The 113,317-nt window shown below is 53.0% G+C and carries 113 protein-coding genes, 1 tRNA gene, 2 pseudogenes and 1 riboswitch (1 of these 117 running past the window's edge); of the genes and pseudogenes, 55 read left to right on the top strand and 61 right to left on the bottom strand.

Annotated features, from left to right (window positions below):
* The first annotated feature begins 761 nt into the window (after positions 1-761).
* The gene (locus SIB80_RS12065) at positions 762-1,040 is read left to right on the top strand and encodes a transthyretin (RefSeq protein WP_413352241.1); all 279 of its coding nucleotides are present in this window, start codon (positions 762-764) and stop codon (positions 1,038-1,040) included.
* 224 nt (positions 1,041-1,264) lie between these two features.
* The gene (locus tag SIB80_RS12060) at positions 1,265-2,056 is read left to right on the top strand and encodes a metallophosphoesterase family protein (RefSeq protein ID WP_063419476.1); all 792 of its coding nucleotides are present in this window, start codon (positions 1,265-1,267) and stop codon (positions 2,054-2,056) included.
* 504 nt (positions 2,057-2,560) lie between these two features.
* Here the strand turns inward: SIB80_RS12060 and SIB80_RS12055 are convergent.
* Both SIB80_RS12055 and SIB80_RS12050 read right to left on the bottom strand, forming a co-directional pair.
* A complete protein-coding gene (locus tag SIB80_RS12055; RefSeq protein ID WP_063419477.1) occupies positions 2,561-3,169 on the bottom strand; it encodes a pentapeptide repeat-containing protein in 609 nt (202 codons plus the stop codon).
* 661 nt (positions 3,170-3,830) lie between these two features.
* Positions 3,831-5,216 (bottom strand): sodium/glutamate symporter, encoded by a 1,386-nt coding sequence (locus SIB80_RS12050; protein WP_063419478.1) that lies wholly within the window; start codon positions 5,214-5,216, stop codon positions 3,831-3,833.
* Here SIB80_RS12050 and SIB80_RS12045 point away from each other — a divergent pair.
* Positions 5,187-5,399: a hypothetical protein gene (locus tag SIB80_RS12045; RefSeq protein WP_169189789.1), complete on the top strand. Its 213-nt coding sequence runs from the start codon at positions 5,187-5,189 to the stop codon at positions 5,397-5,399. The two genes, SIB80_RS12050 and SIB80_RS12045, sit on opposite strands and share 30 nt — an antisense overlap.
* Here the strand turns inward: SIB80_RS12045 and SIB80_RS12040 are convergent.
* Positions 5,390-5,728: a hypothetical protein gene (locus SIB80_RS12040; protein WP_011130919.1), complete on the bottom strand. Its 339-nt coding sequence runs from the start codon at positions 5,726-5,728 to the stop codon at positions 5,390-5,392. The two genes, SIB80_RS12045 and SIB80_RS12040, sit on opposite strands and share 10 nt — an antisense overlap.
* A 288-nt stretch (positions 5,729-6,016) precedes the next feature.
* Between SIB80_RS12040 and SIB80_RS12035 the strand changes: the two genes are divergently transcribed.
* Complete coding sequence (locus SIB80_RS12035) at positions 6,017-6,970, top strand: NAD(P)/FAD-dependent oxidoreductase (RefSeq protein WP_063419479.1); 954 nt, start codon at positions 6,017-6,019, stop codon at positions 6,968-6,970.
* 232 nt (positions 6,971-7,202) lie between these two features.
* Here the strand turns inward: SIB80_RS12035 and thyX are convergent, their stop codons facing one another.
* Positions 7,203-7,835, bottom strand: a complete 633-nt coding sequence (gene thyX, locus SIB80_RS12030; protein ID WP_063419480.1) for an FAD-dependent thymidylate synthase — start codon at positions 7,833-7,835, stop codon at positions 7,203-7,205.
* A 914-nt stretch (positions 7,836-8,749) separates the two neighbouring features.
* Positions 8,750-9,196, bottom strand: coding sequence for a hypothetical protein (locus SIB80_RS12025; protein ID WP_236065999.1), 447 nt, complete (start codon positions 9,194-9,196; stop codon positions 8,750-8,752).
* A gap of 134 nt (positions 9,197-9,330) precedes the next feature.
* On the opposite strand from SIB80_RS12025, the gene SIB80_RS12020 reads away from it, so the two are divergent.
* Genes SIB80_RS12020 through SIB80_RS12010 form a run of 3 tightly spaced genes read left to right on the top strand, consistent with a single transcriptional unit; the run spans position 9,331 to position 13,788 of the window.
* Positions 9,331-10,290 (top strand): DnaJ C-terminal domain-containing protein, encoded by a 960-nt coding sequence (locus SIB80_RS12020; protein WP_063419482.1) that lies wholly within the window; start codon positions 9,331-9,333, stop codon positions 10,288-10,290.
* Positions 10,291-10,328: 38 nt separating this feature from the next.
* On the top strand, positions 10,329-11,330 hold the full coding sequence (gene hemB, locus SIB80_RS12015; protein WP_063419495.1) for a porphobilinogen synthase: 1,002 nt from the start codon (positions 10,329-10,331) through the stop codon (positions 11,328-11,330).
* A 55-nt stretch (positions 11,331-11,385) separates the two neighbouring features.
* On the top strand, positions 11,386-13,788 hold the full coding sequence (locus SIB80_RS12010) for an endonuclease MutS2 (protein ID WP_063419496.1): 2,403 nt from the start codon (positions 11,386-11,388) through the stop codon (positions 13,786-13,788).
* Here the strand turns inward: SIB80_RS12010 and SIB80_RS12005 are convergent.
* The 3 genes from SIB80_RS12005 to SIB80_RS11995 form a co-directional block, all read right to left on the bottom strand.
* Complete coding sequence (locus SIB80_RS12005; protein WP_063419483.1) at positions 13,785-15,032, bottom strand: ABC transporter ATP-binding protein; 1,248 nt, start codon at positions 15,030-15,032, stop codon at positions 13,785-13,787. The genes SIB80_RS12010 and SIB80_RS12005 overlap by 4 nt on opposite strands.
* A 208-nt stretch (positions 15,033-15,240) precedes the next feature.
* Positions 15,241-15,492, bottom strand: coding sequence for a Nif11-like leader peptide family natural product precursor (locus SIB80_RS12000; protein WP_074160134.1), 252 nt, complete (start codon positions 15,490-15,492; stop codon positions 15,241-15,243).
* 376 nt (positions 15,493-15,868) lie between these two features.
* A complete protein-coding gene (locus tag SIB80_RS11995; protein ID WP_169189788.1) occupies positions 15,869-16,021 on the bottom strand; it encodes a hypothetical protein in 153 nt (50 codons plus the stop codon).
* Between the two features lie 489 nt (positions 16,022-16,510).
* On the opposite strand from SIB80_RS11995, the gene cgtA reads away from it, so the two are divergent.
* Positions 16,511-17,500 (top strand): Obg family GTPase CgtA, encoded by a 990-nt coding sequence (gene cgtA, locus SIB80_RS11990; protein WP_063414386.1) that lies wholly within the window; start codon positions 16,511-16,513, stop codon positions 17,498-17,500.
* A gap of 81 nt (positions 17,501-17,581) precedes the next feature.
* A complete protein-coding gene (locus tag SIB80_RS11985) occupies positions 17,582-17,764 on the top strand; it encodes a hypothetical protein (protein ID WP_011825072.1) in 183 nt (60 codons plus the stop codon).
* A gap of 101 nt (positions 17,765-17,865) precedes the next feature.
* Here the strand turns inward: SIB80_RS11985 and SIB80_RS11980 are convergent, their stop codons facing one another.
* Both SIB80_RS11980 and SIB80_RS11975 read right to left on the bottom strand, forming a co-directional pair.
* Positions 17,866-18,084 (bottom strand): CP12 domain-containing protein, encoded by a 219-nt coding sequence (locus tag SIB80_RS11980; RefSeq protein ID WP_011825073.1) that lies wholly within the window; start codon positions 18,082-18,084, stop codon positions 17,866-17,868.
* A gap of 33 nt (positions 18,085-18,117) precedes the next feature.
* A complete protein-coding gene (locus SIB80_RS11975; protein ID WP_063419486.1) occupies positions 18,118-18,396 on the bottom strand; it encodes a hypothetical protein in 279 nt (92 codons plus the stop codon).
* Here SIB80_RS11975 and SIB80_RS11970 point away from each other — a divergent pair.
* Positions 18,396-18,641 (top strand): hypothetical protein, encoded by a 246-nt coding sequence (locus tag SIB80_RS11970; protein WP_063419487.1) that lies wholly within the window; start codon positions 18,396-18,398, stop codon positions 18,639-18,641. The genes SIB80_RS11975 and SIB80_RS11970 overlap by 1 nt on opposite strands.
* A gap of 106 nt (positions 18,642-18,747) precedes the next feature.
* Here the strand turns inward: SIB80_RS11970 and SIB80_RS11965 are convergent, their stop codons facing one another.
* Genes SIB80_RS11965 through SIB80_RS11955 form a run of 3 tightly spaced genes read right to left on the bottom strand, consistent with a single transcriptional unit; the run spans position 18,748 to position 22,366 of the window.
* Positions 18,748-20,706: an ATP-binding cassette domain-containing protein gene (locus SIB80_RS11965; RefSeq protein ID WP_063419488.1), complete on the bottom strand. Its 1,959-nt coding sequence runs from the start codon at positions 20,704-20,706 to the stop codon at positions 18,748-18,750.
* Entirely contained in the window at positions 20,703-21,377 is a 675-nt protein-coding gene (locus SIB80_RS11960; protein WP_063419489.1) for a DUF2301 domain-containing membrane protein, read from the bottom strand. The genes SIB80_RS11965 and SIB80_RS11960 overlap by 4 nt, the downstream gene beginning before the upstream one ends.
* The gene (locus SIB80_RS11955; RefSeq protein WP_063419490.1) at positions 21,374-22,366 is read right to left on the bottom strand and encodes a glutathione S-transferase C-terminal domain-containing protein; all 993 of its coding nucleotides are present in this window, start codon (positions 22,364-22,366) and stop codon (positions 21,374-21,376) included. Before SIB80_RS11955 ends, SIB80_RS11960 begins: the two co-directional genes overlap by 4 nt.
* Before the next feature lie 55 nt (positions 22,367-22,421).
* Here SIB80_RS11955 and SIB80_RS11950 point away from each other — a divergent pair, with 55 nt between their 5' ends.
* Positions 22,422-23,336, top strand: coding sequence for an aspartoacylase (locus SIB80_RS11950; protein WP_063419497.1), 915 nt, complete (start codon positions 22,422-22,424; stop codon positions 23,334-23,336).
* On the opposite strand, the gene SIB80_RS11945 is transcribed toward SIB80_RS11950, so the two are convergent.
* From SIB80_RS11945 to SIB80_RS11935, 3 genes are all read right to left on the bottom strand, one after another.
* Entirely contained in the window at positions 23,333-23,707 is a 375-nt protein-coding gene (locus SIB80_RS11945; protein ID WP_063419491.1) for a hypothetical protein, read from the bottom strand. The two genes, SIB80_RS11950 and SIB80_RS11945, sit on opposite strands and share 4 nt — an antisense overlap.
* A gap of 70 nt (positions 23,708-23,777) precedes the next feature.
* Complete coding sequence (locus SIB80_RS11940; protein ID WP_063419492.1) at positions 23,778-24,164, bottom strand: hypothetical protein; 387 nt, start codon at positions 24,162-24,164, stop codon at positions 23,778-23,780.
* An 81-nt stretch (positions 24,165-24,245) separates the two neighbouring features.
* The gene (locus SIB80_RS11935; RefSeq protein ID WP_063419493.1) at positions 24,246-24,587 is read right to left on the bottom strand and encodes a hypothetical protein; all 342 of its coding nucleotides are present in this window, start codon (positions 24,585-24,587) and stop codon (positions 24,246-24,248) included.
* 365 nt (positions 24,588-24,952) lie between these two features.
* On the opposite strand from SIB80_RS11935, the gene psbA reads away from it, so the two are divergent.
* The gene (gene psbA, locus SIB80_RS11930) at positions 24,953-26,029 is read left to right on the top strand and encodes a photosystem II q(b) protein (protein ID WP_011129798.1); all 1,077 of its coding nucleotides are present in this window, start codon (positions 24,953-24,955) and stop codon (positions 26,027-26,029) included.
* 181 nt (positions 26,030-26,210) lie between these two features.
* Here the strand turns inward: psbA and SIB80_RS11925 are convergent, their stop codons facing one another.
* The gene (locus tag SIB80_RS11925; RefSeq protein WP_063419585.1) at positions 26,211-27,398 is read right to left on the bottom strand and encodes a DUF389 domain-containing protein; all 1,188 of its coding nucleotides are present in this window, start codon (positions 27,396-27,398) and stop codon (positions 26,211-26,213) included.
* A gap of 687 nt (positions 27,399-28,085) precedes the next feature.
* On the opposite strand from SIB80_RS11925, the gene SIB80_RS11920 reads away from it, so the two are divergent.
* Positions 28,086-28,250 carry a hypothetical protein gene (locus tag SIB80_RS11920; protein WP_169190009.1) on the top strand — a complete coding sequence of 55 codons (165 nt, stop codon included), beginning with the start codon at positions 28,086-28,088 and terminating at the stop codon, positions 28,248-28,250.
* 626 nt (positions 28,251-28,876) lie between these two features.
* Here the strand turns inward: SIB80_RS11920 and SIB80_RS11915 are convergent.
* Positions 28,877-28,948 (bottom strand) — tRNA-Thr (locus SIB80_RS11915).
* Between the two features lie 138 nt (positions 28,949-29,086).
* Between SIB80_RS11915 and SIB80_RS11910 the strand changes: the two genes are divergently transcribed.
* Positions 29,087-29,251: a photosystem II assembly family protein gene (locus tag SIB80_RS11910; RefSeq protein ID WP_370520980.1), complete on the top strand. Its 165-nt coding sequence runs from the start codon at positions 29,087-29,089 to the stop codon at positions 29,249-29,251.
* Between the two features lie 33 nt (positions 29,252-29,284).
* Here the strand turns inward: SIB80_RS11910 and SIB80_RS11905 are convergent.
* The 6 genes and pseudogenes from SIB80_RS11905 to SIB80_RS11880 all read right to left on the bottom strand — a co-directional run.
* A pseudogene (locus tag SIB80_RS11905) lies at positions 29,285-29,842 on the bottom strand (low-complexity tail membrane protein); the annotation flags it as partial.
* 25 nt (positions 29,843-29,867) lie between these two features.
* Positions 29,868-33,245 carry a translation initiation factor IF-2 gene (gene infB, locus SIB80_RS11900; protein ID WP_063419583.1) on the bottom strand — a complete coding sequence of 1,126 codons (3,378 nt, stop codon included), beginning with the start codon at positions 33,243-33,245 and terminating at the stop codon, positions 29,868-29,870.
* 63 nt (positions 33,246-33,308) lie between these two features.
* Positions 33,309-33,587: a YlxR family protein gene (locus SIB80_RS11895; RefSeq protein ID WP_063419582.1), complete on the bottom strand. Its 279-nt coding sequence runs from the start codon at positions 33,585-33,587 to the stop codon at positions 33,309-33,311.
* Entirely contained in the window at positions 33,584-35,032 is a 1,449-nt protein-coding gene (gene nusA, locus SIB80_RS11890) for a transcription termination factor NusA (RefSeq protein WP_063419581.1), read from the bottom strand. Before nusA ends, SIB80_RS11895 begins: the two co-directional genes overlap by 4 nt.
* A gap of 53 nt (positions 35,033-35,085) precedes the next feature.
* A complete protein-coding gene (gene rimP, locus SIB80_RS11885; protein ID WP_063419580.1) occupies positions 35,086-35,550 on the bottom strand; it encodes a ribosome maturation factor RimP in 465 nt (154 codons plus the stop codon).
* Between the two features lie 294 nt (positions 35,551-35,844).
* Positions 35,845-35,967, bottom strand: coding sequence for a hypothetical protein (locus tag SIB80_RS11880; RefSeq protein ID WP_413681485.1), 123 nt, complete (start codon positions 35,965-35,967; stop codon positions 35,845-35,847).
* A gap of 48 nt (positions 35,968-36,015) precedes the next feature.
* On the opposite strand from SIB80_RS11880, the gene SIB80_RS11875 reads away from it, so the two are divergent.
* The gene (locus SIB80_RS11875; protein WP_236066018.1) at positions 36,016-36,450 is read left to right on the top strand and encodes a mechanosensitive ion channel domain-containing protein; all 435 of its coding nucleotides are present in this window, start codon (positions 36,016-36,018) and stop codon (positions 36,448-36,450) included.
* A gap of 216 nt (positions 36,451-36,666) precedes the next feature.
* Positions 36,667-36,924 (top strand): hypothetical protein, encoded by a 258-nt coding sequence (locus SIB80_RS11870; protein ID WP_236066017.1) that lies wholly within the window; start codon positions 36,667-36,669, stop codon positions 36,922-36,924.
* Between the two features lie 42 nt (positions 36,925-36,966).
* Here the strand turns inward: SIB80_RS11870 and SIB80_RS11865 are convergent, their stop codons facing one another.
* The 3 genes from SIB80_RS11865 to SIB80_RS11855 form a co-directional block, all read right to left on the bottom strand.
* Positions 36,967-37,440, bottom strand: a complete 474-nt coding sequence (locus tag SIB80_RS11865) for a hypothetical protein (RefSeq protein ID WP_063419578.1) — start codon at positions 37,438-37,440, stop codon at positions 36,967-36,969.
* Positions 37,441-37,736: 296 nt separating this feature from the next.
* Positions 37,737-38,612 (bottom strand): formylglycine-generating enzyme family protein, encoded by an 876-nt coding sequence (locus SIB80_RS11860; RefSeq protein ID WP_236066016.1) that lies wholly within the window; start codon positions 38,610-38,612, stop codon positions 37,737-37,739.
* 94 nt (positions 38,613-38,706) lie between these two features.
* Positions 38,707-41,055 (bottom strand): arylsulfatase, encoded by a 2,349-nt coding sequence (locus tag SIB80_RS11855; RefSeq protein ID WP_240953044.1) that lies wholly within the window; start codon positions 41,053-41,055, stop codon positions 38,707-38,709.
* Between the two features lie 481 nt (positions 41,056-41,536).
* Between SIB80_RS11855 and SIB80_RS11850 the strand changes: the two genes are divergently transcribed.
* From SIB80_RS11850 to rpiA, 5 genes are all read left to right on the top strand, one after another.
* Positions 41,537-42,538 carry a hypothetical protein gene (locus SIB80_RS11850; protein WP_063419575.1) on the top strand — a complete coding sequence of 334 codons (1,002 nt, stop codon included), beginning with the start codon at positions 41,537-41,539 and terminating at the stop codon, positions 42,536-42,538.
* Between the two features lie 196 nt (positions 42,539-42,734).
* Positions 42,735-42,953, top strand: coding sequence for a hypothetical protein (locus SIB80_RS11845; protein ID WP_236066014.1), 219 nt, complete (start codon positions 42,735-42,737; stop codon positions 42,951-42,953).
* Positions 42,954-43,122: 169 nt separating this feature from the next.
* Entirely contained in the window at positions 43,123-43,569 is a 447-nt protein-coding gene (locus tag SIB80_RS11840; RefSeq protein ID WP_236066012.1) for a hypothetical protein, read from the top strand.
* A 535-nt stretch (positions 43,570-44,104) separates the two neighbouring features.
* A complete protein-coding gene (locus tag SIB80_RS11835) occupies positions 44,105-45,262 on the top strand; it encodes a trypsin-like peptidase domain-containing protein (protein ID WP_063419574.1) in 1,158 nt (385 codons plus the stop codon).
* 42 nt (positions 45,263-45,304) lie between these two features.
* Entirely contained in the window at positions 45,305-46,021 is a 717-nt protein-coding gene (gene rpiA, locus SIB80_RS11830; protein WP_063419573.1) for a ribose-5-phosphate isomerase RpiA, read from the top strand.
* 5 nt (positions 46,022-46,026) lie between these two features.
* Here the strand turns inward: rpiA and hisD are convergent, their stop codons facing one another.
* Positions 46,027-47,355 (bottom strand): histidinol dehydrogenase, encoded by a 1,329-nt coding sequence (hisD, locus tag SIB80_RS11825; protein WP_063419572.1) that lies wholly within the window; start codon positions 47,353-47,355, stop codon positions 46,027-46,029.
* Between the two features lie 130 nt (positions 47,356-47,485).
* Between hisD and rpsT the strand changes: the two genes are divergently transcribed.
* The 13 genes from rpsT (at position 47,486) to SIB80_RS11760 (ending at position 64,789) form a co-directional block, all read left to right on the top strand.
* A complete protein-coding gene (gene rpsT, locus SIB80_RS11820; RefSeq protein WP_063419571.1) occupies positions 47,486-47,788 on the top strand; it encodes a 30S ribosomal protein S20 in 303 nt (100 codons plus the stop codon).
* A 47-nt stretch (positions 47,789-47,835) separates the two neighbouring features.
* Entirely contained in the window at positions 47,836-48,669 is an 834-nt protein-coding gene (locus tag SIB80_RS11815; protein WP_063419570.1) for a TatD family hydrolase, read from the top strand.
* Between the two features lie 283 nt (positions 48,670-48,952).
* Positions 48,953-52,246 carry a DNA-directed RNA polymerase subunit beta gene (gene rpoB / locus SIB80_RS11810; protein WP_063419602.1) on the top strand — a complete coding sequence of 1,098 codons (3,294 nt, stop codon included), beginning with the start codon at positions 48,953-48,955 and terminating at the stop codon, positions 52,244-52,246.
* Positions 52,247-52,295: 49 nt separating this feature from the next.
* Positions 52,296-54,200 carry a DNA-directed RNA polymerase subunit gamma gene (locus SIB80_RS11805; RefSeq protein WP_063419569.1) on the top strand — a complete coding sequence of 635 codons (1,905 nt, stop codon included), beginning with the start codon at positions 52,296-52,298 and terminating at the stop codon, positions 54,198-54,200.
* Positions 54,201-54,247: 47 nt separating this feature from the next.
* Positions 54,248-58,372, top strand: a complete 4,125-nt coding sequence (locus SIB80_RS11800) for a DNA-directed RNA polymerase subunit beta' (protein ID WP_063419568.1) — start codon at positions 54,248-54,250, stop codon at positions 58,370-58,372.
* A 59-nt stretch (positions 58,373-58,431) separates the two neighbouring features.
* Positions 58,432-58,584 carry a high light inducible protein gene (locus SIB80_RS11795; protein WP_011130872.1) on the top strand — a complete coding sequence of 51 codons (153 nt, stop codon included), beginning with the start codon at positions 58,432-58,434 and terminating at the stop codon, positions 58,582-58,584.
* The gene (rlmN, locus tag SIB80_RS11790) at positions 58,581-59,651 is read left to right on the top strand and encodes a 23S rRNA (adenine(2503)-C(2))-methyltransferase RlmN (RefSeq protein WP_063419567.1); all 1,071 of its coding nucleotides are present in this window, start codon (positions 58,581-58,583) and stop codon (positions 59,649-59,651) included. Before SIB80_RS11795 ends, rlmN begins: the two co-directional genes overlap by 4 nt.
* Before the next feature lie 42 nt (positions 59,652-59,693).
* Positions 59,694-61,463 carry a sodium:solute symporter family protein gene (locus tag SIB80_RS11785; protein WP_063419566.1) on the top strand — a complete coding sequence of 590 codons (1,770 nt, stop codon included), beginning with the start codon at positions 59,694-59,696 and terminating at the stop codon, positions 61,461-61,463.
* Positions 61,464-61,677: 214 nt separating this feature from the next.
* Complete coding sequence (locus tag SIB80_RS11780; protein WP_063419565.1) at positions 61,678-62,469, top strand: HEAT repeat domain-containing protein; 792 nt, start codon at positions 61,678-61,680, stop codon at positions 62,467-62,469.
* A gap of 100 nt (positions 62,470-62,569) precedes the next feature.
* Positions 62,570-62,773: a DUF2997 domain-containing protein gene (locus tag SIB80_RS11775; RefSeq protein WP_041375041.1), complete on the top strand. Its 204-nt coding sequence runs from the start codon at positions 62,570-62,572 to the stop codon at positions 62,771-62,773.
* Complete coding sequence (locus SIB80_RS11770) at positions 62,773-63,165, top strand: DUF1257 domain-containing protein (RefSeq protein WP_011130867.1); 393 nt, start codon at positions 62,773-62,775, stop codon at positions 63,163-63,165. The genes SIB80_RS11775 and SIB80_RS11770 overlap by 1 nt, the downstream gene beginning before the upstream one ends.
* Positions 63,166-63,181: 16 nt before the next feature.
* Positions 63,182-63,562 (top strand): ferredoxin, encoded by a 381-nt coding sequence (locus SIB80_RS11765; protein ID WP_011130866.1) that lies wholly within the window; start codon positions 63,182-63,184, stop codon positions 63,560-63,562.
* Positions 63,563-63,568: 6 nt separating this feature from the next.
* Positions 63,569-64,789, top strand: a complete 1,221-nt coding sequence (locus SIB80_RS11760) for an aldo/keto reductase (RefSeq protein WP_063419564.1) — start codon at positions 63,569-63,571, stop codon at positions 64,787-64,789.
* On the opposite strand, the gene rsmG is transcribed toward SIB80_RS11760, so the two are convergent.
* Complete coding sequence (gene rsmG / locus SIB80_RS11755; RefSeq protein WP_063419563.1) at positions 64,786-65,529, bottom strand: 16S rRNA (guanine(527)-N(7))-methyltransferase RsmG; 744 nt, start codon at positions 65,527-65,529, stop codon at positions 64,786-64,788. The two genes, SIB80_RS11760 and rsmG, sit on opposite strands and share 4 nt — an antisense overlap.
* Here rsmG and SIB80_RS11750 point away from each other — a divergent pair.
* Both SIB80_RS11750 and SIB80_RS11745 read left to right on the top strand, forming a co-directional pair.
* Positions 65,528-66,160: a J domain-containing protein gene (locus tag SIB80_RS11750; RefSeq protein WP_063419562.1), complete on the top strand. Its 633-nt coding sequence runs from the start codon at positions 65,528-65,530 to the stop codon at positions 66,158-66,160. The genes rsmG and SIB80_RS11750 overlap by 2 nt on opposite strands.
* Entirely contained in the window at positions 66,132-66,368 is a 237-nt protein-coding gene (locus SIB80_RS11745) for a DUF3143 domain-containing protein (RefSeq protein ID WP_370520977.1), read from the top strand. Before SIB80_RS11750 ends, SIB80_RS11745 begins: the two co-directional genes overlap by 29 nt.
* Positions 66,369-66,402: 34 nt before the next feature.
* On the opposite strand, the gene bioA is transcribed toward SIB80_RS11745, so the two are convergent.
* From bioA to SIB80_RS11715, 6 genes are all read right to left on the bottom strand, one after another.
* Positions 66,403-67,731, bottom strand: coding sequence for an adenosylmethionine--8-amino-7-oxononanoate transaminase (gene bioA / locus SIB80_RS11740; protein ID WP_063419560.1), 1,329 nt, complete (start codon positions 67,729-67,731; stop codon positions 66,403-66,405).
* Positions 67,732-68,191: 460 nt separating this feature from the next.
* Positions 68,192-68,347, bottom strand: coding sequence for a hypothetical protein (locus SIB80_RS11735; RefSeq protein WP_169190010.1), 156 nt, complete (start codon positions 68,345-68,347; stop codon positions 68,192-68,194).
* Positions 68,344-69,042, bottom strand: coding sequence for a dethiobiotin synthase (bioD, locus tag SIB80_RS11730; RefSeq protein WP_236066010.1), 699 nt, complete (start codon positions 69,040-69,042; stop codon positions 68,344-68,346). The genes SIB80_RS11735 and bioD overlap by 4 nt, the downstream gene beginning before the upstream one ends.
* Positions 69,009-69,764, bottom strand: coding sequence for a methyltransferase domain-containing protein (locus SIB80_RS11725; RefSeq protein ID WP_063419601.1), 756 nt, complete (start codon positions 69,762-69,764; stop codon positions 69,009-69,011). Before SIB80_RS11725 ends, bioD begins: the two co-directional genes overlap by 34 nt.
* The gene (locus tag SIB80_RS11720) at positions 69,761-70,477 is read right to left on the bottom strand and encodes an alpha/beta hydrolase (RefSeq protein WP_063419558.1); all 717 of its coding nucleotides are present in this window, start codon (positions 70,475-70,477) and stop codon (positions 69,761-69,763) included. Before SIB80_RS11720 ends, SIB80_RS11725 begins: the two co-directional genes overlap by 4 nt.
* Positions 70,474-71,616, bottom strand: coding sequence for an aminotransferase class I/II-fold pyridoxal phosphate-dependent enzyme (locus tag SIB80_RS11715; protein ID WP_063419557.1), 1,143 nt, complete (start codon positions 71,614-71,616; stop codon positions 70,474-70,476). The genes SIB80_RS11720 and SIB80_RS11715 overlap by 4 nt, the downstream gene beginning before the upstream one ends.
* A 131-nt stretch (positions 71,617-71,747) precedes the next feature.
* Between SIB80_RS11715 and SIB80_RS11710 the strand changes: the two genes are divergently transcribed.
* Positions 71,748-74,522, top strand: coding sequence for a DEAD/DEAH box helicase (locus SIB80_RS11710; RefSeq protein ID WP_063419556.1), 2,775 nt, complete (start codon positions 71,748-71,750; stop codon positions 74,520-74,522).
* A 23-nt stretch (positions 74,523-74,545) separates the two neighbouring features.
* Here SIB80_RS11710 and SIB80_RS11705 read toward each other — a convergent pair whose 3' ends face one another.
* The 4 genes from SIB80_RS11705 to SIB80_RS11690 form a co-directional block, all read right to left on the bottom strand.
* Positions 74,546-75,901, bottom strand: coding sequence for an MFS transporter (locus tag SIB80_RS11705; RefSeq protein ID WP_236066009.1), 1,356 nt, complete (start codon positions 75,899-75,901; stop codon positions 74,546-74,548).
* Between the two features lie 7 nt (positions 75,902-75,908).
* Positions 75,909-77,306 (bottom strand): class II fumarate hydratase, encoded by a 1,398-nt coding sequence (gene fumC, locus SIB80_RS11700; protein ID WP_063419555.1) that lies wholly within the window; start codon positions 77,304-77,306, stop codon positions 75,909-75,911.
* A 158-nt stretch (positions 77,307-77,464) separates the two neighbouring features.
* Positions 77,465-78,760 (bottom strand): adenylosuccinate lyase, encoded by a 1,296-nt coding sequence (gene purB / locus SIB80_RS11695; RefSeq protein WP_063415905.1) that lies wholly within the window; start codon positions 78,758-78,760, stop codon positions 77,465-77,467.
* A 45-nt stretch (positions 78,761-78,805) separates the two neighbouring features.
* Positions 78,806-79,150 carry a hypothetical protein gene (locus SIB80_RS11690; RefSeq protein ID WP_205909697.1) on the bottom strand — a complete coding sequence of 115 codons (345 nt, stop codon included), beginning with the start codon at positions 79,148-79,150 and terminating at the stop codon, positions 78,806-78,808.
* Between the two features lie 18 nt (positions 79,151-79,168).
* Here SIB80_RS11690 and SIB80_RS11685 point away from each other — a divergent pair, with 18 nt between their 5' ends.
* Positions 79,169-79,972: a TlyA family RNA methyltransferase gene (locus tag SIB80_RS11685; RefSeq protein WP_063403566.1), complete on the top strand. Its 804-nt coding sequence runs from the start codon at positions 79,169-79,171 to the stop codon at positions 79,970-79,972.
* Here SIB80_RS11685 and SIB80_RS11680 read toward each other — a convergent pair.
* From SIB80_RS11680 to SIB80_RS11670, 3 genes are all read right to left on the bottom strand, one after another.
* Entirely contained in the window at positions 79,969-80,307 is a 339-nt protein-coding gene (locus tag SIB80_RS11680) for a P-II family nitrogen regulator (protein ID WP_011130849.1), read from the bottom strand. The genes SIB80_RS11685 and SIB80_RS11680 overlap by 4 nt on opposite strands.
* 40 nt (positions 80,308-80,347) lie before the next feature.
* A complete protein-coding gene (locus SIB80_RS11675; RefSeq protein ID WP_041384564.1) occupies positions 80,348-80,575 on the bottom strand; it encodes a hypothetical protein in 228 nt (75 codons plus the stop codon).
* 69 nt (positions 80,576-80,644) lie between these two features.
* The gene (locus SIB80_RS11670; RefSeq protein ID WP_074160138.1) at positions 80,645-80,863 is read right to left on the bottom strand and encodes a DUF4278 domain-containing protein; all 219 of its coding nucleotides are present in this window, start codon (positions 80,861-80,863) and stop codon (positions 80,645-80,647) included.
* 62 nt (positions 80,864-80,925) lie between these two features.
* Positions 80,926-81,001, bottom strand: a riboswitch (Glutamine riboswitch).
* A 198-nt stretch (positions 81,002-81,199) separates the two neighbouring features.
* On the opposite strand from SIB80_RS11670, the gene queF reads away from it, so the two are divergent.
* Positions 81,200-81,607: a preQ(1) synthase gene (queF, locus tag SIB80_RS11665; RefSeq protein WP_063419553.1), complete on the top strand. Its 408-nt coding sequence runs from the start codon at positions 81,200-81,202 to the stop codon at positions 81,605-81,607.
* A 614-nt stretch (positions 81,608-82,221) separates the two neighbouring features.
* Here the strand turns inward: queF and SIB80_RS11660 are convergent.
* The 3 genes from SIB80_RS11660 to SIB80_RS11650 all read right to left on the bottom strand — a co-directional run bounded on the left by SIB80_RS11660 (position 82,222) and on the right by SIB80_RS11650 (position 85,522).
* Positions 82,222-83,514, bottom strand: a complete 1,293-nt coding sequence (locus tag SIB80_RS11660; RefSeq protein WP_063419552.1) for a cytochrome c biogenesis protein ResB — start codon at positions 83,512-83,514, stop codon at positions 82,222-82,224.
* A gap of 4 nt (positions 83,515-83,518) precedes the next feature.
* A complete protein-coding gene (locus SIB80_RS11655; RefSeq protein WP_205909685.1) occupies positions 83,519-84,187 on the bottom strand; it encodes a cytochrome c biogenesis CcdA family protein in 669 nt (222 codons plus the stop codon).
* 87 nt (positions 84,188-84,274) lie between these two features.
* Positions 84,275-85,522, bottom strand: coding sequence for an FtsW/RodA/SpoVE family cell cycle protein (locus SIB80_RS11650; RefSeq protein ID WP_063419551.1), 1,248 nt, complete (start codon positions 85,520-85,522; stop codon positions 84,275-84,277).
* 286 nt (positions 85,523-85,808) lie between these two features.
* On the opposite strand from SIB80_RS11650, the gene SIB80_RS11645 reads away from it, so the two are divergent.
* The 11 genes from SIB80_RS11645 (at position 85,809) to SIB80_RS11595 (ending at position 94,645) form a co-directional block, all read left to right on the top strand.
* Positions 85,809-87,032, top strand: coding sequence for a class I SAM-dependent methyltransferase (locus SIB80_RS11645; protein ID WP_063419550.1), 1,224 nt, complete (start codon positions 85,809-85,811; stop codon positions 87,030-87,032).
* A complete protein-coding gene (locus SIB80_RS11640) occupies positions 87,029-87,547 on the top strand; it encodes a H+-transporting ATP synthase (RefSeq protein ID WP_011130841.1) in 519 nt (172 codons plus the stop codon). Before SIB80_RS11645 ends, SIB80_RS11640 begins: the two co-directional genes overlap by 4 nt.
* A gap of 87 nt (positions 87,548-87,634) precedes the next feature.
* Entirely contained in the window at positions 87,635-88,360 is a 726-nt protein-coding gene (gene atpB, locus SIB80_RS11635) for a F0F1 ATP synthase subunit A (protein WP_011130840.1), read from the top strand.
* A gap of 167 nt (positions 88,361-88,527) precedes the next feature.
* The gene (gene atpE / locus SIB80_RS11630) at positions 88,528-88,776 is read left to right on the top strand and encodes an ATP synthase F0 subunit C (RefSeq protein ID WP_011130839.1); all 249 of its coding nucleotides are present in this window, start codon (positions 88,528-88,530) and stop codon (positions 88,774-88,776) included.
* 144 nt (positions 88,777-88,920) lie between these two features.
* Positions 88,921-89,376 (top strand): F0F1 ATP synthase subunit B', encoded by a 456-nt coding sequence (locus SIB80_RS11625; protein ID WP_063419549.1) that lies wholly within the window; start codon positions 88,921-88,923, stop codon positions 89,374-89,376.
* Positions 89,373-89,891, top strand: coding sequence for a F0F1 ATP synthase subunit B (locus tag SIB80_RS11620; RefSeq protein WP_063399484.1), 519 nt, complete (start codon positions 89,373-89,375; stop codon positions 89,889-89,891). Before SIB80_RS11625 ends, SIB80_RS11620 begins: the two co-directional genes overlap by 4 nt.
* On the top strand, positions 89,891-90,439 hold the full coding sequence (gene atpH / locus SIB80_RS11615; protein ID WP_011130836.1) for an ATP synthase F1 subunit delta: 549 nt from the start codon (positions 89,891-89,893) through the stop codon (positions 90,437-90,439). Before SIB80_RS11620 ends, atpH begins: the two co-directional genes overlap by 1 nt.
* 51 nt (positions 90,440-90,490) lie before the next feature.
* Positions 90,491-92,008: a F0F1 ATP synthase subunit alpha gene (gene atpA / locus SIB80_RS11610; RefSeq protein ID WP_011130835.1), complete on the top strand. Its 1,518-nt coding sequence runs from the start codon at positions 90,491-90,493 to the stop codon at positions 92,006-92,008.
* Between the two features lie 30 nt (positions 92,009-92,038).
* Entirely contained in the window at positions 92,039-92,989 is a 951-nt protein-coding gene (locus SIB80_RS11605; RefSeq protein WP_063415891.1) for a F0F1 ATP synthase subunit gamma, read from the top strand.
* Between the two features lie 315 nt (positions 92,990-93,304).
* The gene (locus SIB80_RS11600) at positions 93,305-93,505 is read left to right on the top strand and encodes a hypothetical protein (RefSeq protein ID WP_236066008.1); all 201 of its coding nucleotides are present in this window, start codon (positions 93,305-93,307) and stop codon (positions 93,503-93,505) included.
* 12 nt (positions 93,506-93,517) lie between these two features.
* Complete coding sequence (locus SIB80_RS11595; RefSeq protein ID WP_063419548.1) at positions 93,518-94,645, top strand: DUF3326 domain-containing protein; 1,128 nt, start codon at positions 93,518-93,520, stop codon at positions 94,643-94,645.
* A gap of 60 nt (positions 94,646-94,705) precedes the next feature.
* Here the strand turns inward: SIB80_RS11595 and ald are convergent, their stop codons facing one another.
* The 6 genes from ald to SIB80_RS11565 form a co-directional block, all read right to left on the bottom strand.
* Complete coding sequence (ald, locus tag SIB80_RS11590) at positions 94,706-95,845, bottom strand: alanine dehydrogenase (protein WP_063419547.1); 1,140 nt, start codon at positions 95,843-95,845, stop codon at positions 94,706-94,708.
* A 62-nt stretch (positions 95,846-95,907) separates the two neighbouring features.
* On the bottom strand, positions 95,908-97,602 hold the full coding sequence (locus SIB80_RS11585; protein WP_063419546.1) for an NAD+ synthase: 1,695 nt from the start codon (positions 97,600-97,602) through the stop codon (positions 95,908-95,910).
* Positions 97,602-98,186, bottom strand: a complete 585-nt coding sequence (locus SIB80_RS11580; RefSeq protein WP_063419545.1) for a nicotinate-nucleotide adenylyltransferase — start codon at positions 98,184-98,186, stop codon at positions 97,602-97,604. Before SIB80_RS11580 ends, SIB80_RS11585 begins: the two co-directional genes overlap by 1 nt.
* Entirely contained in the window at positions 98,183-99,508 is a 1,326-nt protein-coding gene (locus SIB80_RS11575; protein ID WP_063419544.1) for a GTP-binding protein, read from the bottom strand. Before SIB80_RS11575 ends, SIB80_RS11580 begins: the two co-directional genes overlap by 4 nt.
* Positions 99,508-100,503 carry a CNNM domain-containing protein gene (locus SIB80_RS11570; RefSeq protein ID WP_011130826.1) on the bottom strand — a complete coding sequence of 332 codons (996 nt, stop codon included), beginning with the start codon at positions 100,501-100,503 and terminating at the stop codon, positions 99,508-99,510. Before SIB80_RS11570 ends, SIB80_RS11575 begins: the two co-directional genes overlap by 1 nt.
* A complete protein-coding gene (locus SIB80_RS11565) occupies positions 100,500-100,808 on the bottom strand; it encodes a hypothetical protein (protein WP_063419543.1) in 309 nt (102 codons plus the stop codon). Before SIB80_RS11565 ends, SIB80_RS11570 begins: the two co-directional genes overlap by 4 nt.
* Between SIB80_RS11565 and SIB80_RS11560 the strand changes: the two genes are divergently transcribed.
* A complete protein-coding gene (locus SIB80_RS11560; RefSeq protein WP_063419542.1) occupies positions 100,752-102,029 on the top strand; it encodes an aminopeptidase P N-terminal domain-containing protein in 1,278 nt (425 codons plus the stop codon). The genes SIB80_RS11565 and SIB80_RS11560 overlap by 57 nt on opposite strands.
* 17 nt (positions 102,030-102,046) lie before the next feature.
* Here SIB80_RS11560 and SIB80_RS11555 read toward each other — a convergent pair.
* Positions 102,047-102,124: pseudogene (locus SIB80_RS11555) on the bottom strand (transposase); the annotation flags it as partial.
* Positions 102,125-102,229: 105 nt separating this feature from the next.
* Positions 102,230-103,015, bottom strand: a complete 786-nt coding sequence (locus SIB80_RS11550; RefSeq protein ID WP_074160136.1) for a TIGR01548 family HAD-type hydrolase — start codon at positions 103,013-103,015, stop codon at positions 102,230-102,232.
* A 65-nt stretch (positions 103,016-103,080) separates the two neighbouring features.
* Here SIB80_RS11550 and SIB80_RS11545 point away from each other — a divergent pair, with 65 nt between their 5' ends.
* Positions 103,081-103,605, top strand: coding sequence for a 30S ribosomal protein PSRP-3 (locus tag SIB80_RS11545; RefSeq protein ID WP_063419540.1), 525 nt, complete (start codon positions 103,081-103,083; stop codon positions 103,603-103,605).
* A gap of 58 nt (positions 103,606-103,663) precedes the next feature.
* Here SIB80_RS11545 and SIB80_RS11540 read toward each other — a convergent pair whose 3' ends face one another.
* The 3 genes from SIB80_RS11540 to atpD form a co-directional block, all read right to left on the bottom strand.
* Positions 103,664-104,380 (bottom strand): transaldolase family protein, encoded by a 717-nt coding sequence (locus tag SIB80_RS11540; RefSeq protein WP_063419539.1) that lies wholly within the window; start codon positions 104,378-104,380, stop codon positions 103,664-103,666.
* Between the two features lie 33 nt (positions 104,381-104,413).
* Positions 104,414-104,815, bottom strand: coding sequence for an ATP synthase F1 subunit epsilon (gene atpC / locus SIB80_RS11535; protein ID WP_063399472.1), 402 nt, complete (start codon positions 104,813-104,815; stop codon positions 104,414-104,416).
* Positions 104,816-104,899: 84 nt separating this feature from the next.
* On the bottom strand, positions 104,900-106,366 hold the full coding sequence (atpD, locus tag SIB80_RS11530) for a F0F1 ATP synthase subunit beta (protein ID WP_011130819.1): 1,467 nt from the start codon (positions 106,364-106,366) through the stop codon (positions 104,900-104,902).
* 228 nt (positions 106,367-106,594) lie between these two features.
* On the opposite strand from atpD, the gene groES reads away from it, so the two are divergent.
* Positions 106,595-106,906 (top strand): co-chaperone GroES, encoded by a 312-nt coding sequence (gene groES, locus SIB80_RS11525; protein ID WP_011130818.1) that lies wholly within the window; start codon positions 106,595-106,597, stop codon positions 106,904-106,906.
* A gap of 81 nt (positions 106,907-106,987) precedes the next feature.
* Positions 106,988-108,622: a chaperonin GroEL gene (gene groL, locus SIB80_RS11520; RefSeq protein ID WP_011130817.1), complete on the top strand. Its 1,635-nt coding sequence runs from the start codon at positions 106,988-106,990 to the stop codon at positions 108,620-108,622.
* 209 nt (positions 108,623-108,831) lie between these two features.
* Here the strand turns inward: groL and SIB80_RS11515 are convergent, their stop codons facing one another.
* The 4 genes from SIB80_RS11515 to gpmI all read right to left on the bottom strand — a co-directional run bounded on the left by SIB80_RS11515 (position 108,832) and on the right by gpmI (position 112,370).
* Positions 108,832-109,332, bottom strand: a complete 501-nt coding sequence (locus tag SIB80_RS11515) for a hypothetical protein (RefSeq protein ID WP_063419538.1) — start codon at positions 109,330-109,332, stop codon at positions 108,832-108,834.
* Positions 109,333-109,432: 100 nt separating this feature from the next.
* Positions 109,433-109,723, bottom strand: a complete 291-nt coding sequence (locus SIB80_RS11510) for a hypothetical protein (RefSeq protein ID WP_063419537.1) — start codon at positions 109,721-109,723, stop codon at positions 109,433-109,435.
* Between the two features lie 736 nt (positions 109,724-110,459).
* Positions 110,460-110,690 carry a preprotein translocase subunit SecG gene (gene secG / locus SIB80_RS11505; protein ID WP_011825182.1) on the bottom strand — a complete coding sequence of 77 codons (231 nt, stop codon included), beginning with the start codon at positions 110,688-110,690 and terminating at the stop codon, positions 110,460-110,462.
* Between the two features lie 57 nt (positions 110,691-110,747).
* A complete protein-coding gene (gene gpmI, locus SIB80_RS11500) occupies positions 110,748-112,370 on the bottom strand; it encodes a 2,3-bisphosphoglycerate-independent phosphoglycerate mutase (RefSeq protein WP_063419536.1) in 1,623 nt (540 codons plus the stop codon).
* Positions 112,371-112,533: 163 nt separating this feature from the next.
* On the opposite strand from gpmI, the gene pyrR reads away from it, so the two are divergent.
* Positions 112,534-113,085, top strand: coding sequence for a bifunctional pyr operon transcriptional regulator/uracil phosphoribosyltransferase PyrR (gene pyrR / locus SIB80_RS11495; protein ID WP_011825184.1), 552 nt, complete (start codon positions 112,534-112,536; stop codon positions 113,083-113,085).
* Positions 113,086-113,215: 130 nt separating this feature from the next.
* Here pyrR and SIB80_RS11490 read toward each other — a convergent pair whose 3' ends face one another.
* A protein-coding gene (locus SIB80_RS11490) for an Hsp70 family protein (protein ID WP_011825185.1) crosses the window boundary here: on the bottom strand, positions 113,216-113,317 show its end. 1,524 nt of this gene lie beyond the right edge of the window; the window shows 102 of its 1,626 coding nt (coding positions 1,525-1,626); the start codon falls outside the window, past its right edge; its stop codon occupies positions 113,216-113,218.

The raw sequence follows: 113,317 nt of genomic DNA, 5'->3' as shown, positions 1-113,317 counted from the left end.
CTGATCATCGTAGATCTTTTCATATTCCCAATGGTTGAATGAATTTGATACTTACTATTGATAATGATGAGATTTTAAAGAAGATTTATCAAGCGCCGAATGGAGAGAGAGTCTCCGGAAATGCTTAGCTTCTTTCATATTCTTCCTGCTAACTATTGCCCCCATAAGTAATTTCTCCCATGGATCATTTGCCTTCAGAGCCAAGAGATGATCCGACTTGCCTAAAAGCTTGTTAGTGCGTTCCATTGCTATATTAAATTATTCTTCGAAGTGACTTTTGCAGCCTAGAGTGCCTTTGAAGGAACTTTGGTCAGATTTTTCAGGCACTACCTTGATACGTATTTTAACATAAACTTTAGGAAGAATGCTAATGCAAGGTGATGATTGCATTAGACAGAGTATGGCTTTGATATTAGTATGAAAGCACTGAGCCCTTCGCCATGTGATTCGGCTTTGATTTAGAGATCAGAAGAAACACTTTGTTGATGTTCAAGTGTTCACTGACAAAGCCTTGATTTTCTACTCAATCAGTCTTGGCCTCGAACTGTCAATAAGCCCTTGTCAGCTCAATAAAAAGCAGGCAAGGAGTCATTGGAAAGCGATTGAGGCTACACAGCAGTCCACGGCCACTGATGATCCACCTAACTGGTTTATTTTCTCTTGCGCATCCGTTCTGGAATAAGATGAATGTGAGGTAACTGCTCATGATTCACTTCACTCAAATTTCAACAGCCCTGATCGTCCTCCTTGGCATGGTCTTTATGTCAAAGGTGGTCATGACGCTTGTAGTTGACTTCGCTTTGCTTTCAAGCCTGAAGAGCCTGATGCGCTTGATGGTGAGAGGTAGCTATGTGACAGGCCGCACCTTTGGCATCTTCTATTGGCGATACCTGCATGGTCCGCTCCGTCTGTTTCTGATCCAGCTCGTGGCCATTAACGTCACTCTAGTGATCCTTGCCTACGATGCTTGCAGGCATATCTGGCAGCATCTCCTTAAGGTAAGGCCACCATCAGTTGCCCGATACACTCCAGCTCATTAAATGATGATTGTATTGCCAGAAAGCTAATGCTAGCTAGGTCATCCCTGTTGATTTAGAATTCCAAAAACCTTCATTAAAACCTTGCTTTCTCCCTGATAGTTGCTGCAAGTATTTTACCTAAGCTATTTACGAGTAGGCAGAAACCAGCTTCTGGTTTTTCTCATGCTTGAACAAGGGAGATAGCCTCCATGACAAAACCGCTGCGAAGATCCGCTCCACAATAAATGCGCTTAGTACAGCTTAGTGATCCTCATCTTGTTGCCTTTAATCAACGATTGGTGCGAGGTCAAAATCCTCTGTTGAATTTTCAGTGTGCATTGCAACATGGAGCGTCTCATTCCCCGGATCTGCTTTTGATTACTGGTGATCTTTGCCATGACGAAACCTGGTGTGGGTATGTTTTATTGCGTCATGAATTGCAGAATCTTTCTCCATCAATAAAGGTTGCTGTTCTTCCTGGCAACCATGACAACCCTTTGTTCATCAAGGCGGCTCTTGGACGCCATGCCTTTACAGCCCCAGCAGATTTGAATGTGGATGGTGTTCGTCTCATTCTTCTTAGTAGCCATGTCTCAGGTCGAACAGCAGGTCAACTTGGTGAATCACAACTGCAATGGCTCGATGCGCGCTTATCAGATTTTCAGCAATCTGGCAGGCCATTAGTGGTGGCGGTGCATCATCCACCTTTGCCGATTGGCTCTTCCTGGTTGGATGCCATTGGTCTAGTGGATGGTGAGGCGTTGATCAAGCTACTCACTCCTGTAGACGAGTTATGCGCTGTGGTATGTGGTCATATCCATCAGCACTGGCAAGGGGGATTGCCTGGGCGTAAGGATGTGTTGGTGCTTGGCTGCCCTTCCACTCTTTGCAGTTTTAAGGCTGTACAACCATGCCTTCTGGGTCGAGAAGATGAACCTGGTGGGCGTTTGATTGAGTTGGATGAAAGGGGCAACTTTTTTGAAAAGCTCCTGCGATGGTCATATCCCGATCTTGACCAGGCTGATGTGGGTCGATAACCAGAGCAGAATCGATGCCCTTATGTTGTGAGTCCTAATATATCTTTCTAAGACATCAACTAATTCTTAACTCACAATACAGTTATTACTGCAGAGATTAAGGCTGTGATCTATTGATAAATGCGCGAATTCAATCGATCCTGCTTTGGCAGCGTGTAGACATAATTATAGATCGATTGATACAAGAGAAGATGTTGTCCACTCCTCTATTAATGCTGCCCTCTATCAATGAATAATTGCTGTCTGAGGTGGTCTTTGGTTTGCGATAGTAATGCAAAATCTTAGAGAAAAAATCTCTTCATGAACATGGAAGATGTAGGTCAAGCTAGTATTGCCTCTCAGGCTGACCAGCCTCATTATTAGCTCTCTATTTGATACATGTCTTGCCTGGTCACCACTTATTCTTGATGAATAGAAGGTAAGCTATCATTTTATTTTAAGTCTTTTCCAGTTAGCATACTTGAGGGCTATTTGTTTTGATTATTGATTGTTCCAGTCATCCATCTATCTGCCGGCCGGAATAACCCTTTCTGAGATTCCAGAGCACTCAAGGCTGGTATATGTATCTACGCCAGTTTTTGAATTCTTGCCTGTAGCTCTTGCGCAGAGAGCTTTCTGTTCTTGCCTGTCAAGCAAGGCGTTAGTGAAGTCAGCCCCATCAATTAAAGCACCAGCGAATTCACTCTTCCTTAGATTCGCGTTGCGTAGGATACTTTCTGAAAGGTCGGCATTGTCAAAACGAGTGGCGTAAGCCAATACATCCTCTAAGTTTGTACCGTGGAGATTGGCATTCTTCAGAGTCGTTACACTGAATGTCGATCCACGTAGATCAGCCTCGCTTAAATCATAGCCGGCAAGATCATACTTTACAAATTCCGCTGTTAAGGGTTTGCCATCCTCAACTGTGTCGAGAAATGGATACTTTTCGCTGAGAGCATCTAGGTTCTTCCTAGTCTCTAACATCGATGGATCAGCTCCACCCTGATCGTTTTCCAACATGCTTGGATAAGTGGCATCAGCAGCCAAGGGCAGGATCAGGTAAAGACAAGCGGCAATTGGGATGAGTATCCCAAGTAGTAGAGATCGCAGAACTGAAGACTGAATCTTCTGCATTGGCTTGCATCGTAGAACTATCTGTCGTCTATTAATATCTCATTGGAGTTAAATAATGGCTGTATTCAAGTTGCCAGCCTAACGTAATATTTCTACGGTTTAAGGTGACTCTTGCTACTTATCGCGGCTGGTCTAGTTACGGCTTGTTGTGTGATTTGATAAGTGTTTTTTTATTGCCATTTCTTTCTCCCCTTGAAGCTTAAATGTTTTTCTGGCCAGTGAATGGCCATTGGTTCTTTTCTATGCATTGCCAGAAAATATGATTACTTTATTTTCATGAAAAGTCATTTTATTGGAAAGTTAATTCTCCAAGGCTGTCTCGGATCGCATTTGATTGCTTTAGGTAATTCCAGAATCATGATTATTTTATTCTCAAGTTCCATCTTTAATAGTTGGCAGTAATGCTCCTTGCGGTTGTCAATTCATTATTCTGAAGATATGACTTCTCTGGGTTGGAGGCATTTGCTATATTCCCAGATCGTGTTTTTGTTATAGATGTTTTTCTACGTCTTCATGCCGATAGCCTTGTGATTCGTTGAGAGAGTGCTTTCTTGGCAGCGATGAATCTCTAATCCATTGGATTGCCGATCATCAGGGTGCGGCAATAAGCAGATTTCGTCAAAACATTGCTAGCAAATGTGCATTGGTCTGTCGTCACTATTCACGCAGCTTCTGCTGATTCTGATGATGAGGTGATGTTGATGATTACCGCTAATCCAATACATATAACAGTAAGAATGCCGCAAAGTTCTGTCCAGCCAAGCAGTCCCAATCGAGTCACTGCTAGAGGGGCAACAACGGTGATCACCCCACCAGAGAGAATTGGTTGCAGAATCAATTGTTTGATCGAAAACACAGGTAAGGTTTTTGTTAGGTTGCGGGGATCGGCCAGTCGTAGCAGCAAAAGGCCACTCGCAGCTACTCCAGTGGCCTGTCCGAACTCGGTGATCGAGCGCTCGAACCATTCCTCGCGCAGTGTGAACCTGGCCACAAAGAGCATGATCAATAGATTCCAGGCCAGCCCTGTCACAGACAACACAGTTAGCGGAAGCCAGTCGTTTCGTAGCAGTGGCAGATTCAGGCTTGCCATTGCGGTGGTGATCAGCAGGTCGGTGGCCAGGATGCCGATTTCACGTTGCAATAACTGTGATACCCATTGAGTTTTGCCTGAGACTTCCAGGGCGAGTCGGATCAGTAGTGAACCCCCTAGTGCAAGAGGAAAGACTGGGAAGACGTGAATGACTTGCCGGTAGAACTCCCCCAGCCAAGGGCCCAATAAGCGCAACCCTTCGAGCATCAACACGCCGCAAGCCACAGCGGCTCCAGCCAGGCCAAGATTGACGGCCAGCAGGCGAAGTTGTTGGCCAAAACTCGTTTCTTCTTCAACAGCTCCTGTGTCTCCGATTTCTGTGGGGCCATGGGGGGCAACCCATCCACGCCAACGGCCGAAAATCACCAGGACACTGCCCAGAAGGGTTGATGTGAGTAGGCCCACTGTTGCCATTGCCAGGCCAAGATCTTGGCCACCAGGGAAGCCGAGTTCGCGAAAGCTTTCACCCATAACGGCCGCTGCCCCATGGCCGCCCTCAAAACCCACTTCAATCAGGCAGCCCATGAGCGGATCAACCCCCAGCAGGGGAATCAACACCAGTAGGACCGCTAGTCCCCCCACGAGGTATTGACCAAAACCGAGCATCATTCCCAGCATGGCCTGGGATGCCACAGGCTCCCATAAGCCTTGACCTTTCGGGAGGGGACGCCCGAGCATCAAGGTGGCAAAGACCAAGGTAAGCAACGCTGTTGGAACTTTAGTCCAGATGTCCGTTACGCTCAGTGGTAGCAGGGGTAGGGGGCCATAGGGCCCCAGCAGCAGGCCAGCTGTGCCGGCCAATAGGGCAATAGGCAGGCCTAGCCGCTCCAGTCGCAGGGCAGGCTCGAGCCTGCGCCCCAAGCTCAGCAACAAAGCCAACACAGTCAGCAGAATTAGGGCCAGCCACAAATTGGTTGGCTGGGTGGCATGGAGCAGGCTTTGCAAGCCGTTAACCATGGGAGCCGTCTAGTGGCTTTAGATCAAAGCAGCGGTTCAGATGGTGTTTTGTGTTTTGGAGAACTTCGATATGTATTGCGCCATCGTGAAAGCCATGACTGTCGTATGCCAAGGGTTTTAATTTCAGCGCTCCTTTTTGGCTTGCATGGCTGGAATCGAGAGCTTGTGCCTGTTCAGGCTTGAGTGTTGTGTCGCTTTTGTATGAGTGGATTGGCGGCGAGTGCTTCATTGCGGGGAGCCATTGGTGTTGCTGTACTTGTTTCTGCTGGGCTAGTTCTCGATGCTGAATCCCCGCTGTTGGCTGAGGCGTTTGCAGTGAGTGGCTTGTCTTCTTTTAACCAATCAGGGTCAGGTAGAGCACTATGCAGGGCGCCCTGCAGCAGATGTCCGATGGCCATGCTCCTGTCTATAGCGTAAACATCGCAATAGTCATCGAGGCAACCCAAGACCTCCTCCTGAAGTGAGATCTCAATTCGCGTAGCTGTGTGACGATCGTTGGGTGGAGTGCTCATCAGTTGTCATCTCGGTGTGTTTGTGCCGATTCTCATCGACCAAGCTGGGGAAATGAGTAAGGGGAGGGTATCGCGAAGCGCTTGAGGGTCTATCGACTTGCAAGCTCCCAATCCAGTGATGGGGTATCGCATTGCCCAAAGAAAAGGCATTTCTTTTAAGACAGATCACCTGTTGAACTCAGTAGGGTTGGGGTGGCTTTTGGGATTGTTGTCAGAACGGCGCATCCTGATCTGAAGCTGATGAGCTGTTCAGAGCAGCTTTGACACCCTGCTGGAGACCTTTGCCCCTTGGAAACAATCGAAGCCGATGTGGTGATCGTGGGTGGTGGCCCAGCTGGTTGCAGCTGCGCGCTTTACACATCGCGTGCCGATTTGAAGACAGTCATCCTTGATAAGAATCCTGATGTAGGCGCCTTGGCTATCACTCATCAGATCGCTAATTATCCGGGCGTTTCCAGTGAGATGAGTGGCGAAGCGCTGCTGGCTTTGATGCGTGAGCAGGCCGTTTCTTTCGGCAGTGATTATCGCCGTGCCCAGGTTTTTGGTGTGGACGTAAATGGTGAGTGGAAAACGGTGTATACCCCGGAAGGGACTTTTAAGGCAAGGGCGCTGGTTGTAGCGACTGGCGCTTTGGGGCGCCCCGCATCATTTAAGGGAGAGGCAGAGTACCTTGGCCGCGGCGTGAGCTATTGCGCTACCTGTGATGGTGCTTTCTATAAAGGACGTGAGGTAGCTGTTGTTGGGGCAAACAAAGAGGCTGTTGAGGAAGGACAGGTGCTGACCAAGTTCGCCTCGACAGTGCATTGGCTTACCACGAGTGACCCCAAGGAAGATGACGCGCACGCGCAAGCGTTGATGACTCAGCCCAATGTTCAACACTGGAGCCGCACAAGATTGATGTTGATCGAGGGAGATGATGCTGGCGTGACTGGCATTAAGTTGAAAAATCGGACTCAGGAGACAGAGCAGGACTTGGCCGTTGAAGGTGTGTTTGTTTACATGAGTGGCTCTAAGCCAATCACTGATTTCTTAGGTGATCAGGTGGCTTTTAAAGAGGATGGTGGCGTTGTGGTCGATGACTTCATGGCCACAACAGTGGACGGGGTATGGGCTATTGGTGATATTCGGAACACCCCGTTTAAGCAGGCAGTAGTGGCCGCATCAGATGGTTGTATTGCAGCAATGGCGATCGATCGATTCCTGAATAGCCGCAAGGGGATTCGTGTTGATTGGGTGCATTAGTGAGAACGCACCTTCGATCAGGCCTTGTCTTGCGGATCTTTTTTGTATAGCTGATGATTTGTTCGATCAGGAAATTGACTTTAGAGCTTGAAGAATGAGTTTTTGTGTAGAGTAAGATGAATTAGCAGTCATCTTTAAGGCGATTAATTCAATTGATTTACATGCTAGCTAAAGATTAAATTTGAACCCTGGCAATTCTGGTAATATCAATCCTGGCTTTAATATTTTCTTTTCAAGGCCACATTGCATTGCATACGCAAGGCATCTCTTTTGTGAGTATTTCTCGGCACTTGATAGCAACGTCTTGGTGTTCTTTTTGGGTGCCATGTGCGGAGCGCAGATCGATATAATGAAGCCAAGATCTAACGCTCCCTGCCATATAGATTTTCGTGGGAGTTGCTAGTGGGAGAACTTCTCTTGCGCATTCTTTCGCGACACCAGCTGCAAGCATCTCTTGGTATAGGTCGCGACTTTGTTCAAACAATAAGTTCGCTTTTGAACTAAGTTTTGATACTGTCTCTTGATCAAGATCGTCGATGCTGCTCTGCCTGTTTTTTATGTCTTGCCTGCGTAGTGAAGGCGGCTTAGCAAAGGCCATTGTTGAGACATCAGCATAGCGCTGACTAAATTCTTGAAAAGAGAAGCTTCGATGCCTGAGGATTTGCGCTGCTACTGCTCGGGTCGTTCCTATTTCCATCACTATATGGGCCATCTCGAAGGGACTCCAGTGACGATGTTTAATCAGATAGCGGATAAGCCTTTCGCTATCAGGATTGTCTTGATTTTTAGGATTTGAGACTCTCGCACAGTAAGCAATGATTTCTTCTGCCTTGGGCGTTACGGAGATTAAGGATACGCTGTTCATGAATCTGATGATTGGGAGATTGAATGGTTTGGGTTTGTGATTGGCTGTTTTTGGGGATGATGTTTATTGTTGAGCCTTATCTTTCGACTGAGAGCGAAATGGTTGTGCATCCAGCAGGATCATTCTTTGCACGACTTCTGTATTCGTGAGAATGCTTGAGGCGGCTTGAATGGATTGATCCCTGAGTCTTGAACTGCACTGCCATACAAAGATTTAGCAAATTTATTGGGTTGATGAGACCTGATCGAGGAAGTGTTAACAGCTTGCTGAGTTTACCTTATTCTTTCAACTTGAATTTTGTTAGCAGTTGCAGAGAACTTTGCTGTAAGATAAATTCCTTGAAACTGAGTCAAGGCAAGTTGATATCTCAACAGATAAGTGTTCGTCAGTGAAGCAAGTGATGAACTTAATGAGTCTTCTCATGAATGGTTTAAAAGTGTTGTTGTATTTGCCTTGAGTTGATGTTTTGCGTTTATAGTTTAGCTTCTGTCAAGATCTGTTCAAGGGCTTCTCTTTTGCCCATTAAACTTTTGCTGGCAATAATAAATGGCTGAATTGTTTGGTCAAGTATCACCTGATGGTGTGGCCATTGAATCACTTATCTCTTGGTTGGTAGATTTAAGCATGTGACTAAAAAATAGTTCATGTGCGCTAGTGTTGCCTCTTCTTCGGGAAAAGGCGATTGCTTTAGTGATGTTGACTTGCTCTTTTGTGGAGTTCTCGTTGTTGCGTCGCCACAGCTCTCTAGGCTTATGCAGGTAATTGTTTGCAGATAATTCTCTGGAATTAAAGTGAAGTTGTTTCATGATTTGCGATTGACTTCCAATATTACGCTTAAGCTTGATTGGGGCTCGCTTAATTGAGATTTTTTCAGGCTATTCCTTTGTTCGTTTGTGTCAAGGATCTGTTCATTATTAAGGGTTGGGAGGCATCTTGGTCCAGATTGCTAACTCCTCGATCGATTGCACCCCTTCACGTCGCTGGCCGTCTTCAAGGAGCCAGGTGGGATAGGCCTGAATCTCGGCTTTTACGCAGGCTGCTGATTGTTCAGGCAGCTGTTTCGGTTTGCCACATTCCACATAGTTAAGCATCGTGCTCGCCTGCTGGCCGAACAGGTTTTTTTGGAAGAAACAAGCTGGACAGCTCCAGGAGCCGTAGAACACGGCTCCGATGGTGTTGAGATGACGAACCAAGGTCAGTTGTTCTCTGGTTGATGTTTTGAGAGGTTCCCCTAGGGTGGCAGCGCCACCGCCTGCTCGGGTTTTGGCAGCTTGCAGTGAGAGACTCAGCCCCATTGCTGTGAGTAGGGACAGCCATAGCTTCAGGCCATGGTTGCCTTTGAGGATTTGTGGCCGAACCATGGGAGCTGAAGAGTGGGGTTTGGCAAACTTAAGCACTCTCAAATCGTTCGGGCTTCCCTCCATGGAGCAAGGCGCAGGGTTACGGCGAAACTGGGACACTGAACAGATGTAGGGCCTCGGGCCAAATCAACGCCATGGCCGGCAGCGGCTACCGGGATTATTTCAAGGTTCTCGGAGTTGAGCGCAACGCCGATAGCGATGACATCAAGCGAGCATTCCGCAAGCTGGCGCGCCAGTACCACCCTGATGTGAATCCCGGTGATTCTACTGCTGAGGCGAAGTTCAAGGAGGTGAGTGAGGCATATGAGGTGCTTTCCGATCCGGATAAACGCAGTAAATATGAGCAGTTTGGCCGCTATTGGAATCAGGCCAGTGGCATGGGTGGCGGAGGTCCTGCCGGCGCTGGTTTTGAAGTTGACTTTGGTCGTTATGGGAATTTTGACGACTTCATTAATGACCTTTTGGGCCGTTTTGGTGGGCCTCAAGCTGCTGCTGGTTTTGGCGCTGGTTTCCCTGGTGGCGCAGGCTTCCCGAGAGGGAACTCTCGTGCTCCGGTGAATCTTGATGCCGAAGCCACCTTGAAGGTGAGTTTTGCTGAAGCGTTTCGCGGTACCGAACGCACCCTTTCTGTTAATGAAGAACGAGTGCAGGTGCGCATTCCGCAGGGCATTAAACCTGGTTCGCGCTTACGCCTCAAGGGAAAGGGCAATCTTCAACCTGGTACTGGCCGGCGGGGTGATCTTTTCCTCAATATTGATGTACAAAACCATCCCTTATGGCGGTTGGATGGTGATCAGCTGAGGGCCGATTTGCCCGTTGCTCTCGATGAGTTTGCACTAGGGGGTACGGCGACTGTGATGACTCCTGATGGGGAAGCTCAGGTGACCATTCCTGCAGGAACCTCGCCAGGCCGCAGTCTGCGGCTTAAAGGCAAAGGTTGGCCTTCGCCTGGGGGGCGTGGTGATTTGCTCTTGACCCTCAAACTGAAGTTACCGTCTGAATGGTCTGCCGATGAGCTGGAGTTGTTGAAACGGTTGCAGCAGTCTCGCAGTACTGACCCCCGTCAGGCGTGGCTTCAGATGGCTCCACTCTGAGGCGAGACTTACGCTCACGAGATTGTTATGCGGTTTTGATGGATCTCACTTATCGCCCTCGTCGGCTGCGTCGTACCCCTGCCCTGCGTTCCATGGTGCGGGAGCACAGCCTCACTGCTGCTGACTTTATCTATCCCTTGTTTGTCCATGAGGGAGCTGGTGTTGAGCCGATCGGTGCCATGCCAGGAACCAATCGCTGGAGCCTCGATCGCTTAATGGCAGAAGTTCAACGGGCCTGGGGGCTGGGCATTCGTTGTGTGGTGCTTTTCCCGAAAGTTGCTGAGGGCCTCAAAACTGAAGATGGGGCGGAATGTTTCAATGAGCATGGGTTGATTCCGCGGGCCATCACGCAGCTCAAGCATGAGCTGCCGGACATGACAGTGATGACCGATGTGGCTTTGGATCCCTATTCCTGTGATGGTCATGACGGCATCGTGAGCGCCGAGGGTGTGGTGCTTAACGACGAGACGATTGAACAACTCTGTCGTCAGGCGGTGGTTCAGGCTCGTGCTGGTGCTGACCTGATTGGACCCAGCGACATGATGGATGGCCGCGTCGGCGCCATCCGTGAAGCTCTTGACGACGAGGGTTTTGAGCATGTGGGGATCATCAGCTATACAGCGAAATACTCTTCGGCGTACTACGGCCCGTTTCGCGAGGCGCTTGATTCAGCCCCGCGCGTGGCTGGTGGCAAGCCAATCCCTAAAGACAAGAGCACGTATCAAATGGATCCAGCCAATGCTCGTGAGGCCATTACTGAGGCTCAACTCGATGAGCAGGAAGGTGCAGACATTCTCATGGTGAAGCCTGGCCTGGCCTATCTCGACATCATTCATCGTTTAAGCGAAGAATCGGAGTTACCCATCGCTGCTTACAACGTGAGTGGCGAGTATTCGATGGTGAAGGCTGCTGCGGAAAGGGGTTGGCTTGATGAGCGGGCGGTGGTTCTAGAAACCTTGTTGAGTTTCAAGCGAGCTGGTGCCGATTTGATCCTCACCTACCACGCTTGTGATGCAGCCGCTTGGTTACGGCAGGGATGATTGGCTGCTTTCAAGTTCAGTGGGGCGCAACAGCGTTGAAGTGAGCGCTGTAGTCATGAGCTCTGAGGTCTCGACTGCTTCGCTTGCCTTTCAGGACACACTCAAGCAGCTTGAATGGCCACGCTTATGTGAACACCTCGCTGGATTTGCCAGCACCTTGCAGGGCCGGCGTCATTGCCAGACTTTGTCGCTGCCTGCCGATTTGTCTGCTAGCCGTTTGCGCTTGGCAGAAACTCTTGAGATCGCTGCTTTGGATGGTCTGATTGATGGAGGCCTCAGCTTTCAGGGTGTTCATGACCTTGGCCATATCCTGGCTCGCTGTACAAAAGGTGGTGTGGCTTCTGGGGAAGAGCTTTTAGCTGTTGCCGACACCCTTGCAGCAGCGCGCCGCTTGCGCCGCCAGATTAATGATCCAGAGCTTCGTCCCACGATCTCGGCACTGTTGCTGGATGTCGCAACGATGCCCGAGCTGGAACGGCGACTCAAATTTGCATTGGAAGAGGGTGGTCGGGTGGCTGATCGCGTCAGCTCCAAGCTCGCTGGCTTGCGACGACAGTGGCAAGGTTTGCGTCAGGAACGTCGCGATTGCCTACAGGAGGTGATCAGGCGTCATGCGGCCATGCTGCAGGACACTGTGATCGCAGATCGCCATGGCCGGCCAGTGCTAGCGGTGAAAGCCGCCGCAGTGTCTCAACTCCCCGGCCTGGTCCACGACAGCTCAGCATCTGGCAGCACAGTCTTTGTTGAGCCTCAGGTTGTGATCACCCTGAGTAATCGTCTTGCTGAATTGGATGGTCGTATCCGAGAGCAGCAGCAGCTCGTCTTGGCGGAGTTGAGTGCGGCGGTGGCTGAGGCCAGCGTATCGATCGGGCGCCTGGCAGAGGTTCTGCTTCAACTCGACTTGGCTCTGGCTCGTGGCCGTTATGGTCAATGGCTTGGTGGGGTCCCCCCTACGTTGCATGCCGAGGCTGCAGCTCCTTTTATCCTTCAGGAGCTGCGACATCCCTTGCTGGTTTGGCAGCATCGCCGTGACCATGGGGAAGCTGTGGTGCCGATCAGCGTTGAGGTCTCCTCCACCCTGAAAGTGGTCGCGATTACAGGACCCAACACCGGTGGAAAGACTGTCACGCTTAAGAGTGTTGGCCTGGCCTTGCTGATGGCTCGGGCGGGTCTCTTGTTGCCTTGCACAGGGAGTCCATCAATGCCTTGGTGTGCTCAGGTGCTTGCTGATATCGGTGATGAACAGTCACTACAACAGAATCTCTCCACCTTTAGTGGCCATGTGAAGCGCATTGGCTGCATTCTTGAAGCCTTGAACGAGGGGCCTGGCCCAGCTTTGGTGCTTCTTGATGAGGTCGGGGCGGGTACTGATCCCAGTGAAGGGACGGCCCTGGCCACAGCCCTGCTGCGCACGCTTGCCGACCGGGCTCGCCTGACCATCGCGACAACTCATTTTGGCAAACTCAAGGCCCTCAAATATGGCGATTCTCGCTTTGAAAACGCTTCTGTGGCCTTTGATGGCGAGACGATGTTGCCCACCTATCGACTGCAATGGGGAATCCCTGGTCGCAGTAATGCCCTCAGCATCGCGATGCGGCTTGGCCTAGACGGCGCAGTGATTGCTCAGGCCCAAGAGCTGCTGGGACCTTGTGGTGATGGAGAGGTGAATGAGGTGATCCGTGGTCTTGAAGAGCAACGCAGCCTTCAACAGGCAGCTGCTGAAGATGCCGCGGCTCTGCTGGCACGTACGGAATTGCTGCATGAGGAACTTCTCAGTCGCTGGCAGAAGCAGCGCAAGCAGTCTGCCGCTTTGCAGGAACAAGGTCGCCAGAAGCTGGAGAGCTCCATTCGAGAGGGGCAGAAGGAAGTCCGTCAGTTGATTCGCCGGTTGCGCGAGGGTCGTGCCGATGGTGAGTCCGCACGACGTGCAGGTCAGCGCTTGCGTCGCATTCAGGCTGACCATCGGATTCAGCCTCAACGCAAACAGCACATGGGCTGGCGTCCTGAGGTGGGAGAGCGCATTCGGCTGTTGGCCCTTGGCAAGGCGGCAGAAGTGATTGCTATCTCTGAAGATGGCAAACAACTCACGGTGCGTTGTGGAGTCATGCGCAGCACTGTGGAGCTGTCAGGGGTGGAAAGCCTTGATGGCCTGAAGCCAAGTCCTCCAGAGTTGGTGGTGAAGGTGAAGGTCCGTTCAGGGCTGGGCCGTGGCGCGGAGGTACGCACGACCCGCAACACCGTGGATGTTCGCGGACTGCGGGTGCATGAAGCCGAGGTTGCCGTTGAGGAGCACTTGCGCAGTAGCACTGGTCCGATATGGGTCATTCATGGCATCGGCAGCGGCAAACTCAAGCGAGGGCTACGCCAGTGGCTTGAGACCGTTCCTTATGTGGAACGCGTCAACGATGCCGATCAGGGTGATGGTGGAGCCGGTTGCAGTGTGATTTGGCTGCATTAGCCCAGAATGGGCAAGTGGAGTTTGCGGTCGTTTGGGTCTTGTTCAGTGTTGTCTTGAGCTGTCATTGCGATGGCTTCCCCGTCGGCACCAAACAGTCGCCAGCCTCGAGGATCTGGCTCTAGATGCAGGTTGCTTCCAGCGCTGAGCGAGAGCTCGGGCGAGGCTCTCACTTGAACGAGATGGTTCCCGTCAACAAGTTTGCAGGTGATCAGTTGTTCATTGCCTAAGACTTCTAAATGACTCACGATTGCCGCGAGATTGCGATTGGTGGAAGGAGCTACGCGCAAATGCTCCGGTCGAAGACCAGCGCTGAGCTGTTGCCCCTCTTCCAAATGCAGCAGCGCTTCGGCCATTGGTCCTTCAACCGCTAGGCGACGATCACCTAGTAGGAGCGTATTGGCTGGGCCAACAAATACTGGCAGTACGTTCATGGGCGGACTGCCGATGAACTGCGCAACAAAAAGGTTTGATGGCCATTGATAGAGCTCGATTGGCGTGCCCAATTGCTGTAGCTGCCCTTGATTGAGTACCGCAATCCGATGACCCATCGTCATCGCCTCGACTTGGTCGTGGGTGACGTAGATGGTGGTGGTGCCAAGTTGACGCTGGAGGTCAACGATTTGAGTGCGCGTGCTATTGCGCAGTTTTGCGTCCAAGTTGCTGAGTGGTTCGTCCATCAGGAATACAGACGGCTCTCTCGCCATTGCCCGGCCGAGAGCAACTCGTTGTTTTTGACCGCCAGAGAGTTCTTTGGGTTGGCGATTGAGCAGTGGTTGAAGCTCCAGGGCTTCAGCAACTTCGCTTGTGCGGGCCTCGATTCGCTGCTCTCGGATAGATGAAACCTGTAGAAGTGGAGGAAAGTTGCGGGTCGTGCGATGGAGTTGGTCTTGCAGGAGTTGGCCTAGAGATCGCTGCTGGCTGCGCCGTAGGCCGAAGACCAGGTTGTCTCGCACACTTAAGTGGGGATAAAGCGCGTAGCTCTGGAACACCATCGCCACATCCCTTTGGGCAGGTCGTAGCTGCGAGACAGGTTGTTTGCCTACGTAGATCTCGCCGCTTGTAGGGGCTTCGAGGCCCGCGAGCAGCCTTAGTAGTGTGCTTTTGCCACAGCCGGAGGGGCCAACAAGCACAAGGAATTCACCATCGTTGATTTGTAGATTCAGTTGACGAATGACCTCAACAGAGGGTTCATTCCGCCTGCCTGGGTAGCTCTTGTTGAGAGCCTTGAAGCGAACGCCGGCCACTCACAGTTCCCCGATCAAGCTGATCCTAGGGTTGGAGCTTGGTCAAGCTGGGCGCCTACAGAGCAGTTCATAGATCAGGCACGGATAAAGGAATAGAGGATCTTTTCGCCTTAACGCAAGTCATACCAGTGAATCTTGAGAATTAAGCTAAGATGTGATGACATTCCTGATTCATCCATGAATCATGAATGAGTCCTGACCAACTCATTCATGGATCAAAATCCCTAGAGCTTCCCCGGAGAGAGGAGGCACTCAAAGAAGGGCCGCCTCCCCCAGCCACACCTTCCAGCTCCTCATCAGACAGGTTTTGGCGATGTGCATTTAGATCTTCTGTGGTGATTAAGAACCCAGCAGCCTTTGCAATCGATACAACATCAGCACCTTCTGCTTTGAGTTGATCCTGTAGTGAGCTATCTACTTGTGCCTGGGAGATGAATGCCTTGAGTTGATCTTTTGAAATTGGTGATACTTAGCTTGACTCAACGATCACCCCAAGAAATCTTAGCGAAAGCAAAGCACTAATCCCTAAAAGGATTCTTGTTATATATATATTATCCTTATATTTTGCCATTAGGTTGAGCTTTTCCATAGTGACTTCAATCGGAACATATATTGCAATTTTAGTCTCTCGATGCAGGCTATAAAGTATCAAAAAAGAGATATTGTGGTAGCAAGGGTTGCCCAGGGCCGTCATTTTGATCAGCTATTCAGCCTAAAGCAGGGCTTCTTCTTTGCTTGGCTATAGCGAGATTGTTGACTTGGTAATTATGTTTTGCTAAATAGACTATGAACAAGGAAGGTTCATCTAGATATATAGGACCTAAGGGAGTGGTATCTCAGCACTTATAGAATCCATACCCTTCAACAGCTTGAACACCCTGATTGAAGCGAAGTGTGCACCAATCCCCAAAGCCTCCAGTTGCACCCTTCAATTCATCGTCCGATAGCTCCTCATTGATTTCTTCGTTGTTTTCTTTGGGGTTAGTCATTAGGTGCGTTTACGTTTTAGTTCGTATAGCTATGATTTTCTAAAAACGATTGCATCGTCCCTTGGAGTATGGGTTCCCGTTTTCAGCTGCTGGGTTGAAATAATTCAGGCCATCGTAAATGCTTGCATCTTTATCTCTTTATCTTAAGAAGATGGCTCGTATCAATTGCTATAACTCTGGTTATGTCTGTTATTTCTTTTATTCTACCTCTTCAGTTATTGAAGCTAGAGCTGTTATTAATGCGAGAGGGCTTTGGTAGCCTGCTTTGTTGACAAACACTATTCACGCTCACTCGCTCATCTGTTCGCCGGGATGTTAGATGTAAGCACTTATGCATATTTCTTTTCGCCAATAGTTAATGCTTGTCTCGCCACTAATTACCATGGGATAACTGCCTAATTTTTATTGCCAATGCTTCTCGTTATGCCATCCCCGATTCATTCTTTCTGAATTCACTCCCCTTAAATCCATTGCTATTACTGGAATAGGATGCAGTTCATAGATCAGGCACGTATCACCGTTAGAGCCGGGCGCGGCGGCGATGGGATCATGGCTTTTAGGCGGGAGAAGTATGTGCCGGCTGGCGGTCCCTCTGGTGGGGATGGCGGTGATGGCGGCAACGTCGTTCTGGAAGCGGATGGCAACCTTCAGACCCTGCTCGATTTTAAGTACAAGAGACTTTTCCCAGCGCCTGATGGTCGGCGGGGTGGTCCGAATCGCTGTACCGGCGCTTCAGGCAAAGACTTGATCATCAAGGTGCCATGTGGCACTGAAGTGCGTCATCTCTCCACGGGCATCCTTCTTGGTGACCTCACTCGATCTGAAGATCTACTTGTGGTGGCTTATGGCGGGCGTGGAGGGCTTGGTAATGCCCATTACCTGAGTAATCGCAACCGTGCTCCTGAAAAATTCACGGAAGGGCGCGATGGGGAGGAATGGTTCCTTCAATTGGAACTCAAGTTATTAGCAGAGGTGGGGATCATTGGTTTGCCGAATGCAGGCAAGAGCACTTTGATTTCTGTGCTTTCCGCAGCCCGGCCCAAGATTGCTGATTATCCCTTCACCACATTGGTGCCCAATCTCGGTGTGGTGCGTCGACCCAGCGGAGATGGCACAGTTTTCGCTGATATCCCTGGTCTGATTGCCGGTGCAGCACAAGGAGCAGGCTTAGGGCATGATTTCCTTCGCCACATCGAACGCACCAGGCTGTTGATTCATGTGTTGGATGGTGGCGCAGAAGATCCAGTTGAAGACTTGCTGGTGGTTGAAAAGGAGCTGGTTGCTTATGGCCATGACTTGGTTGAAAGGCCACGGCTGTTGGTGCTCAATAAACAGGAGTTATTGGATGAACAGCATCAAGATCAGCTGGTTGATGCCCTTCAGGCAGCGAGTGGTCGAAGCTTGATTTTGATTTCTGCGGCCATGGGTCTAGGCCTTGAGGGGCTGTTGGCGCAGGTATGGAAGGAACTTGGCGTCTGAGGTTTTCAGGTCTGCTAGACCACATCCAGACTTGTCTGTTCGCGTGTCATTGGCGATAACTGGAGTGAAACCATTGATGACATGACCTTTTACAGCTGCTTTGATCAGCAGGGCAAGGAGATTGCTCGCTGCCAGACCCATCAGGAGATTGAGGCTCTGCGGCGGATGGGACGTCCCATTGCTGAAGTTCGAGAAATGAGTAATGAGGAAGCGGTCGTCTGCTCTCTCACCGGTAGTCCGTCCGACTTCAATGAGGATGTTTGAACTGGATCAAAATGTTGATCTTCGCTCAGTTCAATAGCAAATAAAGCGGGCATAAGCCCGCTTGAGATCATTCTGAGTCAAGTTTTCTTTTGGGGATAAGCTCAGTCGTCGTAGACGCGACACTCGGGCTCATCTGGATTGGCATCGCAGAACAATTCCAGGGCATTGGGGTCGTGTTTATCTTCTGGGTGGTGATCCTTGTATTCCTCAAGGGAATGGATTTCGTCGGTGAGATGGCGCACCTTGGCGTCGTTGCCTTGGGCTTTGGCGTCTTGGATCTCTGATTGATCCTTCTGAATGTGCTCGTCGATGGTGTTCATAGGGTCTTGGCCTGCGCCGGGCTCTGTCCACTATCACAAGATAAGCACTTTGGTCGGTTGCGCCATGGGGGGAGGCCTGACTTGGTTTCCGTTACAACACCATTGCCAAGGTTTTTCATCATTGCCTCCCAGTTGATTAGGCCGATTGAGGCTGATGGCATGGTACGGATCAGAGACCGGCAGGATCGCCATTTCATCGATCAGCAGGAAAGGATGTTCTGGATGAACGGTCCAGAAACGTTTTGCGAGCTCTCTGCAAAGAGGCAATAGCGCAGTGGCCTCAGCTTCGCGGATGTATTGGAGTGGAAGCAATGCGTTTCTTCTGGCTTTGTCAGTCAACGCTTTGGGGCCATTGTGAAGCCTGCGAGGCTTCCAATCACAACCGTGTGGATTGGTCGCAAGATCTATATCTGAGACGGATGGGGGACCAGATGGCCCAGCATTGTTCTGTAGATGATTGCCGCCCAACTGCCATGAATTTGGCTGAGGTTGAGGGATTACGGGTCAAACTTGTCTTCTGGATCAGTGCCTTAGAGATGTCTCCCTCTGATCCATAGACGGCCACCAGTTGTCAGTGTTGTGATACTCCGACTAATTCAGTCTTATTCGCAAGGACATAAGATAATGCAGAACTGCTCTGTAAATATCGACGTCGGCACAGTCTTATATGGTCAGTTCGCTGAGCTCCAGCCAGCGCTCCTCTGCTCTGTGCAATGTTTCGATCAGCTCGGCCAATTGTTGACTAAGCAGAGTTAAGTCTTCGTCGCCACCGGACAAAGCAGCTTCAAGGTTAGACCGCTTGGCTTCAAGCAGTGGGATGTCAATGTTTAGAGCTTCTAGTTCACGTGATTCTTTGAAGCTTCGACGTCTTGGCTTGCTGTTTTCTGTGGCTTGGGATGAAGAGCTTTCTGCCTCTTGAGAGGATCTTGGGGATATTCTGGCTGGGCCAGAATCCTTCAAAAGTCTGATCGATTTGGGCTCATTTGCTTCGTTGAGACCTCGCTCTTGTCTTCGTTGTTGTTCAAGGAAGGCGCTGTAATTTCCCTCAAAACGTTTTAATTGTCCATTCTCAAAGTTGAAAAGACGATCAACTGTGCGATCGAGGAAATAGCGGTCATGAGAGACCACGACAACGCAGCCTCGGAAATCCTCAAGGAAATCTTCCAGCACGCTTAGTGTCTGGACATCTAGGTCGTTGGTGGGTTCATCAAGAAGCAGCACATTCGGTGCTTGGATCAGCATCCGGCAGAGTGTGAGTCGGCGTCGTTCTCCCCCAGAGAGCTTCCCCAGGGGGCTGTGCTGCTGAGCCGGTGGAAATAGGAAGCGTTCCAGGAGTTGAGAGGCCGTAATTTGTTCTTCTCCCAGAATGATTTGAGAGGCAGCTTCTTCGACGAAATCGATCACTTTGCGATCTAGGCCTTTGCCTTTGGTGATGTCCTCGGTGTGCTGGTCGAGATATCCCAGGTGCACTGTTTCACCTAATCGCAGTGTTCCACCGTTGGGTTGGCGTCTGCCGGCGATTAAATCAAGCAATGTGGATTTGCCACTGCCATTGGGGCCGATGATGCCAACGCGGTCTTCTGGACTAAAGCTGTAGGTGAAGTTGTCTAGAAGTAGAGGACTATCGGGCTTGCCATTGGCCGTGACTTGCAGGGCTTCCGCCTCAATCACTAGCTTGCCGATGCGCCTGCTTACGTTCGCCATCTTCAAGGAACCCCGCAGTTGCGGCAACGGTTCTGCGCGCATCTCCGCAATTCGCTGCAGGCGTGCCTTCTGCTTGGTACTGCGTGCTTTGGGACCCTGTCGCAACCAGGCCAGCTCTCGTCTTAACACCCCTTTGAATTTTTGAGCAGTGGAGGCTTCTGAAGCTTCAAGCTCGGCCTTTTGTTGTAGAAAAGTGCTGTAGTTGCCGGCATAGTTATGGGCTTTGCCTCGATCTACTTCCACCATGCGGCGTGTCACCCGATCGAGCACGTAACGATCGTGGGTGACAAGCACCAAAGCGCCTGGAAAGCGATCGAGCCAACTTTGTAGCCACTCCACTGCTGCCGCATCGAGATGGTTGGTGGGCTCATCGAGCAGCAAAACGTCAGGTCTGGCGACCAAGGCGGAGGCAAGGCCGACACGCTTGCGATACCCACCAGAGAGTTCTTCAACCGGCCGCTCTAGATCGGTGATACCAAGACGTTGAAGGACCTCTTGACATTGCTGTTCCAAGCTCCAGGCTTGGGCGTCATCCATCCGCTGGCTGACTTGTCCTAACTCAGCCAAAAGCGTTGCATCGTTGGGGTTGCGGGCCATCGAATTGCTGAGCTCGTTGAAACGCAGCAGCAGCTCTCTCTTTTCACCGCACCCAGCCAAGACTTCTTGCAGCACCGTATGGCCAGGGTTTACAGCGCTCTCCTGTCCCACGAGCTCTACCCGTAATCGCGCTGAGCACCTCCTTTCACCCTCTCCTAGGGGTTCCTCTCCGGCGAGCACCTTCAGTAGCGTCGATTTCCCGGCTCCATTCGGTCCTATCAGCCCTAGACGCTCTCCTTCGTTGATGTGCAGGGTGAGGTCGGCAAACAGGGTGTTGATGCCGAAGTCTTTCGAGGCCTCTATCAGGCTGATCAGGCTCACAGAGCTTCGTTAGCTTGCGGATTGCTCAGGTAAGCAAACACACTCTTGTCACCGACGTCAGCAGCGGCGTCCATGCCGAACTTTCGCAGGGCTAATACCAGCAGCAGTAGAGCGGCAGAGCCCAGTAATCCCATCACGATTGAGCCACTCATTAACCCGCTGAGATGACCCAATAGGGCTATTGGGATGAGCAGGGTGAGACCAATTGCCTCTGGTCGGCCGAAGCAGAAGAATTCTTTGAATCCAACCCCAGTGAGTGCTGCAAATAAAGGGCCGATCGCCCAGATCCAAGCAGGTTCTGCGGTCACCGTTGAGAGCATCGTGTCAGTACCGACACTCCATGCCATCACGACGGCACCTAGGCAGCCCAAGGCCCATAACAACTTCAGTGCCTGGTGTAGCGGGCGGAGGTAGATGTGAATCCAATTAAGAGCTAAGCCCAGACCGCTTGACATCGGTAGTAGCCATAGCCATGCCCATGTTGGCCCAATCATCAGCCACTGGCCCAGCCCTGCTGTGAAGGCCACACCGCAGAGCAGTAAAGCAAGGCGGTAGCGCTGCACTTCCAATTCGTCAGTGCTGGTGATCCTGTAGCGGCCATAAACACCCTCAAACTCCTTCTCTGCCATAGCGGCGATGTCTGAATTCAAGGATTGTGTGTTGTTGGTCATCGCTGATCAGGGGCTGATGCATTTACCAGTTTGGCCAGATCAGGACCGGCCGGAACAATATTGCTCGGATGTAGGGGAAAGAGTGCGCCGAAATAGTCCTCACGCCAGGCGTGCGAATCACAGGTTTTGGCTACACCTGGGAGGGCCAGAAGCCTTTGGCGCCAATGCCAGAGATGAGGGAACGCCCAAAGGGGCTGTTGACTGCAGCCAAACAGTGGTGCATAGACCATCTCCCAGCGGATCAAGGTCGGGAACAGCCTCACGTCAGCCAGGGTGAGTTGGTCTCCACAAAGCCATGGACCCTTATTGGAGAGGCTGCGGTCCACTTGCGTAAGGGTGTCGAATAGCTCGTTACAGGCCTTGTCGTAAGCCGCTTGGTTGCGTGCAAAACCACATCGATAGACACCATCGTTGACAGCGGGCTGAAGAAGCTTTTGCCAGCCATTGATCTCACCTTGAAGATGGGAGGGGGCTAGGTCGGGAGCATCTTTAGCCGCCGGCCAAAGGTTCAAAACTTCCACGAGTTGGGCACTTTCGTTACCGAGTAGCTGCGGTGATTGGGATGTCATGGTGCCTGGATCGACCAGGGCCGGAACAGTGGCGCGATGGCTGGGTGGGGAGCCACAGCGTTGGTAAAGGGCAAGTAGAGAATTGCAGCCCAACCAGGCTGGATCTAATTGCCAACGGCCGGCCTTGTGGTCGGCGCGTGCCAGGTGCAGGGTGAGGCTGCTCTGAAGGTTGCGCAGTTGAAGCACCAGCCAGGTGCGATGTGCCCAAGGACAGCTGCGCCCAATGATCAGGCGTGGGTATTGGTCTGCTGATCTGTTGCTCAGCTCTTGCTCTGCGGGCAATCTTGCTTGCTGATGCTGGCTGGGGGGGCGCCGATAATTCCCCTTGGCATCTGCTGGAGCAAGACCGTTCATTAATTGAATCCATTGCCAGTGCCAGCCCATGCGGGCTGCGGCAACGATTGCGGGGGGGATCGACATGGTTGTTCCCTTTGCAGCCATTTTCGGTCAGGCTGAGGATTGCGATCGAATCTTGATGTCTGGCCTTCAGGTGCTTCTGGTGGCGGGTACTCATGGCAATGAAATCAACGCTCCCTGGCTTCTCGATCAATGGTCACAGACCCCTGAGCTGATCAACACCCATGGTGTTGGTGTGGTGCCGGTGATCGGTAATCCAGATGCTCTTGCGTTGGGCCGGCGTTATTTGGATTGCGATCTCAACCGCAGCTTTCGGCTCGACTTGCTCAGATCCCCCAGCATCTTGGATCGAGAGGTTGTTCGTGCCAAGCAGCTGCTTAGTTTTTTTGGCCCAGAGGGATCAACCCCTTGCCAGATCGTTATTGATTTGCACAGCACCACTTCAGCAATGGGAAGCACTCTTGTGGTTTATGGCCGACGGCCGGTTGACCTGGCTTTAGCAGCATTGATTCAGGCTCGCTTGGGTTTGCCTATCTATCTGCATGATGGGGATGATGACCAGCAGGGGTTTTTGGTGGAGCGCTGGCCCTGTGGCTTAGTGATTGAAATCGGTCCTGTTCCCCAGGGCCTGTTAAAGGCCTGCATTATTGAACAGACACGACTTGCTGTTCAGGCCTGTCTCGAGGCTCTGAGCAGCGTTGCATCTGGATCGCCGACCTACCCAGATCAGTTTGTGGTGCACTCTCATCTGGGGAGTCTGGACCTGCCCCGTGATGCCTTGGGTCAGCCTGCTGCATGTGTGCATCCATCTCTTCAGGGCCGTGATTGGCAGCCTCTGCAGATGGGCGCCCCCTTGTTTCTCTGGCCAGATGGAGAGGTGTTCAGATTTGAAGGTCGAGATTCTCCTATCCCCGTTTTTATCAACGAGGCGGCCTACGTTGAAAAGCAGATCGCCATGAGCCTGACCTGTCGAGAGGTCTGCCCCCTGCCTGAGCAATGGCAAGGGGCCCTACAGCAGTTAGTCGACTGTTAACGAGGGGGGCCGTTGTAGATGATCTGATTGACAGACCTTCCGTCGGGGGCAATTTGAATGACGGTTTCTGTGGTCGGTTCATTGCCATCTTCCGACCAGCCTGGGGCCCCACCTAAGAAGCTATAGGTGTAGCCATTGATGGTGTTTCTGATCAGGCAATCGTGACCGCCATTGCTCGTGGCAAACATGCAAGGCGCCGGTTGGTAAGCCGAAAGACCGCCGTTTTCTTTGACCGCGGTGCCACGGGCCAGATTGAGGGCGCGGATCTGGGAGGAAGGAAGCTGGTCTTGGGCGTGGGTCGGTGTCGCTAGATCTGCGAAGCAGGCAGTTCCACTAAGGGCTATGACGAGTGAGATTGTGCGAAGAGACATCGCTTTGCCGAAGGCTCAACCCATCTAATAGCAAGAACGCGTTGCTTGATCTGCTCAAAACCGAAGGTTTTTATGGTTGGCGAGGGTGACGCAATGGGCCGTTGTAGGGCACGGAGAGGATGCGATCACCATCACGAGAGATGATCACCTCGGTTTCAAGGGTTGGCTCTGCTGGGATGAGCTGTTGCCAACCTGGAGCCCCCCCTCGGAATTGAAATCGGAATCCTTCATTGGTGGTTGAGGTAAGACATTCTTCGGCTCCGGTGACATACATGCACTGATCGGCTCGATAGACATCCAGGCCGCCATTGAGCAATTCGGCGCGCATTCGCGCCAGGTTTGCGGCTCTTGGTTGGGCTAGCGGCAGGTTGTTCTGTGCATGGGATAGGCCAGATGACCCGACGACTATCACGGCAGTTGCAAGAGGGGCAGCAGCCCTTAAGCGGGAGGAAAACATCTCATCATCTTTATGTTGTTTCCTAAACCCATCCAAGGTTTATCAGTGTTGGTTTAGAGGTTTGATCGGTTGTGCCTGAAATCAGCCACATGCCCATTGAATCCGCGTCGATTGTTCTTTCGTGCAAAGGAGGTCGCTGTCACTGCCGTCGGCCCAGTAAACCCTTAGGCGGCCATCAGTTGATTCCATGCGAAAGGTGAGTGACTTGACCGGCCCGGCGGGGGTCTTGCTGTTGGTGTCGGTAGCGGAGGGGGTCTTTTGCCCTAGTCGATGCTCGAGCTGATCGAGCCTGAGTTCAAGACGATTGATCGCTTCAGCTTGGCTTTTCGTCCATGAGGGCTGATTTTTTCGACATCCTGTGATGGCCATTAGTCCAGCCACCATTATGAGGGTCGAAAAAAGAGCAGGCGCAATTCTCGGCATGCAATTAGGAGTTGTAAACCACTACTAGTGGGTTCAGCTTGCCTGCGCCAGGCTTTGGCTCCAGTTGTTGAGCTCAGCTTCAGCCTCAAGCCTGTTGCGTCGAGGATGCAGCATGGAGAGTTGGTGCAATCCCTTTAAGGCGACGCCTTGCATGTTTGCCAGCGGATCAGAGCCAAGAGCTGCTGCAGGGATCCATGGCCAAAAAACTTAAGTTTTCCTGGGGTTTTCTTGTGGATGCCAAGGACTACATCTTTTCCAGCGCAATCCATTTACAGATTGCGCAATGTTCCTTTACAATTAGCGCTGGCAGGTTTTGCCTGCGTTTTTAGCTGTCCCTTCGGGGGCTCTTTTTCTTACTTAACTCAATGACCACCACCATTCGCAGTGGTCGCCTCAGTGGCTGGGAATCCTTCTGTAATTGGGTCACCTCCACCAATAACCGCATTTATGTGGGTTGGTTCGGTGTCCTGATGGTTCCCACGCTGTTGGCAGCTGCCATCTGCTTCACCATTGCCTTTATTGCGGCACCGCCGGTTGATATCGACGGTATCCGTGAGCCTGTTGCTGGCTCTTTCCTCTACGGCAATAACATCATTTCTGGTGCTGTTGTTCCTTCCAGCAACGCCATCGGCCTGCACTTTTATCCCATTTGGGAAGCTGCTTCTGTTGATGAGTGGCTTTACAACGGCGGTCCTTACCAGCTTGTTGTGTTTCACTTCCTGATCGGCATTTGTTGCTGGTTGGGTCGCCAATGGGAACTCTCCTACCGCTTGGGCATGCGCCCTTGGATCTGTGTGGCCTACAGCGCACCGCTGTCTGCAGCCTTTGCTGTTTTCCTGATCTATCCCGTTGGTCAGGGTTCCTTCTCGGATGGCATGCCTTTAGGCATCTCTGGAACCTTCAACTTCATGTTGGTGTTCCAGGCAGAGCACAACATCCTCATGCATCCCTTCCACATGATTGGTGTGGCAGGCATGTTTGGCGGCAGTTTGTTCTCCGCTATGCACGGTTCACTGGTGACCTCATCGTTGATTCGTGAAACCACCGAAACCGAGTCTCAGAACTACGGCTATAAGTTCGGCCAAGAGGAAGAGACCTACAACATCGTGGCTGCCCACGGTTATTTTGGTCGTCTGATCTTCCAGTACGCCAGCTTCAATAACAGCCGCAGTCTGCACTTCTTCCTGGCTGCCTGGCCTGTGATCTGCATCTGGATCACCTCACTGGGTATCAGCACCATGGCCTTCAACTTGAACGGCTTTAACTTCAACCAGTCGGTTCTCGATGCCCAAGGCAGAGTTGTACCAACCTGGGCTGATGTGCTCAACCGCAGCAACCTCGGTATGGAAGTGATGCACGAGCGTAATGCTCATAACTTCCCTCTCGACCTGGCAGCTGCTGAGTCCACACCTGTGGCTCTGATTGCTCCTGCGATTGGCTGATCTGATCATCACCAATACAAGGTTTGGCAGCAGCTGAACCTCACAACCCCCTCTCAAGAGGGGGTTTTTTTATGATTGTTCTGGTGTATTAGCTCAGATCATTGAACTCAGGGAGCTGCTGAACGAATCAAAACAACAATGTTCCAATCAGGTTTAAAGCCAAAGTCAAAGTCTTAGGTCTTCAGGGAGTCTTGGCCTCAGCTGGTTGAGTTGTCGCTTCATGAGTTCTTTGTTGCATGTTTTTTTGCTCCTGATCTTGGCCTAGTTCTTGTGTTGGAAATTGTTCTTCTGTGTCTTTAATGGTATTTGTGGTGAGTTCTGGAGTGGGATCTTTGATCAGTTTCCCTTCTTTCCCTGTGATCAGATTGGGTTCCTCTGGAGGACCTTCTACAACAACAACGCGTTGAACAATGAGTTGGTAATCCAGCTCTTGGCGTTTGTTGATTTCTTTCTGTACAGCTGAAACCTGCTTGAGGCTTGGCTGTGCAGGGTTGGTGACTAATACCACAAGAAGAATCTCTGGTGGGTTCTTTTCCCAGGTGATCTCAAGGCTTGCCACTTTTGCCTTCGCCTCCTTGCCACCGAAGGTCAGGGTCTCTCGCTTCAGAAAGGTCTCAATCGTGCGTTGAATTTGGTCGCGCGTCTGCTCCCGATCCTTTTCGCCAACAAGGCTCACAAACTGTTTGGTTAGGGGGATCAGCAGTAGTGCTGTTAAGCCAAACGTCACTAAAAATTTGGCGGCGCTGAGGTTGCTTTCTCGTAGTCGCTGAAGAAATGAGGGCTCTTTCCAGGCCATCATCACAAGCCCACCGCTAAGAATGCCGAGCAGGTTGGTAGCGAATAGCAATCCGGCCCCAAAGGCATCGGCCCAGTTTTGATAAGAAATTAATAGACCCATCACACAGACCGGTGGAACGAGAGCCACGGCAATGGCTGTGCCTGCGAGGGAACTCACGGCGTCTCTGCGCAACTTTGCGTATATGGCCATTGCACCTGCGACTAAGGCGATGCCTAGATCGAGCAGGTTTGGACTCGTGCGGTCCCAGACTTCCGAACCCAATTTGGGGAGGTTCGCGACTTCTCCCAGCAAGGCGGAGAGCAAGATGGTAATGAACACTCCTACGAAGAGGCTTAGGAGGGCATCCATCAACAGTCTTATGTCGCCAATTAATACGGCGAAGGCACTTGCTCGTAGGGGCTCGATCCATGGGGCGACAACCATCGCTCCAATCACCACCGCAGCACTGTTGGCCTGCAGGCCTAAGGTGGCAATCATGCTGGCGCCGATCGTCAGGACGACAAACACTTCATCGAGCTGGGCATCTTTTTTGTAACTATCGTGAATTCGCTTCAAGCGAGTGGATTCCATGCCTCTAATGACCTCGCCTAGGTGAACTTCTAGTTTGTTGGACTATCGTCCCAGATGTTTATAGCTGTAATTGGAGGAGATCTTGTAACACTTATGCAGGATACTGGATTGTATTAACTTCTATAGTAAGGATTAATGATTGCCTTTGAATTGACAGCTATAATAAATTAAGCTTGTCAAAATTTGCTCAGCACTCGTCTTTGAGGATGTTGATTCTGTCGAAATTATTGAGTAGCATGATGTTCAATAAAGAATGGTTCATTTTTTAGTGATGTTTGGAAATATCTTGTACCTATGGTAGGCCTAGGTTCGCGAGAATGCGATGATATAAATGGATGCTTTTTAATAGTATTCAAGATGAGTACAGGTGATTAGCCTTGTCAGGCTAATTTCGGAAGATTTATGACTGAATGCAAGAGATTGCTATTGGGGCAGTTGAACTCTCCTTGCTGTTGCTCGCTGGGCTTGTTTAGGCATGCAAAGGCTACTAGTGGAGGGCAGGTCTGCTTAATGAGCAGCAAGACCAATGTATTTCCGGAGGATTGTGAGGCCAATGTCTGCTTTCGCCGGCAGGGCTGATCTCCTGATATGTGATCAATCTCACAATCGAGTTTGACTCAGAACAATGCTTAGTCGGCAGATATGGAAGAGATTGTTTGCAGCGATTAGAGTCACACCATGCAAAAGATGAAGCAATCTACTGAGCTTGGTAAAGGAATGATTGCCGTTGTTGTAGCGACCATCATTGGTGCTTCAACAGCGATCTTGTTGGATTCAGTGATTACACAAACTGGAACTGCTTTAATGGTTTTGAGACAGGATCATTTCAGCAAAGTTTTGCTCGAGAGCTAGGCTGAATAGCTCTGCTAATCAGTTCAGAAATCTGGTTTTAATTTAATTTACTTTCTTTGATCAGCAATGATTTTTTGAAAGGTCTGTTGATTCTTCATAGAGACTTTTGTTGATCTGCTTTGATTTATGGTGCATTTTAGATCGATAGCCTGGGCCGAGCGGAAATCGTATGGGGCTGTTTTTGGTTTCTTTTGGCAAAAGTGTTTGCTGAACCTCTTTATATGATTCTAGATTTCTTCTCGTAGTTGACTTTTTAGGTCATTGTTAAGTGCAACAACATATGAGGCTTACCCTTTTGCGCTCTTTTTTAGTGATCAATTTGCTAAGGGTTAGGCGATGAAAGTCATGGATAATTCTTTAGGAATAGTGCTATACTTGCTTAAAACTTTTCTAAGCTAGATGAAAGATTTGAAGGCATTCTGCCTAGTAGATAAGCGATGATTTGGCTAATTGTGGCTCAGATACGTTAAAAGCTGGCGGGGCTGCTTGAGGAGAAATCAGGTCTAAATATGCCTTTTTTAGTGTTTTGCTCATGGTTGGCTTTTGGTTATAGGGATCGTATATACCTTTTTGGGTTTTAAAAGGCATGTTGCTCCAAGGTCTCTGAGAAAGATTGCAAAGAGTGATGCCGGTGACGGGAATTGAACCTGCGACCTACTGATTACGAATCAGTTGCTCTACCCCTGAGCTACACCGGCAGTGAGCGGAACTTAACATTCAAGCATTGCGCTTTTGAACTGTTGGGCGATTCTTCTGGTCCTGGCTCAAAGTTGGATCCTGAGCTAAGAGAACGACTGATCCAAGAGTCACTCAGCCCTTGGCGGGGTTTCCGGCGGGTGTTCTGGTTCGCTTTCTTCGCTTCCGCCTGTATCGGTCTGTTGACGATGGGCTTGCGTGCCTCCTCCGGAAGCATTGTTCCCATCTCCGATGTCTCCATTCAGATCGGAGCGCTTCTCCTTACTGGTGGGTTGCTTTGGATTGATCGCCGTCGCGGGACTTGAAGGTGCTGTTAGGAGTTCCGGCATGGTGAGCAGACTCAACCCCAGGCAAAGTCGTTCATGCTGAAGTTGTTCTTCGTTTAGAGAGGGGGCCTGGGCAAGTTCCTGGTCGGAGCGCGTCAGAAGCCAGAGGCTCTGGGTGAGCTGTTGCCACTGCCAAAGAACGAGAGCAAGTAGGGGGGCTGCCGTAAGCAGTGTGACCAGTCGAGAGCTGCCTTGTAATGGCGAGAGGTCCATCACCAAAATGGAAGATTGATCGATCCACCAGAACATCGCGAGTAGGGCTGTTGATCCAACCAAGAGGCTCAAGCGAGGGATCAAGCTCTGCTGAAGACCACTGAGCTGACGCTGGGCCTGTGAGCGTTGACTCAGTGGGCGCCGCAGTAGCAGTAGTGAGCCCCAGTCGGCAGGGCGTTTCCAGAGGACGAGGGTTGGTGTTAACACCGCTACAGCCCAGGTGAGTAGACGTTCGAAGACTGGAACAGGCCCCAGATCTGCCCCGGCTAAAACCAGTCTCAGTAAAAGAAACTCTATCGGGATCGCCCCAATAGCGATGAGCTGAAGCCAGAGCAGTGGTTCGCGTTGGGCAATCACAACAAGTTGTAGGTGGGGCGAAACCTCATGAGCTACTCAGCGTGCGTCGCTTGGTCACTAGTTTGTGAGCTTCAATGATGTCGCGTTCTTCCCAGTTAGCAAAGCGATCACAGCCGATGCCGCACTCGAAGCCTGTGGCCACCTCCTTGACGTCGTCTTTGTTGCGGCGCAGGGAGTCGAGATCGCCTTCGAATACCACCTGTTTGGCACGCCGTACGCGCACTCTGCAGTTGCGCTGCAGCTTGCCTGCGGTGATATAACAGCCCGCCACGGCGCTCTTGCCGATGGTAAAGACGGCACGCACTTCTGCTTCTCCAAGCGATTCTTCCACCAGTTCTGGCTCTAGTAGACCTTCCATAGCCATCTGGATGTCTTCCAAAAGCTTGTAGATCACGTCGTAATCACGAACGTCTACACCCGTGGCATCCGCGGCCCGCTTGGCTCCAGAGGCCATGGATGTGTTAAAGCCAACAATCACAGCCCCGGATGCAGCCGCAAGATCCACATCAGTTTCGGTGATTTCACCCGGCGCGGAGAGCAACACGCGAACCTGTACCTCATCCTTCGGCAATTGTTCCAAGGATCCCAAGATGGCTTCCACACTGCCTTGAACGTCGGCTTTTAGAATCAGGTTGAGTTCCTTGAGTTCGCCATCGCTTGCTTGGCCAGAAATGGCTGCGAGGGACACCCTCCTTGAGGCCATCTGTTGGGCCAACCTGGTAGCACGGGCATCGGAGGCGCGTTCTCCCACAACGGCTCTTGCTGACTTCTCATCTGGGTAGACCTCAAATTCATCTCCGGCTGTTGGCACTTCGCTGAAGCCGAGGGCCTCTACGGCACCAGACGGACCAGCTTGTTTGAGTCGGGCTCCGCTGTCGTCGACCATGGCTCGTACCTTGCCAAGCACTGGGCCGGCGGCGAGTACATCTCCGGTTTTGAGGGTGCCGTTCTGGATCAGCAATGTGGCAACAGGCCCTTTGGCCTTATCGAGGTGAGCCTCGATAACGGTGCCTTTGGCCAGGCGGTCAGGGTTGGCCTGTAAATCCTCAACTTCGGTGACCAGCAGAATCATCTCGAGAAGTTTGTCGATGTTCTCGCCCTTGATGGCACTTACTGGAACCATCACCACATCACCTCCCCACTCTTCGGAGAGCAGGTTCTGATCAGAAAGTTCCTGCTTGACCCGTTCTGGAGAGGCTCCCTCCTTGTCCGTTTTGTTGATCGCCACAATGATCGGAACCTTTGCAGCGCGTGCGTGGCTGATGGCCTCCAGGGTTTGAGGGCGTACACCATCGTCAGCAGCAACCACTAGTACGGCTATGTCCGTGACCTTGGTGCCGCGGGCGCGCATGGCAGTGAAAGCCTGGTGGCCTGGTGTGTCAAGGAATGTGATCTTGCGGGGCTGACCGCCATGATCGATCTCCACCTGATAGGCGCCGATGTGCTGGGTGATGCCTCCGGCTTCAACCGCGGCAACCCTGGCTTTGCGGATTGCATCCAGCAGGCTGGTTTTGCCGTGATCGACATGACCCATCACGGTCACCACAGGTGGACGGCGGATCAGGTGGGCTAGATCAGTCTCTTCAATCATCTCCGTTGTCTTTTTGGCTGCCTCCTCGATGTCGTCCTGGAGGACAGGCACCCCGAACTCCTCGGCCACTGCTTCGATCGTGGGAAGATCTAGTGACTGGGTGACTGTGGCGGTAATCCCTTTGAAGAAAAGGGATTTGATGATCTCAGAGCTTTCAATGCTGAGCATGTCTGCCAGCTCCTGCACTGTGAGGTTGGCCTCCGGAACAATCAGCATTTCTGGCCTGACTTGCTTCGCTTCGCGGGCTGCACGCAGCTCCATTGCCCGTCGGCGTTGCCTTTGTCGGGTGGTCTCTTTTTTGCGCTTGCGTAAGGCCGCCACGGGTTTGGAGGCGGGCTTTTTCTGCGATTTTGGTTTGGCGGGCCGGGCCAGGCTTGCCGTCAGAACGACGGCCTGTTGTTCTCCTGCGTAGCCGCTGGTTTCTGCGGTTAGGGCATCATCATTTTCCCCAATGATGTGCACCTTCTGGCGCTGTTTCTGGGGAGACTTGTTGCGTAGGGCTTCGAGCTTGGCGCTGTCGTCCCACTCCGGTCTGCCGGGCCTTCTTGGGGCTCCGGCAGCAGGGGCTTGAGCGGGGCGGTGACCAGGCCTTTTGGGTGCTGTGGGTGGTGTGGCAGTGCGTTCCACTGGTGGAGTGGCTCCCTCGGATCCTCCGCGGGTGCCGACGCTGGTTCCGTCCGGTCGTCGTGGCGGTGGTGTGCCAGGTCGACCGGTGGGCTTTTGAAGCTGCATCAGCTCTCCAGGGGCCACCGGTTTGCGCATGCCGGCAGGCATGCCTGGGCGGGTGGGGGCTCCTGGGCGGTTGTTGCTATCCCGTCCTGCGGAGCCAGCGTCGGATCGATCACGCCGAATGGGCTTGCCCACTAATTCGAGGGTGTTGCCGGCAGAACGAGGCTGTCCTGGTCTGGTTTTGCCTTGCCTTATGGGGGCGCCGGGTCGCTGGGGCGTGTTAGCGCGCTGATTTGGTCCGCCGATCGGTCGTGGACTAATTCCGGGTCGTTTTTTGTCAGGGCGTTGTCTCTCTGGCTCTGGTCGGCTCGGAGGGGCTACGACAGGACGCTTTGGTTTAGGGCGTCCCACCAGTTCTGGCTTTGGAGCTTTGCGATCAGATGGGATTGATGGCTTGGCCGGGGGTGCGCTGCGTCCTGGCGCTGCTGGCGATTGTGGCCTAGAGACGATTTTGGGACGAGGGCCTCCTCCACTAACGGTGGTTGCTTTACTCGAAGTAGACGTCTGACCGGCACGGGGGTCTTTGCCCACCGTGCTTGGAGGCACGGGGGAGGAGGGTTTGTTTGCTGATTTTGGTGTAGGAGCGGTAGGTCGGCTGGGGGTTGCTGGACGACTGATAGGAGCGTTGACAGGACGAGCTGCTGTTTTAGGTGGCGAGCTTGTGGGGGTTGGAGTGGGGTTGACGGGGCGAGTCGGTGGAGCAGGATGAGCGACCGATTCCGTTGAGGGTCGTTCAGGGCTTGTTGGTGTGGGGTTTGCAGGCGCGGATGGCTTGACGTGGCTGATCTCTGAGCTGCTTGTCGCTTTTCGCATTGGTGGCGCAACGTCCTTAATGGCAGTGGGCGCTGCTTTTTTCACCGACAGAATTGTCTTTCCAGGTTCCGACTTGTTTGGTGGAGCTGAATTAGCAGCGGAGCCTTGGCGCAACAGGCCACGGATGCGCTTTGCTTCATCGTCACTGATGGAACTGCTATGGCTCTTGGCCGCAATTGAGAGTTTTTCAGCAGCATGGAGCACGTCCTTGTTCTCAAGGCCTAGGTCCTTGGACAGCTCATAAATTCTGATTTTGCCGCTGCTGGTCATTAAAAGCTCCTGTCGGTCCGGGCACGAAGTGCCTCGGGGCTCCAAGCAAGTCGGGGCCATTGTTTATTTTGCCTCAGCGGCGGAATCAAAGGAGTGATTGAGCCGCTTTTGCAGCACCTCCACAACGCTATTAGGCACCTGGCAACGCAGGGCTTTCTGTAGTCGTTTGCGGCGGAGTGCCTCCTCTAGGCAGCCCTCGTTTGGACAGAGATAGGCCGATCGACCCATCCCTGCATCGAGGACTACACCCTCCTGATGGTCGCGTATCACTCGCCAAAGCTGCTGGCGATCCAGCAGTTGGCGACAGGTCACGCATCGACGCAGGACGGGGCGTTGGTTCACCGGGCTCTGTCCTCTTCCTCTACTGATTCTTCATTTGAGAGTTGTTCGCTTGAGGCGTCAGGTTGGCTGCTCAAGTGGTCAGATTGGCCGTCGGATGCATTTTCGTCTTCAGCCATCGTCTGAGCAGGTTCTTCTTGGTCGTACTCTTCTTCATCTTCCGGTAGGGGGTAAAGCTCTCTTAGGCGCGCATCCTCTTCTGCTCGGGTGGCTTGTTCAGCAGCCAAACGGGCTTCGGCATCGCGTTGGAGAGCCTCTTCTTCCTCTCTCTGAGAAATCAGCTCGGCGACGGTGGTGTCCTCACTAGCCTGGTCATATTCCTGGGAGTTTTTGATGTCGATTTTCCATCCGGTTAGACGAGCAGCTAGGCGTACATTTTGTCCTTCTCGTCCGATGGCCAGGCTTAGTTGATCTGGGGGGACTAGGACGTGGGCATGCTGCCCTTCTGGATCCACCAGTCGCACTATCTCAACGCGAGCAGGGCTAAGTGAATTGGCAATATATTGACCCGGGTCAGGTGACCAGCGGATCACATCGATTTTTTCGCCGCGTAGTTCATTAACCACTTGCTGAATGCGTGAGCCGCGGGCACCGATGCAGGCGCCGACAGGGTCCACTTCACGTTCAATGCTGTCAACTGCCACCTTGGTGCGTGGGCCCACGGAACGAGACGGAGGATTGGCTTCACGGGCTACGGCCACAATGCGCACTGAGCCTTCTTGGATTTCGGGCACCTCGTTCTCAAACAGGTAAACCACTAGTCCAGCGTTGGAGCGGCTAACGAACAATTGAGGCCCTCGTCGGGGCACTTCACTGACTTCCTTCAGAAAGACTTTAAAGGTGGCATTGGCGCGATAATTGTCGTTGGGGAGCTGGTCGCGGCGTGGGAGCTCGGCCTCCACTTCAGGGCGCCCAAGACCAGAACTCACGGCCATGATCACAGAATGACGTTCAAAACGGATCACACGAGCTGTGAGCACGGGATCTTCTAGATCGGCAAATTCCTCTTGAATCATGCGGCGCTGCTGGTCGCGTAGCTGTTGCGCCAGTACCTGCTTGGTTGTGGCGGCAGCCATCCGGCCGAAGTCTTCCTTCTCGGGGGTGACGTCGAGCACCACGGTGTCACCGATCTGGGCGTCTTCAGCGACTTGCATCACTTCTTGCAGAGCAATCTGGTGGTCTTCGCTCTCCACCTCTTCAACGATGATTTTGCTGGCCAGGACCCGATAGCCTTCATCGTCCAGCTCTAGCCCAACATCGAAGTTACTGAAATACTCTTCTTCGAAAGGGTCCTCACTGATACCTAGATAAAGAGTGCGTCGGTAGCGTTCATATCCTTTAAGGAGGGCCTCACGCAGGGCTGCTTCCACCACTTGGGTAGGGAGTTTCTTCTCCTCGCTGATGTCTTCGATCAGGTTGTTGAGGCCGGGGAGTAGAACGAGAGCCATCGACGATGGAAAGAGTGGAAAGGTGCTGAAGCTGAGCTGATCGTTAAGGTGATTTATCCCGTGGGGTTTGTAAGGCGAACGCAGGTCACAGCCTTACGTGGTATGCGTTGAATGCGTCCCTTGATGTTGATGTGCACATGTTCGTCGGATCGTTTGTGCAAGAGACCTGCTTGATGAAGGTCTGAATCGTCGTCGCGGAAGCTGATCTCCACAGGGAAGCCTCTGAAAGTCAGGAAGTCCTGATCACTGTGGAGCTGATCTCCGATCCCTGGGCTGCTGATTTCCAGAACATACGCTTCAGTAAAAAGTTGGGAAGCCTCCAGGGCTTCAGCCATAGAAGCGCTGAAATGAGCGCAGTCGTCGAGGGAGACATCACTGCCATCCTTGCGACGGATCTGCACCTGGATGGTCATAGGAATCAGATGGGTGAATACCTGTACACAGCAAAGTTTGTAGCCTTTTTCTGCAGCCGTCGCCGAGGCGAGGGTTTCCAGGTCCGGGAGCAGGGGATGAGGCAAAAGCAGGGGGGTAAGGTTGGACTTCTGGCCCGACCGGCTTCAGAAGTGACCTGCCTCCCGAAGGAGGTACCCGCCAGGCATCAAGACAATCTAGGCGATGGACTCTTCATGCTGTGTTCAACTGATGAAGAGAAGGCCATCAAGCCATCGAGGATCTGGAGAATTCGTTAATCAGCGCCGGCCGGTCGTTTGCAGCGATTGGCTGCGCAGAACTAACGCTTCGCAGAAAATTCAAATCTGTGCGGATGCATGCATCTTGCTTATGCCTCTGATGACACCCCTTCCGTTCAATCTTCAGGTGCCGATTGCCGGGCTTGTGTTCGGCATTGTTAGTTGGTTGTTGCTAGACACTTTTGGCAGGAGGTTCCGCTCAGGTTCGTTGCGGCGTGGATTGCTGCTCAGTAGCAGGAAAAGCATTTCTTTGAGTTGCGCACTTTAGGAGTGATTTGTTGGCTGTTGGATTTGTTGGATCCGTCATTGATTCAATTCCCGCGTGATGGTGTTAAGGCGTTTGGAATTCTTGTGGTCATTGGTCTTTTATCGACGCTGCTGTCTTGGAAGAAGGAGCTCAGGCAAAACCAAGACAGTTATGTCACTCAGATGCTGCAGGGCTTTGGTGAAAAAGACAGGCTGTTCCTATTCGATGTTGTTCAGAAGACCATCGGTATTGCAGCCATGCTCATTTTATGCCTGGAGGTGATGCATCTGATGGGCATTTCACCGGCTGTTCTGGTTACCGCCGGTGGGGTTGGCGCCGTTGCATTGGGTTTCGGGGCCAAGGGTATTGTTTCGAATTCCTTAAGCGGCCTTAGCTTTTACATTAGCCGCCCCTTTATTGTAAGCGACTTCATCGATATTCCTTCTGAAGATCTTTCTAGAAATGTAGAATATATCGGTTGATTTTATGCCAAATTGCGCTCTTCTGATCGCCAACCAGTGTACATATCAAACAACATCATTACGTGTAAATCGGTTGTTAATATTGCTGATATAGACAACCACAGGATTTGGATTGAATTTGGTGTTAATTATGGCAATCGTAGAAAGATTGAGTCAATAGTGAGTGATCTTTAAAAGGTTTTAGTTAATCATTCAGATGTAGATCAGAGCAAGAAAATGGCCGTGAATTTCACCGGCTATGGCGATTCGAGTCTGAATCTACGCTTGGTCTGTTATTCCTCTAGTGGAAATCTAAGCGATGCTTGGGCTTTGCAGCAGAGGTTGCTTCTCAAGATTGGTGATGTGGTTGAAGTGCATGGTGCAGGCATGCCATTCCCCACCCACACTTTGATTCATTCAGGCTCGAATCAAAAAACGCAAACGATCAATCCTCTGATAGGAACCAATCAAGAATCGGGAGAAGGTGCAACTTGACCCTCCCCGATTTTCTTGTCAATTTCTAATGGCTTAACTGGATTACCAGCAGCCTTGAACAGAAATTCGGTAGCTGAATCCTGTAGCGCCTGGATCCTTTGCTGTACCTACCTTGAAATTCACTTGACTCACCGCTTTACCAGGAATTGCTTGGACAGGACCAAACATTTTCCCGGTACCCATTGGCGGACGCATGGATTCGTTGACAACTTGAAGGTTGCTGCCATCGCTGAACTTGAGGAAGGCTTGAATTGGGTAGCTGGCAGAATCTGTTGAATCTGCAGTGAAGAATAGTTTGTAATTGCGATAGGGCTGATTAACAGCAAAGTCTGTATTCCAGTTTGTGCGGCCAAAGGCACTTCCGATCAAACCCTTTGGCCGCTCTACTCTCTTTTTGACGATCTTGTTGCCATCCCCGCCAATAGGCATCAGGAATTCACATTTGGCGATGGCTGACTGAGGGGTAAGCAGTGAGGCCATCACCAGGCCTACGGCTACAAAGCGTGATTGATCCATAGGACAGGACTATTCACATCCATAATGATGGCGGGATTGGAATTTTGCAGCGCAATTGTAATTCTAGTCGGCTCTGATCTATCAGATAAAGACCCGCAGGCATCTGTGTGTCTTTATTAAAATGTCGATTAGCAGATGATCTAATTCTACTTTGTATGCACAGAAAAGAGTTAGCCTATGGATTATTGTGATAAAAACTGACTGACCTGGATTCATCTATTGTTGCGAACTGCGTACGATTGCAATTGAAATTTACCCTAGTGATGGGATTGATGCTTTTTAAGTGAGTCAAGCAATCAAGGCCCTCCTTTTGCACAGCGAAAGCCCATATGACATGTGGCAGTGTCAACTGTCTGGCCTTGTAGTGCAGAGGGTCGATAGCGTACGCAGTAATTATCTGCGCATAGAAACGATCCGCCTTTGATAATTCTCCGTTCCTGTTGATCTGTCGCCGCAGGGTAAATAGAGTTGGTCCATTCCCACACATTGCCGCAAACATCCATCAGTCCATAGCCGTTAGCAGGAAAGCTGCCAACGGGCGAGGTCCAGAACCAGCCGTCTAGCTCCTCGTTGTGCCAAGGGAAAGAGCCTTGCCAGATGTTCGCCATCCAGCGGTTATTGGGAGTGAGTTCATCCCCCCAGGCGTATTGGGCATCGACAAGACCTCCGCGGGCGGCAACTTCCCACTCTTCAGCAGAGGGGAGACGCTTGCCAGCCCAATGGGCATAGGCGATGGCGTCGGAGTAGGCGACATGCACGACAGGGTGATCATCAAGGCCATCGATAGTGCTTTCGGGTCCTTGGGGATGACGCCAATCAGCGCCAGCCACGAGCGACCACCAGCTCAAGGGCTTGCTGCGATCAACCGTTGCTGGAGGCGGTTGAAAGACAACTGATTCAGGGATGCGTTCCTCGGGCGCTAGATCGGGATAGAGCGTTGGATCAGGTGGTAGCTCCGAGACTGTGAGATGTTGCGTGGCGCTAACGAAAGCTCGGAACTGAGCATTGGTGACTGGCCCTACGTCGATCTGGAATGAGTCAAGCGGCACTTCTCGCGCGGGTGTTTCTTCCGGATAGCAGCGGACTGAACCATCCGGATAGCAGCGATCACAGCCAACTCGATAGAGCCCTGCAGGGATGGTTACCATCTCTACTGGCAAAGATGTGGTCACAATGAAAGTTTGCAGGTGGAAATGTGTCCATCTTTATTGTTGCCTGAAAGCCAAGATGGCTAAGCATGAGCACATTCAGAGTGCTCAACCAATGTCACTGTGGATAGATCTCCAATGTCACTTTGTTGATGGTCCCATTGAAGGCACTGAAGCGCTGATCCCCAATCACTCGTTGAGTAACAGGTGATCCACGATCCATGCCAACATCAGCACCTTCGTCAATCGAAAAACGTGTGCCAACGGTTGCATCAACCCTGCCAGTTGATGTGACTTTGTCATCAACTAGCAGGCGTACATCTGCACCCTTACCAGCACCTCCCCCGTCGTAATCCATCTCAAAGCGAATTTTTCTGTTGCCAGAAGAGATTTTCTTGTTGCTGCGGAAGGTATGAAGATTGCCCAGGTAATTATAGGCATAGGCCGGATAACCTTCTTCTATATAAAGTGACCATCCGCCAAAGCGGCTCCCTTGGGCCATGATCACGCCGTTGGCATCTTGGCTTGAGTCAATGTCGACCTTGGCTGTAATACTGTTGGAAACATTCTTGACATTGAGGATGGCATCCTCAACAAGATCCCAGGAGCCTGGGTAGAGATCAAGTTGTGTCCTCGACGAGCCCATTATCGTTGGCCGGCCTGCAACAGAAGGTACTAAACGTTGCAACAGACGATCATCTAAGGGCAGCACTTGATTGGCGATTGCTTCTTTCAAGAAGAGTCGTTTCATTGCCTCGAGCCGTTCTGGATACTGAGTTGCCAGGTTGTTAGCTAGGCTGAAATCATTGCGCGTGTCGTATAACTCCCACCCATCATCTTTGGCGACGCTATGCATCTTCTTGGGTGCTTCCCAGGGCAGGCCAACGGTGGCTCTTGCCATCCAGCCATCTTGATATATTCCACGATTACCAACAACTTCGAAATATTGAACCTTGTGTCGCTCAGGTGCATCAGCGTTATCGAAAGAATAAATAAGGCTGGTTCCTTGCATCGGGATTTGTGCAATCCCATTGATCTGTTCAGGCATGGGTAAGCCAGCAGCTTCAAGGATCGTTGGCGCAACATCAATCACATGGGAAAATTGATCGCGTATCTCTCCTTTTGATTTGATGGCCTCAGGCCAATGAATTACAGTGCCATTGCGTGTACCGCCAAAATCCCCGGCAATTTGTTTGGTAAATGCAAATGGAGTATCAAAGGCAATCGCCCAGCCGACTGCCATATGTGGATAGGTGTTTTGATCACCCCAATTGTCATAATGTTCTAACTGAGCCTCAAGTGTTTCAGGGATGCCGTTAAACATGTGCCCCCAGTTCCAGTTGCCGGTTTGGTTCCCTTCTGAACTTGTGCCGTTATCACCACTGATATAAATAACCAGCGTGTTGTCAAGTTCACCAAGCTCATCAATGGCCTGGATCAGTCGCCCAGCTTGATAGTCTGTGTATTCTGTAAAAGCTGCGAACACCTCTGCTTGTCGTGAAAACATGCGTTTTTGCAGATCACTCAGATCATCCCAGTTCGGCACACTTGCTGGTTTTTTTGCCAGTTGTGTGTTTGGGGGTACAACACCTTTTGCGATCTGATTTGCGAGCGTCTCTTCTCTAATAACATCCCAGCCTTTATCAAACTTTCCCTTGTACTTTTTAATCCATTCAGGTCTTACATGGTGTGGTGCATGTGAGCCAGCAGATGCATAATAGATAAAAAAAGGCTTGTCTGGGCGCAGACCCTGTTGTTGGCGCATCCAGGCAATAGCCTGATCTGTCATATCTTCAAGGAAGTGGTAATTCTCACGATCTGGGTAATCAATGATTGTGACCCCATCGTGAAGTGATGGTTCATACATATTTTCTTCTGCGCCGATGAAGCCATAAAATTTTTCAAATCCTTGCCTTGTTGGCCAGCGGGTTTGTGGGCCCGCAGCAGTGGTCTCACGACCAGGGGTTTCATGCCATTTACCAAAAGCACCTGTGTTGTAGCCATTGAGCCGTAGGATCTCGGCTACAGGTTCGGCATAGTTAGGCACAAATGTGGTATTGCCCGCATATCCAGTCGCAATTTCAGGGATTGAACCCATGTTCATCACATGGTGATTACGGCCTGCTTTAAGAGCAGCTCGTGTAGGTGCACATAGGGCTGAAGTATGAAATCGGTTATAACTCAGGCCATTGTTTGCTAGTTCCTGCAGGGCCGGCATTTGCACCACTCCGCCAAAGGGCGAAGGAGCACCAAAGCCAACATCATCCAACAAGATGACAACAACATTGGGTGCTCCTTTGGGTGCCTCGACGACATGTTGTCGTGGCATTTTGACTTGACTCGGTAAGCGCTCGTCAACCTTCTGAGGATATGGATCTGCGATCGGAAGTCGCCGACGATTAATCTCTTCTGCGTTGGCGGCGGATGTTGCCGTGAAACTTATGATACATGCAAGCCAAAGAAGCATTCTGAATTTCATGTTTGCTTGGAAGTTAGAGATTTTTTATTGGTGATCACCATTTAATAGCGATGTACCTATATTTTTTTGCAAATCCAAGCCGACTTGTTGCTAAATTTCAAGAAAATGCAGGGATTTGATCGAAAGAAGTCGCTTTCAAGTTGTTGAAGAGACAAGGGAATGCGACTTGTTTAATGATCTGATCCATGGCCGATCAGACTGAGCCATGGCAAACGCATCGCCTGAAGATACATTAAAGTAATATTATAGTTTCTGAACGTATTGACGCACTGATCGTTTTGCGTCTTGTCAGCGATCAAAAAAGAAGCATAATAACCATTTACTCTTCCCTATTTATTAACGGGAGCCTTCTGGGAAGGTGATCAGTGATGAGCCATAGATTGCTGGTTTGATTTATCACTTTTTCTTAACACTCAATAGGAATTTTCTTTTAAAAGAGGGGATAACATTCTCAAAATCTTTTTAACTAATGGTCAGAATTGCTCCAGTAGTCTTACCACTAAGACGATCTGTACTGACTGCAGGAGTTGCCATCAGTGCCATGGTCATGCAACCGTCTTTTGCTGAGCATCATGACATTGGACCTGAGCAGCCATTTGATTTCTCGGCGTTAACCATTCAAGAGGAGATCGCGCAGGTAGATTCTGTGGACCCTGAATCGAGCTCACAAGCGAACCTAGAGTCTGGAGCAGATCAAGGCAACACGGAAGATTTGGCCAAGCAAGCCCAGAATCCGATTGCGAGCATGATCAGCTTCCCGATTCAGTGGAATGCTACGCCTGGAACTCAATGGGCGCCTTCATTAATTGACCCGTCGGCACGTGATAATCGCACGCAAAATGTTGTCAATGTGCAACCTGTTGTCCCATTCAAGGTCAGCAATGACCTCACCTTGGTTACACGAACGATTGTGCCAATTATCAATCAGCCATGGGCTGACGGAGTCGATTTTACAGCCATAGGAGATATCAACCCGAGTGTTTTCTTTGTGCCAACTCTTAAGGGGAATCTTACGGTTGGCCTTGGGCCAACTTTGATCATGCCATCGGCAACCGATATTCGTATTAGTTCTCAGCGTTGGAGTGCTGGGCCTTCGGCAGTTGTCGTCTATACCAAGGGCCCATGGGTTCTAGGAGGTCTTGCTAATAATGTCTGGTCCTTTTCAGGACGTGGAGGCAAAGATGTGAACAAGCTTTTGATCCAGCCATTTCTTAACTACAACATGCCGAAGGGTTGGTACATCACGAGTTCACCAGTGATCACCAATGATTGGAATGCTGATGACGGTAAGGGTTGGATGGTCCCTATTGGAGCTGGGATAGGTAGGGTCTTTAAAATTGGTGATCAACCTGTTAATGCTTCGCTAAGTGCCTATTGGAATGCTGTAAGGCCGGAAATCTTTGGTGAAAAACTTCAAGGTGACTTTACGATCCGCACTCAGATTCAGTTCCTATTCCCAACGGGTAGCTGAAAAGCATTCTTTTGATTACTCTCCCGACTAATATAAAAACATGATACCTTCACGACGCTTAACAGCACTGATTGCAATTTCTATTTTTTCAATGTTGTCTTCTGAGGCCTTGGCAGAGCAATCTTTGTATGAGCGCAACCCTTAGCAGGGACAGGTCTTAGTTTCGATAGAACCAGATCAGCTTGAAGATGATGAGTTGGTTGAGGAAAATGAGGATGTATTGGAAGAGGACGATTGGAGAGTTTATTTGGACGTTTATGGAATCCTGCCATTATCGACAACTGGAGACATCACCATCAATGGCAATACTGCACCTATAGACTCGAGTCTCGCCGATATTTTGGCTACGGTTACAGGACTTTTACAGGAAGGGCTTCTGTGGAGTATGGGCGACTGGGCTTCATGGCTGGGATAATTTATGGCACTTCGTCTGAGGATCAGAGTGGTACAAATAGTTTTGATGGTGAGAACTTAATCCTCCAATTGATGGCCTGAATCTTAATAGTAAATCGACTACAAATTTCAATCAGTCAGTAATTGAAATTGCTTTGCGCTATCGCCTTTGTGCCATTGAACAGCCAGTCATGAAAAAAGGAGACTCCACTTTTATAGGTTTTGTTGGTGCACGAATCATTGATGCAGGCATGGACATGGATATGTCTTTAACAGCGGATGTCAAAGTGAATGGCAGGACGTTAACAAAGAAGGAGATACCAGAGTTGGAGAAGAGTGCAAGTGGATCGATTAATCGAGCCTGGGTTCAGCCTTTGATTGGTATCCAGGTGACTTATGCGATGAGTCCAGAATGGCAGGCTTTTATGAGGCTGGATGCGGGAGGATTTGGTGTTTCTGGCAAGAAGGATCTTTCTGGAACTACTCAGGCAGGACTTGCTTATACAGTGGGTAATTCAGCGCAATTAACTCTTTCTTGGAAGTACTTTGGCCTTGAGTACGCTGGTTGTAATACTGATAATAGCTATAGTAATTATCAGAATGGTGTCAACCTTGGCTTGAGATGGTTTTTCCTTTAATGGCCTTTAGTTGCTCCTATTCGGCTTTAGATGTCTTGTCTCTATCAGTCGTTTGTATCGATATCTCTTGATGTATGGAGATTGATATTAGTGGGAAACTAATACGAGTTTTGCTCCTTTATGCATCGCGGTTGTTATGTGTTATCACTTCTTAAGTTTTGCAGTTCTTCTAATCCTTGCGTTTTGAGCAAAACTAAATTGCCTTAATTAGTGGGAGTGATTTGTATGATCTTCTATTGCTTTTACTGTGGATAGTACGGCAAGGTTTGATGCCAATTTTCTTCTGCCATCGAAGAACGAATGCGTTTTTCTTTAGGTGGTTTTGTGCTGGCGATTGTTTGTGATTTTATTGATATAGCATTGAATTTCTGGAGTGTCTTTGCTGATCATTTCTTGTTGGAGCCGGTCTGATCGTTTTTTGGCCTCAAATCATTAGCCACCTCATAGGCACGCAAAGTATTGATTTCAGCATTCTTCTGGCAGATCGGTTGCGCAGCTTTGCCTTGCTCCTCTGTTTCGGCTTAGCCTCGCGGTCATGATCTCTTTCAGACTGTTGCTGCAACAGGGTTGCATTGTTTTGAAGCGCTTTTGGGGATTGTTTGTGATGTCCGTGCTGTTCCCTCTTGCTGCAGGGGTTCAGCCTGTTTGGGCTTTGTCTGGTTTAGATGGGACGACTAGCCATAACTTCGTTGCTGATGCGGTAAGTCAGGTGGCGCCTGCAGTGGTTCGCATTGATACGGAACGCACTGTGCAACGTCAGCCTTTTGATCCCACCTTGATTGATCCCTTGCTCAGAGATCTCTTGGGCGAGCCAGGAATTGGGCCAGAGCGTGAGCGCGGTCAGGGTTCGGGTGTCGTGATCGATGATCAGGGGTTGGTGCTGACCAATGCCCACGTGGTTGAACGGGTGGATGCGGTCAGCGTCACCCTTGCCGATGGAGATCAACACGATGGTTCGGTTGTCGGGACGGATCCTGTTACTGATCTGGCTCTTGTGAGACTGGATAGGGGCACACGTCCTGAGGCCGCCCCTCTCGGAGATTCTGATGCCCTTGAGGTAGGCGATTGGGCGATCGCTCTTGGTACCCCCTATGGCCTTGAACGCACCGTCACCCTTGGCATTGTTAGCAGCCTGCATCGCAATATCAGCAGCCTTGGCTTCTCTGATAAACGTTTGGATTTGATTCAGACCGATGCCGCGATTAACCCTGGCAATTCCGGTGGTCCACTCGTTAATGGTCGTGGTGAGGTGATCGGTATCAACACACTGGTTCGTTCTGGTCCAGGCGCTGGTTTGGGATTTGCTATCCCGATCAATTTGGCTCGGCATGTTTCTGAGCAGCTTTTGACCAGTGGGGAGGTGGTGCATCCTTATTTGGGTGTCCAATTGGTGCCGCTGACAGCTCGTATTGCCAGGGAGCACAATCGTGATCCGAATTCGCTGGTGGAATTACCCGAACGCTTTGGGGCGCTTGTGCAGAGTGTTTTGCCGGATAGCCCGGCGGAACGCGCTGGTTTGCGGCGTGGTGATCTTGTGATTGCGGCAGCTGAATCATCAGTCTCTGATCCACAAACTCTGCTTAAACAGGTTGATCAGGCTGAGATCGGTGTCCCCTTCTCATTAAGGATCATGCGCAATGGTCAAGAGATGAGCCTTTCGGTTAATCCAGCCGCATTACCTGGCCTTAGTTGAAACCCTTGCCCTTGCTACCGTCGCGCCGATGATTCAGAAACGATGGCGGACCTTCAAACTCAGATGAAGCAAGCGGTGGCGGCAGCCGCTGTGGAGCAGATCCAAGATGGCATGGTTCTTGGTTTGGGTTCAGGCTCGACGGCAGCTCTGATGATCCAGGCTCTTGGTGCCAAGCTGGCCAGTGGTGAGCTTCGGGACATTGTTGGAGTTACCACATCTTTCCAAGGCGAAGTGATGGCTGCGGAGTTGGGGATTCCCTTGCGCAACCTCACGGCCGTGGATCGCATCGACTTGGCGATCGATGGAGCTGATGAAGTTGATCCCTCTTTTCAGTTAATTAAAGGTGGCGGGGCCTGCCATGTGCAGGAGAAGCTTGTCGCCAGTAGAGCGGATCGCTTTGTGGTTGTTGTTGATTCCACAAAGATTGTTGATCGGCTCAACCTTGGTTTTTTACTTCCGGTTGAGGTCTTGCCTGGTGCTTGGCGACAGGTGCAGGGTCGCTTGGCTGAGTTGGGCGGTATTGCTGATTTGCGGATGGCTCAGCGCAAGGCTGGTCCTGTGGTTACCGATCAGGGCAATCTCGTTTTGGATGTAAGCATGGCCGGAGGTATTGGTGACCCTGAGGATTTGGAGTGTCGAATTAACAATCTTCCGGGTGTCTTAGAGAACGGTTTGTTCGTCAATCTCACCGATGAAGTTTTGGTTGGCCAGATTAGTGATGGTGTTGCGGGAGTGCGTCGTCTACAGCGCCGTGAGTAGAGGGGTTATTCGAAGCGGATACGCACGGATTCAGCATGGCTGTGCAAGCCTTCGCTGCTGGCCAATTCCCTTACGGCGTTAGCAGTGGCCTCAAGGGCAGATCGATTGAATTCGATTAGAGAGGTGTGCCTCAGAAATGTTTCCACGCTCAGGGCGCCGCTGAAGCGGGCCGTTCCGCATGTCGGTAGTGTGTGGTTTGGTCCGGCTAGATAGTCGCCTACCGCTTCAGGGGTCCAGGGGCCGATGAAGATAGCGCCGGCATTTTTGATGCGGTCGGCAATGGTGTGCGGGTGCTCGACCAATAACTCCAAGTGCTCAGGTGCGAAGTGATCGCTGAGTTGAACGCATCTTTCGAGGCTTTCACAGATCACTACCAGCCCCCAGTTGCTTAAAGAGGCTCGGCAGATCTGCTCGCGAGGGTGCCCCTTAAGCTGAGCCTCCAAATGGGATGGGAGCTGTTCGGCGAGGCTTGCTTCGGTGGTGAGTAGTACTGCAGCAGCAAGTGGATCGTGTTCTGATTGGGCCAGTAGGTCGGCGGCCACCTGCTCAACACGAGCACTCTGGTCGGCGATTACTAAAACCTCACTTGGGCCGGCGAGCGAATCAATGCCCACTTGCCCGTAGACGGCCTTTTTCGCAAGGGTTACGTAGAGATTGCCGGGTCCGCTGATCACATCGACCTTTGGCACGGTTGCAGTGCCAAAGGCCAGGGCTGCGATGGCCTGGGCACCACCGAGACGTAAGACCTCACGAATGCCTGCTAGGTGTGCTGCGGCTAGAACGGTTCTGTTGATCTGACCATCCCTTCCCGCGGGTGAAGTCATCACCAGCTGCTCCACACCGGCTACTTGGGCTGGGACTGCATTCATTAGCACTGTGCTCGGATAAGCAGCTCGGCCTCCTGGGATGTAGATCCCGGCTTTTTCTACAGGGCGCCAGCGGCGGCCCAATTGTTCGCCGTGGATGCCTTGCACCATCAGGTCATTCGGTCGCTGATGCTGATGGAAATTCTGGATACGGCGATAGGCCAGCTCCAGAGCAGATTGAAGTTTTTTGGGAGTTTTTCGCCAGGCGTCTTCCAACTCTTCTGGAGCTACGGTCAATGGCTCTGGACGAAAACCGTCAAAGCGCTCGGTCAAGGTGATCAGGGCTTGGTCCCCTTGGCTGCGAACGGTGTCGAGGATGTCCTCCACCGTCGCCATGGCTTGCTTTTGAGAATTGCCGGTAGAGCGGTTGGCCAGCCGCTCTAGTTCAAGCTTGGCTTGTTGCCGATCCCGAACACAATGAATCAGGGTTGAGGGAGTCTCTGACTCGGCCTGGCCGCTTTGTGTCAAAGTCTGCAACCTGAATATCTGAAATCAAGTTAGGGCTTGCTCTTCTGGCGTGTCTTAAAGCGCTTGTAATGGCATCTCAAAAATTGGTGCTGGGTTAATGTGATGGATTCTTGAATCAGCGCAAGCATCTGTGGCCAATAAGAAGTCTTCCAAGAAGCGTGTTCAGATTGCCGAGCGCAACCGTCTTGAAAACAAGTCGTATAAATCGGCCATGCGCACATTAATGAAGCGTTGCTTCAGCGCTTGTAGTCATTATTCTCAGCAGCCTGGCGATACAGCTAAAGCGAATGTAAAGGCCAGCATTGATTCGGCTTTCAGCAAAATTGATAAGGCGGTGAAACGTGGAGTTCTGCATCGCAACACCGCTGCCCATCAGAAGTCTCGTCTTAGTGCAGCGGTGAAGCAGGCGATTGAACCGGCGCCAAGCACTTAGGGCTGATTAGGCATGGTCCATTTTGAAAGGGCTTGTTCTTTCCCTTGATGAGGAAAGGCCTGCAAAATGGTGCCAATGATGCGTTTTGGGTTCTGGTGTCGTCTCCGATTCTTATCGATAGTCATTGTCACATCGTCTTTCGCAATTTCGATGATGATCTCGATGAGGTAGCTGCACGCTGGCGACAGGCGGGCGTAGCGAGTCTGCTGCATGCGTGCGTGGAACCCGCAGAGATTCCTGCGATTCGTGCTTTGGCGGATCGTTTCCCTGAACTGCGCTATTCAGTGGGGGTTCATCCCCTCGACACACAGCACTGGAATCCTCAGACGCAGTCGCTGTTGCGAGATGCAGCTCTTGAAGATCCAAGGGTGGTGGCTATTGGTGAACTCGGGCTTGATCTTTACCGGGATTCAAACCTTGAACAGCAGTTGGCTGTGCTGAGACCGCAGTTGGACTTGGCCACGGAGTTAGATCTACCCGTGATCATTCATTGTCGTGATGCATTTGATCCCATGACGTTGGAGTTGCGTCAGCGTCAGAAGGAGGGGCGTTGCCCTAGGGGGGTGATGCATTGCTGGGGCGGCACACCAGAGGATATGGAGGTCTGCTTGGATCTTGGTCTTTACATCAGTTTCAGTGGCACAGTCACCTTCCCGAAGGCTGAGGCCATTCACGCCTGCGCGCGCGAAGTTCCGCAGAATCGTTTTCTAGTCGAGACGGATTGTCCGTTTCTGGCTCCAGTGCCTCGTAGGGGTAAGCGCAATGAGCCTGCCTACGTCGAAGCTGTGGCTTCTCGGGTGGCTGAGCTTCGAGGGGAGTCTTTGGCCTTCGTTGCAAGCAGTAGCACGGCTAATGCAAGACGATTGTTCTCTTTGCCCTGATCTCAAGACATTGGACAGGGGTTTGGCGGTCTACAAGTGTAAAATTATTGACTGGTCTGGCCATGATGCAGTTCTTCTGCGTCCCTGCCGCCCGAAGCGCCCATTGTCTTCTGGTGCATTGTTGACGTCAGTCTTTTTGAATCGAGATCTCTGAGCCCATGAGTACGGCAGCAGCTCCTTGGTACAGGGAGCTGCTGCCGCTGCCTTTTGTGCTGCCGACTCGGATCTAGGCCCGTCGATTGTTCAGGTCTTCCAATTTCACTTCTCAACTGCAGGTCTCCGCATGAGCAGCAGCGCGATTCAGGTCGCCAAGACCGCCACCTACCTGCCTGATCTCGTTGAAGTTCAGCGGGCTAGCTTCAAGTGGTTTCTTGATGAGGGCTTGATCGAGGAGTTGGATAGCTTTTCTCCGATCACGGACTACACAGGCAAGCTTGAACTCCATTTTGTTGGCAATGAATACCGATTGAAGCGGCCTCGCCACGATGTTGAAGAGGCCAAGCGCCGTGATGCCACTTTCGCATCACAGATGTATGTGACCTGTCGCTTAGTGAATAAGGAAACAGGTGAGATTAAGGAGCAGGAGGTGTTTATTGGCGAGCTTCCTCTGATGACTGAGCGAGGTACGTTCATTATCAATGGTGCAGAGAGGGTTATTGTTAATCAGATTGTGCGCAGCCCAGGGGTATATTTTAAGGATGAACAGGATAAGAATGGACGACGAACATACAATGCCAGTGTTATCCCTAACCGTGGTGCCTGGCTAAAGTTCGAAACAGATAAAAACGCCCTTCTGCATGTGCGTGTTGATAAAACACGCAAAATTAATGCCCATGTTTTAATGCGGGCCATGGGGCTATCAGATAACGATGTAATCGATAAGCTTCGTCACCCCGAGTATTACAAGAAGTCTATTGAGGCTGCAAATGAGGAAGGAATTAGTTCAGAGGATCAGGCTTTGCTTGAGCTTTATAAAAAGCTTCGTCCTGGTGAGCCTCCTTCAGTAAGCGGTGGACAACAGCTTCTGCAGACCCGATTTTTTGATCCCAAGCGTTACGACCTTGGCCGAGTTGGCCGTTACAAGATTAATAAAAAGCTGCGTCTAACAATCCCGGATACGGTGCGGACCCTCACCCATGAGGATGTGCTCTCAACCCTTGATTATCTGATCAATTTAGAACTCGATGTGGGTGGTGCCAGCCTTGATGACATTGATCACCTGGGCAATCGTCGAGTGCGTTCAGTGGGTGAACTTTTGCAGAACCAGGTCCGGGTTGGTCTCAATCGCCTGGAGAGGATCATCAAAGAACGGATGACGGTGGGAGAGACCGATTCGCTCACACCAGCTCAGTTGGTGAACCCCAAGCCTCTCGTTGCAGCTGTTAAGGAGTTCTTCGGTTCCAGTCAGCTGAGTCAGTTCATGGATCAGACGAATCCATTGGCTGAACTCACCCACAAACGTCGTATCTCAGCTCTGGGGCCAGGGGGCCTCACTAGGGAGCGTGCCGGCTTCGCGGTGCGTGATATTCACCCCTCCCATTATGGCCGTCTCTGCCCAATTGAGACACCGGAAGGCCCGAATGCAGGTTTGATCAATTCACTGGCTACCCATGCTCGGGTGAATCAGTATGGTTTCATTGAGACTCCCTTCTGGAAGGTTGAGAACGGTCGCCTGATCAAGGAGGGAGACCCCATCTATTTATCAGCCGATCTTGAGGATGAGTGTCGTGTGGCTCCTGGTGATGTGGCTACGGATGCTGATGGAAAGATTCTCGCTGAATTAATTCCGGTGCGTTATCGCCAGGACTTCGAAAAAGTTCCACCTGAGCAGGTGGATTATGTGCAGCTCTCGCCGGTGCAGGTGATCTCTGTCGCCACCTCCTTGATTCCTTTCCTCGAGCACGATGACGCCAATAGGGCTCTGATGGGATCAAATATGCAACGGCAGGCCGTACCACTGTTGCGGCCTGAGCGGCCTTTGGTGGGGACGGGCCTCGAAACTCAGGTGGCTCGTGATTCCGGGATGGTGCCCATCTCCCGTGTTAATGGCAAGGTCACATTCGTTGATGCCACTGCGATCATCGTCCGGGATGAGGATGGGGTTGATCACACCCACTACCTGCAGAAGTATCAGCGTTCAAATCAGGACACCTGTCTCAATCAGCGTCCGATTGTCTGCCAGGGTGATCCGGTGATCGTGGGTCAGGTTCTCGCGGATGGTTCTGCTTGTGAAGGCGGTGAAATTGCTTTAGGTCAGAACGTTTTGGTCGCTTATATGCCTTGGGAGGGTTACAACTACGAGGACGCTATTCTTGTCAGCGAACGATTAGTTAAGGACGACCTCTACACCTCGGTGCATATCGAGAAGTATGAGATCGAGGCACGACAGACAAAGCTCGGTCCCGAGGAGATCACCAGGGAGATACCCAATGTTGCCGAGGAAAGTCTTGGCAATCTTGATGAAATGGGCATCATTCGCATCGGTGCTTTTGTCGAGAGCGGAGACATTTTGGTGGGTAAAGTGACGCCTAAAGGTGAGTCAGATCAGCCTCCAGAAGAGAAGCTTTTGCGTGCCATTTTTGGTGAAAAAGCGCGCGATGTGCGTGATAACTCTCTACGCGTTCCCAGCACTGAACGAGGACGAGTTGTGGACGTTCGTATTTACACTCGTGAACAGGGTGATGAGCTTCCTCCTGGCGCCAATATGGTCGTTCGAGTGTATGTGGCTCAGCGTCGCAAGATCCAGGTTGGCGACAAGATGGCCGGTCGCCACGGCAATAAAGGCATTATCAGTCGCATTCTTCCCCGCGAAGACATGCCTTTTCTGCCCGATGGCACTCCAGTTGACATCGTTTTGAATCCTTTGGGCGTTCCCAGCCGGATGAATGTGGGACAGGTGTTTGAGTGCTTAATGGGATGGGCAGCAGCCAATCTCGACTGTCGCGTCAAGGTAGTGCCTTTTGATGAAATGTATGGAGCTGAAAAGTCTCAGCAGACAGTTGAGGCTTATCTCAAGGAAGCTGCCAAACAGAAAGGTAAGCAATGGGTCTACAACCCTGAAAATCCTGGCAAGCTTCAATTGATTGATGGACGATCGGGTGAACCTTTCGACCAGCCGGTGACTGTTGGTTATGCACAGATTCTGAAGCTTGTTCATCTGGTTGACGATAAGATCCATGCTCGCTCAACAGGTCCTTATTCACTGGTAACCCAGCAACCTCTTGGCGGTAAGGCTCAACAAGGTGGCCAACGTTTAGGTGAGATGGAGGTGTGGGCTCTTGAGGCCTATGGCGCCGCTTACACCCTGCAGGAGCTGCTTACTGTTAAATCAGACGATATGCAGGGTCGTAATGAAGCCCTCAATGCAATCGTGAAGGGCAAGCCTATCCCCAGACCGGGAACACCCGAGTCTTTCAAGGTGTTGATGCGTGAGCTTCAGTCCCTCGGGCTCGATATCGCTGTTTATACCGATGAAGGCAAAGAAGTGGATCTGATGCAGGATGTGAACCCTCGCCGTAGTACTCCTAGCCGACCCACTTACGAATCCCTTGGAGTTGCGGATTACGACGAAGATTAACGGCCTTACCTAACTGCTTTTCGTTTCCCAAACTGTTTGCGATTCGTTCATGACTAACAGCAACCTGCGCACAGAGAACCACTTCGACTACGTCAAAATCACACTTGCTTCACCAGATCGGGTGATGGAGTGGGGTCAGCGCACACTCCCTAATGGGCAGGTTGTGGGTGAAGTGACGAAGCCGGAGACGATCAATTACCGCACCCTTAAGCCTGAGATGGACGGGCTCTTTTGCGAGAAGATCTTCGGCCCTTCAAAGGATTGGGAGTGTCATTGCGGGAAATATAAGCGGGTTCGACACCGTGGCATTGTCTGTGAGCGCTGTGGCGTTGAGGTCACTGAAAGTCGGGTCCGGCGTCATCGCATGGGCTTCATCAAGTTGGCCGCTCCTGTCTCCCACGTTTGGTATTTGAAAGGGATACCTAGTTATGTGGCGATCTTGTTAGATATGCCACTACGTGATGTTGAGCAGATTGTTTACTTCAACTGTTATGTAGTCCTCGATCCTGGTGATCATAAGGAACTCAAGTATAAGCAATTACTGACTGAGGATGAGTGGCTAGAGATCGAAGATGAGATCTATGCGGAAGATTCCACGATTGAGAATGAGCCGATGGTTGGCATCGGTGCTGAAGCCCTAAAGCAATTGCTAGAAGATTTAGAGTTAGCTGATGTAGCTGAACAGTTGAGAGAGGATATTTCCTCTAGTAAGGGGCAGAAACGGGCCAAGTTGATTAAGCGTTTGAGAGTGATTGATAACTTTATTGCTACTAATGCAAGGCCTGAGTGGATGGTGCTGGATGCAATTCCAGTTATTCCTCCGGACCTTCGTCCAATGGTCCAGTTGGATGGCGGACGTTTCGCTACATCCGACCTAAATGATCTCTACCGTCGGGTGATTAACCGCAACAACCGTCTTGCGCGGCTTCAGGAAATCTTGGCTCCTGAAATTATCGTTCGAAATGAGAAGCGGATGCTCCAAGAGGCAGTTGATGCTCTGATCGATAATGGTCGTCGTGGTCGAACTGTTGTTGGTGCTAATAATCGCCCGTTGAAGTCACTTAGTGACATCATTGAGGGCAAACAGGGTCGCTTTCGCCAGAACTTGTTAGGTAAGCGGGTCGACTATTCTGGTCGTTCCGTGATCGTGGTGGGCCCCAAGCTGAAGATGCATCAGTGCGGGTTGCCTAAAGAGATGGCAATCGAGCTATTCCAGCCTTTTGTGATCCATCGCCTGATTCGTCAAAACATTGTCAACAACATCAAAGCTGCTAAGAAGTTGATTCAGCGGGCTGATGATGAGGTGATGCAGGTGCTGCAGGAGGTCATTGAGGGACACCCGATCCTGTTAAACCGCGCTCCAACTCTGCACCGTCTGGGTATACAGGCTTTTGAACCGAAGCTGGTTGCTGGCCGTGCCATTCAGTTACACCCGTTGGTTTGCCCTGCCTTTAACGCCGACTTTGATGGCGACCAAATGGCTGTTCATGTGCCTTTGGCCATTGAGGCTCAGACGGAAGCGCGAATGTTGATGTTGGCCAGCAACAACATCCTTTCACCTGCCACTGGCGATCCGATTATCACGCCTTCTCAGGACATGGTGCTTGGCTCCTATTACCTCACGGCGATTAAGCCGGGAGCTTCTGTTCCTGAGTTTGGCGATCAATCCAGAACCTATGCTGGTTTAGAGGACGTCATCCATGCGTTTGAAGATAAAAGACTCCTGCTGCATGACTGGGTTTGGGTTCGCTTCAACGGTGAGGTAGAGGATGAAGATGAAATTGACAAACCTCTCAAGGCTGAATCACTTAGTGATGGCACTCGCATTGAGCAGTGGACTTATCGCCGAGATCGTTTCGACGAAGACGGAGCGTTGATCAGTCGCTACATCCTTACAACAGTGGGCCGCGTGGTGATGAATTACACAATTATCGATGCGGTGGCCGCCGCCTGAGTCACTCCAAAACCAGCTTTCTTCCCTGACCTGATTCGCGTGTAGCCATGACCTCAACCTCCCCGAAATCCCGCAAGCCTTCGACCAAGACCACCAAGTCCAAGGCCAAGTCGAAGTCCAAGTCCAAGGCCGCGAAGGCTGTTGCGGCAAGTGCTTCGCCAGCACTGGCGAGGACCCCACCGCAGTTTCGTAACCGGGTTATCGATAAGAAGGCCCTCAAGCAACTGGTGGCATGGGCTTACAAGACACACGGCACCGCTGTAACCGCTTCCATGGCGGACAATCTCAAGGACCTTGGCTTTCGCTACGCCACTCAGGCTGCCGTGTCGATTTCCGTGGAAGACCTCAAGGTGCCTGAGGCCAAGCAAGACTTGCTTGGCCAGGCGGAGGCTCAGATCACGGCCACCGAGGAGTGTTATCGCCTTGGTGAAATCACAGAGGTTGAGCGTCATACCAAGGTGATTGATACCTGGACAGAAACCAATGAGCGTTTGGTTGATGCGGTCAAGAAGAATTTCAATCAGAACGACCCGCTGAACTCGGTCTGGATGATGGCCAACTCTGGGGCTCGTGGAAACATGTCTCAGGTTCGCCAGCTTGTTGGTATGCGTGGCCTGATGGCCAATCCGCAGGGGGAGATTATTGATCTGCCGATTCGCACCAATTTCCGTGAGGGTCTAACGGTTACTGAGTACGTGATCTCCTCTTACGGCGCACGTAAGGGTTTGGTCGATACAGCGTTGCGAACAGCCGATTCCGGTTATCTCACGCGGCGTCTGGTGGATGTTGCTCAGGATGTGATCGTTCGTGAGGATGATTGCGGCACCACTAGGGGCATCATTGTGAAGGCGGAAGACGGTGGTTTTGGTAGCCGTCTTGTTGGTCGCCTCACTGCAGAGCAAGTCGTCAATGTTGACGGCGAAATTCTTGCTGAACGCAATACAGAAATCGATCCACCGCTTTCTAGGCGTTTCGAAAAGGCAGCCATCACTGAGGTCATGGTGCGCTCACCGCTTACTTGTGAGGCGAATCGTTCCGTATGTAGGAAGTGTTACGGGTGGGCACTGGCTCATAACGAATTAGCCGATCTCGGCGAAGCCGTCGGCATTATTGCTGCTCAGTCCATCGGTGAACCGGGGACGCAGCTCACCATGCGAACTTTCCATACCGGTGGTGTGTCTACCGCTGAGACTGGCGTGGTTCGCTCCACTGTTGCTGGCACAGTTGAGTTTGGCTCAAAGGCTCGTGTGCGTGGTTATCGCACACCCCATGGTCTAGAGGCTCAGCAGTCTGAAGTGGACTTCACTCTCACTGTGAAGCCTTCAGGCAAGGGTCGTGCACAGAGGATCGACATCACCACCGGATCTTTGCTGTTCGTTAGTGATGGACAGGAGATCGAGGCAGACGTGACTGTTGTTCAGATCGCGGCTGTTGCGGTGAAAAAGAGCGTGGAGAAGGCCACTAAAGACGTAATTTGTGACCTGGCTGGTCAGGTTCGTTATGAGCAGGTTATTCAGCCCAGGGAAGTTAAAGACCGTCAGGGAAATATCACTCTGAAGGCGCAGCGTTTAGGGAGACTTTGGGTGCTTGCTGGGGATGTCTACAACCTTCCCCCCAATGCCGAGCCTGTAGTCCAGGGCAATGTCAAAGTCGAACGTGGTCAGGTGTTGGCGGAGGCCAGCCAGGCCAGCGAGTTTGGAGGTGAGGTGCGTCTGCGCGATTCGATCGGGGATTCTCGCGAGGTGCAGATCGTTACCACCTCTATGACGATGAAGGACTTCAAGCTGCTCGGAGAGTCCACGCATTCAGGGGAACTTTGGCATCTGGAGGCAAAAGACGGTACCCGTTATCGCTTAAACACCATTCCCGGAAGCAAGATTGGCAATGGTGAAGTGGTGGCTGAGTTGGCTGATGACCGCTTCCGCACTCAGACCGGTGGTCTGGTGCGCTTTGCCCCTGGTCTGGCGATCAAGAAGGCTCGCTCAGCCAAGAATGGCTTTGAGGTGAATAAGGGTGGCACCTTGCTTTGGATCCCTCAGGAGACACATGAGATCAACAAGGACATTTCCTTGTTGATGATCGAGGACGGCCAGTGGATTGAGGCCGGGACTGAGGTTGTCAAGGACATCTTCAGCCAGACCGCCGGGATCGTAACGGTGACTCAGAAGAACGACATCCTGCGCGAAATCATCGTTCGCAGTGGCAGCTTCCACCTTTGTACTGAAACCAAGGCCTTAGAGCGTTTCACAGGTGATGGCCAGATCGTGAACCCAGGCGAGACGATTGCCAAGGGCATCAATTCTGAAGCCATGGTCTTTGTGCAGACCGTGGACACACCTGAGGGGACTGGTCTGTTGCTAAGACCTATGGAGGAATACACCATCCCAAATGAGGCTCAACTCCCTGAGTTGACTCATGTCAAGCAGCCGAAGGGCCCTTATCTGGGGATTAAGGCCACCCAGCGACTCGCCTTTAAGGATGGAGAGCTGATCAAATCGGTTGAGGGCGTAGAGCTACTCAAAACTCAACTCATTCTTGAGACGTTTGACACAACTCCTCAGATGACTGTGGATGTAGAGGCTGTGCGTGATAAGCGAGCTAAGACCATCGAAAGATTGCGTTTGGTGATTCTCGAGAGCATCCTTGTGCGTCGCGACACAATCTCCGATTCAAGCCATGGCTCCACTCACACCGAGTTGCAGATTGAGGACGGCCAGTCGGTTAAGGCCAGTGATGTGGTTGCGACAACTCAGATCCTTTGTAAGCAAGAGGGGATCGCCCAGTTGCCTGTTGTCCAGGAGGGTGACCCTGTGCGACGTTTGATTGTTGAGCGTGATGAAGACACCATTACGGTGACGACCAATGGCAGTCCCCTCGTGGAGGTAGGCCAGCGATTGGTCGATGGCGACTCGCTAGCAAAAGATGAGCCGTCTAGTTGTTGCGGAGAGGTAGAGGAGGTTGATGGGAAAGCAATCACCTTGCGCCTTGGACGCCCTTACATGGTGTCTCCAGATTCTGTATTGCATGTTCGCGATGGCGATTTGGTGCAGCGGGGTGATGGTTTGGCGTTGTTGGTGTTTGAACGTCAGAAGACAGGAGACATTGTTCAGGGTTTGCCGCGGATTGAGGAGTTGCTCGAAGCTCGTCGCCCAAGGGAATCTGCTGTGCTCTGTAAGAAGCCAGGCACTGTGGAGATCAAGCAAGGAGAAGACGATGAATCAATCACGGTGACTGTGATTGAGGCAGATGATGCTATTGGCGAATACCCGATTCTTCTAGGTCGTAACGTCATGGTCAGCAATGGGCAGCAGGTCCATGCTGGAGAACTGCTCACTGATGGTCCTATTAACCCTCACGAGCTACTCGATTGCTTTTTCGAGGATTTACGTGGGCGCAAGCCGTTGATGGATGCTGCACAAGAGGCGATCGCCAAACTCCAGCACCGTTTGGTCACAGAGGTTCAGAATGTCTACAAGTCACAGGGTGTCTCGATTGACGACAAACACATTGAGGTGATTGTCCGCCAGATGACTAGCAAGGTGCGGATTGAGGATGCTGGTGATACCACTTTGCTGCCAGGGGAGTTGATCGAATTGCGTCAGGTGGAGGACACCAATCAGGCTATGGCGATCACTGGTGGAGCCCCTTCTGAGTTCACACCTGTTCTGCTGGGAATTACGAAGGCGTCTCTGAACACCGACAGCTTCATCTCGGCGGCTTCTTTCCAAGAGACCACACGAGTGCTCACTGAAGCCGCAATCGAGGGTAAGAGCGATTGGCTACGTGGTCTCAAAGAGAACGTGATCATCGGTCGGTTGATTCCCGCCGGTACTGGCTTTAGTGGCTTCCAGGAAGAGTTGCGAGCCGAGGCGGGGCCTCATCCGGACATCCTCGCCGAGGACCCTGCTGGCTATCGCCGAATGCAGAACTTGCGTCCGGATTACACCGTGGAGATGCCTGCAGCTCCTGCGGCCAGTTCGACTGCTGTGTTGGCTGACCCCAGTGACGCTGATTTGGAGGCCACACGCAGTCGTCATGGGATTGATCCAGCGGCTAGCAACTTCGCTGCTTTTGTTCGTCCTACTGGTGAGAATGAACTCGAGGAGGAACAGCTGCCAGATCCATCCGCTCTCGAGGGTCTTCAGCAGGAGGGGCTGCTCACTGAGGAGTGAGCAAACTTCTCCTGAATGTTCGTTTCTGCTTTGAAAACGCTTGATTGAGGCCTTCATCCATGCTTGAGCCCACCATCATTCCGCAACGGCGAAAGCCTCGTTATGGCTTTCACAGCCATAACGAGAAGCTCAATGGACGTATGGCGATGCTTGGCTTTATTGCCTTAATGGTGGTGGAGGCAACACTCGGGCATGGTTTGTTGATCTGGTGAGCTCTACCCATCTGCCTGGCGGCAATCAGGCGTTACTGGGTTGTAGTGCTAATGAACTAGAGGGCTGGGCTGTGGCAGAAGGCCAGCCAGCCTTCCGGGGCCGTCAGTTGCATGACTGGCTCTATACCAAGGGGGCCAGAAGTTTTGAGGCGATCACAGTGTTGCCAAAGTCATGGCGCCTCTCGTTGCAACAGCGAGGCATCACGATTGGGCGGTTGTTGGAGGTGAATCGGGCTGTTGCGGTGGATGACACGACCAAGTTGCTGCTGGCAACGGTTGATGGCGAAACCATTGAGAGTGTAGGCATCCCAACCCAGCAACGTCTCACAGTGTGCCTATCCAGTCAGGTGGGCTGTCCAATGGCTTGTCGCTTCTGCGCTAGCGGGAAGGGAGGGCTGCAACGATCGCTGGCCACACACGAGATTGTTGATCAGGTGTTGAGCTTGCGCGAGGCGATGGATCGCCGTCCTTCCCACGTTGTCTTTATGGGTATGGGTGAGCCTTTGCTCAACATTGAAGCGGTCTTGGCGGCGATTCGTTGCCTAAATATTGATCTAGGTATTGCTCAGCGCCGTATCACTGTGAGCACCGTGGGTGTCCCCCATACGCTGCCCCAGCTGGCAGAGCTGGCGATGAAACGTCTAGGTCGCGCCCAGTTCACCCTGGCTGTGAGTCTGCATGCTCCCAATCAAGAGTTGCGCGAACGTTTGATTCCTACCGCTTGCGCTTATTCCTTCGAGACTCTGCTTCAAGACTGTCGCCATTATTTGGCAGTGACTGGTCGACGGGTGACTTTTGAGTACATCCTGCTTGGAGCACTTAATGATCAGCCTCAGCATGCAGAAGAACTAGCGGATAGGGTTAGGGGCTTCCAGAGTCATGTGAATCTGATTGCCTACAACCCGATCGACGATGAGGGTTTTCAACGTCCTAATCCAGAGACGATTAAGGCCTTTCGGCGTGTATTGGAGCAGCGTGGGGTGGCAGTGAGTTTGCGTGCAAGTCGAGGTCTGGATCAGAATGCCGCCTGTGGCCAGCTCCGCCGCCAGCACGCAGCCATCGGCTGAGATGGACTAGCTGAGCCACACTGCGATCAACCGCCTAGGGATATGGCTGCCATTGATTGGATGATCCTCGTTGGTTATCTCGCCATCACTCTCGTGATTGGGCTTTGGTTGTCTCGTCGCAATCGAAGTGAGGATGATTACTTTGTTGCTGGACGTCGACTCAGTGGTTGGTTGGCTGGGGCTTCGATGGCCGCAACGACATTTTCGATTGATACCCCTCTTTATGTAGCCGGTCTGGTTGGCACACGAGGATTGGCCGGTAATTGGGAATGGTGGAGCTTCGGCCTGGCGCATGTCGCCATGGCAGTTGTCTTTGCTCCGCTCTGGCGACGGAGTGGGGTGCTGACCGATGCTGCATTCACCGAGCTGCGTTATGGCGGAGCACCTGCCGCCTGGCTGCGTGGGATTAAAGCATTTTTGCTCGCACTGCCGGTGAATTGCATCGGTATCGGCTATGCCTTCCTGGCCATGCGTAAGGTCGTAGAAGCCCTGGGCATCGTGTCTGGCAGCCCTGTGGAAGTGCTTGGCGGCACCCCTGACACCGTTGTGCTGTTGGCAGTCGTGGCTGTGATGGTGCTTGTTTACACCGTTGCTGGGGGCCTCTGGGCTGTCGTGATCACCGATTTCGTGCAGTTGCTGTTGGCTCTTTTGGGAGCGGTGGCGGTGGCGTGGGCCGCCGTTCATGCAGCCGGAGGGATGGACGCCATGCTCGATCAATTGAGGGGGTTGGAGCGACCTGAACTGCTGGCGATCGTGCCCTGGCAATGGAATGGTGATGGCTTTGATTGGATTGGTGGCGCCGAGATCAGTGTGGCCACATTCCTGTCTTATCTCACTGTCCAATGGTGGAGTTTTCGTCGCAGTGACGGTGGTGGTGAGTTCATTCAGCGAATGTTGGCCACGCGGGACGAGCGTCAGGCTCAACTGGCTGGCTGGGTGTTTCTGGTGGTCAACTATCTGGTGCGCAGTTGGTTGTGGGTTTTGGTTGCTCTTGCCGCTTTAGTGCTCTTGCCAGCTCAGGCCGACTGGGAACTCAGTTACCCAACCTTGGCTGTGACCTACCTACCACCAGTGGGGCTTGGTCTTGTAGTGGTCTCTCTGGTGGCGGCTTTCATGAGTACGGTCAGTACCGCTGTGAACTGGGGTGCTAGCTATCTCACCCACGATCTTTACCAGCGCTTTATCAGGCCGGATGCTGATCAGAGAGAGCTGTTGCTGGTCGGTCAATTCACCAGTGTTTTGCTGCTAGTTCTCGGGGTGATCACCGCATTAATTAGCGACAGCATCGGCACAGTGTTTCGTCTGGTGATTGCTATTGGTACCGGGCCCGGAGTGGTGCTTGTGCTGCGTTGGTTCTGGTGGCGGATCAATGCTGCTGCCGAATTGGCGGCGATGGTTTGTGGTTTTGTGGTGGGCCTTTGTACATCCGTTGTGCCCTTGGTGACAATTCCTGATTACGGCACCAGGTTGATGATCACCACAGCGATTACTGCTGTGGCCTGGGTTGTAGTGATGCTGGTGACTCCGCCTGAATCGCCGCAAGTGCTCGAGAGCTTTGTGAACCAGGTGCAGCCACCAGGCCCAGGCTGGAGTCGCTTGCGTCAACGCCTGGATATAACACCGGTGGATTCCCTCGTAAGTTTGTGTTTGCGCTTCATTCTTAGTGTCGGTGTTCTGTTTGGCGGTCTGCTCGGCACTGGCGCGTTTCTGTTACATCAGCAGCTAGGCGGTTGGATCGGTTTGGTGGTCACCGTGGTCTGTGTGCTGCCTTTAACCCGTGGTTGGCTGCGCAGTCGGATAGGCGTCGCATGATCTCCAACAAGGTCTTGGCTTGGGAGGCAGAATGAGGGAAAGAGTTCGTAAGCATTGAATTTCATACGTTCCACCGTGTTGCCTGCTCTGATTGTGGTTTTATTTGGGGTGGCTCTGGTGGCAGTGACTGCTCGTATCTGGTTGCCTGGGGACATGCTCGCGCCGGCTCCAATCGGGTGAGATCAGTCGGCCTAATGCCTCTACGATCAAGGTCATGAGTGAAGCTTCTAGACAGCTAGAGCAAGGTCTGGCCAACCTGGCCATTGATCCTGATGTCTTGGCCAAGGAGTTGGCGGCTGAACAGTTCGTTGATCCGCTTGACGAAATCAATCCTGACAGTTCAGACGTGGCACATGTGTGTGACGCAGGTCTTAACTGGCTGAAGCTGGGCCATGAGGAGCGTCTGCAGGGGCTAAGGGTGTTTTGTGAACATCGGGATCCCAGGGCAGTGGCTTTGCTGTTGCCCTTGTTGAAGGAGCCTTGTCCAGTGGAACGGATGAGTGCTGTTTATGCGTTAGGCCGAAATCCTTCTCCGCCAGCTTTAGAGCCCCTTTTGCAGTTGCTACAGGCTGACTGCAATGCCTATGTGCGTAAGGCAACTGCCTGGAGCCTGGGGAATTACGCCGATGCCCGCGTCCTTAAACCCCTCATTCATGTTCTCCAAAATGATGTTGCTGCGGTAAGGCTATGGGCCACCGGCTCATTGGCAGAAGCCGGTGGAACTTCTCCTGCCAATGCTGATATCGCTGCCAGTCAACTACTGATGAGTTTGCAGATCGATGGAGAACCTGTTGTGCGAAGCAACTGCATCTGGGCCCTCGGACGTCTTTACGACACGTTGGTTGAACCTCGTCGGCAGGAGTTGGTGGAGGCTTTTGTTGATTCCCTGCTCAACGATGCAGAGCTCTCGGTACGTGATGAGGCTCGCATCGCACTTGAGCAGTTGGAGAACTCTGAGGTGATTCAGCGGCTGCAAACTCTTGTAGATGAAGGACGCTTGACCTGAAGGCTCAGATTGGATCCTTGATTTACTTGGGTCTTGTGACAATCAACACGTCAGCTCTTGAAGATGGAGGATATTATTTGGAACCCTTCTGATGAAGTGGATGCCTCAACAGACTGTGCGATTCCGGATCCGTCAAGACGGACGTGTTGAAGAGAGTGTTGAGGGAGTGGTTGGTGAAGCCTGCCGTCTTCTCACTGAGCGGATTGAAGAATCCATCGGTGTTGTGGAACAAAGCACACCTACAGCCGAGGCGTTTCTCCGTCCACAGGATCAATCCCAGTCCATTCCAGCCGAGCTTCTTTGATGTCGCACTTCAGCACCGTTAAGACACACCTGCGCAAACGAGAGCCCCTGTTACAGGCGCTCAAGGATCTTGGTTATGTCCCCCAAGAAGGAGAGCGTTCTGTTCGCGGCTATCGCGGCCAAACAGTCACAGCTGAATTGGCTGTGATCATGCCTGAAGGTGGTGATATTGGTTTCCGTTTGAATTCGACTACCGGGGCCTATGAATTGGTGACCGACCTCGACCTCTGGCGGCAATCTGTTCCGGTGGAACGTTTTCTTGCTCAGCTCACCCAGCGCTACGCCCTTAATACGGTGTTGGCATCAACAGCGCAGGAAGGCTTTGAGGTGGCAGAGCAGCGCAATACTGATGACGGCGCTATCGAACTGGTGGTAACTCGCTGGGATTCCTGATATCCAACCTTGACCATTGATTGATCCATCGGCAGCTTTTCAGGTTTCCGCCCAGCTTGATGAGCGGGCGAATGGATCGGAGCCGCTGCTTGGTGGCCAATTGCGCGAGAAGGCTGTCTGGGTTGATGAGGCTGTCTGCATTGGTTGTCGGTACTGCGCTCATGTAGCGACTAACACCTTTGTGATCGAGCCAACAATGGGTCGCTCGCGGGCCATCCGGCAGGACGGGGATAGTACGGAACGCATTCAGGAAGCCATTGCGACCTGCCCGGTGAACTGCATCAAATGGGTGCAGTTTGAGCAGCTAGATGAATTGCGAGCTCAATTAGCAGCTCTGGAATTGCTTCCTCTCGGATTTCAAAGGACTTCTCGTAAGCGGCGTAATCATGGCTCCTAAGAGTTAATGAAGGCGTCTTTGGAGCAGAGCCCTCTGCCTTGCCGCCGCTTTGGCCGCACCGGTTTATCAATGCCTGTGTTGTCTTTAGGGGGGATGCGCTTTCAGCAGAGCTGGACAGATTTGGAGGCGGAGGTCATTACCTCTGAGTCGCAGCAACTGCTGCAGGACATTTTGGAGCGAGCGGTGGCCTGTGGCTTTCATCATGTGGAGACGGCACGCCATTACGGCAGCTCTGAGCGGCAGTTGGGATGGGCGCTGCGTGATGTTTTGGATCCACAGCGGCTGTTGCAGAGCAAAGTTCCTCCTCGTGAGGATCCCAAAGTCTTTGAGGCTGAGTTGGCACTCAGCTTTGAAAGATTGGGATGTGAACGATTGGATCTAGTTGCCATCCATGGCCTCAACCTTTCGGAGCATCTGGAGCAGACCTTGCGACCAGGAGGTTGCATGGATGTGTTGCGTCGTTGGCAGGGTGATGGACGCATCGGCCATGTGGGTTTTTCCACCCATGGCCCCACAGACCTAATCGTGCAGGCGATCGAGACGGATGCCTTTGATTATGTGAACCTGCACTGGTATTTCATTTATCAAGACAATGATCCTGCACTGGATGCAGCTGCTCGTCATGACCTAGGCGTTTTCATCATTAGCCCTACAGATAAGGGTGGCCATCTGCATAGTCCCTCGTCTCAACTTCTGGAACTCTGTGCTCCTCTTCATCCAATTGTTTTCAACGATCTCTTTTGCTTGAAAGACCCAAGGGTTCATACGATCAGCGTTGGCGCAGCGCGACCCAGTGATCTCGATCGGCATCTCGAGGCGGTGGATCTCTTGCAGAGTGCCGCTGAGTTGCTGCCACCAGTTCAGCAGCGACTCGTTGATGCGGCACAGTTGGCTTTAGGTGAGGCTTGGTGGACCAGTTGGCAGAGGGGCTTGCCGCCTTGGCAGGAGGTTCCAGGCGAGATCAATCTTCCAATTTTGCTTTGGCTTCACAATCTTGTAGAGGCTTGGGGAATGGAGGGTTATGCAAAAGCCCGCTACGGCTTACTTGGCAGTGGTGGTCACTGGTTCCCTGGAGCGAATGCCGAAGCACTAGATGTAGATGTGAGTGAGGCGGCTCTCAGGGAGGTGTTGGTGAACAGCCCTTGGTGTGATCAGATCCCAGGCTTGCTGCGTAGGTTGCGCAGCCGTCTTGGTGGTCATCCTCAGCAGCGATTGACCAGTGTTTAAGACCCGAGCGGGTTCTTGGCAGGTACACCGATTGGACGTGGAAATGTTGTTGGGCAGGGGAGCGTTGCGCGCAGGCGTAATTGGTGACGCACCCCGCGATTGCCAGGAAGTTCGCGACGTTCCATCATGATCAGATCGGCTTTTAGCAATTTGAGAGTTTTGGCGAGAGCATTTGCATCGTTGGGGCTCCAATGGCCACGAAAAAGCAGGGCTTCACCGCTTGGCTTGAGAAGGGGGACGAGGTATTCGGCGACAACCGGTGCTGTGCTAACAGCGCGAGCCATCGCGAGATCAAACAAGCCGCGGCAGCAGGGATCCTGCCCGGTGAGTTCTGCCCGTTCGCTACGTACCGTGACGCGTGATGTTAGCCCTAGCTTTGCCGCCATTGCATTGAGGGCAGCTGTCTTGCGGCCTATCGAATCCACCAAGGTGATCCTTGCGCCTGGTAGTGCGATGGCTAGCACCAGACCGGGGAAGCCACCGCCGCTGCCGATATCGATGCAACGACGTGGTTGTTGGGCGTTCTGCAATTCGCTCTGTAGAGGCCAGAGGCTGTCGAACACCTGCATAATCCAGTAGTCACCACCTTCGACCAGGCGGGTGAGGTTGACCCGGGCATTCCATTGGCGCAGGAGGGCTTGTAGGGCGATCATTTGCTCCAGTTGTTCACTGGAGGGATGCCATCCAAGGGCATTCCAGAGCTCCGGGCCTGGGTTGCTAAAGCAGGCCTGATTTGACATGGGCAATCAGAACATAGTTCTCTCTAGGATGGAATTGTTCACGGGGAAAGGAGATGATGTTCTGCGAGTTGCCGATCAACTTCTGGTTTTGACTCTTGCGAAGAGCCATTACGAGCGTCTGGGAGTTGCACGCTCTGCAGATGTTGAAACCATTCATCTAGCCTTCCGCCGTCGCAGTAAGGTTCTGCATCCGGATACGGCTCCGCTTCCTGCTGAACAGGCTGCTAAGCAGTTTCAGTTGTTGTGTGAGGCTTATGAGCTTCTCACCGACCCGGTGCGACGTCAGGAGTATGACGCCAGCCTGATAGCAGAAGGGTTGTTGGCTGTGAGCTCCAGTGTTGGCAGTGATGCGCTGCCTTCAAGGTCTTCTAGTGCTACGAAGGGGGTTGGCGTGCGCCGTCCTCTTTCCGGGGGGGAGTGGTTTTCTCTGCTTCTTCTGGGAATGACTTTAATGTTCAGCTTGCTGATTGGATTTGGAGTGGCTTGGGCTCATGGACGTGAGCTGCAAGTTTGGCCTAGTTGGCTCAATAGTGAACAGACTGCTGGCAGGATTTCAATAACAGGTGCCATCAATGTCGTCGTTGCCTCCCGAACAGACGCCTTTGGATCGCCATTCCCTCGGTTCTCTTGAGAGTTGGCTGCAGCGGCTAGGTGCTGAGCGCAGTTGTGAGGATCCCTGTCGATGGATTTGGCTCATGCCTGAATGGTCAGCTGAGATCGTTTTGGAGCAGGAAGAATTGAGGGTTGCCTGGGAGCAAGGTGGCCAGCGCAGTCAGTGCTGTTTCCCTTATGGTCTGCCCCGCTCCGATGTGGAGGCTGCTCTTTCGGAAGGCCCTTAAGAACGATGGTGTTGCTTCTGTTGAGCGCTTGAACTCAGAGGGCTTCTAAGCCTAAATGGATGGCTGCATAGCATTGCTCAAGCTGAGCGTCATTGAGGCAGAGCGGAGGCAGCAGATAAACGACCTGACCTAGAGGCCGCAGGAAGACACCATTGTTGATGGCTTGTTGTTTGACGATTCGTCCTGCTGGATTGAGGTAGCCATAGGTTCCGTCGATCGCGAGGTCGAAGGCGGCGATGGTGCCGGTCAGTCTTGGTTGCTGCACCTTTGGATGTTCAGCTAGGGCTTCGAGATGAGGTCGATGCCTAGCCTCAAAGTTGTCGTAGCTTTCTGGGTTGGCCTCCAGTAGATCGAGGCTTGCGTTTGCGGCTGCGCAACCTAGGGGATTAGCAGTGAAGCTATGACCGTGCCAGAGGGTGAGAGATGGATCATCTCCTAAGAAGGCCTCAAACACCTCTTCGCGGGCCATGGTGACGCCCATGGGCAAAAATCCCCCGGTGAGTCCTTTCGATAAAGCGATCAAATCGGGAGCAAGCCCTGCACGCTTGAAGGCGAATAGGGCTCCACAGCGTCCGAAACCAGTCAGAACCTCATCAGCAATCAGCAAGGCTCCCGCAGCACGTACGCGTTGCTCGACTCTTTGTAGGAATTCCGCTCGCACCATGGCCATGCCGCCTGCTCCTTGGACTAATGGCTCCAAGATGACTGCTGCTGTTGGGGTTTGAAGGCATCGTTCCAGTTCAGTTAGAGCAATCCGTTCACGTGTTTCAACCTCTTCATCGCCCCACCAAGTAGCGGGCCAGGGCACCCGTGCTACTGGAAACAACATCTCCTCAAAGGGGGCACTGAATAGGTTGCGCTCCCCCACTGCCATCGCCCCGAACGTGTCGCCGTGGTAGGCCCCGTTGAAGGCGATGAGTTGTTGCCGAGGCTCGCCGCGGTTGTGCCAGAACTGACAAGCGACCTTGAGCGCAACCTCCACGGCGGTAGAGCCGTTGTCGGAGAAAAACAGGCGTTGAAGGCCTGTTATGGCACTGAGGCGCGCTGCCAGTTGTTCTGCCTGGGGATGAATGAAGTCAGCAAAGATCACCTGCTCCAGTTGCTGTGCCTGGGTTGCGATGGCAGCGGCGATGTTGGGATTGGCATGGCCATGAAGGGTGACCCACCAGCTGCTGATTGCATCAATCAGGGGAGGTGCACCATCCAGCATCAACAGCGCTCCATCTGCCGCGATCACACGTTGCGGTGGTGATGCCGATGCGATCTGAGTGAAGGGAGGCCAGAGATGGGGATGCCAGTTGTTGGCGTTTGGGGCGGCTAGTGGATCGAAGCAATCCATGATCCGATGGGATTGTGTTGCCATCTTGGATCGTGATGTTGCGGCCTGAACCGATCACGATCGCTCTTTGCAATCCTTTGGCTGGAAGTATTGCTTGGTGATTGCACCACCATTTGCACTTTGAGGGTTTTGATATGGTTTGCAAGTGCTTTTAATTAAGTGATGAAATCCTTGTTGTCAAAGTGGTGCTTTGAGTTGTATTAAGCTATTGCAAGGCGTTCCTCAAGCTTCTTTTTAATGATGTCTTGAAAGGCATTTGAGCCGTTCTGCTGTAGATGATTGTGATTCACTTTGTAGTTGATCTATTCTGCTGATTTGGTTTTATTGCTTTTGGGACACGTTTGTAGATGTGCTGACTGAGCAAGAAGGAATGCTGAATTCGCTAAGGCTTGTCGTTGTTGTTGCAGAGAGATTTGCGTTTGAATTCAATTCATCCATCCTTTTGACCTGCTTCAGGTTGTTGCATGGATGAGATGGGCGTGATTCATCGGCAGGCCTCGCTTTGTTGTTCCCCCTGTGTAGCGAGGGGGCCGCAGTTGATCCAGCGCACCATGCCGACTTCAATGTCGGTGAATAGCACAAGGATTCCTCCACAGAGAAGAACAGCTCCAACTGAGGCCCATGACTGACGCTTGTTCATTGAACTTGACTCCAGGATTTCAGTAGCCGTTTGAAGGTAAGGCTCAGATCTTGCAGATGCCACTGCTCTGCGAGTGTTGCTGCGGTGAGATTGGGTAAGTGAGGCAACTGAGCGATGACTGGAACACCACCAAATTGTTCCAGAGTTTTTGGATTGTCTGGGTGGGGTGGACCATTGAGAACCAAACCTAAGACCTTCAGATTGCGCAAGCGCAGTGCTTCAAGGCTGAGCAGGGTGTGGTTGAGGGTACCCAGGCCACTGCGTGCAACGAGGATTAGCGGCAGTTGCCAACGTTCGAGTTGATCGAGTTGTAGCCATTGACGGTTGAGTGGCACCATTAGGCCGCCAGCGGTTTCTATCACCACAGGACCAGATACAGCAGGCAATACAAGTTGATCGGGGTTGATGCAGCAGTTCTCTTGTTCTGCGGCCCAGTGGGGTGATACTGCGGCCTGGAGGTTATAGACCTCTGGGTGCCAACGTTCGGCGGGAAGATTAAGGAGTCGACAAACCCTATTGCGGTCTCCACCGTCTTCCTCTAGGCCGCTCTGTATTGGCTTCCAGTAGGTGGCAACTAATCCTTGCACTAGCAATGCACTCACCACGGTCTTGCCAACGTTGGTGTCTGTGCCGCAGACGATTAGAGGAGTCGTTGCCTCAGTCATCGCTGGATTAAAAGCAGTTGGATCAGCCATGTGAGTTGTGCATCTCCACTTTTCTGGCAACGTGGCCAGGCTTGTTTGAGATGGCGCCAGTTGCCAACCCCCATGGTTGGGCAAGGGCTGGCCTGGGCACCAATTTGGCGCATTGGTTTCAAGAGCTGAAAGACTTCAGGACTCTGTTGGGTGAACTGGTGTAGCTGTTGATGGCGGATGTTATTGCTGGACAGCACATCAAGCAATGACGCTTGGGAGGGGAATGGCAGAGCTGTGCAGCTCACGCCTGCTGTTGCTGCTGCTTGGTGCCATTGGGGGAAGCTTCCTTCGACTGGCAGAGCCAATGCCAGCCAGCCTTCAGGAGTGAGAGCGGCCATCCATTCATGTAGTCGTTCTAAAGGGTTAATCAGCCAGTGAAGGGCAAAACTCGAGGCCAGCAAAATAGGTAGTTGGGGCCATGAGGGAACGCCCAGATTGAGATCCCACAGCAATGTTTGGCTGGAGTGGTGATGATGTTTCAGCATCTCGGGACAGCCATCCACGCGGAGGACAGCTTGCTGGGGATTGCAGGCCTCCAGAGCATCTGCCATTAGGCCTGTACCTGAACCGAGGTCTACCCAGAACCCTGCTGGAATGGGCTGCCGAGCACACTGTCTGGCGAGCCTCCAGGCAACGGCACGTTGTAATTGCGCCTGGCTGTTGTAAGTGGTTGCAGCTTGCTCAAAGTTGCTCAACACTTGTTTTGACCAGCGATTGCTCAAGGGGCTGACTCCAGCCACTTGTGCACGCGTTCAATGAGTCCGGGTATCAGCAAGGCATGCCCCGCTTCAGGCAAGATCCAATGGCAAGGGGGGCTTTGTAGATGGTTGAGCAGGGCTTCTTTCAAGGCGATTCGTGCAGCGGGGGCCACGATTGCGTCTTGCGCCGCTTCCACCAACAGCACCCTGGCCTTGGCAGAAAGTCCTGCTGGTAAACCATCAGTTTTGATGAGTAACTCGAGATCAGCCTGCAGTTGCTTGCGGCCGTTTGCTGAGAGGCCTTGCTGGATGGGTCCCGCTGGCAAGGCGCTAACGGGCATTGGCTGGGCGGCCCTCGCCAGGAAAGTTTGGAGCATGGCGCTTTCAGTTGCTGTGCCGAGGCGTTCTTGCATGCCCTTTAGGCCAGTGCGTAGGGCCCGGTTTGCTGGCCCTTTGGGCAAGAAACCCCCGAAGCTTGCCAGTAGCACCAGATCGGTGGCCTGCGCAAGCACTTCGCTGGCGAGTAGGTGTGGGCCTAAAGAATGGCCAACCACCACCCGCCTTTGTTCTGGTTGTGGTTCAGGGGCGTTATGCCATTGGGGTTGAAGCGGTGGCAGTGTTGCGTAGCCCTGTTCTTGGCTTTGCCACAACCAGCCATGGGCTTGAAAATGGCGGGCCCAAAGCTGCCAGGTGTTGCTATCGCCACACCATCCGTGCATGGCGATTACCTCTTTCATCCAGTTTCAAGGGCGCTCATCAGCCGTTCCAATGTCTCATCGGGTAGCCCCCTGCGCAGCACAAGCCGAAGGCGCGCCGTGCCTTCTGGAACAGTGGGAGGACGGATGGCCACGCTAAGGAGGCCGGCTTCCTCGAGTTGACTTTGGCGATTCAGAGCTTGTTGGTCGGAACCGATCACCACAGAGAGGATGGGTCCATATCCAGGCGGGCGAGCCCATCCTCTAGCTGTCAATTGACCACGCCATTGCTCGGCACGCTCTTGCAGTTGCTTGCCCCATTGAGGGTGAGATTGGATCAGGTTTAGGGCAGTGAGAGCTGCCGCTGCTAAAGGCGGTGCCAGTGCTGTGGTGTAACGAAAGGCGCCACTGGTTTGCAGAAGGTGATCGCCCATGGCGCAATCACCAGCCAAGAAGGCACCACCGCTACCGAATGCTTTGCCGAAGGTGCCGCTGATGATTGAAACTGGTGCAGAGAGCCCATGGCAAAGACCTCGCCCTTGAGGACCGATGACACCCAGGGCATGGGCTTCATCCACGAGCAGCCTGGCACCATGCACTTCGCAGAGCTCGGCCATTGTTGAGAGCGGTGGACTGGTCCCCTCCATGCTGAATAGGCTTTCGGTGACTACAAGCGGCCGTTGATGCGGTTGATGATGCCGGCAGAGCTTGAGGCGCCGCTCAAGGTCTGCCAGGTCGTTGTGGCCATAACGCTGCAGCCTGGCGCCACTTGCTTTGACACCCATCAATAGAGAATGGTGAGCTAGGCGATCAGCCAGTACTGGGGTATTGCGGTTGGCCAGTGCGATCACTGCGGCCAGGTTTGCTTGGAACCCGCTTGGGAAAAGTAAGACCCGCTCGCGACCTAGCCAGTCGGCGAGGGCTTCTTCCAGCGCAACATGCACTGGCCGGCTACCAGTGACTAGCCTGGATCCACCTGCTCCAACACCTTCTGAATGCAAGGCCGCTCCGGCGGCTTCGATCAGATCAGGATGCCGACATAGGCCTAGGTAATCGTTGCTTGCCAGATCTAGTAGAGGTTTTGATTTCCCCTGAGGTGACACTGGTTTGAGCTCAGCTGGCCCTGGCCCTGGCCGCCAGGTGCGCAGCTGGCGGCGACGTGCTGTGGGCTGGCTTTGCATGGGTCCAGTCTGCAAGCCCTGCGCAGTTCAGGATGGCTTCTTTGGCTTGATTTTGCCTTTTTGGCATGCTGGCTGGTGTCAATGCCAACGATTGCCAGAAGTGGATTGCAGGGCTCTTTAGGATTGAAATCATGAGTTCAGTGGCGCACGTCACGACTGCTTCCGACGTCGCCAAGCTTGAACTGGATCCATTCGCGATCTTTTCTTTTCCGCTGGATGAATTCCAGCTTGAGGCTATTGCCGCACTGAATCATGGACATTCTGTGGTTGTTAGTGCTCCTACGGGATCCGGTAAGACATTGGTGGGCGAATATGCCATCCATAGGGCGATTGCCCATGGGCAGAAGGTTTTTTACACCACGCCTCTGAAGGCTCTTTCAAATCAGAAGTTGCGCGATTTCCGTGAACAGTTTGGTTCGCAGAACGTGGGGCTGATGACCGGTGATCTGAGCGTTAATCGTGAGGCTTCGATTGTGGTGATGACCACCGAGATCTTCCGCAACATGCTTTATGCGGAAGCAGACCAGGCTGACGATCCGTTGGCTGACGTGGAAGCCGTGGTGCTCGATGAGTGCCATTACATGAATGATTCTCAACGGGGCACGGTTTGGGAAGAGTCGATCATTCACTGTCCAGCATCTGTGCAATTGGTGGCGCTTTCTGCAACGGTGGCCAATGCTGGACAGCTCACCGACTGGATCGAGCGGGTGCATGGCCCTACACAGTTGGTGTTCAGCGATTATCGGCCTGTACCACTGCAGTTCAGCTTCTGCAGTGCTAAGGGATTGCATCCTTTGCTCAACGATGCGGGCACAGGACTTCATCCCAACAGCAAGGTGTGGCGTGCTCCTAAGGGGCACAAGCGCAAGGGGCGTTCCCCTAAGCCCCCTCAGCCAGAACCACCGCCCATCAGATTTGTAATTGCGCAGATGGCGGAGCGCGAAATGTTGCCGGCGATTTATTTCATCTTCAGCCGTCGTGGCTGTGATAAATCCGTTAAGGATCTTGGCTCTCAGTGTCTGGTCTCACCGACTCAGCAAGAGCAGATTCGCCAGCGTCTTCGAACCTATAGCGAGACCAATCCAGAGGCTGTTCGTGATGGCATCCATGCTGATGCCCTGCTGCGGGGCATTGCTGCTCATCATGCTGGTGTGCTGCCTGCGTGGAAGGAACTGATTGAGGAGTTGTTTCAGCAGGGGCTTGTGAAGGTGGTGTTTGCTACTGAAACACTTGCGGCAGGGATCAACATGCCGGCACGTAGCACTGTGATTTCAGCGTTGTCGAAGCGCACTGAGCGTGGCCACCGACCACTGATGGGCAGTGAATTTTTACAGATGGCGGGCCGTGCCGGGCGGCGCGGGTTGGATTCTCAGGGTTATGTGGTCACAGTGCAAAGTCGTTTCGAGGGCGTGCGTGAGGCAGGCCAGCTGGCCACCAGCCCAGCAGATCCTCTTGTGAGTCAGTTCACCCCTAGCTACGGCATGGTATTGAACTTGTTGCAGCGCCATGACCTCAAGAAGGCAAGGGAACTTGTAGAACGCAGTTTTGGTCGCTATTTAGCCAGCCTGGATTTGGTGTACGAGGAGGAATCGCTGGAACAACTGCGGCTACAGCTGGGGCAACTGCAGGGAGTTGCTGGTGATGTTCCCTGGCAAGACTTTGAGGATTATGAAAAGCGACGCAGTCGATTGCGTGAGGAGCGGCGTTTGTTGCGGATTTTGCAGCAACAGGCTGAGGAGACCTTGGCCAATGAGCTCACCCTGGCTTTGCAGTTTGCCAGTGTTGGCACGTTGGTGAGCCTGAAGGCTCCCCAGTTGCGGGGACGTGTCACTCCAGCTGTGATCGTCGACAAGCTTGAGGGCCCAGGTCAGTTTCCACTTCTGCTTTGCCTAACCGATGAGAACGTTTGGCTACTGCTGCCCTGTCCGGCGGTTGTCAGTCTGCATGCGGAATTGAGCTGCTTGCAAGTGACTGAAATGAATGAGCCGGATCTGCAGCGCTCTGGTGAACTTCGCCATGGGGATCAGCACAGTGGAAGCCTTGCTCTTGCTGTCGCCCATATGGCCAAGCGTCACGACATGACGACTCCCCAGTACGACCTGGCCGGTGAGGTGTTGGCCCAGGCGCAGCGTGTTCGTGGTCTTGAGGAAGAGTTAGAGCAGCAACCGGCTCATCGTTGGGGGGATCGCAAACAGCTCAAGAAACATCGCCGTCGTATGGAGGAGCTTGAGCTTGAGATCTGCGAACGTCAGCAGTTGCTGCACCAGAGGGCCAACCGTCATTGGGAGACCTTTTTGAGTTTGATCGAGATCTTGCAGCACTTTGGTTGTCTTGATGATTTGGAACCCACGGAGATTGGACGCACTGTGGCGGCGATGCGGGGCGACAACGAACTTTGGCTGGGTCTTTCATTGATGAGTGGCCATTTGGATGACTTGCACCCTGCCAATCTGGCGGCGGTGTTCGAGGCGATCAGCACGGAGGTCAATCGTCCTGATCTTTGGAGTGGCTACCCACCACCGGCGAGTGCGGAGGAGGCCCTCCATGATCTAGCAGGTATTCGCCGAGAGCTCTTGCGGGCACAGGAGCGCTGCCAAGTGGTTGTTCCCGCTTGGTGGGAGCCTGAGCTGATGGGTTTGGTCGATGCCTGGGCCCGTGGTACAGCCTGGAGTGATCTGATTGCTAATACGTCACTGGATGAGGGCGATGTCGTGCGGATCCTCCGCCGCACGGTGGACCTGCTCGCACAGGTGCCTTACTGCGAGGCGATCAGTGAGCAGTTGCGTCGTAATGCACGTTTGGCACTGAAAGCGATCAATCGCTTCCCTGTGTGTGAGGCAGAGGATCTGTTAAATGCGGCTGCAGTTGACGAAGAACTCAATCCTGCTACAGAGCGGGTGGCTTGATCAGGCGAGTTCTGGTTGGTTAGTTAGTGGGCGATGACAAATTTCTCCTTGCGCGGTTTCGTATCTTTTACGCAGAGGGAGAGCCCTGTTGATATGAACATCAGCACCACAACGAGACCATAGCCTTGGAGCTCCTGGCCCGGGGATGGGACCAAGCCCTTAGCAACCCCTACTTGAGCAAGGAAGCCAACAGCGGGCTGAATGAAGACTGGCAGCACCATGACAACGAAGTTCACGAAAGCTAGTTTGACCGCACGGTTATGACGTTTTGCCACGTCGGCCGTCATCACGAAAGCCAGCAGCTGGGAACCTGTTGTCAATCCGAGCGCGATCATCAACATCGCGGTCAACCAAAGCGGGGCTGAGTTCGTCAAGGCAATCGCAACGGCGATCACGGACGACAAGATTGCTCCAGTGACAAAAAGAATCTTGCGGCGCTTCAAGCGATCGGATAAGTGCCCAGTTGCAATTCCTCCGGCGGCGAAACCAATGAAGATGAGAGTGGTGAGCAAACTCGATAGCCGTGTCGACAAACCTGAGTGGATGTGCAGGAAGGTCACTCCCCAAAGATCGCCAATCACTGAGATCGGGAGATATAAACCTGCTGCGGCGAGAGAAAGACACCAGATATTCCGGTCGCGCATGATTTCCTTGATCAGACTCGCGAGTGGCTGCGGACTCTTTGGATCAAACCCGTCTTCTCGCATCAACTCCACGAACCAATTGGGGCGCTTGGGTAGGAGTTTCCACAGCATGAGAGCGATGATCAGACCCGCCCCTGTACAAACCAGCAAAGGGACGCGCCAACCCCATGACTTCGTCAGAATCAGAAGTGGGTATTGAGCGAAAGATGCGCCCAGAGTGCCCATCGCTACGGTTAAACCCGGGACCATCCCATGGCGTTTTGGCGGGAACCAGATCATGGCGAGATAGATGACGCCGAGATAAGCAACTGAACTGCCCAATCCCTGCATCAAGCGCCCTAGTCCCAGCACCACCACATTGTTGGTGCTGGCAAAGAGCAGACAACCCAGGGCTACGACAAGTGCCGCTGGGACAACGACGGCACGGACTCCGAAGCGATCGAGAAGGCGGCCTACAAGAAGCTGTGAAGGAGCGTATGCGAGAAAATACATTCCCATGGCGAGACCAAACTCTCCTTGGCTCGAGCCGGTGACTCGCATCAATTCGGGTTGTAGGACGCCCGGTGCGACTCGTGCGAAGAACTCGTAGAGATAGAAAAGGGAGCAAACTAGAAAGAGCATCCAGGGTCGCCAACCCCGGCGGGCGCGCTGGGCTTGACCATGAAGATTGCTGATTCGTTGCTGTGCGGAACTCTGGCTCTGGATGCTTCTTGATTCGCCAGAATTTGATGTCATCGGGGGGTCACAGCCGAGCAGATGTCATCAATGCCGGATTAACAATGCGATCGAAGTCTTCTTTGCTCACATAGCCGAGTTTTAGTGCTGCTTCACGCAGGCTGAATCCCTTCTCATGGGCGAGGTGGGCAATCTCACTGGCTTTGTCGTAACCGATTTCTGGGGCTAAAGCTGTCACTAGCATCAGCGATTGCTCTAGATCATGCTGGATCTTGATTCGGTTTGGTTCAATCCCTTGCACCATTGCCAGCCGGTAATTGCGGCAGGCGTCATGTAGCAATTCAATGCTGTGAAGCAGGTTGAAGCCAATCAGGGGTTTGTAGACGTTCATTTGGAGATGACCACTCCCACCTGCCATGGTCACGGCTGAATCAAGCCCGATGACCTGTAAACAGACCATGGCCATGGCCTCGCATTGAGAGGGGTTGACTTTCCCAGGCATGATCGAGCTTCCCGGCTCATTCTCAGGTAGATGCAGCTCTGCCAGGCCGGCCCTTGGGCCACAGGCCAGTAGGCGCAGATCATTGGAGATCTTGAAAAGGGCAACCGCCAACATGCGCAACTGAGCCATTGCATTCACTAACCCGTCATGGCTCGCCATCACGGCGAACTTGTTTTTCGCTGAGCTGAATGGCAGGCCTGTGATGCTGGCAAGTTGCGCAGCTGTTTCTTGACCGAAGCGAGCTGGGGCGTTGAGGCCAGTCCCCACGGCGGTGCCTCCAAGCGGCAGGGGGTAGAGCTCTATCAGGCTTGACTGAATACGACTATGGGCTGAGGCAATTTGATCCCGCCACGCAGAGGCCTCCTGACCAAGGGTGAGAGGTACGGCATCCTGTAGATGAGTGCGACCGATTTTGATGATGTCACTCCAGGCATCGCTTTTTCGGGCAAAGGCTGCGATCAATCGCTCCAGTTCAGGCAGCAAGTTTTTGGTGATCCCCTGGACTGCGGCGATATGTATAGCTGTAGGGAAGGCGTCATTGGTGGACTGGGATCGATTGACATGATCGTTTGGATGCACCGGCCTATGGCTACCTAGGGGTTCGTCGTTTGCCTGAGACGCCAGGTTGCTAATCACCTCGTTGACATTCATGTTTGTGTGGGTACCGCTACCGGTTTGCCACACCCTCAGTGGAAACTGATCGTCGTGAAGACCGGATGCAACAGCAGAGGCGGCCTTGATAATTTGATCCCGCTGGACTTCATCGAGCACACCCAGGCGACAGTTCACGCTGGCGGCAGCCTGTTTGATCAATGCCAAGGCATGGATTAGTTCGACTGGCATGCGGTCTGTGCTGATGGCGAAGTTAAGGAGCGATCGCTGGGTTTGTGCACCCCAGAGAACCCCAGCGGGCACCTCAACAGTGCCCATGCTGTCGTGTTCGATACGCATCAGGTCAGCCATCAAGTTGTCGGCAAGGGGTAGAAGCAGATCACATTGACCTTCACTGGATTTGTGGGGTTTGAGAGCGCGTTAGAACCCATTCAATGATGGTAAAAAGTCTGGCGAGACTTAAACGACTCAAATCATTCCAATCGGTTTAGACGTCCAGAACATCGGATTCAGAGTCCGAGCCGTTGCCAGATCACGTCCAGGTTGGCTTGGTGTAGCTCTGTGCTGAAGCATTCGGCTAGCGCCTTGGCATTGAGAAGGGTCGATACTTCAGGGTCGGCCTCAAGATTGGCGCGGAAGTTACCCCCTTCGGTATTCCACGCAGCATGGGCGTTGCGCTGGACAACACTGTAGGCATCTTCTCTGCTCATGCCGTTCTCAACAAGCGCCAATAGCACCCGCTGACTGAACACCACGCCGCCATAGATATTCATGTTGCGACGCATGTTTGCTGGGTAGATACCAAGGCCCTGCACGACTTGGGTCATCTCTCGCAACATGAAGTGGAGTGTGACGGAGCAATCCGGCAGCATCATTCGCTCAGTGGAGCTGTGACTGATATCACGCTCATGCCAGAGGGCCACGTTTTCGAGTGCTGCGACGACATAGCTGCGTAGGACCCTTGCAAGACCACTAATCCGCTCAGCCCGAATCGGGTTGCGTTTATGTGGCATCGCCGAACTTCCCTTTTGTCCTTTAGCAAAGCTCTCCTCCACTTCCAGTACATCGGTTCGCTGCAAGTTGCGGATCTCTGTCGCGAATCGATCTAGAGACGCCCCCACTAATGCCAGGGTCTGTACATAGTCCGCATGACGATCGCGAGAGATGACCTGGGTACTAGCGGTGTCTGGGATGAGGCAAAGGCGCTCGCATGTGAGCTGCTCAACCTTTGGATCGGTATTGGCGTAGGTGCCCATGGCGCCACTGATCTGGCCTACAGCCACATCCCTCTCCAGCCTTTCCAGTCGCTCGGCATTGCGCATTGTTTCTGCTAGCCAACCGGCCAGTTTGAAACCGAAGGTGATGGGTTCGCCATGGATGGCATGGGAGCGGCCGATCATGACTGTGCCCTTGTGCTCCACTGCCAAGCTGCGGATCGCCTCTTGAAGGCTGCCCAGTTCTTGTTGTAGCAATGCCACAGAGTTTTTTAACTGCAGGGCCAGACCCGTATCCAGCACATCGCTGCTGGTCATGCCGACGTGGATGTAGCGGCCGGCATCCCCTACGTGTTCATTAACGTTGGTCAGGAAGGCGATGACGTCGTGGCGAACCTCTGCCTCAATCTCCAAGATGCGCTGTGGTTCGAAGGTTGCGCGTTCACGAATCTGCTGCATTTCAGCCGCTGGGATCTTCCCCAGTTGACAGTTGGCCTCACAAGCGGCGATCTCTACATCTAGCCAGCTTTGATACTTGGCCCTGTCGGTCCAAATCTCGCCCATTTCGGGCAGTGTGTAGCGCTCGATCAAGGGCTCACAGATGGGCGGTTGATTCTTGAACTTAAGTCTTTGGATTCAGGCTGACTTGAGTCGGCGGTGTTCAACTTCCCAATGAACATGTTGCCCCCAGGCCTGTTGCCGTACCCAGCAACGGCCACCTTTGCATTGGATCAATTGGAATGGCGGTAGATCGTTGGGTTGATTTTCAAGGGTCACAAAGCTGCCCGGCGGAAGTAGCTCCAGCACTGTGGCGAGTTGCTTTTGAGGAACAACATGGTGATTGCTGCGGCTTTGGTACCGATTGAGAGCTATGGGTTGTGGAGGTTGGCCTTGAGACACGTCCTTGCGGGCGAGTTGCGGTGATCTTCTCGGAAGCTTTCGCTTTTTGCGGTAGTTAAGAGGTTTTTGTTTCGTTTTCAAGTCTGCTTTTATGACGAAATGTCCCACAAACAGCGTCTTGATCTGCAGCTGCTGATGAAGGGCTTGGCGAGTTCTCGCCATCAGGCTCAGCAGCTGATCCGCGCCGGCAAGGTGCGAGATGGTAATGGCCAGCTGCTTGATAAGCCTGGTCATGAGGTGTCACAGGAGCTTGAGCTTCAGGTGGAGCAGCCACCGAGATTCGTGTCTCGTGGCGGGGAAAAGTTGCTGGGCGCTCTGCGGGAGTTTCCTCTCAATGTTGAGGGAAGAGTGTGCCTGGATGGCGGCATCTCGACAGGAGGTTTCACCGATTGCCTGTTGCAGCATGGTGCCGCTCGGGTTTATGGAATCGATGTGGGCTATGGCCAGACGGCCTGGGATTTGCGCAACGACCCTCGTGTGGTGCTCAGAGAGCGCACCAACCTGCGCACCCTCAGCCCTGATCAGCTCTACGGGGCTGAGGAGCCTTTGCCGAGCCTTGCTGTTGCTGATCTTGCCTTCATCTCCTTGCGGCTTGTGCTGCCTGCCATCAAGAAACTACTTAAGCCAGACCACTCGGAGGCAGTGCTGCTGGTGAAGCCCCAGTTTGAGGTTGGGCGTGAGCGGGTGGGTAAAGGTGGAGTGGTCAGGGATGCCTTGGCCCATGTGGATGCCTTGAAGAGCGTGATCGATACATCAAGGTCTTTGGGTTGGTGGCCCAAGGGACTTATCGCCTCTCCGATCACTGGGCCAGCGGGTAATCATGAATACCTGCTCTGGCTGGGGGACGAGACCCTCGTAGATCTTCCAGTTCTTGAAAGACTTGTGGCTCAGACGTTGGCCTAGAGGGCCTTGCTGTCACGCTCGCCGGTACGGATACGTACTACGGAATCCACTGGAGAGATGAAAATCTTGCCGTCACCGATTTCGCCTGTTTTGGCAGCTTCTGCAATGGCGTTCACGACAGCTTCCACCTTGTCGTCGTCGACGACTACTTCGACCTTTAACTTCTGCAGGAATTCAACCGTGAATTCCGAGCCCCGATAGCGCTCAACTTGGCCTTTCTGGCGTCCGAAGCCTCTCACTTCACTCACAGTCATGCCGATGATCTCGGCATTGACTAATGCAAGCTTGACGTCCTCAAGCTTGAAGGGACGGACAATCGCCTCGACTTTCTTCATGACGGCTTGATGTTGCTCGTTCAGAGATAAAGGAAGTGTGTCAGAAACGGCCTGGAACTGATAGGGCAGATAGATGCCCGAGGCTCATTCCTGCGTTCTTTGCATCCTGGGAAAGGGCTTCCGCGTCCAATTGAGGAAGTCTGACTTGGCTTGAAGCAAGCGCATCCCAGTGGGCATCTTCAAAATGGGTCTGTAGCCAGAGCATTCCGTGGATGCTGGCAGGGCGGATCTGGATGCTGTCACCAGTACCGATTAACCAGATGTCCATGAACTGGGCCCGTGAGTGAACCCATTAGGGCTTTTTCAACGGGCCTGGGTTGTTGCTGTTGTTACCGATTTAGCTGTTGCAGCTTGTTGCGGCGTCATTTTGGCGGTGATGGTAGACCTGGCCGCGATAATTGAGTTCCACCTCGGTATCAGCAGGTCGTGCGTCATGCTTGAGGGGAGCCTCATAGCGCTGTCCGCGGTAGACATGCTTCACGGCGCTGTTACTGGGCTGCTCGTGGTCAGCAGTCTTGTAGGTGACGCCGCGATAGGTGCGTTCTTGAGTGGTCATGGGATGAGCCTCGAAGGGATGGGGTTTCTTGCCTTGATGGCAGAGGTGCCGCTTCGTGGAAAGGAGCGTTGCTTCGCCTTGCGGAGGGCTACTTCCGGCTGATGGATCAACGACGATGCGATGACCTAGCTCAACGTTTTGTCCTTCAATTCCTTTTTACAGCGATCACGCTGTTCATAGTGAACATTTTCGACTTTGTCATCTGAAGAGTTTCTTAAATTGGGGCTTTGATGAGCGTTGCTGCGGCTTGCGTTGACTCCGAAGCAGACTCTTTCTCCTCTAAGACCGAGCTAGGAGTAGAGATCTAGGGTCCGTTTTAGGCATCGTTCCATCCCCGTGAGCAGTACTCAAGCGCAGGCATCTAAAACCCTCTATGGCGAACGGGTGATTGCAGAGGGTGAGCTGATCTGCTTTGACAATCCGAGGCCAGAGCGGCCCTATGAGATCTCAATTGAGTTGCCTGAGTTCACCTGTCAATGTCCGTTCTCTGGGTATCCCGACTTTGCTGTGCTACGTCTGCTTTATCAGCCAGGCCCGAGAGTGATTGAGCTCAAAGCGATCAAGCTCTATGTGAATAGCTATCGGAATTGCACGATTTCACATGAGGAGGCCGCAAACAAGATCCTTGATGATTTGGTTGTCGCCTGTAATCCGGTCTGGATGCAATTAGAAGCAGATTTCAATCCGCGCGGCAATGTGCATACGGTGGTGCGGGTTAGCCATGGCAGTCGTCAGCCCTGCTAGTCACTTAAGCAATAGATGTGGCTGGTTTTATGCCCAGTTAGATTGATAGCGTAATTTTGCTAAAGAGTCTTATGGCTTGATGATGGCGAGCAAGCCACTTACACCTCGTCAAAATGATGCTGGCAGTACAATTAATACTGATCCAAGTGTTTCAGGCGAAAATGCTTATTGCATTCTTATTGCATTGAAGATTGCTATGTAAATCATGCCACTATAGAACACTCAGGCGGCAGAATAACTATTCTCAAGCATTAGCAATCCCTTGTTGATCAATGACGGTGCAATTAATAACGACTACAATGCAGAACTTCATAATATTTGCACCTTGAATCACTATGGTGATGGTAGGAAAGGTAATAATGGATTGACAGAAAATAAGATTGGTGCGGAGGCACTTTTGAAGGTAAGAGTGTGATTTGAAAATCATCAACCAAGAAGAATGCTCCTTTAAGGCATGCTTAAAGAAAGGGTAAGGCCAAGATTTAAATTGTTTTGGAATAACCATTTAAATGAAAACGTTTTATACTAATCTAGGTTTATTTGGCTTTCCCTGTGCTGGTTGATCTAAGGTCAGAGAATTAAAAAAATATTGGCAATATTGTAAATATAGATTCTTATTGCTGTGGTACTGCTGCTGCAAGCAGGCTGGGCAGCTCATTAGCGAAGCCGGTCAGATTGCGGTTGCAGAGACCGCCAACGTGTAGGCATTCATTCTCAGAGTCGCCTACCGCCCAGAGTTGGCGAGTGGCAATCATGCTCAGCCCCCCACCCACCAGGGTGATCAAGAAACCGATGTAGACCAGAGGCACGCCCGGATCGCGCTTGAGAAGCAGGCCGCTGGCGGGTAGAACATCGACGACGCGGATTGGTATTCCCTTCACTTCTGCCGTTGGACCTGCTGGTCGCAGGCTGGCCAATCGCTCACCGGTGGCATCGAACACTTGTACTGGCCCTGCTTCGCTGGTGAGGCTCAGAAGGACTGGCTCGCTGCCATCAGGGTTGGTTGGTAGTACGAGCCCCCAGACCTGTTCACCAAGCTCTGGGAAAGTGCGCAGAGGCAGCTGCAGCTGAGGGCTGCGGCCAAGTTGCAGTGTGATGGCAGCTAGAGACCAGTCTGCTTGATAGACAGTTAAGCCATGGAAGCGCAGTGGATGGTTGACACTGACTTCGTGCAGCTTGGCAGTGTCTTGACCAGGCTCAAGCAGCTCTAGTTGTGAGCGAAACTGTTCGGGTCGACCCGCTGGGTCTCTTTCAATTCCAAAGTTTGTCAGGGTGAGTTTGAGATGGCTGTTCCCATCACGGTTTAACAAGTCGAGGGAACGCCCCGGGGCGAGGAATTGTTCCAAACGATTTCCACCCAAGGACCCCCAGACGGCACCTAGCATCAGCAGCACTAGGCCCAGATGCACAAGCATTGGACCTGCTCGGCCGATAATCCCGCGCCGCGCGGCAAGCCTGCCAGGCTTTTGTTGAACTTGCCATCCCTGTTGATGGAGATGGGCGGCCAGTTTGTCGATACTTTCGTTTTTTGGTGGGCTTGCGATCGTTTCGGCGATGGCCAGTTTGCTTAATTGACGCGGCTCCTGGTAGTCGACCCATTGCAGAGCTGCTTGCAGGGCAGGCCATTGTCTTCGCCAGCTGCAGAGGATCAGTGCAAGCCCAAGCCAGGCCAACAGCGCTAAAAACCAGCTGCTGGTGTAAACGTGATCCAACTGCAGGCGCAGAATCATCGAACCGTTGACAAAGCCCAGCCAGGGTTTGTCGCTATAGCCTTCCAGGTAGCTCTCTCGGAGTTCTCCCTGGGGTATCGCAGTACCTAGGGCACTTGAGAGTGCGATAACGAAGAGCAAACCTATGGCTATTCGCAGGTCGGAGATCCAGGCAAGAAGGCGTTTAAATGTGGCCATAGGTTCAGTTCCAGCGGGCCAACAGAGTGAGAACGCCCGTCGTGAGTAGAACGGCTCCGCTCATGGGGGGGATCCAGCGGCCTAATGGTCGCAGTGCCAGTAATTTCGGCAGGATGGCAGCTGCGCTTCCTGCTAGTAGCAGTGGTAGGACCTGCCCAATGCCAAAGCAGGTGAGTAGCACGATTCCTACCAAAGGTTGACCACTCTGGGCGATCCATCCCAGTAGTACAGCCAGCACAGGTGTCGTACAGGGGGAGGCGGCTAGGCCGAAGGCCAACCCGGCGGCCACTGGTGCAAGTGGAGCTGGAACGCGTTGCCGCCAAAGATCTGGATCTGGTCCTGCAGGCAGGGGCAGTTTTAGGAGGCCTAGCAGATTCAGTCCCATGACTACCGCCAGCAGTGCTACCAAGGTGGGCACCACTCCAGGCACCTGGCCGTAAATCCGTCCGATCAGACCACTAAGGCTGCCAAGCAGTACCAGGGAACCCACAATGCCGCCACAGAATGCGATGCTGCGGCGCCAGGGGGCCTGATTGCTATCAAAACCTGCCAGATAGGCCAGGGTGACGGGTAATAGGGAAAGGGAGCAGGGGCCTAGGCTGGTTAGAAAGCCGGCAGCAAAAACGAGGGCCAGGGTGAGCGGACCTTGATTGCTTAACCCGTGGCTGAGCATTTGCTCACCGTTGCGGGCTAGATCTGAGAGAACCAGGTCCAGTGCAGGGATGGGTAGAGCCGGTTCAGCCGGATCAAATTACGGTATTTACCCTATCGACTGACGTCGCTGTCGAGGGGATCTGCCACCAAGGAGCCCTGTTGATTCAAGAGAACAACGGATCAAAAGACCGGCAATCATGACGCTTGAGAGCAGTGAATTGCCTCCATAACTCACCATTGGCAAGGGCAAGCCGGTTGTGGGCATCACGCCGGAGGCCACGGCCACATTGATCACGGCTTGACCCACCAGGATCGTTGTGCAGCCGATAGCCACCAATCGCGACTGGTTGGTTCTGCAACTCAGAGCTACCCGTAGGCCGAGGAAAGCAACCAACATCAGGAAGAGCAACATCATCACCGAGCCCACGAAACCAAATTCCTCGGCAAAAACGGCATAAATGAAATCAGTGCTTTGTATGGGCAGGTATTGCAGTTTTTGGGTGGAGAGGCCGAAGCCCTCGCCAAACCACCCCCCGGAGCCGATTGCAAGCAGGCTTTGTACGAGCTGGTAACCACTCCCTTGTGGGTCTTGCCATGGGTCGAGGAAGGAGATCACTCGTATGCGCTGATACTCATTGATCAGAATGCTGGTTGTGCCAAGCAGGCCGCCTGCCATGGCGGTTGCCAGCAAAGTGCGCAACCTCAGACCAGCGGCCAGTGCCATCAGCCATAACAACATGCCCGTCAGTGCGGCAGTGCTGAGGTTGGGCTGTTTGAGAATCAGTAGAAGTAGGGCCCCGAAGATGCCAAGCCAGAGCAATTTCTCATCTGATCTGATGCGCTGCCAGTGGGCAAACAGGTTGGCGGCTTGCAGCACCACAAAGGGTTTGACTAGTTCTGATGGCTGGATCTGGAGAGGGCCGATTACTAACCAGCGACTGGCCCCATTGACGGTGCTACCGATGACTAGGGTCGCTGCGACGAGGAAGCAACTGAGCCAGAGGGCTGGTCCTGCAAGTTTTAGCCAACGGCGCAGACTGGTAGAGACAGCCAGGCCAAGCAGGCTCCAGCTGGCAGCCATCCATATCAGTTGTCGTTTGAGGTAATAAGCACCTTCTCCCATTTCTCGAGTGGCTACCCACCAGCTAGCTGAGCCAAGCACCATCAGCCCTGCCAGGCTCCAGAAGGCAAAAAGGGTAAGTAGTAAACGGCCTTCAGAGGGCCAGAGGGCCCAGGGGAGGGGGAGACGTTTTTGCCAGAAAGACAACTGATCGCTTCCATCATTACGGCTAAGCCGTAATGCCCCTTGCCGTTGTTTTTGACTCCGGCGGGATAGGACGGAGGAGCTGCTCAAGAGGGGAGGTCTTAGTCAAGTTGACCTATTGAGACGTGTTAATAGCACTTTGCCAAGTCTTAATTGACAACAAAAAAACTGCTTAAAACATTATTGGAAAAAAGAAGTTCAAGGGCATTCAGGAGATGTCATAGGTTCGATTTTTGATCTTCACAATCTTCTTTCTAGAAACGAGTTTGATTTTGTCGATTCAGCTTTCTTCGCTTTGGGATATGGCTGTAGGGGATGTCCTGACTCTCCTCGGGGGAGGCCATGAAATGCTCGCGTTGTTGCCAGCTCCCTTTCGATGTCCTCTGCTGCTCAGCCGTGCGATGAGGCCACACCTGTTGTCAGTGCTTTTTATGACCGCTTCCCTTACCCAGGAGATCCTTTGCAGGACGGGCCGCCGCCTGGATACAACTGGCGTTGGTGTGTGGATATGGCCTATGCGGTCTGTACCGGTTCTGTTGTCCGAAAATGTGCTGGTAGTGAGCCTCTAAAAATCCTTGATGCCGGATGCGGTACGGGTGTTAGTACCGATTACCTAGCCCATCTTAATCCCGGCGCGGAGCTCCTGGCTGTGGACATTTCCCGCGGCGCGCTGGAGGTGGCTCGAGAGCGTTTGCAGCGTTCCGGAGGCAACGATCAGGCGCATGTTCGTATCGAGAACCAAAGCTTGCTCGAGCTTGAAGATGAGGGGCAATTTGACTACATCAATTCCGTTGGTGCGCTTCACCACTTGCGACAGCCGGAAGCTGGACTCAAATCTCTGGCATCCCGTTTAAAGCCAGGGGCTTTGCTGCACCTTTTCCTTTATGCCGAAGCTGGTCGATGGGAAATTCATCGCATTCAGCGGTTTCTTTCGTCCCTGGGAGTGGGCACTGATGAGCAGGGCCTGAGATTGGCCCGGCAGCTGTTTGCAATCTTGCCTGAGAACAACCGCCTCAGGCTTAATCATGAACAGCGCTGGGCTATCGACTGCGTAGCAGACGTGAACTTTGCAGATATGTATCTCCATCCCCAGGAGACGAGTTACAACCTTGAACGACTTTTTGCTTTTGTCGCTTCAGCTGATTTGGAGTTTGTGGGTTTTTCTAATCCCAAGGTTTGGGATCCAGTAAGGCTGTTGCAGGGTGAATTGCTTGAGATGGCTTTGGCGTTACCGCAGCGTCAGCAATGGCAACTGATGGAACAGCTAGATCCAGACATCAGTCATTTCGAGTTCTTCCTCTCCACGGGGCCACAGGCCTCCCTGGGTTGGACAGATGATAAGGAGTTGCTTGCTGCTACGGGAAAGCTTTCTATCTGTCTCTGGGGCTGGCCTGGCCAGTCTTTGCTGGATTTCGAGATGGCTCCTCTAGAGCTAAGTGTTGAGCAAGTTGAGTTGCTTAAGGCAATCGAGGCGGCGCCTGATACAGCTCTCGGATGTTTGCCGCTTGGCTGGGATTCGAAGCGGATCAGCTCTTTGGCCAGGGATTTGCAACGGCGGCAGGTGCTCTTGCTTTCGCCTGGAAATGTTGCATCTACATGATAGATTCCGCGGGCCTTTATCCAAGAGCCTCGGCGCCCTTGCTGGCATCCCCGCTGCTCCAGCCTGAAATTGACCCTCCAAAGGAGGGACAGGGTGGACTGGAAACAGCTGTGGAGGCTAGCCCTAACACTGAGCTCTCTATGGATCCTGAGTTGTCAGCTGTGGTTTCTACGGCTTCATCTGACGACTATGCGCAGCTACAGCGGCGCTACATACTGGCAACGTTGACCGTCTCCGCTTTTGCGGTGGCCGTCACCGCACTTTTCTTCGATCTTCACATCGCTAGCAGTGTGCTAGTCGGTGCTTTGTCTGGAGTTCTCTACCTGCGACTTTTAGCTCGCAGCGTTGGCAAGCTCGGCAACGGATCGAAGAGTGTGAGCAAGTTTCAGCTTCTCGTTCCCGTTTTGCTTGTACTTGCGGTTTCTCGTTTGCCTCAGCTTGAGCTTCTGCCGGCCCTGCTCGGTTTTCTGCTCTATAAGCCCGCCATGATCCTGCAGGTTTTGCTTGAGTCATGAACTTGAACCAAACCTGGATCAACTGAATTGCCGGTTTGCCGGCTTCTCCTCAAACCGTCGTTTTCTCGACACCGAATTTCCAGCCTGATGGGTTTCTTGCCAATTGCTCTTCCCTTTGCCGAACTGGAGGTGGGTCAACACCTTTACTGGCAGATTGGCAATCTTCAGCTCCATGGCCAGGTGTTCATGACATCCTGGATTGTGATTGGCGCCATTCTTGCCCTTGTTGTTGTGGGCACACGCAAGATGGAGCGTGACCCACACGGTGTTCAAAATCTTCTCGAGTTCCTCTGGGATTACATCCGTGATTTAGCTCGCACCCAGATTGGTGAGAAGGCTTATCGCGATTGGATGCCGTTCATTGGCACCTTGTTCTTGTTCATCTTTGTAAGCAATTGGGGCGGGTCTTTGGTCCCATGGAAATTAATCCACCTCCCCAGTGGGGAGTTGGGTGCTCCTACGGCTGACATCAATACCACCGTGGCACTTGCTCTACTTGTGTCGCTCTCTTACTTCTATGCCGGTTTGAGTCGCAAGGGATTGCGGTACTTCGAGTACTACGTCCATCCAACCCCGATCATGATCCCCTTCAAGATCGTGGAGGATTTCACCAAGCCTTTATCACTCTCCTTTCGTCTGTTTGGAAACATCCTTGCTGATGAATTGGTTGTTGCGGTTTTGGTTTTCCTTGTTCCCCTCTTCCTGCCAGTCCCGGTCATGTTCCTTGGCCTGTTCACCAGTGCCATTCAGGCTCTAATCTTCGCCACCCTCGCCGCCTATTACATCGGTGAAGCTGTAGAAGAGCACCATTGATCAAACTCTGATCTAGCCAGGCCTAACCCCTCGGTCTGGCAAACTCCATGCGCGCAGGTCCGGCTTGTTCGGGCCCATCTCACAATCTCCGAGATGTCCCTGGCGCTGGTATCAACCTCTCGGTCCCCATACGCGCTGTTTTAGCGCCCCACACCTTTAGTTCAACCATGGATTCCATTACCACCGCCGCGTCTGTTGTTGCCGCTGGTCTAGCTGTAGGCCTCGGAGCCATCGGCCCAGGTATCGGTCAGGGCACCGCTGCAGGCGGCGCTGTTGAGGGCATTGCCCGCCAGCCTGAAGCTGAAGGCAAGATTCGCGGCACCCTGCTGCTCTCTTTTGCCTTTATGGAATCTCTCACCATCTATGGCCTTGTGGTCGCCTTGGTGTTGCTGTTCGCCAATCCCTTCGCTGGTTGATCCAGACCGGAGTCGCTCGCTGGCTGCTCTCATCACCTCACGTCGATGGTTGTGAGTTGATCGGAACTCTTCCCAGGGGCATTCATCGCCCTCCAGCCTTCACTCCGTTCTGAGTCCTGCTTCAACTGCTGTCACTCTCGCCTCATGACCAGCTTGCTTCTGTTCGGTGCTGGAGGTCTATTTGACTTCGATGCCACTCTGCCGCTCATGGCGTTGCAGGTGGTGCTCCTCACCTTCATCCTCAATGCTCTCTTCTTCAGACCCGTTGGTCGGGTCGTTGAGGAACGAGAGGTCTATGTCACAACCAGTCGCGCTGAGGCAAAGCAAAAGCTTGCGGAGGCGGAGAAGCTGGAGTTAGAGCTTAAGGAACAGCTCAAGGCAGCCCGTATCGCTGCCCAGCAGTTAATTCAAGAAGCTGAAAAGGATTCTGAACAGCTCTACCGAGAAGCCCTCGCTATTGCAAATGCTGATGCGAATGCAGCTCGGGAGAAGGCTCGTCGTGAGATTGATGCTCAGAAGGATTCGGCCCTGAGTCAACTTAAGGGTGATGCAGAAAAGCTTGGTGATCTCATCGTTAACCGCCTGCTGGCAGCCAAATGATTAGTCCTTTGTTCTTTGCCAGTGAGGGTGGTTTCGGCCTGAACCTCGACTTGTTTGACGCCAACATTGTCAATCTGGCGATTGTTATTTTCGGTCTCTATAAATTCCTTCCTCCTTTTATAGGGGGGATCCTTGAGCGCCGCCGTGTCGCGATTATGGCTGATCTTCAGGATGCTGAAGATCGTCTGCTTAAGGCCACCGAGGCTTTGGCAGCTGCCAAAAAGGATTTGGCAGCTGCCCATCAGAAAGCCGAACAGATCCGTGAGGATTGCAAGCTTCGTGCGGAAGCCATTCGTCTTGACAGTGAAAAACGCACGGTTGAGGAGATGGCACGTGTTAAGCAGGGTGCTACAGCAGATCTCAATGCTGAAGCCAGTCGTGCTAGCGCTCAATTGCGTCGAGAAGCTGCCCGTATGGCGATCGAGAATGCACTATCTGCTTTACCTGGGAAACTCAATGCCGAGGCTCAATCCAAGTTGGTGAGTCAGTCCATCAAAAACCTTGGGGAAGCCTGATGCCACTGCTTAACACCATCACCACCCCCTATGCCGAGGCCTTTCTTCAAGTGGCTGAAAGCCGCAAGGAAGTCGATCAGGTGGTTGATCAGGCAAAGGCAGTTCTGGCCTTGTGGAACGACTGCCCTGAGCTAAGTGGGGCAATGGCCTCACCCGTTTTGGAAGTGGAGGCCAAGAAGGCTGCCTTGCAAAAGCTGTTTGCTAATCAGGTCACACCTTCTTTCCTCAACCTGCTGAAGCTGCTCGCTGATCGTCAGCGAATCGGCGTTTTGGATGCGGTGCTTGAGCGCTTGATTGAGCTCTATCGCGAGCAACGCAACATCGCTCTCGCCACAGTGACCTCTGCTGCTGAACTCAGTGAGCAGCAACAGGCTGCGCTGCAAAAGAAAGTGCAGGCTGTGGCCAATACCGACAAGTTGGAGATCAACCTCAAAATTGATCCAGATTTAATCGGTGGTTTCGTTGTCAACGTCGGCTCCAAGGTGATCGACGCCAGCGTTGCTGGACAGGTTCGACGTCTTGGCCTGGCACTGGCCAAGGTGAGCTAGCTCCCTACCTTTTTCTCTTTCTCACCCTCTTCCTCAACACCAACGCCTCCCATGGTTTCCATCCGCCCCGACGAGATCAGCGCGATTCTCAAGCAGCAGATCTCCGACTATGACAAGTCGGTTTCCGTCAGCAACGTCGGCACTGTTCTGCAGATTGGTGACGGTATCGCTCGTGTCTATGGCCTTGAGCAGGTCATGGCTGGCGAACTGGTGGAATTTGAGGATGGCACTGAAGGGATCGCCCTCAATTTGGAGGACGACAACGTTGGTGCGGTGTTGATGGGTGAGGGTGTTGGTATTCAGGAAGGCAGTACCGTCAAAGCCACTGGCAAGATTGCCTCAGTGCCCGTCAGCGATGAGATGCTGGGCAGAGTGGTGACTCCTTTGGGTCAACCGATGGATGGCAAAGGCGACATCCCCAGCACTGAGAGTCGCTTGATTGAGTCGATAGCTCCAGGCATCATTAAACGTAAGTCGGTGCATGAGCCGCTGCAGACAGGAATTACATCAATCGATTCGATGATTCCTATCGGTAGGGGTCAGCGTGAGTTGATCATTGGTGACCGTCAGACAGGTAAGACTGCGATCGCCATCGACACGATCATCAACCAGAAGGGAGAGGATGTTGTCTGTGTTTATGTAGCTGTCGGCCAGAAGGCTGCCTCTGTGGCCAACGTGGTTGAGGTGCTTCGCGAGAAGGGCGCTCTCGATTACACCGTGATTGTGGCAGCTAGCGCTTCTGACCCTGCTGCTTTGCAGTACCTGGCTCCTTACACGGGCGCAGCTATTGCTGAGTCGTTCATGTACAAGGGCAAGGCGACTTTGGTCATCTACGACGATCTAACCAAGCAGGCCCAGGCCTATCGTCAGATGTCACTTCTGCTGCGTCGTCCTCCCGGTCGTGAAGCCTATCCAGGAGATGTCTTCTATCTCCACAGCCGCCTTCTTGAGAGGGCAGCAAAGCTTTCTGATGCGATGGGTAGTGGTTCGATGACGGCACTGCCGATCATTGAAACCCAAGCAGGAGACGTGTCGGCTTATATCCCTACCAATGTGATTTCGATCACGGATGGTCAGATTTTCTTGAGTTCAGATCTTTTCAACTCAGGATTGCGTCCTGCCATCAACGTTGGCATTTCAGTGAGCCGGGTTGGTGGTGCTGCGCAAACCAAAGCGATCAAAAAGATTGCCGGCACGTTGAAGCTTGAGTTGGCTCAGTTTGATGAATTGGCTGCTTTCTCTCAGTTCGCCTCTGATTTAGATGAAGCAACTCAGAAGCAGTTGGGGCGGGGTAAGCGACTGCGCGAGCTGCTTAAGCAGCCTCAGTTTGCACCGCTGAATTTGGCTGAGCAGGTTGCGATCGTTTATGCAGGAGTGAAAGGCTTGATTGATGAGGTGCCAGAGGATCAGGTCACTCAGTTCTCACGTGAATTGCGTGATTACCTCAAGACCAACAAGCCCGAGTACATCACCAAAGTTCAGACTGAGAAAGTGCTCAACGAGGATGCTGAGACCATTCTCAAGGCCGCCATCAACGAGGTGAAGTCGTCGATGCTGGCTTCGGCCTGACCCTGAAGGTAAACCCGGAGAACCCTATCCATGGCGAACCTCAAGGACATCCGCGACCGGATCGTTTCCGTTAAGAACACCAGAAAGATTACTGAGGCGATGCGTCTCGTAGCCGCTGCGAAAGTGCGTCGAGCACAGGAACAGGTGTTGCGAAGTCGCCCTTTCGCCGACCGGTTGGCTCGCGTGTTGGAGAACATTCAATCGCGAATGAGTTTTGAGATGGCAGATGCGCCTCTCATGAAGACCAGCGATCTCAAAACCATTACCCTGCTTGCCGTTACAGGTGATCGTGGCCTTTGCGGAGGCTACAACTCCAACATCATCAAGCGCACTGAGCAGCGCTATGCCGAGTTGAATGGCCAGGGATACAAGGTTGACCTTGTCTTAATTGGTCGCAAGGCAATCACCTATTTCAGCAATCGATCAAGCCAGTACACGATTCGAGCTACCTTCACAGGCCTCGAGCAAGTTCCAACCTCTGACGACGCAGAGTCGATCACCACTGAGGTTTTAGCCGAATTCCTTTCTCAAAGCACAGATCGAATCGAGGTGATTTACACCAAGTTCATTAACCTTGTGAGCTGCAATCCTGTGGTGCAAACCCTCTTGCCGCTTGATCCCCAGGGCATTGCCGAAGCCGATGATGAGATCTTCCGGTTGACGACGAAGGATAGTCGTCTCACAGTTGAGAAAGGTGTTGGACCTGCTAATGAGCAGCCTCCGCTGCCTTCGGACATCATTTTTGAACAGAGTCCTGAGCAACTGCTCAATGCTTTGTTGCCTCTCTATCTGCAAAATCAGATGCTGCGCGCCCTTCAGGAATCGGCGGCTTCTGAGTTGGCCAGTCGGATGACGGCGATGAACAATGCCAGCGACAATGCCAAGGCCTTAGCTAAGACCCTCACGCTTGACTACAACAAAGCACGTCAGGCAGCAATTACTCAGGAGATTCTGGAAGTTGTAGGTGGGTCTTGCTCCTAGCCTTGCGCTTGATTTGACTTCAGTGAGCCGGTCTTTTGAGACCGGCTTTTTGATGGTTTGAGTTTTGCGATGCAGAACGGGTGAGCGGTGATCTTGGCGGTGTTTTTAGAGAGTGACTTCAATGGTGGCCTGAGTGTTGAGCCTTTCTACTGAAAGGCTTGATCAGCATGATGCATTTTGATCTGGATCACTGCCACAGCTTTTGGCGTAGCTTTGCTTACACCATTGAGATTGATGGTTCGGAGCACAGCGTTTTTTGCCAGTTTTGTGGTGGCAGGATGTCTTCAATGAAGCCCATTTTGGTGAGCATCTGAAGTGAGCTTGAATTTGTGTGTGATGCAGCTTGAGCTGGTGTGGTCTGCGCAGTTGCCTTTGCATCAGTTGCGGCCCTGGTTACGAGAACAGCTCGCTGCTCATGGCGAGCCCTTGCGATGGGCGATCACAGCAGTGGAATCCACTAGTGACCAGTCTCGCAAGTTGAAGATTGAGGCGGTTTTGGTTGGTTCTGAGACGTAAGGGGATGACGTTTTGATCCCTTCTTTCCTTCTCTCTGCAAGCGTATCGATCCCGCCTCCATTGCCTACCTTGCTGGTGGTGCCTACAGGGATTGGCTGTGAGATTGGTGGCTATGCCGGTGATGCTTTGCCTAGTGCTCGGCTGTTAGCAGCAGCTAGCGGTTGCTTGATCACCCATCCGAATGTGATCAATGGAGCGGCGCTTTATTGGAGCGACCCGCGCATTCAATACGTCGAGGGCTACAGCTTGGATCGTTTTGCTGCTGGTGAGCTTGGCTTGCGACCTGTGCGTCAGCAACGGATTGGTCTGTTGTTGGATGCTGGCATCGAACCGGAGTTGCGGCAGAGGCAATGGCAGGTCGCTGAGGGTTGTCGCGCCAGTCTTGGCTTGAATCTCGGGCCAGTGGTCACCACAGAGGTTCCCTTGGAGGTGCGCTTACGTGAGGGGAGTAGTGGGGCGAGCTGGGGTGAATTAGGCCAGCCCGATGCGCTGCTGCGGGCTGGCGAGCAGCTTCGCGATGCCGGTGCCAGCGCAATCGCTGTGGTTGCCCGTTTCCCGGAGGATCCTCAAAGCGAGGCTCTGAGGGCCTATCGCCAGGGCAGTGGTGTTGATGCGCTTGCCGGTGCCGAGGCGGTGATTAGCCATTTGCTGGTGCGTGAACTCGGTTTGCCTTGCGCTCATGCGCCGGCTTTGTCTCCACTGCCATGCGATCCACTTTTGGATCCACGTGCTGCTGGTGAGGAGTTGGGCTATACATTTTTGGCCTGTGTGTTGGTGGGGTTAAGCCGCGCACCGGATCTTGTGCCACTCACAATTGAAGAGGCATTGCCTGCAGGAGCAGAGCTGTTGCGAGCTGAGCAGCTTGGTGCCGTGGTGGCCCCGGAGGGTGCTCTTGGCGGTGAAGCGGTGTTGGCTTGCTTGGAGCGGGGTCTCCCTTTGATCACCGTGACCAACCCGAGCGTGCTGAAGGTGACGCCAGAAGCGCTGGGAATCACCTCTGGAGTGCAGAGAGCTCGTAGTTATGCGGAAGCGGCAGGATTGCTATTGGCTCTCAGGGAGGGGATTGCGAAGGACTCCCTGCAGAGGCCTTTGGATCGGTTGAGTGAGATCTCATTCAGCTCTGATACACCACTGTCGTGATGCTGATTAAAAGCGTTGCGAAGCAGCGTTTTGGAGAGCTGGTTTTGTGGTGAAGGCTGTTTAGCGTAAGCATGCCATCGGGTGCCTTGGTGGTAGCCCTAGGGCCTTGGCCACACCCGGATGACAAACGGAGCCTTGAATTGTGTTGAGCCCGGAAAGAAGTTCGGGACGTTCGGTGACGGCCTCCTCAAGGCCCCGCCCGGCAATGCCAAGGATGTAGGGCAGGGTCACGCTCACCAGAGCTTCAGTGGAGGTAAAAGGCACCGCACCTGGCATGTTGCCGACGGCGTAGTGCTGGACGCCGTGGATGGTCACGGTGGGATGGGTGTGGGTGGTTTCTTGGCTGGTGGCCACACAACCTCCCTGATCGATCGCTACATCCACGATCACTGAATTGGGCTTCATTTGTTTCACCATCTCTTCATCGACGAGGGTGGGTGCTCGGCCTCCGGGCGTCAGGACGGCACCGATCAAAAGGTCTGCAGTGGGGATGAGTCGCTCCAGCAGGCCGCGGCTGTTGACAACGCTAATCAGCCTGCCGCGGCGGCTTGCCTCAAGGCTGCGCAACCGTTCAGGTGAGCGGTCTAGAAGCATCACTTCGGCATCCATGGCGGCGGCCAGTCTGGCTGCATTCCAGCCCACGGTGCCAGCGCCCAACACGACCACCCGGGCTGGTTGCACGCCGGTGCAGCCTCCGATTAGCACACCGCGTCCGCCATGAGGTCGTTCGAGCAAATGGGCGCCCACTTGTGCAGCTAGACGGCCAGCGATTTCGCTCATTGGTGCCAGTAGCGGCAGGCTGCCGTTTTCTAGTTGCACCGTTTCGTAACCCACGCCGGTGGTGCCAGCATTGAGCAGCGCTTCACCCACCTTCGGGTAGGCGGCTAGGTGTAGGTAAGTGAAGAGCACCATGTCTTGCCTGAGTAGACCGAATTCCTCTTCCTGAGGCTCTTTAACTTTCACGACGAGATGGGCTGCCCAGGCCTCCTCGCGGTTGACAAGCTTGGCACCGGCATCAGCGAAGGCCTCATCACCAATGCCCGCTCCAGCCCCGGCACCAGCCTGAACCCTTACTTCTAGCCCCTTGGTGACCAGTTCTTTCACCCCGTCAGGAGTAAGAGCCACTCTCAGCTCATCGGCTTTAATTTCGGTCGGTACCCCGATGCTGGCTATTGGGGCCGAAAGAAGAGAGGAGTCCATGGACGCCAATGACTTCTTTTAGGTTGGCGACATCAGGACAGGCTGACCAGGTTTTGTGGTGATTATTCGGCGGCGATCGGTAGCCGCCAGCCACTGCCAAAGGCCTGTGAACTCACCTTCAACAAGGGTGGGCCCTGTCGCCGTTTGAATTCGGCCCGTCGCAGTAATTGCTGCACCCGCTCGATGAGGGCAGGGTCATGTCCTCTGCTGACAAGTTGCTCCGTACTGAGGCGTTCTTCAATCAGAACTTTAAGCAGAGGGTCGAGGAGGGCGTAGTCGGGTAGTGAATCGCTATCGCGTTGGTTCGGTCGCAATTCGGCGCTGGGAGGCTTTTGGCGGATTGTCGTACCGATCAGTTCGCCTTTAGTTGGTAGTCCTACCTCTTTGCGGCATGTTTCGGCAGCAGGGCTGTCAAGCCAATCACAGAGCCTAAAGACGTTGGTTTTGTAGACATCTCCAATCACGGCTAGGCCTCCGTTCATATCGCCATAGAGGGTGCAGTAGCCCACTGCTAGTTCGGATTTGTTGCCAGTGGATAGCAGCAGCTGGTCTTGTTGGTTGGCCAATGCCATCAGTAAGGTGCCGCGGATGCGGGATTGGAGGTTCTCTGCAGTAACGCCTTCGGGTGGCTTGCCGAGAGGAGGGATGAGGGCAGCCTCGAAATTCTTCATCAAGGTCGCAATCGACACAGTGTGGGTAGCCATCCCTAGTCGTTTGGCTAGAGCTAGGGCATCATCAATTGAACCGGCTGAACTCCAGGGTGAGGGCATCAGTAGGGATGTCACCTGATCGGCGCCTATGGCCGCTGCGGCGATCACGGCCACGAGAGCCGAATCGATACCACCGCTGAGGCCAAGTAGTGCACGCTTAAAGCCACATTTGCCAGCGTAGTCACGCACACCTAGAACCAATGCCCGGAATAGTTTCTCCAGTGGTTCGATCGTAGGGATGTCGAGATGGGTGGCTGTAGAGGTTGCATCCCAGATGGCTAGTGCTTCGCGACAACTGGGCAATTGCAGGGCAAGCTCAGCATGCTCATCGACGACGAAACTGGCGCCATCAAAGACCAGCTCGTCGTTGCCGCCCACTTGATTCACATAGATCACCGGAGCGCTCAGTCTCTGCGCAGCCCTAGCGGCCAAGCGCTGGCGCAGAAGTTCTTTGGATTGGCTGAATGGCGAAGCTGAGAGATTAAGTAGTAGGTCGATGTTTTGTGGCAGGAGCGCTGCGATGGGGTCAGGGCCGGCAATGCGCTTGCCCTGCAGTGCTTCTTCCACCCAGAGGTCTTCGCAGATTGTGAGCCCAAGACGCCAGCGACGCCCATCGCGTTCAAACTCCAACACAGCCGGAGTTCCTGCCGGGCGGAAATAGCGTTTTTCATCGAAGACGTCATAGGTGGGTAGCAGTTGCTTGCGAGCTACCACCTGCCATTGGGAGCTTTTGATCAGGGCTAGAGCATTGAAGAGCTGGGGCAGTTGAGGGTCATGGGCTTGCTCAGCTAGGCCCACGAGCACTGCCAGCTCAGGGGCTTCGCGGGCCAGGATGCTCGCCATCTGGTTGAGCACATCGCTCTGTTGAACGAGATGGTTGTGGCTAAGTAACAGATCTCGGGGTGGATATCCCCACAGGGAAAGCTCAGGCGTGAGTACCAGATCTGCGCCGAGATCAGCAGCCTCACGGCAGGCAGTCAGAATCTTTTCGCCGTTGCCAGCCAGATCGCCTACAAGTGGATTGAGCTGGGCTAGAGCAAGGCGCATCAGGGACTGGTGGCGAGGCCGTAGAGGTTGTGTTCCAGAACCAATGGCCACAATGCTGCAGGGATCTGGGCCGGCTTGGGTTGACTGCGCACCTCAGAACTTGAGGTGGCGGGGATTTGCATTGGTAGCAGCTCGATGCGACCACCCAAGCATTCGAGAGCTTCGAGTTGCTGTAGCTGTAGTGGCCAACCTTGACGAGGAGCAATGGCGAGGCGGGCGAGTTGCAAGACAGCTCGAGCATCTTTCCAGTGGGGGATTTGGCCGGCCAGATCACTGCCAACCACAAACACCAATTCGCTGCTAGGCCAGCGAGTGTTTGCAAGTTTCAGAGTCGTGATCGCCCATGGACTGCTGAGTTCTTGCATCAGCTCTAGCTGCGGATTAGCGATCGCCTTCACCAAAGTAGCCAACAGAGCTTTTCGCTTCTCCAATGGGGCGCAGTGGCGTTTCATCGGGTTGTCGCTAGCCCAGGTGGCGACCTTTGGGAACATCGCCACCAAGCCTTCCAACAGTGCTTGGTGGCCGCAGGTTGGGGGGTCGGCGCTGGTGCCAAACAGGGCGATGGTGCCCTGATGCTTGCTCATGGAAGCAGGGTCTGAAGTTGGCACGCTTCGTTGGCCGCCAGCTCTGGCCAATCGATCAGCCAGCGCCGGACTTGAGGGTCGTTGGCAGCCAGGCGCCTTAGCAGTGCAGCGGGTTGGGCCTCGCGTCGTTGGCTGCCAAGCAGTAGTTCTCGTGCTGCGAGGCGGCCGGTGCGTCGTGTTGTGTGCACGGCGAGGGCTGCTTGAGCGAGGGCAACTGGGGCTGCTGGCGCCAGGCTTAAACCGCCGGTAAAGGGGACTGCCAGCAGCAGCAACTGACGCACGGCGCTGAGCGCCAGTTGAATGCCCAACTGAGCACCTCCTAGAAGGGCATTGTGGCTTGAGAGTCGGCCGAGTAGTTGCCGGGCTGCAGGGCCGCCGATCTGCAGGCCATAGAGCTGGCAAAGCTTGACGACCAGAGCAGTATCACAAGCCATACCTCCGGCTAGATCCAGCAGCATTAGAGGATTGGCCGCCACACCGGAAGCTTTGATGGCGGCAAAACGGCCGATTAAGCCTTGGGCTGCAGTCTTGCTTCGCTGCAACCGTCCTCGCTTGAGGACCTGGTAAAAACGATCGGCCTGGCGTAAGGCATTGAGAGCCAACAGCAACTCACCCTGCTCCATCAGCAGCTGAATCAGGGCTTTGCGCAGCGGCTCCACTTGAGGGGGGCAGATCTTGCTACGCACAAGGCCATCAGCACGAAGCTGGGGCTCACGTGGCGCGGCGGCCACAGCATGGAGTTGTAGTTGGAGAGCTGCAGCGGGCAGGCGGCTGCGAATACTTGCCAAAAGTGCATTGCGCTGCTCAGGCGACCAGCAATCGCAACGGTTGAGCACAAGCACGATCGGCCTGCCACTTTTGAGCAGGGTCTTGAGGGCAGCTGCTTCGACGCTGGTGAGGTCGCTGTCAAGAACCAGCAGCACCAGATCGGCCTGCAGAGCTACCCTCGCTGCTAGCCGTGCCCTGCCGGCAGCAGCGATCTCATCGATGCCTGGAGTGTCGACCAGCTCTACAGAATCAAGATTATTAATCGGTTGGCACCAATCCACCGCTTGTTGGTGACGGGTGCAGCCATGGGCTACATCGGTGGCAAAGACGTTTTGACCCAGCAGTGCATTGAGCAGGCTTGATTTGCCGACTCCTACTCGACCAAACACTGCGATGCGCAAGCGACGCTGCTCCAATCGCTTGAGTTGGCGATTGAGTGCGATTAGCTCCCCAGCGAATTGGTTGTATTCACGGTTACTCAGCGATAGTTGTTTGACCCACTGGCTGAGTAGAAGGTGACAGCGCTCGGGTGTGGAGGGGGGTGCTTGCGTCATCAGCTTGACTTCCTCCACCAGCCGGCCAGTACGGCCAAGACAGCTTCGGCACCGATCACGCCCACGAAACCGCCGAACTCATCAACCACCACTCTCACGCCGCTGTTGTCACGACGGAAGCCAGTGAGTAGTCGATCGGCGCGAATCATTTCAGGTACAAATTCCACCGTTTCACTGAGGTCTGCAGGGGTGAGGTGACCCTGACCCTGCAGAAGGGCGGTGAGCAGCCTTTCGCGGCTGGCTACGCCAAGAACTTTATCGACTTCTTTGCCAAGCACGACCCACCATTCGGCGTTGTGGGTGAGCAGTTCAGGGCGAAGTGTTTCAAGGTTGGCAGCAGCATCGAGGGTGGGAGCTGCTACCCGGGGGATCATCAGGTCGCGGGCTGTGAGGTCGTTGAGTTGGAATACCTTGGCGATCATGGCAGCTTCATCGGCTTCGATCTGCCCTTTTTGCGACCCCAGCCTTGCCAGCAGCCTGATCTCATTCTCATTTGTGCTCAGTTCGTTCTCGGCGGTAATTGCTGGCAATAACCGCTCGAGCAACACCACTACAGGGCGCATCAGCAGGCCCAGCAGGTGCAGCACTGGGGCACTGGAGAGGGAAACCGATAGGGCCAGGCGGCTGCCGAGGGATTTCGGCAGAATCTCGCCCAGCACGATCACGAGCAATGTGAGACCTACCGAAAACAACGGCAAGGCCACATCACTGATGTTGTGCTTCTCAAAGACATAAGCCGCAAAGGCGCCAAGCATCAGGCTGCCGAAAATGTTGAAGCCGTTGTTGGCGATCACCAGTACAGACAGAGTGCGTCCCAGCCGTTGACGGAGTTGGGCTAAGCGTCTGGCGCCAGCGATTGGTTGGGGCCGTGCGGCCAGCTCATGCACTTGCACAGGATTCACTGTTAGCAGTGCTGCCTCCACACCTGAGCACAAGGCAGAACCGGTGATAACGACAACGACCAATAGCGTTAAGACCAGCAGGTCGTTGCTCATGCCTGGCGGGGGGGAGTAAGGATGTCGTGGTTGATCACGACAAGTCGTAAATGCTTTTGCCACTCCTGATCATGGCCAAGCAGTGTGACCGTCTTAGGTATCAGGATTAGTGGTGATCCGCTAATGGCGGACGATGGCATGGAGGGTTCCCCCTGCATGGTGTTCTGCTGCCATCCTGACGTCCAAATGCTGTTGTGTCTCTTGCCGTGATCGATCTGTGTATCTTCCATCAGCGTCGCGCTTGCTTGATGGCGCAATTGGGGGGTGTGGCAGCGGTGATTCCAGCGGCTTCGTTCGTGACGCATCACGCCGATTGCGAGTATCCGTTTCGTCAAAACAGTGACTTTTGGTATCTCACGGGTCTGGATGAGCCTGATGCGGTGGCTTTGCTTTTGCCCTATCGGCCCGAAGGTGAGCGTTTTGTGCTGTTTGTGCAACCCAAAGAGCCAACGACCGAGGTATGGAATGGCTTCCGTTGGGGTGTCGAGGGAGCAGTGGCGCAGTTTGGTGCTGATCGATCTCATCCAATAGCTGAATTATCTCAGCTGTTGGGCGATTACCTCAAAGGCGCTGAAGCGATTGGTTTCAGGGTGGGAAAGCACCCAAAGGTGGAGCCGCTGGTTCTTGAGGCTTGGGCCAAGCAACTCGATCAGGCCCCACGCAGCGGCGTATCAGCGCTTGGTCTTGTGGCCCCTTGCCCTTTCATCCATCAGTTGAGGTTGCGCAAGGGAGCAGAGGAAATCGAGCGCATGCGTGAGACGGCTCGGATTTCTGCGCAAGCTCATCAGCTTGCTAGGAATACGGCGCGTCCGGGCATGAATGAGCGACAGCTGCAGGCTGTAATCGAGCAGCATTTTCTTGAGCAAGGCGCGCGCGGCCCTGCCTATGGATCGATCGTGGCCGGCGGCGATAACGCCTGCGTGTTGCATTACACCGCTAACAATGCTCCGCTTGTTGATGGTGAGCTGGTGTTGATCGATGCAGGCTGTTCGCTCGTTGATTACTACAACGGAGACATCACTCGTACATTCCCTGTTAACGGACGCTTTAGCGCTGAGCAACGCGCTCTGTATGAGCTGATTTTAGCAGCGCAGCAGGCAGCGATCGCTGAGGTAAGACCGGGTGGCACTGCTGATCGCGTGCATGATCTTGCGGTGCGGGTGCTCGTTGAAGGGCTTGTGGAGTTGGGTTTATTGCTTGGCAGTGTTGATGGACTGATTGAGCAAGGGGCCTACCGACACCTTTATATGCATCGCACTGGCCATTGGCTTGGCCTTGATGTTCATGATGTAGGCGCCTATCGCCTTGGTGAGCATCCGGTGGATCTTGAGCCTGGCATGGTGTTAACAGTGGAACCGGGTTTGTATATCAGTGACCGTTTGCCAGTGCCAGACGGGCAACCTGCGATTGCTGATTGTTGGAAGGGGATCGGCATTCGTATTGAAGATGATGTGCTGGTGAGTGAGCAGGGGAATGAGGTGCTCACTTCGTTGGCGGAGAAAAGTGCTGAAGCAATGCAGCGATAAGTGATACGGGAGTCACTTAAGAACTGCCGGCTATTGCAGCGCAGCGTGATGTGAAAACTGCAGCCATGCGGCAGTAAGCGTTTTGCTCGAGCCATGGGCTGACGGCATCAGCGCTCAAGCATTAGCCATGCTTCCAACCAAATTCCGTAGCAGCTCTCCGCGAGATTAAGCAGATGGCCGAACCTAGCCAGACGATATCTTCACCAGTTTTTGAGCATCTTGATCGCATCGGTTGTGCAGCTCAGAATGTGATCGGCGCCGGCCTGCTTTAGGCGCTCTTCATAGGCGCTGCGTGCTTCTTGTTGGTTGATCCCATGCAAATGGGGTGGCGCGACTGCCAGGCTCATCCATTGCTGCTCGGGTTGTTGCTGACGTGCATGGATCACTGTGCGCACATCGGCCACCGTGTCGCCTAGGTAGGCGACTGTTGGAACGCCTTGACCCAATCTCCTACCAGCAAGTTGGCTGGCTAATTGAAGCAGGCCAGTGGGATCTGGTTTGTCAGGTGCTTCGCCCATGGCGATCAAGGCTGGATGCTTGAGCCCCAAGCGTTGTTCCAATACAAATCGGGCAGAAGGAGGCTCAGCACCGCTAACAAACCCCCAGGCGAAGCCGAGCGAACTCAGCTCCTCAAAGAACCTTTGATTGACCAGTAGTGGCTCATTGCGGATAAAGCCCTGCCAATTGCTGGGGCCGCCATTGGGATCACCGCCAAAATAAAAACGACTAAACACCTCTATGAGCTGCTCGCGGCTCGGTAGCTCTAGGGCTTGGTTACGGCTTTTCTGATCACGTCTGAGGAGCTCCAAGCTGGCGTCCCAGTCGTTATTCCAGATGCCTTCTGTTTTGAGTGCGTCGATCTCAGTGACGCTGGGACGCCAGCCGCTGTAATGGTGCACTGTTTCCTGGATGGCACGGCGGTAGCTGGCTGCTACATCGCGGATCACGCCGTCGATGTCAAACAGCAGCAGGCCTTGCAGGTTCAGTGGATAGAGAGTGTTGAGCGACTGTTAGGTTAGTTGTTTGTTCAGATTCCTTGAGCGCAGAGAGCATGACGGTTTCCGAAGGCGCTGCCGCTGATCAAGAGGTCGCGAGCACGGCCGCTGCGGTGGCTGAGGCACATCCACAGGCCACGACGGACGTCGTTGAGGATCATGCGCAACCCAAGGAGGAGCCCAAGGAAGGCCGTCCTGTGATGCGTGGTGGCAGTGCTGCTCTAGCGACTGCAACGATCGATGCTGATGGTGTGCCTTCTGGATATACCCCAAAGGCCGATGAAGGTCGTTTCTTGCTGAAGATTCTGTGGCTGCCAGACAACGTTGCTTTGGCTGTTGATCAAATCGTTGGCGGTGGCCCCAGCCCTCTTACGGCTTACTTTTTCTGGCCTCGCGAAGATGCATGGGAAACACTGAAAGGTGAGCTAGAAGGAAAGAGCTGGATCACCGATAACGAGCGCGTTGAGGTGCTCAATAAGGCCACGGAAGTGATCAACTACTGGCAGGAAGAGGGCAAGGGTAAGAATCTCGAAGAAGCCAAGCTCAAGTTCCCAGATGTCACCTTTTGCGGCACGGCTTAATCAAGCCAGCCGAACGAATGAATTCTGCAGACCGGCTCCGCCTCTAAGGCGGAGTTTTTTAATGGGGAAACTGAAGCGGAGGCTGCATGGGCGAGCGTGCAGCCTCCGCTTCAGAGCATGCGTCTTGCTCAAACGCAGCAGCAGCATCCAAGGTGGCCTTAACCTCAAACAGCTCCTCAGCCAGCTCAGCACTGATCGTGAAGGTGTCGATTCCTGCTGCCGCCAAATGGCTGAGATCACGACGACTGCGCAAACTAGCCACCAGGAGTTTGCAGCTACTGCTAACTCCTTCTAGGGCTCGTTGCATTGCTATCAATTCGGTGTAGCCATCACGGCCTTGATCGTTAATCCGTCCGAGGTAGGGGGCGATGTGTTGAGCACCCAAGGCTGCAGCGATCAAGACCTGGGGGGCTTCAAAACAGGCCGTGAATGTGATGGGGATTTCTGCTGCGATCAGGGTGCTGGCTGCTTGGCTTCCTGCTTGGGTAATCGGCAGTTTGACGTGAACAGTGAGAGCTGGAGTCGTCAATTGGGCCAAGGCAGCGCCGCATTCTGCTAGCTCGATGGCATGCTTTCCCCATGCTTGAAGATGCAGCTCTAAACAACCCAGTCGTTCGGCGGCAGCAGCCAAGCTCTTGAGATGATCAAGTTGGCAGGGTTGTTGGGCTCGTCTCAGCAGTGTTGGGTTGGTTGTGATGCCAGTAAAAAGACCTGTGGGAAGCCATGCTTCCCATTTGCTTGGGTCTGCGCTGTCGAGTAAGAGCTGCAGCGTCAACTCAATGTCCTCAGCAGCTGCCTATGGATTTGCTTATTTAGTGGCTTGAACTCGTGCTCGGGCGCGATTGAAGTTCTGTTGTGCCTTTATTTTTTCGGTTGAGGGTTCCTGGCCTTCCATTTGGCTCACTTTGGCCTTGGCTTGTTCCAGCTCTGCTTCAGCCGTTGTTGCATCAATGCTCTTGCCGAGTTCGGCACCATTCACCAACACTGTGACATCGTCTGCTTCAACTTCGGCGAATCCACCCATCAGGGCAATGGAGTTCCAGGCCCCATTGGTTCGAACCCTCATCACACCGATATCCAGGGCCGTGACAAGCGATATGTGGCCTGGCAGGATGCCAATCAGGCCTGTGGTGCTAGGAAGAATCACCTCTTCAGCAGTGCCGTCGAACACACTCTGGTCAGGTGCCAGAACGCGGAGGGTGAGAGACATGGTTCGGAGGCTTGGGTTTGACGTGGAGAAACTGAATGGGGATGAAAGTGATTAGCGGGGAGATGTCTCACTCCCCGCTGGGCTTCAACCCTTTGCTTCTGAAGCCATCTTCTCGGCCTTAGCTTTGACCTCGTCGATGTTGCCAACCAGGTAGAAGGCTTGCTCAGGGAGATGGTCTAGTTCACCGGACATGATCATATTGAAGCCGGCGATGGTTTCTTCCAGCTTGACGTACTTGCCGGACATGCCGGTAAAAATCTCGGCGACAAAGAAGGGCTGGGAAAGGAACTTCTCAATCTTGCGGGCACGATCTACTGTGCGGCGATCATCTTCTGAGAGTTCGTCGAGACCAAGGATGGCAATGATGTCTTGCAGTTCCTTGTAGCGCTGCAGTGTGGCCTGCACGCTTCGTGCTGTGCGGTAATGCTCATCACCAACAACTGATGGCTGAAGCATGGTGCTGGTGGAATCCAAAGGATCCACAGCTGGGTAAATGCCCTTGGCGGCCAATGCACGAGCCAGCACAGTTGTGGCGTCTAAGTGGGCAAATGTTGTGGCTGGTGCGGGGTCGGTGAGGTCATCAGCGGGAACGTAGACGGCCTGAATCGAGGTAATCGATCCCTCTAGGGTAGATGTGATGCGCTCTTGAAGTGCACCAACGTCGGTGCCAAGGGTGGGCTGGTAACCCACGGCGGAAGGCATGCGACCCAACAAAGCAGAAACTTCTGATCCGGCTTGCACAAAACGGAAGATGTTGTCGATGAACAGCAGCACGTCTTGCTTGTTCACGTCGCGGAAGTGCTCAGCCATGGTGAGAGCTGAAAGACCAACGCGCATCCGGGCGCCAGGGGGCTCATTCATCTGCCCGAAGCAAAGAGCTACCTTCGACTTCGATAGGTCGTCGGAGTTGATCACTCCGGATTCTTTGAATTCCTCGTAGAGGTCGTTGCCTTCACGAGTGCGCTCGCCCACACCACCAAAGACAGACACACCACCGTGTTCTTTGGCGATGTTATTGATCAGTTCCTGAATCAGCACGGTCTTGCCAACACCGGCACCACCGAAGAGGCCAACCTTGCCGCCTTGACGGTAAGGAGCCAGGAGATCAATCACCTTGATGCCAGTTTCAAAAACTGTTGGTTTGGTCTCTAGCTCAGTGAGTTTTGGTGATGGTCTGTGAATCGGGGCAGTTGCATCGGTTGTAACAGGACCCTGCTCATCAACTGGTTCGCCGAGCACGTTGAAGATCCTGCCCAGAGTGGCTTCACCAACGGGCACGGAAATTGCAGCGCCGGTGTCGAGGGCTTCCATGCCACGAACCAGACCATCCGTGCTGCTCATGGAGACCGCACGCACTCGATGGTCGCCGAGGAGTTGCTGCACTTCGGCAGTGATGGCAACATCCTGACCGGATGGGTTCTTGCCCTCAATGCGAAGGGCATTGAGGATCTTGGGCAGCTTGCCGGCAGGGAATTCCACATCCAGAACCGGGCCAATCACCTGACGAATGACGCCCTTGGTGCCGGCGGTGGCGGTAGCTGCAGCGGCCATAAGAAAATAGAGTTTTGCAAGGGGTTGCGTGTCTAACGCATTCCCTTTCAGAGCGGCGCAACATTACCACTGCATGGCGAGATCTTCTCAGGGTTCGGTGACCCGCACAGGGATCGACTAGTCGGCACAGCATCAACACACATAGGGTTGGCACTCAATGGCCACGAGTGCTACTCCAGGTCGTTATGTGGTGCTTCGGCGCCCTGTTCTTGCTCTTTCAATACACCCATGGCAGCTGTTTCTCTCAGCGTCTCCACCGTTAAGCCTCTCGGAGATCGCGTTTTTGTGAAAGTCTCTGAATCAGAGGAGAAAACTGCGGGCGGCATCCTTTTGCCTGATACCGCCAAGGAAAAGCCCCAGGTGGGCGAGGTGGTTCAAGTTGGCCCTGGAAAGCGCAATGACGATGGTTCCCGCCAGGCTCCCGAAGTGGGAGTTGGTGACAAGGTTCTTTACAGCAAGTACGCAGGTACAGACATCAAGCTCAGCACAGACGAGTACGTGCTGTTGTCCGAGAAGGACATCCTTGCTGTCGTCAACTGAGCTTTGCGGCTGACTCTGACTTTCAGCTGACACCGGCTTTCAACTGACCAAATCCATCATTTTTAAAGGACAACGCCTCCCATGGCTAAGCGCATTATTTACAACGAGCAAGCTCGACGTGCCCTTGAGCGCGGCATTGACATCCTGGCCGAATCCGTGGCCGTCACATTGGGCCCCAAAGGCCGCAATGTGGTGCTTGAGAAAAAGTTTGGTGCACCCCAAATCATCAACGATGGCGTCACCATCGCTAAAGAGATTGAGCTTGAAGATCACATTGAGAACACTGGTGTTGCTCTGATCCGTCAGGCAGCTTCGAAGACCAATGACGCTGCAGGTGATGGCACGACCACAGCCACTGTTTTGGCCCATGCCATGGTGAAGGCCGGCTTGCGCAATGTGGCGGCTGGTGCCAATGCAATCTCCTTGAAAAAGGGGATCGACAAGGCTTCCGACTTCCTCGTGAGCAAGATTGAGGAGCTCGCCAAGCCGATCAGTGACAGCAACGCCATCGCTCAGTGTGGAACCATTGCTGCCGGCAACGACGAGGAAGTGGGTCAGATGATTGCTGACGCCATGGACAAAGTTGGCAAGGAAGGTGTGATCTCTCTTGAAGAGGGCAAGTCGATGACCACTGAACTGGAGGTCACCGAGGGGATGCGTTTCGATAAGGGCTACATCTCCCCTTACTTCGCCACTGACACTGAGCGGATGGAGGCTGTGCTGGATGAGCCCTACATTCTCCTCACTGACAAGAAGATTGGCTTGGTACAGGATCTGGTGCCTGTGCTCGAACAGATTGCCCGCACTGGCAAGCCCCTGCTGATCATTGCTGAGGACATTGAGAAGGAAGCTCTCGCAACCTTGGTGGTCAATCGTCTTCGTGGTGTGCTGAATGTGGCTGCCGTGAAGGCGCCTGGGTTTGGTGATCGCCGTAAGGCCATGCTCGAAGACATGGCAGTGCTGACCAATGGTCAGTTGATCACCGAAGACGCCGGTCTTAAATTGGACAATGCCAAGCTGGAAATGCTTGGTACAGCGCGCCGTGTGACCATCAATAAGGACACCACAACGATCGTTGCCGAAGGCAATGAGACGGCGGTGAAAGGGCGTTGCGAGCAGATCAAAAAGCAGATGGACGAGACTGACTCGACCTACGACAAGGAGAAGCTGCAGGAACGACTTGCCAAGCTGGCCGGTGGCGTTGCTGTTGTGAAGGTTGGTGCTGCCACCGAAACCGAGATGAAGGACAAGAAGCTCCGTCTTGAAGACGCCATCAACGCCACCAAGGCAGCAGTTGAGGAAGGCATCGTCCCAGGTGGCGGCACCACACTGACTCACCTCGCTTCTGATCTGCAGAAGTGGGCTAATAGCAACCTCAGCGGTGAGGAGCTTATCGGTTCCAACATTGTGGAGGCTTCCCTGGCTGCTCCCTTGATGCGCATTGCTGAGAATGCAGGCGCGAATGGTGCTGTCGTGGCCGAGAACGTCAAGAGCAGGCCTATCAGTGACGGCTATAACGCTGCTACTGGGGATTACATCGACATGCTTGCTGCAGGCATTGTTGACCCTGCCAAAGTCACCCGTTCTGGTTTGCAGAATGCGGCCTCGATTGCTGGCATGGTGCTGACCACTGAGTGCATCGTTGCTGATTTGCCAGAGAAGAAGGAGGCAGCTCCTGCAGGTGGTGGCGGCATGGGTGGTGACTTCGACTACTGATCAAAGCCGGGACTCTTCGGAGTCCCACAAGTCACATGTCATCAAGAACAGATCAAAAGCACCCTTCTGGGTGCTTTTTTTTGGCCGATATCAAGGACGATCGCTGGTAGTAACTCTTAGAGAGTTGTGCTGATCAAGAGTCATGATCATTGCTGTCTTGATGCTTGCATTGCAAGATCAATTTGAAGCTGAACTTACTTTGGGAATTTTTATGACATCGCTTTTCTTAATGCATAGACAGCGGCACCAGTGCGTTCGTAAATGTGCACTTTTGTGCGCTTCATCTCGATGCCATATGGATTAGTGAAGATCGCAAATAGTATGCGCGCAAATCTAAATAAATTCTTCTTTGTTGATGTTTTGCTTGCGTCTTCCTGTTTGACCAGTAACAGTATCTCTTCGGTAATAATTTTGTTGTCGCTAAATGCTTTTAGCATCTTTTCTTTCTCTGAACTGTTGATCGTATCGAGGATGATCCTTAGGCCTCTGATTGAGTCTCGGTCGCCTCTTGTAATCTCCCTGGTAATACTTTGATAGAGATTCTCCCATTTGTATGGCTCTTCTTTGAATAGATATGATGCCGGACTACTTGAGCTTGCCTTTGACAATCTCGCCTTTTCGTCTTCTTCATTTTGTTGTGATTTCCAGTAATCATATAAAGGAGAAGCCTTTTTTATGATTGTTGCAAGTTCTTTTCCTTTGGGAGGCATTTGATTTTCAGGGCAAATGATTTTTTATGGAGCACTGATTTGTTGGCAAGAATGCAACTGAATGGGCTGGCAGCCTCTCGCTGAGCTGCAGACTGGCTAATTATTTGACGCTTTGATGGTCAATACCTGTTTCTTTCTCATAGGCAATGACCAGGTCGACCAATTCTTTCTTGAGTAATCCTTTTAGCTTATCATTTGACTCCTTGGCGGGAACTATTTGATTTCCATTCGTTTGTGTGTCTTTGGTTACCCCAGCATTAAGCAGAGAGACAAGCCTTTTAAATGAGTCAAAAACAATAAAAGTAATCCTGATAAGAAGTAAGATGATTGTATCGGTTGTGATCTTTTCTTCTGGCGCCTTTGACGTCTTCTCCTCTGGTGCCTTTGCCATTTTGGGTTTCCGATAAATGTCTTGTCGATAAGAAATCAGTAGAGCAAGTCGCCATCGCCTACACTTTGATTATAGCTTGAATCCCATTTGGAGCATAGTGTTTAGCCTCTTGATTTTAGCAAAGGAGCTTTGACTTGTTTTTGGGCGCAAGACACTTTGCCGCTTGACTTCTCATCCCTTCGTTTTGTTGTTGTATTCATTGCAAGCCGCAGAAGCAGATTGTAATTCTTCGACTATGCATCAGAGATTCTCTCTTTATTGTCTTTGCCGCTTATCATATGCAACATAGCTTGATGTGTTATTTGAGCCATTTGTGCTTACTTAAGCATCACTAAAATTGCTTTTTGGGCTCAGTGATGATATTCCTATTGTGCTCAAGATGATCTTTGCTTTCCTGCGGCTGCTTTAGGCCTGCGCATGTTGCTGATCGATGGCAATTGCCTGTTTTAAATAATAACTTAAGGCAGGCAATCTTTTGAATAAGCTATGGCTCTGTTAACTCGCAGTGAGTGTGGAGAGGCATGCTTCCCTTCCTGCTGCAATGCTCAACTTTCTTTTTGCTTTGAGGTGTATTCCCATAGTGGCCTTGCTTCTGAGTTATGCAGAAGGCGTTGAGTTGCAGCTTGGTATGTAAAAAATGGTGATGAATTCGATATCGATTGGAAAGGTTCATCACATTTTTGTTCAATCCTTTTAGCAATGATCCTGCTTGCCTACGGAGGAATCAAAGCTCAGCTCAAGTGAGCCAGCCAGCGCTAAGGATCACTGCAAGAGTCAAGAATATGGCTAGGCATGTCCAGGTGATCCTGTCCAAGGTTGCCTCGGCACTGCTGGTGCTTGTGAAACTGGAGCTGCCGCTAGCGGATATCCCTCCCATGCCACCACCCTTGGGGCTATGCAACAGGACCAACAGCATCAAGAGAACGCCAGAAGCGACCCAGACCCAGGAGAGAACAGAGGTAATCATGGCCTCAGTCTAGGGATGTGTTGATCATGCTCTGACCTCAGCTCGCGATCGTTCGCCTCAAACGGGTTGAGGGAGTCTTGCAGAGGGTGTTGGTGACTCAATGGCTTGAATCAACGTGAAGCCTGACATGGCATCGGGCTTAGGTAAATCCAGCAGTTGCAGCAGCGTGGGTGCGATGTCAGCCAGGCCACCGCCTGCACGCAGCTGGATGTCATTGCCGTAGCCAGACAGCTTGCGTTTCTCTCCTTCTACCAAGATCACAGGCACGGGGTTCGTGGTGTGAGCCGTCCAAGCCTGACCATCTGAACCTTGCATCAGTTCGGCATTGCCATGGTCTGCCGTGATCAACAGAGTGCCGCCCATTCGTCCGGTCGAATCCAGCAATCGGCCGATGCAGCGGTCCACGGTGCTGATGGCTTCTTGAGCGGCTCCCATCACACCGGTGTGCCCGACCATATCTGGATTGGCGTAGTTGATGATGACCAGTGAATACACGCCACTCTCAATCGCGTTCACACAACTCTCGGTCAGCGTGTCCGCAGCCATCGCTGGAGCCAGGTCGTAGGTGGCCACGCGGGGGGATGGCACAAGATGACGCTCCTCGCCTGCTAGTGGCTGTTCGATTCCACCATTCATGAAATATGTGACGTGGGGATACTTCTCTGTTTCGGCGGTGCGGTATTGGCGTAGGCCGTGTTCAGAGACCACCTGACCGAGCAGATCGTCGAGTGATTCGGCTGGGAAGGCAACTGCTACAGGGAGATCGTGTTCGTACTGGGTGAAGGTAACGACATCGAGGCTGGGCTGATTGGCTCGAGGGAAACCATCGAAGTCTGGAAGAGTGAGGGCTTGCACCAATTGCCTGGCGCGGTCAGGACGGAAGTTGAACATCACGAGGCCATCCCCGTCTTTGAAGTAGTTATTGCTAAGACGTGTGGGTTCTAGGAATTCGTCGGTGGTGCCGTTGGCATAACTTGCGCTGAGAACGTCTCCGGCAGTGACTCTGCTGATCGATTGATTTGGGTCGGTGAGTACCTCATAGGCCCTGATCGTGCGCTCCCAGCGGTGGTCACGGTCCATGGCCCAATAGCGGCCGCAGAGGCTGGCCAACTCACCGACTCCACTGGCGTTGATGGCGTCTTCGATTTGGTGTAGGTAGTTGCTCGCGCTTTGAGTCGGGGTGTCTCGTCCATCGGTGATGAGATGCAATGCCACTTTGTTGAGCCCAGCGGCGGCAGCCCAGTGCAAAAGACCGCAGAGATGGTTTATGTGGCTATGGACACCGCCATCGGAGCAGAGTCCCAACAGGTGAAGTGTGCCGTCAGACTTGCGCAACCGTTCGGCTAAGGCAATCAGGGCAGGAGTTTGCCCCAGCCTTCCGGCTTGTACGGTTTCACTAATGCGAACGAGTTCCTGACGGATCACCCGGCCAGCACCGATGGTGAGATGACCGACCTCAGAGTTGCCCATCTGGTTGTCTGGCAGCCCGACAGCGGCACCACTGGCTTCGATCAGGGTGTGGGGGTAGGCATGCCATAGGGCATCCATGATTGGAGTCTCAGCACTACGGATGGAGTTGTGCTCAAGTTCCTCACGATGTCCCCAGCCATCAAGGATCGCCAGCACTACAGGTGCAACCCGGCCGAAATGCCTTGAATTTCCGGAACTGCTGGTGGACATGTTCACACTCGGCTATTGCTTATTAAGGACTTCTCCGGATTGAAGTTACTTCCTCCTTTGGTCTTGGTCTGCATTTGTGCTGACTTCCGTCAGCTTTTACGCATTGATTGTTGTTGGAGGCAGGAGAAGATCGGCATAAACTCACGTCTTAATCGTCACGACCATGATCGACAAAGGTAGTGATGAACGGGTTGAGATCCTCTCTGAGCAGGAGCTCGGTCGCACCCTTTCGCGCCTTGCTTCTCAAGTACTTGAGTCTGTTTCTGATAGTCGGGAGCTTTTGTTCCTGGGAATTCCTACGCGAGGGGTGCATCTGTCTCGTGTCTTGGCCAAAGAGTTGGAACCCATTGCTGGCCATAGCATTGATCAGGGAAGTTTGGACCCCACCTTTCATCGTGATGATCTGGGTCGAGTCGGTACTCGGATGGTGCAACCCACCGATCTCCCCAACAGCGTTGAGGGGCGAGAGGTTGTGTTGGTGGATGATGTGATTTTTACCGGCCGCACAGTGCGCGCTGCCCTTGAAGCTCTTCAGGCCTGGGGCAGGCCTCAGCGGGTGATGTTGTTGGTGATGGTGGATCGCGGGCACCGGGAAGTGCCGATTCAACCAGATTTCTGTGGTCGCAAAGTGCCGACTCGTCGCACGGAAAGCATCGAATTGCGCCTCTCTGATGTGGATGGAGAAGAGGGGGTTTACTTGCGCCAGTTGCCTTGATGAGGACTACACGCTGAGCTGGTGAACTTTGTCTTCATGCATCGGCGCTGTTCGTCTTGATGACAGAGGTCAGTTCAGCCCATGGTCGTCTTGCCTTTGGATTGTGTTGAGGTTGGTGTGGATCAATCAGTTACTGCACGGTGCCAAGCTTTTGCTTGTCTAGCCGCTCACCACTGCGTAGATCTAGCCCCTCCATCTGCAGCTGGGCATCGTCGTCGATGGAGAATTGCAA

It is taken from the genome of Prochlorococcus sp. MIT 1327, assembly GCF_047304785.1.
GTDB lineage: Bacteria > Cyanobacteriota > Cyanobacteriia > PCC-6307 > Cyanobiaceae > Prochlorococcus > Prochlorococcus marinus_D.
Note: the sequence above shows the minus strand (reverse complement) of the source record. Positions and strands in the feature narration are given on the sequence as shown.

Bases quoted from the DNA above. Each gene is read 5' to 3' on its own strand.
- SIB80_RS11815 (WP_063419570.1), top strand. From the start codon at position 47,836: ATGAGGAAAGGCCTGCAAAATGGTGCCAATGATGCGTTTTGGGTTCTG.
- SIB80_RS11750 (WP_063419562.1), top strand. From the start codon at position 65,528: ATGGGCAATCAGAACATAGTTCTCTCTAGGATGGAATTGTTCACGGGG.
- SIB80_RS11935 (WP_063419493.1), bottom strand. From the start codon at position 24,587: ATGCCGAGAATTGCGCCTGCTCTTTTTTCGACCCTCATAATGGTGGCT.
- SIB80_RS11640 (WP_011130841.1), top strand. From the start codon at position 87,029: ATGATAGATTCCGCGGGCCTTTATCCAAGAGCCTCGGCGCCCTTGCTG.
- SIB80_RS12020 (WP_063419482.1), top strand. From the start codon at position 9,331: ATGGCCGGCAGCGGCTACCGGGATTATTTCAAGGTTCTCGGAGTTGAG.
- SIB80_RS11565 (WP_063419543.1), bottom strand. From the start codon at position 100,808: ATGCGTCACGAACGAAGCCGCTGGAATCACCGCTGCCACACCCCCCAA.
- SIB80_RS11560 (WP_063419542.1), top strand. From the start codon at position 100,752: ATGGCGCAATTGGGGGGTGTGGCAGCGGTGATTCCAGCGGCTTCGTTC.
- SIB80_RS11995 (WP_169189788.1), bottom strand. From the start codon at position 16,021: ATGACTAACCCCAAAGAAAACAACGAAGAAATCAATGAGGAGCTATCG.
- SIB80_RS11795 (WP_011130872.1), top strand. From the start codon at position 58,432: ATGCTTGAGCCCACCATCATTCCGCAACGGCGAAAGCCTCGTTATGGC.
- rpoB (WP_063419602.1), top strand. From the start codon at position 48,953: ATGAGCAGCAGCGCGATTCAGGTCGCCAAGACCGCCACCTACCTGCCT.
- psbA (WP_011129798.1), top strand. From the start codon at position 24,953: ATGACCACCACCATTCGCAGTGGTCGCCTCAGTGGCTGGGAATCCTTC.
- fumC (WP_063419555.1), bottom strand. From the start codon at position 77,306: ATGGCTGACCTGATGCGTATCGAACACGACAGCATGGGCACTGTTGAG.
- SIB80_RS11570 (WP_011130826.1), bottom strand. From the start codon at position 100,503: ATGAGCAACGACCTGCTGGTCTTAACGCTATTGGTCGTTGTCGTTATC.
- SIB80_RS12010 (WP_063419496.1), top strand. From the start codon at position 11,386: ATGAGCTCTGAGGTCTCGACTGCTTCGCTTGCCTTTCAGGACACACTC.
- gpmI (WP_063419536.1), bottom strand. From the start codon at position 112,370: ATGTCCACCAGCAGTTCCGGAAATTCAAGGCATTTCGGCCGGGTTGCA.
- SIB80_RS11660 (WP_063419552.1), bottom strand. From the start codon at position 83,514: ATGGCCACATTTAAACGCCTTCTTGCCTGGATCTCCGACCTGCGAATA.
- bioA (WP_063419560.1), bottom strand. From the start codon at position 67,731: ATGGCAACACAATCCCATCGGATCATGGATTGCTTCGATCCACTAGCC.
- SIB80_RS11770 (WP_011130867.1), top strand. From the start codon at position 62,773: ATGTCGCACTTCAGCACCGTTAAGACACACCTGCGCAAACGAGAGCCC.
- SIB80_RS11800 (WP_063419568.1), top strand. From the start codon at position 54,248: ATGACCTCAACCTCCCCGAAATCCCGCAAGCCTTCGACCAAGACCACC.
- pyrR (WP_011825184.1), top strand. From the start codon at position 112,534: ATGATCGACAAAGGTAGTGATGAACGGGTTGAGATCCTCTCTGAGCAG.
- SIB80_RS11870 (WP_236066017.1), top strand. From the start codon at position 36,667: ATGGCCGTGAATTTCACCGGCTATGGCGATTCGAGTCTGAATCTACGC.
- SIB80_RS11735 (WP_169190010.1), bottom strand. From the start codon at position 68,347: ATGAACAAGCGTCAGTCATGGGCCTCAGTTGGAGCTGTTCTTCTCTGT.
- atpA (WP_011130835.1), top strand. From the start codon at position 90,491: ATGGTTTCCATCCGCCCCGACGAGATCAGCGCGATTCTCAAGCAGCAG.
- rsmG (WP_063419563.1), bottom strand. From the start codon at position 65,529: ATGTCAAATCAGGCCTGCTTTAGCAACCCAGGCCCGGAGCTCTGGAAT.
- SIB80_RS11780 (WP_063419565.1), top strand. From the start codon at position 61,678: ATGAGTGAAGCTTCTAGACAGCTAGAGCAAGGTCTGGCCAACCTGGCC.
- nusA (WP_063419581.1), bottom strand. From the start codon at position 35,032: ATGGCTCTCGTTCTACTCCCCGGCCTCAACAACCTGATCGAAGACATC.
- atpC (WP_063399472.1), bottom strand. From the start codon at position 104,815: ATGTCTCTCACCCTCCGCGTTCTGGCACCTGACCAGAGTGTGTTCGAC.
- SIB80_RS11840 (WP_236066012.1), top strand. From the start codon at position 43,123: ATGAAAAAAGGAGACTCCACTTTTATAGGTTTTGTTGGTGCACGAATC.
- bioD (WP_236066010.1), bottom strand. From the start codon at position 69,042: ATGGCTGATCCAACTGCTTTTAATCCAGCGATGACTGAGGCAACGACT.
- thyX (WP_063419480.1), bottom strand. From the start codon at position 7,835: ATGAACAGCGTATCCTTAATCTCCGTAACGCCCAAGGCAGAAGAAATC.
- rpiA (WP_063419573.1), top strand. From the start codon at position 45,305: ATGGCGGACCTTCAAACTCAGATGAAGCAAGCGGTGGCGGCAGCCGCT.
- SIB80_RS11865 (WP_063419578.1), bottom strand. From the start codon at position 37,440: ATGGATCAATCACGCTTTGTAGCCGTAGGCCTGGTGATGGCCTCACTG.
- SIB80_RS11620 (WP_063399484.1), top strand. From the start codon at position 89,373: ATGATTAGTCCTTTGTTCTTTGCCAGTGAGGGTGGTTTCGGCCTGAAC.
- hemB (WP_063419495.1), top strand. From the start codon at position 10,329: ATGGATCTCACTTATCGCCCTCGTCGGCTGCGTCGTACCCCTGCCCTG.
- SIB80_RS12045 (WP_169189789.1), top strand. From the start codon at position 5,187: ATGGAGCAGGCTTTGCAAGCCGTTAACCATGGGAGCCGTCTAGTGGCT.
- SIB80_RS11925 (WP_063419585.1), bottom strand. From the start codon at position 27,398: ATGGAATCCACTCGCTTGAAGCGAATTCACGATAGTTACAAAAAAGAT.
- SIB80_RS11515 (WP_063419538.1), bottom strand. From the start codon at position 109,332: ATGCCTCCCAAAGGAAAAGAACTTGCAACAATCATAAAAAAGGCTTCT.
- SIB80_RS11680 (WP_011130849.1), bottom strand. From the start codon at position 80,307: ATGAAGAAAGTCGAGGCGATTGTCCGTCCCTTCAAGCTTGAGGACGTC.
- atpE (WP_011130839.1), top strand. From the start codon at position 88,528: ATGGATTCCATTACCACCGCCGCGTCTGTTGTTGCCGCTGGTCTAGCT.
- SIB80_RS12025 (WP_236065999.1), bottom strand. From the start codon at position 9,196: ATGGTTCGGCCACAAATCCTCAAAGGCAACCATGGCCTGAAGCTATGG.
- SIB80_RS11785 (WP_063419566.1), top strand. From the start codon at position 59,694: ATGGCTGCCATTGATTGGATGATCCTCGTTGGTTATCTCGCCATCACT.
- SIB80_RS11545 (WP_063419540.1), top strand. From the start codon at position 103,081: ATGACGGTTTCCGAAGGCGCTGCCGCTGATCAAGAGGTCGCGAGCACG.
- SIB80_RS11685 (WP_063403566.1), top strand. From the start codon at position 79,169: ATGTCCCACAAACAGCGTCTTGATCTGCAGCTGCTGATGAAGGGCTTG.
- SIB80_RS11985 (WP_011825072.1), top strand. From the start codon at position 17,582: ATGACCTTTTACAGCTGCTTTGATCAGCAGGGCAAGGAGATTGCTCGC.
- SIB80_RS12050 (WP_063419478.1), bottom strand. From the start codon at position 5,216: ATGGTTAACGGCTTGCAAAGCCTGCTCCATGCCACCCAGCCAACCAAT.
- SIB80_RS11710 (WP_063419556.1), top strand. From the start codon at position 71,748: ATGAGTTCAGTGGCGCACGTCACGACTGCTTCCGACGTCGCCAAGCTT.
- SIB80_RS11720 (WP_063419558.1), bottom strand. From the start codon at position 70,477: ATGAAAGAGGTAATCGCCATGCACGGATGGTGTGGCGATAGCAACACC.
- SIB80_RS12065 (WP_413352241.1), top strand. From the start codon at position 762: ATGTCAAAGGTGGTCATGACGCTTGTAGTTGACTTCGCTTTGCTTTCA.
- SIB80_RS11940 (WP_063419492.1), bottom strand. From the start codon at position 24,164: ATGTTTTCCTCCCGCTTAAGGGCTGCTGCCCCTCTTGCAACTGCCGTG.
- SIB80_RS11670 (WP_074160138.1), bottom strand. From the start codon at position 80,863: ATGACCACTCAAGAACGCACCTATCGCGGCGTCACCTACAAGACTGCT.
- SIB80_RS11625 (WP_063419549.1), top strand. From the start codon at position 88,921: ATGACCAGCTTGCTTCTGTTCGGTGCTGGAGGTCTATTTGACTTCGAT.
- SIB80_RS11980 (WP_011825073.1), bottom strand. From the start codon at position 18,084: ATGAACACCATCGACGAGCACATTCAGAAGGATCAATCAGAGATCCAA.
- SIB80_RS11655 (WP_205909685.1), bottom strand. From the start codon at position 84,187: ATGCTCAGCCACGGGTTAAGCAATCAAGGTCCGCTCACCCTGGCCCTC.
- atpD (WP_011130819.1), bottom strand. From the start codon at position 106,366: ATGGCCGCTGCAGCTACCGCCACCGCCGGCACCAAGGGCGTCATTCGT.
- SIB80_RS11510 (WP_063419537.1), bottom strand. From the start codon at position 109,723: ATGGCAAAGGCACCAGAGGAGAAGACGTCAAAGGCGCCAGAAGAAAAG.
- SIB80_RS11835 (WP_063419574.1), top strand. From the start codon at position 44,105: ATGATCTCTTTCAGACTGTTGCTGCAACAGGGTTGCATTGTTTTGAAG.
- SIB80_RS11850 (WP_063419575.1), top strand. From the start codon at position 41,537: ATGGTCAGAATTGCTCCAGTAGTCTTACCACTAAGACGATCTGTACTG.
- infB (WP_063419583.1), bottom strand. From the start codon at position 33,245: ATGACCAGCAGCGGCAAAATCAGAATTTATGAGCTGTCCAAGGACCTA.
- SIB80_RS11715 (WP_063419557.1), bottom strand. From the start codon at position 71,616: ATGCAAAGCCAGCCCACAGCACGTCGCCGCCAGCTGCGCACCTGGCGG.
- SIB80_RS11580 (WP_063419545.1), bottom strand. From the start codon at position 98,186: ATGAGCAAGCATCAGGGCACCATCGCCCTGTTTGGCACCAGCGCCGAC.
- SIB80_RS11960 (WP_063419489.1), bottom strand. From the start codon at position 21,377: ATGACCAACAACACACAATCCTTGAATTCAGACATCGCCGCTATGGCA.
- SIB80_RS11645 (WP_063419550.1), top strand. From the start codon at position 85,809: ATGTCCTCTGCTGCTCAGCCGTGCGATGAGGCCACACCTGTTGTCAGT.
- cgtA (WP_063414386.1), top strand. From the start codon at position 16,511: ATGCAGTTCATAGATCAGGCACGTATCACCGTTAGAGCCGGGCGCGGC.
- SIB80_RS11775 (WP_041375041.1), top strand. From the start codon at position 62,570: ATGCCTCAACAGACTGTGCGATTCCGGATCCGTCAAGACGGACGTGTT.
- SIB80_RS11920 (WP_169190009.1), top strand. From the start codon at position 28,086: ATGAAGCAATCTACTGAGCTTGGTAAAGGAATGATTGCCGTTGTTGTA.
- atpB (WP_011130840.1), top strand. From the start codon at position 87,635: ATGGGTTTCTTGCCAATTGCTCTTCCCTTTGCCGAACTGGAGGTGGGT.
- atpH (WP_011130836.1), top strand. From the start codon at position 89,891: ATGCCACTGCTTAACACCATCACCACCCCCTATGCCGAGGCCTTTCTT.
- SIB80_RS11575 (WP_063419544.1), bottom strand. From the start codon at position 99,508: ATGACGCAAGCACCCCCCTCCACACCCGAGCGCTGTCACCTTCTACTC.
- SIB80_RS12060 (WP_063419476.1), top strand. From the start codon at position 1,265: ATGCGCTTAGTACAGCTTAGTGATCCTCATCTTGTTGCCTTTAATCAA.
- SIB80_RS11945 (WP_063419491.1), bottom strand. From the start codon at position 23,707: ATGTCTCTTCGCACAATCTCACTCGTCATAGCCCTTAGTGGAACTGCC.
- SIB80_RS12040 (WP_011130919.1), bottom strand. From the start codon at position 5,728: ATGAGCACTCCACCCAACGATCGTCACACAGCTACGCGAATTGAGATC.
- SIB80_RS11950 (WP_063419497.1), top strand. From the start codon at position 22,422: ATGTCTGGCCTTCAGGTGCTTCTGGTGGCGGGTACTCATGGCAATGAA.
- ald (WP_063419547.1), bottom strand. From the start codon at position 95,845: ATGGACTCCTCTCTTCTTTCGGCCCCAATAGCCAGCATCGGGGTACCG.
- SIB80_RS11855 (WP_240953044.1), bottom strand. From the start codon at position 41,055: ATGCTTCTTTGGCTTGCATGTATCATAAGTTTCACGGCAACATCCGCC.
- SIB80_RS11675 (WP_041384564.1), bottom strand. From the start codon at position 80,575: ATGGACATCTGGTTAATCGGTACTGGTGACAGCATCCAGATCCGCCCT.
- SIB80_RS12055 (WP_063419477.1), bottom strand. From the start codon at position 3,169: ATGCAGAAGATTCAGTCTTCAGTTCTGCGATCTCTACTACTTGGGATA.
- SIB80_RS11585 (WP_063419546.1), bottom strand. From the start codon at position 97,602: ATGCGCCTTGCTCTAGCCCAGCTCAATCCACTTGTAGGCGATCTGGCT.
- groL (WP_011130817.1), top strand. From the start codon at position 106,988: ATGGCTAAGCGCATTATTTACAACGAGCAAGCTCGACGTGCCCTTGAG.
- SIB80_RS11805 (WP_063419569.1), top strand. From the start codon at position 52,296: ATGACTAACAGCAACCTGCGCACAGAGAACCACTTCGACTACGTCAAA.
- secG (WP_011825182.1), bottom strand. From the start codon at position 110,690: ATGATTACCTCTGTTCTCTCCTGGGTCTGGGTCGCTTCTGGCGTTCTC.
- SIB80_RS11705 (WP_236066009.1), bottom strand. From the start codon at position 75,901: ATGACATCAAATTCTGGCGAATCAAGAAGCATCCAGAGCCAGAGTTCC.
- SIB80_RS11605 (WP_063415891.1), top strand. From the start codon at position 92,039: ATGGCGAACCTCAAGGACATCCGCGACCGGATCGTTTCCGTTAAGAAC.
- groES (WP_011130818.1), top strand. From the start codon at position 106,595: ATGGCAGCTGTTTCTCTCAGCGTCTCCACCGTTAAGCCTCTCGGAGAT.
- SIB80_RS11880 (WP_413681485.1), bottom strand. From the start codon at position 35,967: ATGCTTTTCCTGCTACTGAGCAGCAATCCACGCCGCAACGAACCTGAG.
- SIB80_RS11970 (WP_063419487.1), top strand. From the start codon at position 18,396: ATGCGTTTCTTCTGGCTTTGTCAGTCAACGCTTTGGGGCCATTGTGAA.
- SIB80_RS11955 (WP_063419490.1), bottom strand. From the start codon at position 22,366: ATGTCGATCCCCCCCGCAATCGTTGCCGCAGCCCGCATGGGCTGGCAC.
- SIB80_RS11760 (WP_063419564.1), top strand. From the start codon at position 63,569: ATGAAGGCGTCTTTGGAGCAGAGCCCTCTGCCTTGCCGCCGCTTTGGC.